At 69.4% G+C, this 109,695-nt stretch carries 113 protein-coding genes, 1 rRNA gene and 1 pseudogene (1 of these 115 only partly in view); 64 read left to right on the forward strand and 51 right to left on the reverse strand.

What is annotated here, in order from left to right:
• The first annotated feature begins 163 nt into the window (after positions 1–163).
• The 5 genes from rrf (at position 164) to ACIQOU_RS20565 (ending at position 4,198) form a co-directional block, all read left to right on the forward strand.
• Positions 164–280 (forward strand): 5S ribosomal RNA (gene rrf / locus ACIQOU_RS20545).
• A gap of 61 nt (positions 281–341) precedes the next feature.
• A complete protein-coding gene (locus ACIQOU_RS20550; RefSeq protein WP_401538228.1) occupies positions 342–998 on the forward strand; it encodes an HAD family hydrolase in 657 nt (218 codons plus the stop codon).
• A gap of 92 nt (positions 999–1,090) precedes the next feature.
• Positions 1,091–1,837 (forward strand): VC0807 family protein, encoded by a 747-nt coding sequence (locus tag ACIQOU_RS20555; protein WP_401538229.1) that lies wholly within the window; start codon positions 1,091–1,093, stop codon positions 1,835–1,837.
• Positions 1,838–1,860: 23 nt separating this feature from the next.
• Positions 1,861–3,075 carry an MFS transporter gene (locus tag ACIQOU_RS20560; RefSeq protein WP_401538230.1) on the forward strand — a complete coding sequence of 405 codons (1,215 nt, stop codon included), beginning with the start codon at positions 1,861–1,863 and terminating at the stop codon, positions 3,073–3,075.
• Complete coding sequence (locus ACIQOU_RS20565) at positions 3,026–4,198, forward strand: acetoin utilization protein AcuC (protein WP_401538231.1); 1,173 nt, start codon at positions 3,026–3,028, stop codon at positions 4,196–4,198. Before ACIQOU_RS20560 ends, ACIQOU_RS20565 begins: the two co-directional genes overlap by 50 nt.
• 55 nt (positions 4,199–4,253) lie before the next feature.
• Here ACIQOU_RS20565 and ACIQOU_RS20570 read toward each other — a convergent pair whose 3' ends face one another.
• Positions 4,254–4,721, reverse strand: a complete 468-nt coding sequence (locus tag ACIQOU_RS20570) for a spore-associated protein A (RefSeq protein ID WP_401538233.1) — start codon at positions 4,719–4,721, stop codon at positions 4,254–4,256.
• 219 nt (positions 4,722–4,940) lie between these two features.
• Here ACIQOU_RS20570 and ACIQOU_RS20575 point away from each other — a divergent pair, with 219 nt between their 5' ends.
• From ACIQOU_RS20575 to ACIQOU_RS20595, 5 genes are all read left to right on the forward strand, one after another.
• Positions 4,941–5,768 (forward strand): phosphatase, encoded by an 828-nt coding sequence (locus tag ACIQOU_RS20575; RefSeq protein WP_401538234.1) that lies wholly within the window; start codon positions 4,941–4,943, stop codon positions 5,766–5,768.
• Positions 5,769–5,898: 130 nt separating this feature from the next.
• Positions 5,899–6,111, forward strand: a complete 213-nt coding sequence (locus ACIQOU_RS20580; RefSeq protein WP_015658719.1) for a helix-turn-helix domain-containing protein — start codon at positions 5,899–5,901, stop codon at positions 6,109–6,111.
• Between the two features lie 131 nt (positions 6,112–6,242).
• The gene (locus ACIQOU_RS20585; RefSeq protein WP_003948845.1) at positions 6,243–6,341 is read left to right on the forward strand and encodes a 30S ribosomal protein bS22; all 99 of its coding nucleotides are present in this window, start codon (positions 6,243–6,245) and stop codon (positions 6,339–6,341) included.
• A 198-nt stretch (positions 6,342–6,539) separates the two neighbouring features.
• On the forward strand, positions 6,540–7,601 hold the full coding sequence (locus ACIQOU_RS20590; RefSeq protein WP_401538235.1) for an NAD-dependent epimerase/dehydratase family protein: 1,062 nt from the start codon (positions 6,540–6,542) through the stop codon (positions 7,599–7,601).
• Between the two features lie 14 nt (positions 7,602–7,615).
• Positions 7,616–8,659, forward strand: coding sequence for a lysophospholipid acyltransferase family protein (locus tag ACIQOU_RS20595; RefSeq protein WP_401538236.1), 1,044 nt, complete (start codon positions 7,616–7,618; stop codon positions 8,657–8,659).
• A gap of 82 nt (positions 8,660–8,741) precedes the next feature.
• Here the strand turns inward: ACIQOU_RS20595 and ACIQOU_RS20600 are convergent, their stop codons facing one another.
• From ACIQOU_RS20600 to ACIQOU_RS20610, 3 genes are all read right to left on the reverse strand, one after another.
• A complete protein-coding gene (locus ACIQOU_RS20600) occupies positions 8,742–9,962 on the reverse strand; it encodes a DUF5667 domain-containing protein (protein WP_401538237.1) in 1,221 nt (406 codons plus the stop codon).
• Between the two features lie 169 nt (positions 9,963–10,131).
• Entirely contained in the window at positions 10,132–10,905 is a 774-nt protein-coding gene (locus tag ACIQOU_RS20605) for an ECF subfamily RNA polymerase sigma factor, BldN family (RefSeq protein ID WP_401538238.1), read from the reverse strand.
• Between the two features lie 374 nt (positions 10,906–11,279).
• Positions 11,280–12,245, reverse strand: coding sequence for an HAD family hydrolase (locus tag ACIQOU_RS20610; RefSeq protein WP_401538239.1), 966 nt, complete (start codon positions 12,243–12,245; stop codon positions 11,280–11,282).
• A 102-nt stretch (positions 12,246–12,347) separates the two neighbouring features.
• Between ACIQOU_RS20610 and ACIQOU_RS20615 the strand changes: the two genes are divergently transcribed.
• From ACIQOU_RS20615 to hemB, 6 genes are all read left to right on the forward strand, one after another.
• A complete protein-coding gene (locus ACIQOU_RS20615) occupies positions 12,348–12,620 on the forward strand; it encodes a glutaredoxin family protein (protein WP_401538240.1) in 273 nt (90 codons plus the stop codon).
• 252 nt (positions 12,621–12,872) lie between these two features.
• Positions 12,873–13,631, forward strand: coding sequence for a redox-sensing transcriptional repressor Rex (locus tag ACIQOU_RS20620; RefSeq protein ID WP_401538241.1), 759 nt, complete (start codon positions 12,873–12,875; stop codon positions 13,629–13,631).
• Positions 13,628–15,364 carry a glutamyl-tRNA reductase gene (locus ACIQOU_RS20625; RefSeq protein WP_401538242.1) on the forward strand — a complete coding sequence of 579 codons (1,737 nt, stop codon included), beginning with the start codon at positions 13,628–13,630 and terminating at the stop codon, positions 15,362–15,364. The genes ACIQOU_RS20620 and ACIQOU_RS20625 overlap by 4 nt, the downstream gene beginning before the upstream one ends.
• On the forward strand, positions 15,361–16,320 hold the full coding sequence (gene hemC / locus ACIQOU_RS20630; protein ID WP_401538243.1) for a hydroxymethylbilane synthase: 960 nt from the start codon (positions 15,361–15,363) through the stop codon (positions 16,318–16,320). The genes ACIQOU_RS20625 and hemC overlap by 4 nt, the downstream gene beginning before the upstream one ends.
• Positions 16,317–18,023 (forward strand): uroporphyrinogen-III synthase, encoded by a 1,707-nt coding sequence (locus ACIQOU_RS20635; RefSeq protein ID WP_401538245.1) that lies wholly within the window; start codon positions 16,317–16,319, stop codon positions 18,021–18,023. The genes hemC and ACIQOU_RS20635 overlap by 4 nt, the downstream gene beginning before the upstream one ends.
• Positions 18,024–18,524: 501 nt before the next feature.
• Positions 18,525–19,517 carry a porphobilinogen synthase gene (hemB, locus tag ACIQOU_RS20640; RefSeq protein ID WP_401538246.1) on the forward strand — a complete coding sequence of 331 codons (993 nt, stop codon included), beginning with the start codon at positions 18,525–18,527 and terminating at the stop codon, positions 19,515–19,517.
• On the opposite strand, the gene ACIQOU_RS20645 is transcribed toward hemB, so the two are convergent.
• Positions 19,477–19,668 carry a hypothetical protein gene (locus ACIQOU_RS20645; protein WP_401538247.1) on the reverse strand — a complete coding sequence of 64 codons (192 nt, stop codon included), beginning with the start codon at positions 19,666–19,668 and terminating at the stop codon, positions 19,477–19,479. The genes hemB and ACIQOU_RS20645 overlap by 41 nt on opposite strands.
• 292 nt (positions 19,669–19,960) lie before the next feature.
• Here ACIQOU_RS20645 and ACIQOU_RS20650 point away from each other — a divergent pair, with 292 nt between their 5' ends.
• Together ACIQOU_RS20650 and ACIQOU_RS20655 are read left to right on the forward strand one after the other, a co-directional pair.
• The gene (locus ACIQOU_RS20650; RefSeq protein WP_401538248.1) at positions 19,961–20,863 is read left to right on the forward strand and encodes an SAM-dependent methyltransferase; all 903 of its coding nucleotides are present in this window, start codon (positions 19,961–19,963) and stop codon (positions 20,861–20,863) included.
• Positions 20,864–21,010: 147 nt separating this feature from the next.
• Positions 21,011–22,237 carry a PLP-dependent aminotransferase family protein gene (locus ACIQOU_RS20655; protein ID WP_401538249.1) on the forward strand — a complete coding sequence of 409 codons (1,227 nt, stop codon included), beginning with the start codon at positions 21,011–21,013 and terminating at the stop codon, positions 22,235–22,237.
• A gap of 161 nt (positions 22,238–22,398) precedes the next feature.
• On the opposite strand, the gene ACIQOU_RS20660 is transcribed toward ACIQOU_RS20655, so the two are convergent.
• From ACIQOU_RS20660 to argS, 5 genes are all read right to left on the reverse strand, one after another.
• On the reverse strand, positions 22,399–22,920 hold the full coding sequence (locus ACIQOU_RS20660) for a hypothetical protein (RefSeq protein WP_401538251.1): 522 nt from the start codon (positions 22,918–22,920) through the stop codon (positions 22,399–22,401).
• 391 nt (positions 22,921–23,311) lie between these two features.
• Positions 23,312–24,097 (reverse strand): DUF4253 domain-containing protein, encoded by a 786-nt coding sequence (locus ACIQOU_RS20665; protein WP_401538252.1) that lies wholly within the window; start codon positions 24,095–24,097, stop codon positions 23,312–23,314.
• A 141-nt stretch (positions 24,098–24,238) separates the two neighbouring features.
• Positions 24,239–25,021 carry a DUF2690 domain-containing protein gene (locus tag ACIQOU_RS20670; protein WP_401538253.1) on the reverse strand — a complete coding sequence of 261 codons (783 nt, stop codon included), beginning with the start codon at positions 25,019–25,021 and terminating at the stop codon, positions 24,239–24,241.
• On the reverse strand, positions 25,018–25,770 hold the full coding sequence (locus tag ACIQOU_RS20675; RefSeq protein ID WP_401538254.1) for a peptidoglycan-binding protein: 753 nt from the start codon (positions 25,768–25,770) through the stop codon (positions 25,018–25,020). Before ACIQOU_RS20675 ends, ACIQOU_RS20670 begins: the two co-directional genes overlap by 4 nt.
• 233 nt (positions 25,771–26,003) lie before the next feature.
• Positions 26,004–27,773 carry an arginine--tRNA ligase gene (gene argS / locus ACIQOU_RS20680; protein WP_401538256.1) on the reverse strand — a complete coding sequence of 590 codons (1,770 nt, stop codon included), beginning with the start codon at positions 27,771–27,773 and terminating at the stop codon, positions 26,004–26,006.
• 147 nt (positions 27,774–27,920) lie between these two features.
• Here argS and lysS point away from each other — a divergent pair, with 147 nt between their 5' ends.
• Complete coding sequence (lysS, locus tag ACIQOU_RS20685) at positions 27,921–29,663, forward strand: lysine--tRNA ligase (protein ID WP_401538589.1); 1,743 nt, start codon at positions 27,921–27,923, stop codon at positions 29,661–29,663.
• Between the two features lie 136 nt (positions 29,664–29,799).
• Here the strand turns inward: lysS and ACIQOU_RS20690 are convergent, their stop codons facing one another.
• The 3 genes from ACIQOU_RS20690 to ACIQOU_RS20700 form a co-directional block, all read right to left on the reverse strand.
• On the reverse strand, positions 29,800–31,266 hold the full coding sequence (locus ACIQOU_RS20690) for a DUF2637 domain-containing protein (RefSeq protein WP_401538257.1): 1,467 nt from the start codon (positions 31,264–31,266) through the stop codon (positions 29,800–29,802).
• 102 nt (positions 31,267–31,368) lie between these two features.
• Complete coding sequence (locus ACIQOU_RS20695; protein WP_401538258.1) at positions 31,369–32,280, reverse strand: DUF3558 family protein; 912 nt, start codon at positions 32,278–32,280, stop codon at positions 31,369–31,371.
• Positions 32,281–32,413: 133 nt separating this feature from the next.
• Entirely contained in the window at positions 32,414–33,334 is a 921-nt protein-coding gene (locus tag ACIQOU_RS20700) for a DUF3558 domain-containing protein (protein WP_401538259.1), read from the reverse strand.
• 273 nt (positions 33,335–33,607) lie between these two features.
• Here ACIQOU_RS20700 and ACIQOU_RS20705 point away from each other — a divergent pair, with 273 nt between their 5' ends.
• Positions 33,608–34,801, forward strand: a complete 1,194-nt coding sequence (locus ACIQOU_RS20705) for an RtcB family protein (RefSeq protein WP_401538260.1) — start codon at positions 33,608–33,610, stop codon at positions 34,799–34,801.
• Between the two features lie 125 nt (positions 34,802–34,926).
• Here ACIQOU_RS20705 and ACIQOU_RS20710 read toward each other — a convergent pair whose 3' ends face one another.
• The 3 genes from ACIQOU_RS20710 to ACIQOU_RS20720 all read right to left on the reverse strand — a co-directional run bounded on the left by ACIQOU_RS20710 (position 34,927) and on the right by ACIQOU_RS20720 (position 36,292).
• Positions 34,927–35,067 carry a hypothetical protein gene (locus ACIQOU_RS20710; RefSeq protein WP_401538261.1) on the reverse strand — a complete coding sequence of 47 codons (141 nt, stop codon included), beginning with the start codon at positions 35,065–35,067 and terminating at the stop codon, positions 34,927–34,929.
• The gene (locus ACIQOU_RS20715; protein ID WP_401538262.1) at positions 35,067–35,834 is read right to left on the reverse strand and encodes an SDR family NAD(P)-dependent oxidoreductase; all 768 of its coding nucleotides are present in this window, start codon (positions 35,832–35,834) and stop codon (positions 35,067–35,069) included. Before ACIQOU_RS20715 ends, ACIQOU_RS20710 begins: the two co-directional genes overlap by 1 nt.
• A gap of 119 nt (positions 35,835–35,953) precedes the next feature.
• Positions 35,954–36,292 (reverse strand): YnfA family protein, encoded by a 339-nt coding sequence (locus ACIQOU_RS20720; RefSeq protein ID WP_401538263.1) that lies wholly within the window; start codon positions 36,290–36,292, stop codon positions 35,954–35,956.
• A 226-nt stretch (positions 36,293–36,518) separates the two neighbouring features.
• Here ACIQOU_RS20720 and ACIQOU_RS20725 point away from each other — a divergent pair, with 226 nt between their 5' ends.
• The 5 genes from ACIQOU_RS20725 (at position 36,519) to ACIQOU_RS20745 (ending at position 43,221) form a co-directional block, all read left to right on the forward strand.
• Entirely contained in the window at positions 36,519–37,634 is a 1,116-nt protein-coding gene (locus tag ACIQOU_RS20725; RefSeq protein ID WP_401538264.1) for an LLM class flavin-dependent oxidoreductase, read from the forward strand.
• A 250-nt stretch (positions 37,635–37,884) separates the two neighbouring features.
• A complete protein-coding gene (locus ACIQOU_RS20730; RefSeq protein ID WP_401538265.1) occupies positions 37,885–38,634 on the forward strand; it encodes a response regulator transcription factor in 750 nt (249 codons plus the stop codon).
• Positions 38,635–40,107: an ATP-binding protein gene (locus tag ACIQOU_RS20735; RefSeq protein ID WP_401538266.1), complete on the forward strand. Its 1,473-nt coding sequence runs from the start codon at positions 38,635–38,637 to the stop codon at positions 40,105–40,107.
• A 438-nt stretch (positions 40,108–40,545) separates the two neighbouring features.
• Positions 40,546–41,796: a beta-ketoacyl-[acyl-carrier-protein] synthase family protein gene (locus ACIQOU_RS20740; RefSeq protein WP_401538267.1), complete on the forward strand. Its 1,251-nt coding sequence runs from the start codon at positions 40,546–40,548 to the stop codon at positions 41,794–41,796.
• 177 nt (positions 41,797–41,973) lie between these two features.
• Positions 41,974–43,221: a beta-ketoacyl-[acyl-carrier-protein] synthase family protein gene (locus ACIQOU_RS20745; RefSeq protein ID WP_401538268.1), complete on the forward strand. Its 1,248-nt coding sequence runs from the start codon at positions 41,974–41,976 to the stop codon at positions 43,219–43,221.
• A 120-nt stretch (positions 43,222–43,341) separates the two neighbouring features.
• Here the strand turns inward: ACIQOU_RS20745 and ACIQOU_RS20750 are convergent, their stop codons facing one another.
• Positions 43,342–43,851, reverse strand: coding sequence for a hypothetical protein (locus ACIQOU_RS20750; RefSeq protein ID WP_401538269.1), 510 nt, complete (start codon positions 43,849–43,851; stop codon positions 43,342–43,344).
• Between the two features lie 743 nt (positions 43,852–44,594).
• Between ACIQOU_RS20750 and hemL the strand changes: the two genes are divergently transcribed.
• The 7 genes from hemL to ccsB all read left to right on the forward strand — a co-directional run bounded on the left by hemL (position 44,595) and on the right by ccsB (position 52,555).
• Complete coding sequence (hemL, locus tag ACIQOU_RS20755; protein WP_401538270.1) at positions 44,595–45,914, forward strand: glutamate-1-semialdehyde 2,1-aminomutase; 1,320 nt, start codon at positions 44,595–44,597, stop codon at positions 45,912–45,914.
• A 119-nt stretch (positions 45,915–46,033) separates the two neighbouring features.
• Positions 46,034–46,681, forward strand: a complete 648-nt coding sequence (locus tag ACIQOU_RS20760) for a histidine phosphatase family protein (protein ID WP_401538590.1) — start codon at positions 46,034–46,036, stop codon at positions 46,679–46,681.
• Positions 46,682–47,002: 321 nt separating this feature from the next.
• Positions 47,003–48,271: a hypothetical protein gene (locus tag ACIQOU_RS20765; RefSeq protein WP_401538271.1), complete on the forward strand. Its 1,269-nt coding sequence runs from the start codon at positions 47,003–47,005 to the stop codon at positions 48,269–48,271.
• A gap of 66 nt (positions 48,272–48,337) precedes the next feature.
• Positions 48,338–48,955, forward strand: a complete 618-nt coding sequence (locus ACIQOU_RS20770; RefSeq protein WP_401538272.1) for a TlpA family protein disulfide reductase — start codon at positions 48,338–48,340, stop codon at positions 48,953–48,955.
• A gap of 1 nt (position 48,956) precedes the next feature.
• Positions 48,957–49,730 carry a cytochrome c biogenesis CcdA family protein gene (locus tag ACIQOU_RS20775; protein WP_401538273.1) on the forward strand — a complete coding sequence of 258 codons (774 nt, stop codon included), beginning with the start codon at positions 48,957–48,959 and terminating at the stop codon, positions 49,728–49,730.
• Positions 49,731–49,733: 3 nt separating this feature from the next.
• A complete protein-coding gene (locus ACIQOU_RS20780) occupies positions 49,734–51,476 on the forward strand; it encodes a cytochrome c biogenesis protein ResB (RefSeq protein ID WP_401538274.1) in 1,743 nt (580 codons plus the stop codon).
• Positions 51,473–52,555: a c-type cytochrome biogenesis protein CcsB gene (ccsB, locus tag ACIQOU_RS20785; protein ID WP_401538275.1), complete on the forward strand. Its 1,083-nt coding sequence runs from the start codon at positions 51,473–51,475 to the stop codon at positions 52,553–52,555. The genes ACIQOU_RS20780 and ccsB overlap by 4 nt, the downstream gene beginning before the upstream one ends.
• A 217-nt stretch (positions 52,556–52,772) precedes the next feature.
• On the opposite strand, the gene ACIQOU_RS20790 is transcribed toward ccsB, so the two are convergent.
• Together ACIQOU_RS20790 and ACIQOU_RS20795 are read right to left on the reverse strand one after the other, a co-directional pair.
• On the reverse strand, positions 52,773–53,738 hold the full coding sequence (locus tag ACIQOU_RS20790; protein WP_401538276.1) for an isopenicillin N synthase family dioxygenase: 966 nt from the start codon (positions 53,736–53,738) through the stop codon (positions 52,773–52,775).
• Positions 53,731–54,180, reverse strand: coding sequence for a nucleoside deaminase (locus ACIQOU_RS20795; RefSeq protein ID WP_401538277.1), 450 nt, complete (start codon positions 54,178–54,180; stop codon positions 53,731–53,733). Before ACIQOU_RS20795 ends, ACIQOU_RS20790 begins: the two co-directional genes overlap by 8 nt.
• Positions 54,181–54,280: 100 nt before the next feature.
• On the opposite strand from ACIQOU_RS20795, the gene ACIQOU_RS20800 reads away from it, so the two are divergent.
• Positions 54,281–55,597, forward strand: coding sequence for a PucR family transcriptional regulator (locus tag ACIQOU_RS20800; protein WP_401538278.1), 1,317 nt, complete (start codon positions 54,281–54,283; stop codon positions 55,595–55,597).
• Between the two features lie 21 nt (positions 55,598–55,618).
• On the opposite strand, the gene ACIQOU_RS20805 is transcribed toward ACIQOU_RS20800, so the two are convergent.
• The 4 genes from ACIQOU_RS20805 to ACIQOU_RS20820 all read right to left on the reverse strand — a co-directional run bounded on the left by ACIQOU_RS20805 (position 55,619) and on the right by ACIQOU_RS20820 (position 57,561).
• Positions 55,619–56,080 (reverse strand): hypothetical protein, encoded by a 462-nt coding sequence (locus ACIQOU_RS20805; protein ID WP_401538279.1) that lies wholly within the window; start codon positions 56,078–56,080, stop codon positions 55,619–55,621.
• The gene (locus ACIQOU_RS20810; protein WP_401538280.1) at positions 56,077–56,580 is read right to left on the reverse strand and encodes a hypothetical protein; all 504 of its coding nucleotides are present in this window, start codon (positions 56,578–56,580) and stop codon (positions 56,077–56,079) included. The genes ACIQOU_RS20805 and ACIQOU_RS20810 overlap by 4 nt, the downstream gene beginning before the upstream one ends.
• Positions 56,577–56,783, reverse strand: coding sequence for a hypothetical protein (locus ACIQOU_RS20815; protein WP_401538281.1), 207 nt, complete (start codon positions 56,781–56,783; stop codon positions 56,577–56,579). Before ACIQOU_RS20815 ends, ACIQOU_RS20810 begins: the two co-directional genes overlap by 4 nt.
• A 436-nt stretch (positions 56,784–57,219) precedes the next feature.
• A complete protein-coding gene (locus ACIQOU_RS20820) occupies positions 57,220–57,561 on the reverse strand; it encodes a hypothetical protein (protein ID WP_401538282.1) in 342 nt (113 codons plus the stop codon).
• Positions 57,562–58,010: 449 nt separating this feature from the next.
• On the opposite strand from ACIQOU_RS20820, the gene ACIQOU_RS20825 reads away from it, so the two are divergent.
• The 7 genes from ACIQOU_RS20825 to ACIQOU_RS20855 all read left to right on the forward strand — a co-directional run bounded on the left by ACIQOU_RS20825 (position 58,011) and on the right by ACIQOU_RS20855 (position 60,475).
• Positions 58,011–58,874, forward strand: a complete 864-nt coding sequence (locus ACIQOU_RS20825; protein WP_401538283.1) for a helix-turn-helix domain-containing protein — start codon at positions 58,011–58,013, stop codon at positions 58,872–58,874.
• The gene (locus ACIQOU_RS20830) at positions 58,864–59,061 is read left to right on the forward strand and encodes a DUF397 domain-containing protein (RefSeq protein WP_401538284.1); all 198 of its coding nucleotides are present in this window, start codon (positions 58,864–58,866) and stop codon (positions 59,059–59,061) included. Before ACIQOU_RS20825 ends, ACIQOU_RS20830 begins: the two co-directional genes overlap by 11 nt.
• Before the next feature lie 40 nt (positions 59,062–59,101).
• Positions 59,102–59,317, forward strand: coding sequence for a DUF397 domain-containing protein (locus tag ACIQOU_RS20835; RefSeq protein ID WP_401538285.1), 216 nt, complete (start codon positions 59,102–59,104; stop codon positions 59,315–59,317).
• Between the two features lie 301 nt (positions 59,318–59,618).
• Positions 59,619–59,834 carry a DUF397 domain-containing protein gene (locus ACIQOU_RS20840; protein WP_401538286.1) on the forward strand — a complete coding sequence of 72 codons (216 nt, stop codon included), beginning with the start codon at positions 59,619–59,621 and terminating at the stop codon, positions 59,832–59,834.
• A 36-nt stretch (positions 59,835–59,870) separates the two neighbouring features.
• A complete protein-coding gene (locus ACIQOU_RS20845; protein WP_401538591.1) occupies positions 59,871–60,032 on the forward strand; it encodes a Scr1 family TA system antitoxin-like transcriptional regulator in 162 nt (53 codons plus the stop codon).
• A complete protein-coding gene (locus tag ACIQOU_RS20850) occupies positions 60,019–60,219 on the forward strand; it encodes a DUF397 domain-containing protein (protein ID WP_401538287.1) in 201 nt (66 codons plus the stop codon). Before ACIQOU_RS20845 ends, ACIQOU_RS20850 begins: the two co-directional genes overlap by 14 nt.
• 40 nt (positions 60,220–60,259) lie before the next feature.
• Entirely contained in the window at positions 60,260–60,475 is a 216-nt protein-coding gene (locus tag ACIQOU_RS20855) for a DUF397 domain-containing protein (RefSeq protein ID WP_401538288.1), read from the forward strand.
• 249 nt (positions 60,476–60,724) lie between these two features.
• Here ACIQOU_RS20855 and ACIQOU_RS20860 read toward each other — a convergent pair whose 3' ends face one another.
• Positions 60,725–62,641: an AMP-dependent synthetase/ligase gene (locus ACIQOU_RS20860; protein ID WP_401538289.1), complete on the reverse strand. Its 1,917-nt coding sequence runs from the start codon at positions 62,639–62,641 to the stop codon at positions 60,725–60,727.
• A gap of 443 nt (positions 62,642–63,084) precedes the next feature.
• On the opposite strand from ACIQOU_RS20860, the gene ACIQOU_RS20865 reads away from it, so the two are divergent.
• Together ACIQOU_RS20865 and ACIQOU_RS20870 are read left to right on the forward strand one after the other, a co-directional pair.
• Positions 63,085–64,503 (forward strand): 3-oxoacyl-ACP reductase, encoded by a 1,419-nt coding sequence (locus ACIQOU_RS20865; protein WP_401538290.1) that lies wholly within the window; start codon positions 63,085–63,087, stop codon positions 64,501–64,503.
• Between the two features lie 33 nt (positions 64,504–64,536).
• Positions 64,537–65,394, forward strand: coding sequence for a MaoC family dehydratase (locus ACIQOU_RS20870; protein WP_401538291.1), 858 nt, complete (start codon positions 64,537–64,539; stop codon positions 65,392–65,394).
• Positions 65,395–65,521: 127 nt separating this feature from the next.
• Here the strand turns inward: ACIQOU_RS20870 and ACIQOU_RS20875 are convergent, their stop codons facing one another.
• From ACIQOU_RS20875 to ACIQOU_RS20910, 8 genes and pseudogenes are all read right to left on the reverse strand, one after another.
• Positions 65,522–66,166 (reverse strand): TetR/AcrR family transcriptional regulator, encoded by a 645-nt coding sequence (locus ACIQOU_RS20875; RefSeq protein ID WP_401538292.1) that lies wholly within the window; start codon positions 66,164–66,166, stop codon positions 65,522–65,524.
• 247 nt (positions 66,167–66,413) lie between these two features.
• Positions 66,414–66,686: pseudogene (locus tag ACIQOU_RS20880) on the reverse strand (DUF4229 domain-containing protein); the annotation flags it as partial.
• 162 nt (positions 66,687–66,848) lie between these two features.
• Positions 66,849–67,373: a GNAT family N-acetyltransferase gene (locus ACIQOU_RS20885; protein ID WP_401538293.1), complete on the reverse strand. Its 525-nt coding sequence runs from the start codon at positions 67,371–67,373 to the stop codon at positions 66,849–66,851.
• A 4-nt stretch (positions 67,374–67,377) separates the two neighbouring features.
• Positions 67,378–68,541 (reverse strand): aminofutalosine synthase MqnE, encoded by a 1,164-nt coding sequence (gene mqnE, locus ACIQOU_RS20890; RefSeq protein WP_401538294.1) that lies wholly within the window; start codon positions 68,539–68,541, stop codon positions 67,378–67,380.
• Between the two features lie 109 nt (positions 68,542–68,650).
• A complete protein-coding gene (locus ACIQOU_RS20895; RefSeq protein ID WP_401538295.1) occupies positions 68,651–69,106 on the reverse strand; it encodes an Lrp/AsnC family transcriptional regulator in 456 nt (151 codons plus the stop codon).
• Between the two features lie 230 nt (positions 69,107–69,336).
• Positions 69,337–70,035 (reverse strand): UbiX family flavin prenyltransferase, encoded by a 699-nt coding sequence (locus tag ACIQOU_RS20900; protein ID WP_401538296.1) that lies wholly within the window; start codon positions 70,033–70,035, stop codon positions 69,337–69,339.
• A 27-nt stretch (positions 70,036–70,062) separates the two neighbouring features.
• A complete protein-coding gene (gene mqnP, locus ACIQOU_RS20905) occupies positions 70,063–70,968 on the reverse strand; it encodes a menaquinone biosynthesis prenyltransferase MqnP (protein ID WP_401538297.1) in 906 nt (301 codons plus the stop codon).
• Between the two features lie 61 nt (positions 70,969–71,029).
• The gene (locus ACIQOU_RS20910) at positions 71,030–72,481 is read right to left on the reverse strand and encodes a menaquinone biosynthesis decarboxylase (RefSeq protein WP_401538298.1); all 1,452 of its coding nucleotides are present in this window, start codon (positions 72,479–72,481) and stop codon (positions 71,030–71,032) included.
• Between the two features lie 87 nt (positions 72,482–72,568).
• Here ACIQOU_RS20910 and ACIQOU_RS20915 point away from each other — a divergent pair, with 87 nt between their 5' ends.
• Positions 72,569–72,949, forward strand: coding sequence for a PLD nuclease N-terminal domain-containing protein (locus ACIQOU_RS20915; protein WP_401538299.1), 381 nt, complete (start codon positions 72,569–72,571; stop codon positions 72,947–72,949).
• A gap of 237 nt (positions 72,950–73,186) precedes the next feature.
• Positions 73,187–74,572, forward strand: coding sequence for a purine-cytosine permease family protein (locus ACIQOU_RS20920; protein WP_401538300.1), 1,386 nt, complete (start codon positions 73,187–73,189; stop codon positions 74,570–74,572).
• A 125-nt stretch (positions 74,573–74,697) separates the two neighbouring features.
• On the opposite strand, the gene ACIQOU_RS20925 is transcribed toward ACIQOU_RS20920, so the two are convergent.
• A complete protein-coding gene (locus ACIQOU_RS20925) occupies positions 74,698–74,901 on the reverse strand; it encodes a cold-shock protein (RefSeq protein ID WP_003948780.1) in 204 nt (67 codons plus the stop codon).
• 296 nt (positions 74,902–75,197) lie between these two features.
• Here ACIQOU_RS20925 and ACIQOU_RS20930 point away from each other — a divergent pair, with 296 nt between their 5' ends.
• Positions 75,198–76,046, forward strand: coding sequence for a menaquinone biosynthetic enzyme MqnA/MqnD family protein (locus ACIQOU_RS20930; protein ID WP_401538301.1), 849 nt, complete (start codon positions 75,198–75,200; stop codon positions 76,044–76,046).
• Between the two features lie 81 nt (positions 76,047–76,127).
• On the opposite strand, the gene ACIQOU_RS20935 is transcribed toward ACIQOU_RS20930, so the two are convergent.
• Positions 76,128–80,684 carry an FtsK/SpoIIIE domain-containing protein gene (locus tag ACIQOU_RS20935; protein ID WP_401538302.1) on the reverse strand — a complete coding sequence of 1,519 codons (4,557 nt, stop codon included), beginning with the start codon at positions 80,682–80,684 and terminating at the stop codon, positions 76,128–76,130.
• 250 nt (positions 80,685–80,934) lie between these two features.
• Between ACIQOU_RS20935 and ACIQOU_RS20940 the strand changes: the two genes are divergently transcribed.
• A complete protein-coding gene (locus tag ACIQOU_RS20940; protein WP_401538303.1) occupies positions 80,935–81,240 on the forward strand; it encodes a WXG100 family type VII secretion target in 306 nt (101 codons plus the stop codon).
• Between the two features lie 190 nt (positions 81,241–81,430).
• Here ACIQOU_RS20940 and ACIQOU_RS20945 read toward each other — a convergent pair whose 3' ends face one another.
• Positions 81,431–82,123, reverse strand: coding sequence for a hypothetical protein (locus ACIQOU_RS20945; protein ID WP_401538304.1), 693 nt, complete (start codon positions 82,121–82,123; stop codon positions 81,431–81,433).
• 75 nt (positions 82,124–82,198) lie between these two features.
• On the opposite strand from ACIQOU_RS20945, the gene ACIQOU_RS20950 reads away from it, so the two are divergent.
• Genes ACIQOU_RS20950 through ACIQOU_RS20970 form a run of 5 tightly spaced genes read left to right on the forward strand, consistent with a single transcriptional unit; the run spans position 82,199 to position 85,656 of the window.
• Positions 82,199–82,504, forward strand: a complete 306-nt coding sequence (locus ACIQOU_RS20950) for a hypothetical protein (protein ID WP_401538305.1) — start codon at positions 82,199–82,201, stop codon at positions 82,502–82,504.
• Positions 82,501–83,802 (forward strand): putative T7SS-secreted protein, encoded by a 1,302-nt coding sequence (locus tag ACIQOU_RS20955; protein WP_401538306.1) that lies wholly within the window; start codon positions 82,501–82,503, stop codon positions 83,800–83,802. Before ACIQOU_RS20950 ends, ACIQOU_RS20955 begins: the two co-directional genes overlap by 4 nt.
• 50 nt (positions 83,803–83,852) lie before the next feature.
• Positions 83,853–84,431: a hypothetical protein gene (locus ACIQOU_RS20960; RefSeq protein WP_401538307.1), complete on the forward strand. Its 579-nt coding sequence runs from the start codon at positions 83,853–83,855 to the stop codon at positions 84,429–84,431.
• A complete protein-coding gene (locus ACIQOU_RS20965; RefSeq protein ID WP_401538308.1) occupies positions 84,428–85,096 on the forward strand; it encodes a hypothetical protein in 669 nt (222 codons plus the stop codon). Before ACIQOU_RS20960 ends, ACIQOU_RS20965 begins: the two co-directional genes overlap by 4 nt.
• Positions 85,097–85,110: 14 nt before the next feature.
• A complete protein-coding gene (locus ACIQOU_RS20970; RefSeq protein WP_401538309.1) occupies positions 85,111–85,656 on the forward strand; it encodes a hypothetical protein in 546 nt (181 codons plus the stop codon).
• 47 nt (positions 85,657–85,703) lie between these two features.
• Here ACIQOU_RS20970 and ACIQOU_RS20975 read toward each other — a convergent pair whose 3' ends face one another.
• The 7 genes from ACIQOU_RS20975 to ACIQOU_RS21005 all read right to left on the reverse strand — a co-directional run bounded on the left by ACIQOU_RS20975 (position 85,704) and on the right by ACIQOU_RS21005 (position 90,289).
• Positions 85,704–85,931 carry a hypothetical protein gene (locus ACIQOU_RS20975; protein ID WP_401538310.1) on the reverse strand — a complete coding sequence of 76 codons (228 nt, stop codon included), beginning with the start codon at positions 85,929–85,931 and terminating at the stop codon, positions 85,704–85,706.
• A gap of 11 nt (positions 85,932–85,942) precedes the next feature.
• On the reverse strand, positions 85,943–86,473 hold the full coding sequence (locus ACIQOU_RS20980; protein WP_401538311.1) for a hypothetical protein: 531 nt from the start codon (positions 86,471–86,473) through the stop codon (positions 85,943–85,945).
• Between the two features lie 165 nt (positions 86,474–86,638).
• Positions 86,639–87,205: a hypothetical protein gene (locus tag ACIQOU_RS20985; protein WP_401538312.1), complete on the reverse strand. Its 567-nt coding sequence runs from the start codon at positions 87,203–87,205 to the stop codon at positions 86,639–86,641.
• Positions 87,206–87,249: 44 nt separating this feature from the next.
• Positions 87,250–87,909: a hypothetical protein gene (locus tag ACIQOU_RS20990; RefSeq protein ID WP_401538313.1), complete on the reverse strand. Its 660-nt coding sequence runs from the start codon at positions 87,907–87,909 to the stop codon at positions 87,250–87,252.
• Positions 87,910–87,935: 26 nt separating this feature from the next.
• Positions 87,936–88,607: a hypothetical protein gene (locus ACIQOU_RS20995; RefSeq protein WP_401538314.1), complete on the reverse strand. Its 672-nt coding sequence runs from the start codon at positions 88,605–88,607 to the stop codon at positions 87,936–87,938.
• A gap of 24 nt (positions 88,608–88,631) precedes the next feature.
• Positions 88,632–89,975, reverse strand: a complete 1,344-nt coding sequence (locus ACIQOU_RS21000; RefSeq protein ID WP_401538315.1) for a hypothetical protein — start codon at positions 89,973–89,975, stop codon at positions 88,632–88,634.
• The gene (locus tag ACIQOU_RS21005) at positions 89,972–90,289 is read right to left on the reverse strand and encodes a type VII secretion target (protein ID WP_401538316.1); all 318 of its coding nucleotides are present in this window, start codon (positions 90,287–90,289) and stop codon (positions 89,972–89,974) included. The genes ACIQOU_RS21000 and ACIQOU_RS21005 overlap by 4 nt, the downstream gene beginning before the upstream one ends.
• Before the next feature lie 852 nt (positions 90,290–91,141).
• Here ACIQOU_RS21005 and ACIQOU_RS21010 point away from each other — a divergent pair.
• From ACIQOU_RS21010 to ACIQOU_RS21025, 4 genes are read left to right on the forward strand one after another with little or no spacing between them, the layout of a single operon-like run.
• Positions 91,142–91,459: a hypothetical protein gene (locus ACIQOU_RS21010; protein ID WP_401538317.1), complete on the forward strand. Its 318-nt coding sequence runs from the start codon at positions 91,142–91,144 to the stop codon at positions 91,457–91,459.
• Between the two features lie 3 nt (positions 91,460–91,462).
• A complete protein-coding gene (locus tag ACIQOU_RS21015; protein WP_401538318.1) occupies positions 91,463–92,851 on the forward strand; it encodes a hypothetical protein in 1,389 nt (462 codons plus the stop codon).
• A gap of 32 nt (positions 92,852–92,883) precedes the next feature.
• On the forward strand, positions 92,884–93,525 hold the full coding sequence (locus ACIQOU_RS21020; protein WP_401538319.1) for a hypothetical protein: 642 nt from the start codon (positions 92,884–92,886) through the stop codon (positions 93,523–93,525).
• On the forward strand, positions 93,522–94,133 hold the full coding sequence (locus ACIQOU_RS21025) for a hypothetical protein (RefSeq protein ID WP_401538320.1): 612 nt from the start codon (positions 93,522–93,524) through the stop codon (positions 94,131–94,133). The genes ACIQOU_RS21020 and ACIQOU_RS21025 overlap by 4 nt, the downstream gene beginning before the upstream one ends.
• A 742-nt stretch (positions 94,134–94,875) precedes the next feature.
• Here ACIQOU_RS21025 and ACIQOU_RS21030 read toward each other — a convergent pair.
• Positions 94,876–95,658, reverse strand: a complete 783-nt coding sequence (locus tag ACIQOU_RS21030; RefSeq protein ID WP_401538321.1) for a hypothetical protein — start codon at positions 95,656–95,658, stop codon at positions 94,876–94,878.
• Positions 95,659–95,906: 248 nt separating this feature from the next.
• Positions 95,907–96,560, reverse strand: coding sequence for a hypothetical protein (locus ACIQOU_RS21035; protein ID WP_401538322.1), 654 nt, complete (start codon positions 96,558–96,560; stop codon positions 95,907–95,909).
• 524 nt (positions 96,561–97,084) lie between these two features.
• Here ACIQOU_RS21035 and ACIQOU_RS21040 point away from each other — a divergent pair.
• From ACIQOU_RS21040 to ACIQOU_RS21050, 3 genes are all read left to right on the forward strand, one after another.
• Positions 97,085–97,540, forward strand: coding sequence for a hypothetical protein (locus ACIQOU_RS21040; RefSeq protein ID WP_401538323.1), 456 nt, complete (start codon positions 97,085–97,087; stop codon positions 97,538–97,540).
• 295 nt (positions 97,541–97,835) lie between these two features.
• Positions 97,836–98,492, forward strand: a complete 657-nt coding sequence (locus ACIQOU_RS21045) for a hypothetical protein (protein WP_401538324.1) — start codon at positions 97,836–97,838, stop codon at positions 98,490–98,492.
• A 17-nt stretch (positions 98,493–98,509) separates the two neighbouring features.
• Complete coding sequence (locus ACIQOU_RS21050) at positions 98,510–99,505, forward strand: hypothetical protein (RefSeq protein WP_401538325.1); 996 nt, start codon at positions 98,510–98,512, stop codon at positions 99,503–99,505.
• Between the two features lie 84 nt (positions 99,506–99,589).
• Here ACIQOU_RS21050 and ACIQOU_RS21055 read toward each other — a convergent pair whose 3' ends face one another.
• From ACIQOU_RS21055 to ACIQOU_RS21085, 7 genes are all read right to left on the reverse strand, one after another.
• Positions 99,590–100,180, reverse strand: coding sequence for a hypothetical protein (locus tag ACIQOU_RS21055; RefSeq protein ID WP_401538326.1), 591 nt, complete (start codon positions 100,178–100,180; stop codon positions 99,590–99,592).
• On the reverse strand, positions 100,177–100,383 hold the full coding sequence (locus ACIQOU_RS21060) for a hypothetical protein (RefSeq protein ID WP_401538327.1): 207 nt from the start codon (positions 100,381–100,383) through the stop codon (positions 100,177–100,179). The genes ACIQOU_RS21055 and ACIQOU_RS21060 overlap by 4 nt, the downstream gene beginning before the upstream one ends.
• On the reverse strand, positions 100,380–100,679 hold the full coding sequence (locus ACIQOU_RS21065; RefSeq protein WP_401538328.1) for a hypothetical protein: 300 nt from the start codon (positions 100,677–100,679) through the stop codon (positions 100,380–100,382). Before ACIQOU_RS21065 ends, ACIQOU_RS21060 begins: the two co-directional genes overlap by 4 nt.
• A 238-nt stretch (positions 100,680–100,917) precedes the next feature.
• Positions 100,918–101,808 (reverse strand): hypothetical protein, encoded by an 891-nt coding sequence (locus ACIQOU_RS21070; RefSeq protein ID WP_401538329.1) that lies wholly within the window; start codon positions 101,806–101,808, stop codon positions 100,918–100,920.
• Between the two features lie 7 nt (positions 101,809–101,815).
• Positions 101,816–102,487 (reverse strand): hypothetical protein, encoded by a 672-nt coding sequence (locus ACIQOU_RS21075; RefSeq protein WP_401538330.1) that lies wholly within the window; start codon positions 102,485–102,487, stop codon positions 101,816–101,818.
• Positions 102,488–102,492: 5 nt separating this feature from the next.
• Positions 102,493–103,692 (reverse strand): enoyl-CoA hydratase/isomerase family protein, encoded by a 1,200-nt coding sequence (locus tag ACIQOU_RS21080; protein WP_401538331.1) that lies wholly within the window; start codon positions 103,690–103,692, stop codon positions 102,493–102,495.
• A 1-nt stretch (position 103,693) separates the two neighbouring features.
• Positions 103,694–103,996: a hypothetical protein gene (locus ACIQOU_RS21085; RefSeq protein WP_401538332.1), complete on the reverse strand. Its 303-nt coding sequence runs from the start codon at positions 103,994–103,996 to the stop codon at positions 103,694–103,696.
• Positions 103,997–104,317: 321 nt separating this feature from the next.
• Here ACIQOU_RS21085 and ACIQOU_RS21090 point away from each other — a divergent pair, with 321 nt between their 5' ends.
• From ACIQOU_RS21090 to ACIQOU_RS21115, 6 genes are all read left to right on the forward strand, one after another.
• Positions 104,318–104,983 carry a hypothetical protein gene (locus tag ACIQOU_RS21090; RefSeq protein ID WP_401538333.1) on the forward strand — a complete coding sequence of 222 codons (666 nt, stop codon included), beginning with the start codon at positions 104,318–104,320 and terminating at the stop codon, positions 104,981–104,983.
• Positions 104,962–105,993, forward strand: a complete 1,032-nt coding sequence (locus tag ACIQOU_RS21095) for a hypothetical protein (RefSeq protein ID WP_401538334.1) — start codon at positions 104,962–104,964, stop codon at positions 105,991–105,993. Before ACIQOU_RS21090 ends, ACIQOU_RS21095 begins: the two co-directional genes overlap by 22 nt.
• 475 nt (positions 105,994–106,468) lie before the next feature.
• Positions 106,469–107,194: a hypothetical protein gene (locus ACIQOU_RS21100; RefSeq protein ID WP_401538335.1), complete on the forward strand. Its 726-nt coding sequence runs from the start codon at positions 106,469–106,471 to the stop codon at positions 107,192–107,194.
• An 18-nt stretch (positions 107,195–107,212) separates the two neighbouring features.
• Positions 107,213–108,052, forward strand: coding sequence for a hypothetical protein (locus ACIQOU_RS21105; protein ID WP_401538336.1), 840 nt, complete (start codon positions 107,213–107,215; stop codon positions 108,050–108,052).
• Positions 108,049–109,356, forward strand: coding sequence for a CpaF family protein (locus tag ACIQOU_RS21110; RefSeq protein ID WP_401538337.1), 1,308 nt, complete (start codon positions 108,049–108,051; stop codon positions 109,354–109,356). Before ACIQOU_RS21105 ends, ACIQOU_RS21110 begins: the two co-directional genes overlap by 4 nt.
• 2 nt (positions 109,357–109,358) lie before the next feature.
• Positions 109,359–109,695, forward strand: partial view of a type II secretion system F family protein gene (locus ACIQOU_RS21115; RefSeq protein WP_401538338.1) — the start only. It continues 737 nt past the right edge of the window; the window shows 337 of its 1,074 coding nt (coding positions 1–337); the start codon lies at positions 109,359–109,361; the stop codon falls past the right edge of the window.

The raw sequence follows: 109,695 nt of genomic DNA on the forward strand, positions 1-109,695 counted from the left end.
GTTGATAGGCCGGATCTGGAAGCCCAGTAATGGGTGGAGGTGACCGGTACTAATAGGCCGAGGGCTTGTCCTCAGTTGCTCGCGTCCACTGTGTTGGTTCTGAAACCACGAACAGCCCCACGTCTCCGCGGAGCGTGGTGCGGCTGAAACAGTTTCATAGTGTTTCGGTGGTTATAGCGTGAGGGAAACGCCCGGTTACATTTCGAACCCGGAAGCTAAGCCTCACAGCGCCGATGGTACTGCAGGGGGGACCCTGTGGGAGAGTAGGACGCCGCCGAACAATCATTGTGGGGAACCCCGCACCTTATGGTGCGGGGTTTTCTGCGTTTAGAGTGATCTCCATGCGCTACGAACTCGTTATTTTCGACAACGACGGTGTTCTCGTCGACAGTGAGCCCCTCTCCAATCGGCTGCTCGCCGGATATCTCACCGAGCTGGGGCACCCGACCACCTACGAGGACTCCCTCCATGACTACATGGGGTCCGCACTGCACCGGGTGCGCGAGCTGGTCGAGGAACGGAGCGGGCGCCGGCTGCCGGCGGACTTCGACGACGTGTTCCAGGCCCGGGTCTTCGCCGCGTTCGAGCGGGAGCTGAAGCCCGTCGCCGGAGCCGGCGACCTGCTGGCGGAGCTGGCCCGGGACGGGGTGCCGTACTGCGTGGCCTCCTCCGGGAGCCATGCCAGGATTCGGTCCGGGCACCGGGCGGCCGGGCTCGACCGGTGGTTCGAGGACACGCGGATCTTCAGCGCCGACGATGTCGGGCGAGGCAAGCCCGACCCCGCGCTGTTCCTCCACGCCGCCGAGAAGATGGGCGTCGCACCGCAGCGGTGTGTGGTCGTCGAGGATTCGCCGCTCGGGGTGCTCGCGGCGCGGGCGGCCGGTATGGACGTCTACGCGTTCACCGCCATGACCCCCGCCGAACGGCTCCTCGACGCCGGTGCCCGGGACGATCAACTCTTCGGTGACCTGGGGCAGTTGACCGACCTGCTGCGATGACAGGGCCCACCCGGCGGCGCTGACATTTGTCATACACAGCTGTGGACGATCGTTTCTACTGGGGGACCCCGGCCCGGGGCGAAGCTGAGGGCATGACGACGCACACGATGTCCCCGGGCCGGACCGAGAACCGGGCCCCCCGCGCGCTCACCACGCTCCGCCCGCTGGTCGTGGACGTGGCGCTGCCGCTCGGGTCGTACTACCTGTTCAAGGACGCCTTCGGGACGAGCACCTTCGCCGCGCTCGCCTGGAGCAGCGTGCTCCCCGCCCTGCGCACCGGGTGGAGCCTGGCCAAGGAACGGCGGGTGAACGCGCTGGCCGCGTTGATCCTCGCCGTCAATGTCGTCTCCCTGCTGCTGAGCCTCCTCACCGGCGACCCGCGGCTGATGCTCGCCAAGGACGGTGCCGTCAGCAGCACGGTCGCCGTCGGCATTCTCGTCTCCGTGGCCCTCGGTCGGCCGATGATGACGGCCGGGATGAAGCCCTTCGTGCTGAGGGGCGACCGGGCCAGGGAAGCCGCGTGGGAGCGGCTCGCGTCGGGGCGGGCGGCCGCGTCCGGCGACTTTCTGCGCAGGGAACGGCTGTTCTCCCTGATCTGGGGCGTGGCCCTGCTCGCGGAGTGCGGGGCACGCGTCGTCGGCGCCTACACCCTCCCCGCCGAGACCATGGTCTGGCTCGGCCAGGCCGTCGCGATGGCCGTGCTCACCGCGACGGCCCTGATCAGCGGCGCCTTCGCGGCCGGGCCGATGGCGAGGATGGTCATCGGCGAGGCCGAGGCGGGCGTCAACGGCGTTGGAGCTGAGGGGAATTCACCTTTGGCTGGATCTACCCACAAGTAGCCAGGGGCCCTACGCTCGCCGCCATGACAGATGTGCTGCGGCGCGGTAGGGCCTCGCTGGCGTTCAGCTTCTTCGCCCAGGGCGTCGCCTTCGCTCTGCTCGTGACCCGCATTCCGGCCATCCAGGACCGGTACGGGGTCTCCGACGCGCTGCTGCCCGCCTTCCTGGCCGCCGTTCCGATCCTGGCCGGGGCCGGAAGTGTCGCCACCGAGCAGCTGGTGAGACGGATACCGGCGAGCCGGGTGCTGCGCTGGTCCCAGCCCGTGGTGCTGCTGGCGCTGCTCGGGGTCGGCGTCGGTGACCGGACCGTCGTGCTGGCCGGCGCGCTGGCGTGTTTCGGACTCGCCGTCGGCGCGCTGGACGCCTCGATGAACATGCTCGGGGTGAGCCTGCAACGGGCGTACGGGCGGAGCATCATGCTCAGCTTCCACGCCGTGTACAGCCTCGGCGGGATCGTCGGGGCGTCGCTCGCGTGGGCGGGGGCGCACTGGCACCTGGGGCTCGCCGTGTCGTATCTGCCGGTCGTCGCGGTGCTGGTGCCGGCCGTGCTGGCGGGCAGCCGGTGGTACGTCGACGGCGGGCAGGAGGCGCCGGTCGACGAGGTGGAGGGCGGCGGCGGGGGCGTCGTTTTCCGGACGTTGCTGCCGTTGTGTCTGGTGATGATGTTCGCGTACATCGGGGACTCGACCGTCTCCAACTGGAGTGCCAAGTACCTCCAGGACGTGCTGGGGAGTTCGGAGCAGCTCGCGACCGTGCCGTACAACGTGTACATGGTGACCACGCTGGTCGGGCGGGCCCTGGGGGATCTCGGGGTCAGGCGGTTCGGGGCCGTAGGGGTCGTACGGGTCGGGGCGGTGGTCGCGGCGGGCGGGTTCGCGGTGGTGGCGGCGGCGCCGGGGCCGTGGGTGGGGATGCTCGGGTTCACGCTGCTGGGGCTCGGACTGTGTGTGCTGGTGCCGCAGACCTTCGCGGCGGCCGGACGTCTCTTCCCGGGCGCCTCGGACGCGGCGATCGCGCGGCTCAACGTCTTCAACTACGTGGGTTTCCTGGTCGGTTCGCCGTTGGTCGGGGCGCTCGGGGACGCCTGGAGCTACCGGGGGGCGATGCTGGTGCCGATGGTGTTGGTGCTGGTGACGTTGGTGTACGCCCCCTCGTTCGCGCCACGGCGGGACCGATACGGTGGCGGGCATGAGCGGGCGCGTACAGCTGATGTGGGACGAGGCGGTCACGGGGTATGACTTCGGCCCCGACCACCCGATGGACCCGGTGCGGCTGGCCCTGACCCGGGGACTGGTCGACGCCTTCGGCCTGGACCGGGAGGTGGACGTCGTCGCGGCGAAACCGGCCGGGGAGTCCACCCTGCGGCTGGTCCACCGGGAGGACTACGTGGCGGCCGTGAAGGCGGCCTCGCTCGATCCGGGCGCGGCCGACGGGTCGTACGGGCTGGGCACGGTGGACGATCCCGCGTTCGCCGGGATGCACGAGGTCGCGGCGTTGATCGCCGGGCAGTCGGTGGCGGCGGCGGAGGCGGTCTGGCACGGCGAGGCACCGCACGCCGTGAACTTCGCGGGCGGCCTGCACCACGCGATGCCCGGCGCGGCCTCCGGGTTCTGCATCTACAACGACGCCGCCCTCGCGATCGCCCGCCTCCTCGAACTGGGCGCCGAGCGGGTCGCGTACGTCGACGTGGACGTCCACCACGGGGACGGTGTGCAGGCGGCGTTCTGGGAGGACCCCCGGGTGCTGACGATCTCCCTGCACGAGCACCCGCGCGTGCTGTTCCCGCACACCGGCTGGCCGGAGGAGACGGGCGCCGACGGGGCGCAGGGCGGTGCGGTGAACGTCGCGCTGCCGCCCGGCACCGGGGACGCGGGGTGGCTGCGGGCCTTCCACGCGATCGTGCCGGAGCTGGTCGCCGGTTTCCGGCCGCAGGTGCTGGTGACACAGCACGGGGCCGACACCCACTTCGAGGACCCGCTCGCGCACTTCGCGGTCTCCCTCGACGCGCAGCGGGCCGTCCAGGTCGCCTGCCACGAGCTGGCGCACGCCCACGCGGCGGGGAAGTGGATCGCCCTGGGCGGTGGCGGATACGAGGTGGTGGACGTCGTTCCGCGGTCGTGGACGCATCTCGTGGGGATCGCGGCCGGGCACGAGATCGCGCCGGAGACGATGATCCCGGAGAGCTGGCGGCAGCAAGTCTTCGCGCGGACGCGGCAGTTGGGCCCGGCCCGGATGACGGACGGGCGGTGGCCGGTGTCCTGGGCTCCGTGGGAGGACGGGTACGACCCCGCCGACCGGCTCGACCAGGCGGTGCTCGCGACCCGGCGGGCCGCGTTCCCGCTGCACGGCCTGCTGCCGTGAGCCGCTCGGGGCTCGCCGGGGACGGACGGGCCGCCGCCCGCCCCCGACGCGGGGGTCAGCCGCAGTGGCCGGTGTCGCCGCCGGTGGCCGAGCCGATCGTGCCGGACCACGAGATGCACTCGCCGCGCGCGGCGAGGTAGACCGGCCCGGCGTAGGACGTGTAGAGGCCCTTGTCCACGACGGCGGTGGCCGGCTTGCCGGCGATCTCCAGCCGGACCGACAGGGAGATCTTCGCGCCGGTGGTGTTGCGGATGGTGACGGCGCAGTTCTTGCCGGTCGACTGGTTCCAGGTGAGGAAGGTCTTGCCGGAGTTGCCGACCGGGGTGGAGTCGATGACGGTGTAGCCGGTGCCGCAGGCGCCGTTGTAGACGGCGGTGGCGGCGGGGGCGGGAGCCTTGGCGGTCGCCCTGGTGGTGGCCGCGGTGGTGGTGGCCGCCGAGGCCGAGGTGGTCGCGGCGAGGGAGCCGCCCAGGGCCAGGACGGCGAGAGCGGTGGCGGTGGTGGTGCGACGGGACAGGTTCATGGTCGTTCCCCCTGTGATGCGGGTCGGTGGTACTGCGTCGATGCGGTCAACGTGCCGGGGACGGCCGGTCATTGCCGTCCACACCAGTTGAGACCGGGCAAACCGTACCTCGGTTGTGCCACCGTTTGTCACTGTTGTGTCACCGAACGCTAGGCCGACCGTGCGGTGTGGGTGCCGTTCGGCCCGTGCCGGGGCGGGAGGTCCGCCAGCATCGTCGGCGTGTTGAGCACCGGCGCCCCGCGCGCCCACCTCCGCGCCCACCTCCTGCGCACCGGGCTCGCCGGGCCCGTGGCGGCGAGACGGGAGGCGAGCCTGCTCAGGTACCGGCTGTTCGCCGCCCGCGATCCCCGGGTGCTGCTCGGCCTCGACCCGGCGGGGGCGTGGGGGCTGCGGGAGGTGCTCGCGCTGATGGCGGGCAGGTGCGGGGTTCCGGCCGATCCTCGGGAGGTCTCCGGCCATGATGTGATCGACCCGGGGCTGACCCTCGACGCCCTCGACGCCTTCGCGGACCGGGTGGGCGCGGTCGCCCGGCGAGGTGGTCCCGTGCTGCTCGGTACCGGTCATCCGTACCGGCTGCTCGATTTCTACGCTGCCCTGGCGGACGCGCTGTCGGCGGCGGGATGTGCCGTTCTCACCCCCGCGCAGGGTCACCGTGTCGACATAACGACCCGGTTCGGTCTACGCACGCACATCCTCGACTACGTACGAGGGGTCGCGTTGATGCGCGAACCCGGCGCTGTGCGCCCCGGTCGCGCGACCGGCGCACAGACCCGTTCCCCGCTCCCGGTTCGGACCGCGCTGGCCGCTGCGGCCGACGCCGGAGGGCCCCTTCCCGAGCTGGTGATCGGGGACTGCGGATGGGTCTGCGGTGCAGGTCAGCTGGGTTTCGAGGCGATCGGCCCGGCCTCCACCGGCGACCCCGCGCTGTTCGTCGGCGCGGCCGAGGGGAGCGTCGCGGTCGCCGTTCCGCTTGATGATTCCGTGCCGCCTGGTCACTACCGGCCGCTCATCCGCTACGTACTCAATCGGGCGTGTCTGTCACAGTAGGCCGCCGATGGGTGCACCTCTTCCCCACTCGCATCACCCGCCCCTACATTGGGGAGTGAGCACGCAACGACGAAGAGTGACCGGAAGGGGAAGCCGGTTGACCGTCGAGTGCGGAAGGTTCAGGTGTGACATGGGTGCAGCCGGCGAGAGGCCTCTCAACGAGGTTCAGTTCCTCACCGTGGCGGAGGTCGCCTCGGTGATGCGAGTGTCGAAGATGACCGTGTACCGGTTGGTGCACAGCGGTCATCTGCCCGCGATCCGGGTCGGACGGTCGTTCCGCGTCCCGGAACAGGCGGTACACGAGTACCTCCGTGAGAGCTATGTGGGGGTGGAGACGGCCTGACGGAGCCCGCCGGGAGGACCCCGGCACCTCGATTACGACCTCAGCCCTCGGGCGGGTAGGCTAGCCCCTTGTAGGTCGTATGGGCCCATGGCGCCCAACGCCGAGTGATGAGAAGTGAGCGAGGGTAAGTCGTGGGCTCTGTTATCAAGAAGCGGCGCAAGCGGATGGCGAAGAAGAAGCACCGCAAGCTGCTCAAGCGCACGCGCGTTCAGCGTCGCAACAAGAAGTAGGCGACGCGCAGGAGCGTGTTCTGTGGCCCCCCACCGTTGACCGGTGGGGGGCCACAGCCGTCTCCCGGGATGGCCGCATCGCGGTGGTCACCGGCGCCTCGCGGGTCAGGCGGTCGTCACAGCGCAGTGCCGACCCGCTAAGTTGGCCGCAGACGGGGAACCCGGCTGGGGACCGACGCGGGAAGGAAGGCGCTGATCTTGGGCAAGGTCGTGCTCGTGACCGGAGTGGCCCGCAGGCTGGGAGGCCGGTTCGTCCGACGCGTCCAGCGCGACCCACAGGTGGACCGGGTCGTCGCGGTGGACGCCGTCGCGCCCGAACACCACCTGGGCGGCGCCGAGTTCGTGCTCGCCGACATCCGCAGGCCCGGCTTCGCGCGGGTGCTCGCGGAGAGCGGCGCCGACACCGTCGTCCACCTCGACGTGAGCGCCACCGCGCTCGGCAGCGGCAGCCGGACGCTGGTCAAGGAGACCAACGTCATCGGCACCATGCAGCTGCTCGGCGCCTGCCAGAAGTCGCCGACGGTGCAGCGGCTGGTGGTGAAGTCCAGCACCAACGTCTACGGCTCGGCGCCCCGCGATCCGGCCGTCTTCACCGAGACCATGCCGCCCAAGTCGCTGCCCAGCGGCGGCTTCGCCAAGGACGCCGTCGAGGTCGAGGGGTACGTGCGCGGCTTCGCGCGGCGCCGCCCGGACGTCGCGGTGTGCGTGCTGCGCTTCGCCAACATCCTCGGCCCGGCCGCCGAGACCCCGCTGACCTCGTACTTCGATCTGCCGGTGCTGCCGACCGTGTTCGGGTACGACCCCCGGTTGCAGTTCGTCCACGAGGACGACGTGATCGAGGTGCTGCGGATCGCCGCGCACGAACCGGCCCGGGGCACCCTCAACAGCGGCACGTTCAACATCGCGGGCGACGGGGTGCTGCTCCTGTCGCAGTGCTCGCGCCGGCTCGGCCGCCCGACGGTCCCGCTGCTGCTGCCCGCGGTCACCTGGGCCGGGTCGCTGGTGCGCACGCTCGGCATGACCGACTTCTCGCCCGAGCAGATCCGGCTGCTCACCCACGGCAGGGTGGTCGCCACCGCCCAGATGCGCGAGACCCTGGGCTTTCGGCCGATGTACTCGACGGCGGAGACGTTCGCGGACTTCGCGCGCAGCCGGGGCCCCGGACTGCTGCCGCCCGCGGTGCTCGCGGGGGCCGTCGACCGGCTCGCCGCGCTGCCCGCCGTGGGCCCCGGCCACCTCCCGACGCAGAGCGCCAACTGAGGAGCGCGACAACGATGGCGGACGCAAAGGTCATTCCCTTCGACGACGACCGGTCCCGGGGCAGCTCCGTGCCCCGCCCGGCGCGGCGCCGGGGCGCGGCGGGCCGACGCACCGGCACCGACCCGGCCCCGGCCGGCGATGTGCAGCACCTGCCCGGCCGGCCACGGACCCCGGACGACGTCCCGGCCCCGCGCGCCGAGCAGCGCCCGGAACCGGCCCCGTCCCTGGAACGGCGGCTGGCCGGCGGGCTCTCCTTCCTGCGCCGCCGCCTCACAGGCGAGTACGAGGTCGACGACTTCGGCTACGACGAGGAGCTGACCGACCAGGTCCTGATGTCCCTGCTGCGCCCGCTGTACGAGAAGTACTTCCGGGTCGAGGTCAAGGGCATCGAGAACATCCCCGCCGAGGGCGGTGCGCTGATCGTCGCCAACCACTCGGGGACGCTGCCGCTGGACGGCCTGATGATGCAGGTCGCCGTCCACGACCACCATCCCGCCGACCGTCATCTGCGACTCCTCGCCGCCGACCTGGTGTTCATGCTGCCGGTCGCCAACGAGCTGGCCCGCAAGCTCGGTCACACCCTGGCCTGCGCGGAGGACGCCGAACGGCTGCTCGGGCAGGGCGAGTTGGTGGGGGTGATGCCGGAGGGGTTCAAGGGCATCGGCAAGCCGTTCAGCGAGCGGTACAAGCTCCAGCGGTTCGGCCGGGGCGGGTTCGTCTCGACGGCGCTGCGGCAGGGGGCGCCGATCGTCCCGTGCTCGATCGTCGGCGCGGAGGAGATCTACCCGATGATCGGCAACGCCAAGACGCTGGCCCGGGTGCTGGGTTTCCCGTACTTCCCGGTGACGCCGACGTTCCCGTGGCTGGGCCCGCTGGGCGCGCTCCCACTGCCGACGAAGTGGACGATCCAGTTCGGCGAGCCGATCCCGACGGACGGCTACCCGCCGGAGGCGGCGGAGGACCCGATGCTGATGTTCAACCTCACCGACCAGGTCCGCGAACAGATCCAGCACACCCTGTACAAACTGTTGGTCCAACGCCGCTCGGTGTTCTTCTAGCCGCTCACCCGAGAGACCCGCTGGAACGTCGTTGGGGGCGCCCTTCTCGCGAAGGGCACCCCCAACTCCGTTACCGGTAGGGCTACTTGGCGTCCTCTTCGTCGATGCCCAGGCCGGGCAGGAGTCCGGGGAGCAGCGGCGGGATCGTCACGTCGGGGCCCGTGATCGGGGGCTTGGTGACGGACGGGGACGCGCTGTCGGTGTCCTTCGGCGGGTCGAGGAGGCCGCCGGTGGAGCCGCCGAGCAGACCCTCGGCCGCGGCGCCGGCCCCGGCCGACTTGCTGGGGCCGCTGGAGTGGCCGTGCTCGGCGGAGTGGCTGCCGGTGCTGGGCGCCGTCGTGTGCCCGGTGGCGGTGGAGGAGCCCGGGGCGGCCGGTCCCGAACGCCGTCCGGTGTGGGCGCCCCCGCCGGTGGCCGGGGGCTGCGGAAGCAGCGACTGGAGCGGGGCCACCTCGTCGTCCATGGCCTCGAAGACCGACGACACCTCGCGGCTGACGTCGCCGAGCTGGACCGGGAGTTGGTCGCGCAGGGTGCCCCAGGCCTGCCGGTGCGAGCGGGTGAAGGAGTCCAGGGCCTGGATGGGGGCGAGGGAGTTCGGGTCGCGCTCGTACGCGGCGTGCAGCAGGCGGTGGCCCTCGGTCGCGTCGTGCTGCATGCCGGACAGGGCGCGGCGGATCTCGCCGAGGGACTCGTGGTCGAGGGGTCCGCTGCGGCCCCGTTCCATCAGTCTGCGGGCCTCGCTGAGCCGGTTGGACGCCTGGTCGAGGAAGGAGCGGCCGCGGGCGTCGTCGCCCTCGGACAGGTAGTTGAGCTTGAAGTCCTCGATGCCGCGCTTGAGGCCGTACAGCGAGTCGCCGGGCAGGGCGTCCGAGCTGGCGGCGGCGACCCCGCCGAAGGCGCTGGCGGCGACCCCGACGCTCAGCCCGCCCGCGGCCAGGCCCTTGGTCAGCCGGGTCCGCGGTCGTAGTTTGCCCAGGCCGGTCGCCCGGTGCGTGCCCCGGGAACGGGACCGCTGCTCGGGCACCGACAGAGCCGTCGCCTCGCCGCCCTGGAGCATCGCCTCGAACGCGGCCACCAGCTGGGCCCGCTGGACCACCTTGACCTCGGGGTCCAGCTGCGGCTTGGGCAGCTCACCGAGGCCTGCCGCGAGGGCCAGCATGCGGCCCTGCTCGGTCGGCTGCTCGGTGGCCGCGTTCGGGGCCGGGCCTTCGGGCCGTTCGGCCGCCGTGTCCGGCTCGGACTGTTCCCCCAGGGCCTGGGCGAAGGCGTTCGCCCGCCGGTGCGCCGATACGTTCGCGATCACGGGCGGCACCTCCTCTCGTCATGACGGTCGGCTCCCCCCGAGTGACCACAGGGAGCCTGCATCCCGCACAACGAGCGGCGCGGCACTTGGGTTACGGACGACGGATGATCGGACGACGAAGGCAACGGACTTTCACCGATGGTGAGTTGGGGACTGCGGAGCGTGTCGGTCAGCGCGCGTCGTCCGGGAGGAGCCGGGCGAGCGTGCGCACGGCCCGGTACTGGAGGGTCTTGATGGCGCCCTCGTTCTTCCCCATGACACGGGCGGTCTCGGCGACCGACAGGCCCTGGAGGAAGCGGAGCGTCACGCACTCCTGCTGCTGGGGATTGAGGCGTCGGACGGCGTCCAGCAGGGCCGCGTTCGACAGGGACTCCAGGACGGAGTCCTCGGGGGAGCGCTCGACCTCGTTGGCGTCGAGCATCTCGCCGGTCGTCACCTCCAGGCGGAACCGGCTCGACTTGAAGTGGTCGGCCACCAGGTTGCGGGCGATGGTGACCAGCCAGGCGCCGAAGTCGCGGCCCTGCCAGGTGAAGGTGCCGATCCTGCGCAGGGCGCGCAGGAACGTCTCGCTGGTGAGGTCTTCGGCGGTGGCCTTTCCGCCCACCCGGTAGTAGATGTAGCGGTAGACGGTGTCGCTGTACTGGTCGTAGAGGCGCCCGAAGGCGTCGGCCTCGCCGGCCTGGGCGCGTTCGACCAGATCCATCATGCGCGCGCTGTCGCTGTCGGCGGCAGGGCGGCGGACGGTGGCGGCGCCGGTGGCCCGGCCCCGTCTGCCGACGGCGGCGCTGCCGTCGGCCAGGGCATAGGCAGGGCCGACGGGGGTGGTGGCTACAGCGAGCGCGGGGACGGCGAACGCGGTGGGGACGAAACTGCGCAGCAGGTCCTGGACCGTTGTGCGCAGCGTAGCCAGGCCCGAGGCGTCAACCCCGACGTGTGGGTACACGGGACTCCCAGAGGCAGAGCTTCCATCACGTGCAGTGCCGGACCTTTCACCCGTCGTAGCGACGGAGGGGTACCGGTTTGCGTCTGAGGAGAATAACGCTTCGTACAGGCCCTGCTACACCCAGTTGCTCAAATCACCGATTACGTCGCTTCGGTACCTCATTGACGTAGGGTCAAGTACCGCAATCTGACAGGTTGTTGACCGAATATCTTCGGCTTCCGGTGAAGAACGGGGCGTGTTGTGGCTGTGCGCCGACAACAGGACTGAAGCGCGGCCCGCGCGGGTACCGCACACGACTCGGCCGACCGGCGAGGAGCCGGTCGGCCTGGGGTGATCCGGGGCGCTGCCCGGGGTGTTGGGGAGGTCCGCCGAGGTCAGCGGCGTCGGCGGTGCAGGGCGATGGCCGCCGCCGTGCCGCCCGCCACCGCGCCGACCCCGGCCGCCGCCGGGATGCCGACCTTCGCCGCCTTGCGCCCGGTGCGGTAGTCACGCAGCCGCCAGTCCAGCTCGCGGGCGTGCCGACGCAGCTTGGCGTCCGGGTTGATGGCGTAGGGGTGGCCGACCAGGGACAGCATCGGGATGTCGTTGTGCGAGTCGCTGTAGGCGGCGCAGCGGGACAGGTCCAGGCCCTCGGCGGCGGTCAGCGCGCGCACCGCCTCCGCCTTGGCCGGGCCGTGCAGCGGTTCGCCGACCAACTTGCCGGTGTAGACGCCGTCGACGGACTCGGCGACGGTGCCCAGGGCGCCGGTCAGGCCGAGGCGGCGGGCGATCACCTGGGCGATCTCCACCGGCGCCGCCGTCACCAGCCAGACCCGCTGACCCGCGTCCAGGTGGGCCTGGGCCAGGGCGCGGGTGCCCGGCCAGATCCGCTCGGCCATGTACTCGTCGTAGATCTCCTCGCCGATCGACTGGAGTTCGGCGACGCGGTGGCCCTTGACGATCGACAGCGCGGAGTCGCGGGCCTCCTGCATGTGCTCGGGGTCCTCGACACCGGCCAGCCGGAACCAGGCCTGCTGCCAGGCGAACCGGGCCAGGTCGCGGGTCTCGAAGAACTTCCGCTTGTACAGACCCCGGCCGAAGTGGAACAGGGCGGCGCCCTGCATCACGGTGTTGTCGAGGTCGAAGAAGGCGGCGGCCCGGTCGTCGCCGAGGACCGGGAAATCGGGTTCGTGCTTCCCGGACCCGCCGGGCTTGCCGGGGTCTTCGTGGTCGGCGTCGGGGGCCTCGCGGGCGTCGTCCAGCGCCGTCCTGCGCGCGGCCTCCGCCGAGGCCTCGCCTGCCAACACGCTCCGCGCCGTGGCGGAGCGCCTACGGGGAGTGAGCCATCCGAGAGCGGCCATGGCGTGAGCATATCCAGTCCGGCGGACACTTCCCGTGCGGAGAGGTTTGCGGGATGTGAACTCTGCGCCACCGGACCGTCGTCGAGGCCCGAGAATGGACGTATGAGTCCTCTTTTCCGGCGCAGGACCGGTCCCGGTGACCGGACCGTCACGCTCATCCGTAAACCCGGCTGCCATCTGTGTGATGACGCACAGTCCGTGGTCGAGAAGGTCTGCGGGGAACTCGGTGTCCCCTGGGAGGGCAAGGACATCACCGAGGACCCCCAACTCCACGACCAGTACTGGGAACAGATCCCGGTGGTGCTCGTGGACGGCGCCCAGCACACGTTCTGGAAGGTCGACGAGGGGCGGCTGCGCAAGGCGCTGGCCGGATAGCGCACTGACTGCTCAGTTCAAAGGCGGCGCGAATTCGCTTAGGATCGACGGTGAGTCGGTCTCGGGGGGCGGGATTCGCGAGGAGCGTGAGCGGTTTTGCCCCCTGGAGGGAAGTGCGTGACCCCGGTCACGTTGGCCGGGCAAATCGGACACCATCTTTGTGCACGCGTTCACAAAGACATAGCCTGCTGTCGACGGGGCGGTCTGGGGACACACGACCGCCCGCAGCCCCGCTCTACCCGCAGGAGCACCGTGGCAACTGGCCGAACTCACCGACCGGCGACCCGCAGCCGAGGGATTCCCGAGGCCACCGTCGCCAGGCTTCCGCTGTACCTCCGAGCCCTCACCGCCCTGTCGGAGCGCTCGGTGCCCACGGTCTCCTCGGAGGAGCTGGCGGCCGCCGCGGGGGTCAACTCCGCCAAGCTGCGCAAGGACTTCTCCTACCTGGGCTCCTACGGAACGCGCGGTGTCGGCTACGACGTCGAGTATCTCGTCTACCAGATCTCCCGTGAACTGGGCCTGACCCAGGACTGGCCGGTTGTCATCGTCGGCATCGGCAACCTCGGCGCCGCGCTGGCCAACTACGGCGGATTCGCGTCCCGCGGATTCCGGGTCGCGGCGCTCATCGACGCCGACCCGGGGATGGCCGGAAAGCCCGTCGCCGGGATTCCCGTCCAGCACACCGACGAGCTGGAACGGATCATCGAGGACGACAGCGTCTCCATCGGCGTCATCGCGACGCCCGCCGGAGCCGCCCAGCAGGTCTGCGACCGGCTCGTCGCCGCCGGGGTCACCTCCATCCTGAACTTCGCACCGACGGTCCTGTCCGTCCCCGACGGCGTCGACGTGCGCAAGGTCGATCTCTCCATCGAGTTGCAGATCCTCGCCTTCCACGAGCAGCGCAAGGCCGGTGAGGAGAGCGCCGCGACCGCCGCCCCGGCCGCCGCCCCGCGCACCGACTCCACCGAGCAGGGACCCGACGGGGACGTACCCGCCGTGATGCCGGCATGAGTCTCCTCGTCGTCGGGCTGAGCCACCGCAGCGCCCCCGTCAGCGTCCTGGAACGGGCCACGCTGACCGCGGACGCGCAGCTCAAGCTCCTCCAGGACACGGTCGCCGCCGAACCCGCGACCGAGGCCGCCGTCCTCGCCACCTGCAACCGCGTCGAGCTGTACGCCGACGTCGACAAGTTCCACGCGGGTGTCGCCGAGCTGTCCACGCTGCTCGCCCGGCACAGCGGCGTCGGCCTGGACGAACTCACTCCTTATCTCTACGTGCACTACGAGGACCGCGCCGTCCACCATCTGTTCTCGGTGGCCTGCGGTCTCGACTCGATGGTCGTCGGCGAGGGCCAGATCCTCGCCCAGATCAAGGACGCCCTCGCCAAGGCGCAGGACCTGCACACCGCGGGCCGCCTGCTCAACGACCTGTTCCAGCAGGCCCTCCGGGTCGGGAAACGCGCCCACTCCGAGACCGGCATCGACCGCGCCGGACAGTCCCTGGTCACCTTCGGCCTGGAGCAACTGGCCGCGGGCGGCGCCGTGCAGGACTGGGCGCGCGGCAAGAAAGCCCTGGTCATCGGGGCCGGTTCGATGTCGTCGCTGGCCGCCGCCACGCTCGCGCGGGCCGGGGTCGCCGAGATCGTCGTCGCCAACCGCACCGCCGACCGCGCCCAGCGGCTCGCCCGGATACTCACCGAGGGCGACGGCACGGACGTGCTGGCCCGCGCGGTACCGATGGACGCGGTGCCGGACGAGCTGACACGTGCCGACGTGGCCGTCTCCTGCACCGGGGCGACCGGCCTGGTGCTCACCGCCGAGACGATCGCGGGCGCGGTCCAGGGCCGCACCGGGGTCCCGGTCGCCGACCGCGGCGCCTCCCACACCGCCGCCGCTCCGACGATCGCCGCCCTGCCGCCCACCAGCGTCGGCAGCGACGAGGGATGCCCGCTCGACCTGTCCGCCGTGCAGACCACCGCCGGGTTCTCCGTCGCCGGTGAGGCCGCCGTGGCCGGCATGGCCGCCGCCGACCTGGAACAGCACGCCGCCTGGGTCGACAAGGGCAACGGCACCCCGGACACCCCGGTCCGCCGCGCCCCCGCCCCCGGCTCCGTCATCACCCTCGACCCCGCCGAGGAGAGCGACGCGATCGCCGCGCTGGTCGCCGCCGCCACCGCCGTCGGACGGATTCCGGAACGGCGCAGGCCCGAGCCGGTCGCCGAGGTGCCCAGGCCCGCTCCCGCGCTCTTCCTGCTCGACCTCGCCATGCCCCGGGACATCGAGGCCGCCGTGCACCGCGTCACCGGCGTCCGGCTCGTCGACATCGAGTCCCTCGCCGAGGCCTCCGCCGACGCCCCCATGGCCACCGACGTCGACCAGGTCCGCCGGATCGTCGCCGACGAGGTCGCCGCGTTCGGGGCCGCGCTGCGGGCCGCGCACATCACGCCGACCGTCGTCGCGCTGCGCACCATGGCCGCCGACGTCGTCGCCGGGGAGATCGCCCGCCTCGAAGGGCGGCTGCCCGGGCTGGACGACAGACACCGGGGTGAGATCACCCAGACCGTCAAACGGGTGGTGGACAAGCTGCTGCACGCGCCGACGGTACGGGTCAAGCAGCTCGCCGCCGAGCCCGGCGGCGCCGGGTACGCGGACGCGCTGCGCACCCTCTTCGACCTCGACCAGGAGACGGTCGCCGCCGTCTCCCGCGCCGAGGACAGCACGGACGACAAGGACCGACCGGCATGACTGACAGAGCACTGAGACTGGGGACGAGGCGGAGCAGACTCGCCATGGCCCAGTCCGGGCAGGTGGCCGAGGCCGTGAGCCGGGTGACCGGACGCCCCGTCGAGCTGGTCGAGATCACCACCTACGGCGACACCTCCCGCGAGCAGCTCGCGCAGATCGGCGGCACCGGCGTCTTCGTCACGGCGCTGCGGGACGCGCTCCTCAAGGGCGAGGTCGACTTCGCGGTTCACTCGCTCAAGGACCTGCCGACGGCACACCCCGACGACCTGGTGCTGGCCGCCGTTCCCGAGCGCGAGGACCCGCGTGACGCGCTCATCGCCCGGGACGCCCTCAAGTTCACCGACCTGCCCTCCGGGGCCAGGATCGGGACCGGCTCGCCGCGTCGCACCGCCCAGCTGAACGCGTACGCGCGCAGCCACGGCCTCGACATAGCGGCCGTGCCGATCCGCGGGAACGTCGACACCCGCATCGGATACGTCCATGACGGCACCCTGGACGCCGTCGTCCTGGCCGCCGCCGGACTCAACCGGCTCGGCCGCGCCGACGAGGTGACCGACCTCCTGTCGGTCGACACGGTTCTGCCCGCCCCCGGCCAGGGGGCACTGGCGATCGAATGTTCCGCGGACCACGCGGATCTGATCGCCGCACTCGGTGAACTCGACGACCCGTACACCCGGGCCGCCGTGACCGCCGAGCGTTCACTGCTCGCCGCCCTGGAGGCCGGTTGCAGTGCTCCCGTGGGGGCACTGGCCGACCTTCTGGCCGACGGGCAGATTGTCAAGGAGATGCGCCTGCGCGGCGTCGTCGGCTCGACCGACGGCTCGACGCTGGTGCAGCTGTCCACCACCGGTCCCGTGCCCGAGACGCATGGCCAAGCACTGGCGCTCGGCCGCGTACTCGCCGCCGAGATGCTTGCGCAGGGCGCGGCCGGTCTGATGGGGGAGCGAGCACAGTGAGCCCCACCACTCTTCCCACCGGCCTCGAACACGGGCACGTCACCTTCCTGGGTGCCGGACCCGGAGATCCGGGGCTGTTGACGCTGCGCGCCGTAGAGGCGCTGTCGCACGCGGACGTACTGGTCGCCGAGCACGATGTGCTCGACGTGGTGCGTCGGCACGCCCGGCACGGTGTCGCCGAAGTGCACACGGACGGGGGTCCTTCGTCGGACCCGGTTCTGGGCACGGGCACGCCGCAACTGACGGTCGTTGACGGTTCGTCAACTCCCGTCGGGGCTCCCGCGGTACGGGATGCGGCACATCTTGTCATGGAGGCCGCGCGGGGCGGCAGGCGGGTCGTGCGTGCGGTGCCCGGGGACCCGGGCCTCGACACCTACGCCGCCGAGGAGATGCTCGCGTGCGCCGCCGCGGGCGTTCCGTTCGAGGTGGTGCCCGGCGTCGCCGCTGCCGTCGGCGTGCCCGCGTACGCCGGTGTCCCGCTGCGGGACGCGCAGGGCGCGGACGTCCGGTTCGTGGACGCCCGTACCGCCTCCGACCGGTGCTGGACCGAGGTCGGCGCCTCCGACGGGACGGTCGTCGTCTCGACGACGCTGGACTCGGTCGGCGCCGCCGCAGGCGAACTGGTGTCCGCCGGACGCAAGCCCGACACCCCGATGACCGTCACCGTCGCCGGGACCACCACCCGGCAGCGGACCTGGTCGGCGACGCTCGGCACGATCGCGCAGACGCTGAAGCAGGCCAAGGTGCTGCCCTCGCCGGAGGGCGGGCGGCCGGTGATAGCCGTGGTCGGTGAGCGTTCCGCCGCCGCCCAGCGCGACCAGTTGTCGTGGTTCGAGTCCAAGCCGTTGTTCGGCTGGAAGGTGCTCGTGCCGCGGACGAAGGAGCAGGCGGCGTCGCTCTCCGACCAGCTGCGGTCCTACGGTGCCGTGCCGCACGAGGTCCCGACCATCGCCGTCGAGCCGCCGCGCACGCCCCAGCAGATGGAACGTGCCGTCAAGGGGCTCGTCACCGGGCGCTACGAGTGGATCGCCTTCACCTCCGTCAACGCGGTCAAGGCGGTCCGCGAGAAGTTCGAGGAGTACGGGCTCGACGCCCGGGCCTTCGCCGGGATCAAGGTCGCCGCGGTCGGGGAGCAGACCGCGCGTGCGCTCGTCGCCTTCGGCGTGAAGCCCGACCTCGTGCCCAGTGGGGAGCAGTCCGCTGCCGGGCTGCTGGAGGACTGGCCGCCCTATGACCCCGTCTTCGATCCGATCGACCGGGTGTTTCTGCCGCGTGCCGACATCGCGACCGAGACGTTGGTCGCCGGGCTCATCGAGTTGGGCTGGGAGGTCGACGACGTCACCGCGTACCGGACGGTCCGTGCGTCGCCGCCGCCCGCTGACACCCGCGAGGCCATCAAGGGGGGTGGGTTCGACGCCGTTCTCTTCACGTCGTCGTCCACGGTGCGCAACCTTGTCGGTATCGCCGGGAAGCCTCATAACGTCACTGTCATCGCGTGTATTGGGCCTGCGACCGCGAAGACTGCTGAGGAGCATGGGTTGCGGGTGGATGTGATGGCTCCCGAGCCTTCTGCTCTGCGGCTTGCTGAGGCGTTGGCGGAGTTTGGGCTGCGGCGGCGGGCTGCCGCGCTGGAGGCCGGGGACCCTGTTACTCGGCCGAGTGAGAGGCGTCCTGGCGCTCGGCGCCGGCGTACTTCGACCTGACGGTCGGTGGGGGTGTGGTTCGACCTTGCGGTCGGTGGGGGTGGCGGTCCTTGGGGGCTGCCGCCCCCACACCCCCGCTTCGGCCCTGAACGGGCCTCGTCCTCAAACGCCGGACGGGCTGGGGATGTCCTGACCGGTGTCGATGGAAGCCGCCGCAGCGGGCTGGTTTTGTCGGTCTGCGTTGCCATGGCGCCGAAGTGATCTGGGGGCTGTGCCCCCAGGCCCCCCTTCGGCCTGGACGGCCTTGTCCTCAATCGCCGGACGGGCTGAACATGCCCTGGCCGGCGTCGATGGGAACCGTCCGGCGGGTTGGGAATGCTCCCCTGGCCGGCGTCGATGGGAACCGTCCGGCGGGCTGAAATGCCTGGCCGCCGTCGATGGGAAGCGTCCGGCGGGTTGGGAATGCGCTGGTCGGCGTTGATGGGAACCGTTCAGTGGGCTGATAAGGGGGCGACAACGCGTCGGCATGTTCATGGGGGGTGCGGGCGTAGCGTAGGTGGCATGACTACGTATGGGGCTTTTCCTGGGGCTCGGCCTCGGCGGTTGCGGGGGGCTGCTGTGATGCGGCGGATGGTCGCGGAGACGCGGTTGCATCCGGCGGACTTCATTCTTCCGGCGTTTGTGCGGGAGGGTGTGAGTGAGCCTGTGCCGATCGGGGCGATGCCCGGGGTGGTGCAGCACACGCGGGACAGTCTGAAGAAGGCGGCTGCCGAGGCCGTTGCCGCGGGGATTTCCGGGATCATGTTGTTCGGGGTGCCCGAGGAGTCCAAGAAGGACGCGCTCGGGACGGCCGGGACCGATCCCGACGGAATTCTTCAGGTCGCCCTGCGTGATGTGCGGGCCGAGGTCGGTGACGACCTGTTGGTGATGTCCGATCTCTGTCTGGACGAGACCACCGATCACGGGCATTGCGGTGTTCTCGACGCGCACGGGCGCGTCGACAATGACGCCACTCTTGAGCGTTATGCCGAGATGGCTCAGGTGCAGGCCGATGCGGGTGCCCATGTCGTGGGGCCCAGCGGAATGATGGACGGTCAGGTGGGGGTCGTTCGTGACGCCCTTGATCAGATCGGGCGGGAAGACGTCGCGATCCTTGCTTATACCGTCAAGTACGCCTCCGCTTTCTTCGGGCCCTTTCGGGAAGCCGTCGGGTCCTCGCTCAAAGGGGACCGGAAGACCTATCAGCAGGACCCCGCCAATATCGGGGACGCGTTGCGCGAACTCGCCCTCGATCTCGAAGAGGGGGCCGACATGGTGATGGTCAAGCCTGCCGGGCCCTACCTCGACATCGTGGCCCGGGTCGCGGACGCCGTCGACGTGCCGGTCGCCGCCTATCAGATCTCCGGCGAGTACTCGATGATCGAGGCCGCCGCCGAGAAGGGCTGGATCGACCGGGACCAGGCCATCCTGGAATCCCTCACCGGCATCAAGCGCGCCGGAGCGCGCACCATCCTCACCTACTGGGCCGTGGAGGCTGCTCAGAAGGTGAGGTGACGTCCCCCTGCGGGACGCTCGCCGTGGACGGGCCCTCGTCCCGTAGGCCCTCTCCGTCCTCGCACGCCGTCAGGGTCAGGGCGGCGAGGGCGGCCAGGGCGGCGAGGAGCAGCCGGGCGGTGGAGGACGACGGCGACGGGCGTACGGGCATGGGACGGCGACCCTCTCGGTTCAGGGGGGTGGTTTCGGTGGGTGCCTCCAGCTTGGGGGGTGGGGTGGGGGCCCGGCCAGGTCTGGACTTGGATTCGGGATGGTGGGTTGTTCAGTGCCTTGCTGACCTGCGGGGATGGGTCCCTTTCGGGATGTTCTGCGGGATGCCGGGAAGGTGCCCCGGGGGACTGGGCACCATCAAGTCGGCTGCGGAGTTAGGTTGTTGCGCACTGGTTGCCCGTTGAACCAGTGCGGGTTTTTCCCCGCTTCCCGCCTCACCTCTGGAGACGCCCATGTCCGGTGACGCCCTCAGCCAGGACCCCGCCGAGCTGAGAAGGAGGATCGACACGACCAAGGCCCACCCCGCCCGCGTCTACGACGTCTTCCTCGGCGGCAAGGACAACTACCCCGTCGACCGCGCCGCCGCAGCCGCCGCGCTCGCCGCCAACCCCCGCGGCTACCTCGACGTCCGGCACAACCGTGACTTCATGCGCCGCACGGTGACACGGCTCGCGGGCGAGGACGGCATCCGCCAGTTCCTCGACATCGGCACCGGGCTGCCCACCGCGGAGAACGTCCACCAGATCGCCCAGCGGATCATCCCCGACTCCCGCGTCGTCTACGTCGACAACGACCCCGTCGTCCTCGCCCACGCGCGCGCCCTGCTCACCAGCGGGCCCGACGGCATGACCGACTACATCGACGCCGACTTCCAGACGCCGTCGGCGATCCTCGAACAGGCCCGCAAGACGCTCGACTTCGACCAGCCGATCGCGCTGTGCCTCGTCGCGATCCTGCACTTCGTCGAGGACGAACAGGCCTACCCGATCGTGCGCGAACTGGTCGAGGCGCTCCCGGCCGGCAGCCGTCTGGTGCTCAGCCATCTCACCGAAGACCTCAACCCCGAGAACATCAAGGCCGTCCAACGGACCTACACCGAGCGCGGGTTCACCTTCGTGCTGCGGACCAGGGCGGAGGTCGAGCGGTTCTTCACCGACGCCGGCCTCGCCCTCGCCGAGCCCGGTGTCGTCCCGGTCCACCACTGGCGCGCCGACCACGCGGCACCGGTCCCCGAGCAGCCCGACCCCGGGTACCTCGCCGCCCTCGACGCCATCGAGCGCGTCCGCTACGCCGACATCAACGACGTCACCGACGCCGACATCAACGTCTACGGCGCCGTCGGCTCCAAGGAGTAGGGGGGAGCATACAGAGGGGCTGGGGGCTTGTTTCGGGGTGCGGTCCGGATGGTGGAAAACTTCTTGTAGGCGGCAAGCATCTCTCTACGCTGCGGGCAGCGCCGGGTCAGGCCGGGCTGATGCCGTTGTCGTCGAAGGAGCCGTGCCATGAACGTCGTTGGATCTGAAGTGCGCCGGGGGCCGGTGCCGGAGCTTGCCTCGCGGGTTCGTTCGGTGGGGGGTTCGCCGGTGCGGGACATCCTTGCCGTCGTGGACCGGCCCGGGGTCGTGAACTTCGCGGGCGGGCTCCCGGCGCCGGAACTCTTCGACGCCGACGGCATCGCCGACGCCTACCGGGCGGTCTTCGCCGGACAGGCCGGGCGGGCCTTGCAGTACGCCACCACCGAGGGTGAGCCGGTGCTGCGGGAGGCCCTCGCCGCGCGCACCTCCCGGCGGGGGCTGCCCACCGGTGCCGACGACATCCTCGTCACCACCGGGTCGCAGCAGGCGCTGTCCCTGCTCGCGACCGCGCTGCTCGAACCCGGGGACACCGTGCTGGTCGAGAACCCCTGTTATCTGGCGGCACTTCAGGTGTTCCGGTTCGCCGGGGCGCGGGTCGTGGCCGTTCCCGGGGACGCGGAGGGCGTCGATCCCGAGGCGCTGGAGGAACTCGTCGTCCGGGAGCGGCCGAAGTTCTTCTACACGGTGCCCACTTTCCAGAACCCGACCGGGCGGACCCTGTCCCTCGCCCGCCGGGCCGCTGTCGCGGACATCGCCGCCCGGCGCGGGCTGTGGATCATCGAGGACGACCCGTACGGCGAACTGCGCTTCGAGGGCGAGCGGGTGCCGTGGATCGCCTCCTGCGACGGGGCCGAGGACCGGACCGTGCTGCTCGGGTCCTTCTCCAAGGTGATGGCTCCCGGGATGCGGCTCGGGTGGCTGCGGGGGCCGGACGAACTCGTGCGGGCCTGCGTGATCGCCAAACAGGCCGCCGACCTGCACACTCCTACCGTCAACCAGCTCGCCGCCGCGCGCTATCTGGCCGAGCGGGACCTCGACGCGCACGTCGGGCGGGTCGCCGGTGTGTACCGCGAGCGGCGTGACGCCATGCTCGCCGGGCTCGGGGAGGTGCTCCCCGCCGGGGCGGTGTGGGAGCGGCCCGAGGGCGGGATGTTCCTGTGGGTGCGGCTGCCCGACGGGTACGACACCACCGCGCTGCTCCCCCAGGTCGTCCGGCACGATGTCGCGTACGTGCCCGGTGCACCCTTCTACGCCGGGGAGCCTGATCGGGCGACGATGCGGTTGTGCTTCGTGACGCACACGCCCCAGGAGATAGGGGAAGGGCTGCGGCGGTTGGGTGAGGTGTTCGAGTCGGGTGCGGGGGACGGGAGTTGAGAGGGGCGGGTGAGGTGGTGCGGGCCGTCTTCCACAAGTGACGCCCGCTGAGCGGGAACGGCGGGTCACGTGACGGCTGTCGTGCGGGAACGGCGGTCACGTGACGGCTGTCGTGCGGGAACGGCGGGTCAAGTGACGCCCGCTGGGCGGGAGTAGCGGGGTCAGGAGGAGGTCTCCCAGTACCTCCAGCCCACCGACGAGACCGGCAGGGTGGCCGTTCCCTCGGACAGCACCGTGCTGGTGCAGTTGCCGTTCTCCTTGATTCTTTCCCAGTCGACCTTGTAGCCCCACGAGCCGTACTGCGCGTTTCCGTACTTCCCGGCGCTGATGTCGTGCTCGTAGCTGTGTCCGACGGTCACCGCGACGGACCCGGTGACGCTCTTGCTGACGGTCGCCTTGGCGGAGGCGACCACGTCACTGACGGACACCTCGGCCGAGGCGGACAGGGTCGCCGACAGCGTCTTGGCCTGGGTCACGCTCACCGTTATCTTGCCGCCCCGGCCGTCCTTGAACGCGGTCGTCCCCGGCAGGAAGTAGGCGGAGTGCGAGGCGATGGAGACGGTGATCTGCGTCGGGCAGGTGTCCGGCATGGCCATGGCCGCCGACGCCGTGCCGCTCCCGAGCAGGACCGTCAGGGCGGCACTGGACGACAGTGCGGTGGTCAGGCAGATCGCCTTGCGCATGATTGCTCTCTCTTCGGTCGACCGTCGCGGCCTGCGACAGTGTCGGAAACGGCCCGGGGAAGCGGACCGCAGCCGCCGGCCGGGCTGGGCCGACGGGCTGGGCCGTAGATTTCCAGGCCGACCGTCCCGACCGCCACGCACCGCCCCGAGGTGACGACATCCTGGGACGTGACCGTCTCCGACCTGCGCGTCTCCGTCCCGGGGTGACGTTGCCACGGGACGGGAAGCGGGCGAGATGGAGAGCGGGCGAGACGGAAAGCGGGCGGGGCGATCGAGGTGAGCGCGTCGGGCGCGGGGCGGCCGGGGCGTGGCCGTCCCCTTGACCCGGCCTCGCCCCCTCAGTCCCCTCGTCCCCTCCAGTCCCCTCGTCCCCTCCAGTCCCCTTGCCCCCTCAGTTCCAGGTGAAGTGCCAGAGGCGGGCGCCGATCAGGGTCTCGGCGTAGGACTCCAGGGTGTCGTCCTGGGTCGGCAGAACGGTGTCCGGGCTGAACGCGTAGTGCTCGGCGGCGATCGCGTCCGCCTCCTCCAGATCGGCCGGCGGTGCCGCCACCGAGACGGCCAGGTGGTCGTAGCCCAGGGCCACGAGCCGTATGCCGAAGCGGTCCTCCCAGGAGCGCAGGACCGTGCAGAGGCGGGCGGTGTCCTCCTCGTGGTGCACGGCACCGGACCAGCCGAGGGCGGCCGGGATGTCGGCGCTGCGGCGGGCCGGGACCAGCGCCAGGTGCGGTGCGCTCAGCCAGGGCAGCCCTTCGGCGAGCGTGTCCGCCACGTCCGCCGCGCGCTTGTCGGGGTCGGCGACCAGTTTCAGGGCGCCGGCCAGGCCGGGCCAGTCCTCGTCGTCCGGCGCGTCCTCCTCCCACCACTCCGCGAGCACGTCGTCGGCGTCGTGGTCACCCGGGTACGACATCTCGCCCGGCGCCAACTCCCAGGACTCAGGCCCGCCTTGGCCCGTTCCCAGGTCGACCAGGACCGGCAGCAGTCCGGCCCGGCCCGCCGGGGTGCCCAGCGCGGACCAGCCGCCCGGGCTGGCCCGCACCGCCGCGTGCCACAGCAGCGGTTCGTGCCAGGGGCCGTCGAACGTCGCGTCCATCAGTCTCCCGGGCGGGAGTTGAAGCCCGAGCGACCGCCCGCTCGGGTCGGAGGTCAGCTTGGGCAGCGGATTGGGAAGTGTCGCCATGGATGTGACTGTAAGGGCACCCACTGACAATGCCGTCGGACGGCCGATATGCGCGGGCCACTCATCGTCGCCGGGACCAGTGACCAGCGGGACGTCAGGGAACGGGAGTTGGGGGAGTGGTGGGAGGTGCGTGCGTCGGCGTCAGGGCTGGGCCGCCCCCGTCACCCTGCTCGTGACGCACTCCCCGGGCGCCCCGGTCGCCGGGTGGAAGCAGGCCCGGACCCGCGTTCCCGGTGCCGTTCGGGTCATGCGGGTGTAGACGTACGTGTCCGCCTCCGTCGGCGTCCGCACCCGCGCCTCGCCGCCGCCCGGCGTCATGTCGATACGGTCCCCGACCCGTGTCCCCCACATCCGGGCCCAACTCGTGCCGCACACCGGGCTGTAGCGCAGTTCCATCCAGGCGCCGGTGGCCGTGCGGTGGTCGGCGAGGGTGACCGGGGCCGCCGCGCACCGTGCCGCCATCGGGTCCTGGCCCGCGCAGGACGCTCCCCCGCACAGCGGGCCCGCTGCCACGGCTCGCGGCGCGGTGCGGTGCGGGGGAGGGGGAGGGGGGAGGAGAGCCAGGGCCGACGTCACCGACGCCGTCGTCAGCGCGCACACCGCCGCCAGGACCGCCAGCACGGTCGCACCCCGGAGGCGGGGACGCGGCGGCGGGGGTGAGGGGGGAGAGGTCGGTGCCGGGGGCGCTTGCCGGGGGTGGGGGGTCAGGTCCCGCAACGCCAGGTAGTGGTCCGGGGGTTCGCCCGCCAGCGCGCACAACTCGGTCACCGCCGTGCGCGGTGGCAGGGTACGGCCGTTGAGATAGCGGTCCCACGACGACTTGCTGAACGTCGTCCGCTCCGCGAGGCCCGCCAGGCTCAGCCCCGTCCGCTGCCTCAACTCGCCCAGCGCGACGGTGAGTCGGGCCCGCTCCGGCGGCGTCATCCGCGCAACGCCTGCCAGGTGCGCGGCCCGATCACACCGTCCGCCGGAAGCCCCGCCCGCCGCTGCAACGCCTTGACCGCCCGCAGCGTCAACGGGCCGAAGATCCCGTCGATCCCGCCGGGCGAGATGCCCGCCCGGCGCAACAGGCACTGCGCCTCGGCGATGCTCGGGCCGCTGCTGCCGTAGCCGAGGATCGCCGTCCGTTCGCTGCTGAGCCCCGCCGACCAGGCACCGCTCTGCCGGGTGACGCGGCAGGAGTACACCTGCGCGGCCTGCACGGCGGGGTACGTCGTCATGGCGACGGTGCCGGTGTTCGCGTGGGCGTCGTAGAGGCGGAACACCAGGAGCGTCGTCGACGTGATCGCCAGCACCAGGGCCACCGAGCCCGCCGCCACCGCCGTTCGCAGCGCGCGGGTGGGCGAGGGGGCGGGCGCCGACTGCGGGGGTGCGGGCGCTGGAGCGGCCGGTGGCTTCTCGGCGCGGGGCGACCAGGCCGCCGACGCCACCTCGTGCAGGGCCAGGAGACGCGGTGCGGCCTCGCCGGTCAGCCGGGCCAGCACCTCGACCGCCTCGCGGGGCGGGAACGTCCGGGCGCCGAGCCACCGTTCCCACGACTTCGCGCTGTAGGGCGTGCGCCGCCCCAACTGCGCCAGGCTCAACCCGCTGTCGTCCTTCAGCCGCCGCAGCCGCTCCACCAACTGCCGTACCCGCGGGTCGAGTTCCGCGGGCAGCTCCCTCGCACGCGACATGAGCCCCCCGTTCGCGTTCCGGAGCCGGACCGCAGGGCACCGGCCCTCGTCACCGAAGGGCTCCGGGCCCTCCTCGCATTCTGCCAAAATCGCCAGGCCACGGGCGGGCCCTGGGTGGTGACTCGGTAAGGAAACGGCCATGGTTCGCCCCGGGCCACGCCGGAACCGACCGCGGGCCGCCCTCCTGGTGGAGAGCGGCCCGCAGTCGTCCGTGCGCTTTAACTAACGCACGGTCACAGCTTGTCGGGTGTCCTGATGCCCAGCAGGGCCATGCCCTGGTGCAGGGTGCGGGCCGTCAGGGCGATCAGGAACAGGCGGTTCTCCACCTGCGCCGGGGTGTCCGCCTTCAGCACCGGGCACTGGTCGTAGAACGTCGTGAGCGCGGACGCCAGTTGGTACAGGTACGCCGTCAGCTTGTGGGGGGCGTACTCCGTGGCCGCCTCCGCCACCACCTCGCCGAACTGGTCCAGGTGCAGGCCCAACGCCCGCTCCGCCGGGGCCAGTTCCAGCTCCGGGTGGGCACTTGGGAGGGTCTCGCCGGACTTGCGCAGGATCGACTGGATGCGGGCGTACGCGTACTGGAGGTACACCGAGGTGTCGCCGCTCAGCGAGACCATCTGGTCCAGGTCGAACTTGTAGTCCCGCACCGCCGACGTCGACAGGTCGGCGTACTTGACCGCGCCGATGCCGACGTCACGGCCGTTGTCGATGATCTCCTGCTCGGTCAGGCCGACCTTCTCGGCCTTCTCGCGGACCACCGTCGTCGCCCGCTCGACCGCCTCGTCGAGGAGGTCCTCCAGCTTCACCGACACGCCCTCACGCGTCTTGAACGGCTTGCCGTCCTTGCCGAGGATCGTGCCGAACGCCAACTGGTACGCCGTCACGTCGTCGTCGAGCCAGCCCGCCCGCCGCGCGGTCTCGAAGACCATCTTGAAGTGCAGGGACTGCCGGACGTCGACCACGTAGAGGAGCGAGGTCGCCTTCAGGTGGAAGACCCGGTCCCTGATCGCGGACAGGTCCGTCGCCGCGTAGCCGTAGCCGCCGTCGGACTTGCGGACGATCAGCGGGGTCGGGTTGCCGTCCGGGCCCTTGATCTCGTCGAAGAACACGCACAGCGCGCCGTTCGAGACCGTCGCGACGCCGGACTCCTCCAGGAGGCGGCAGGTCTCGTCCAGCATGTCGTTGTAGCCCGACTCACCGACGATGTCCGGGTCGCGTACCTCCATGTCCAGCTTGTCGAAGACGGAGAAGAAGTAGATCTTCGACTCGTCCACGAACTTCTGCCAGGCGGCCCGCGTCTTCGGCTCGCCCGCCTGGAGGTCCACCACCCGGCGCCTGGCCCGCGTCTTGAACTCCTCGTCGGAGTCGAAGAGCCTGCGCGCGGCCTTGTAGAGGCGGTCGAGGTTGGACATCGCCTCCTCGCCGGTGACTTCCTCGTCGCCGTGGTCCAACTCGCCCGGGTGCTCGTCCAGATACTGGATCAGCATGCCGAACTGCGTGCCCCAGTCACCGATGTGGTGCCGCCGGACCACCGACTCGCCGGTGAACTCCAGGAGTTGGACGAGCGCGTCGCCGATCACCGCGGACCGCAGATGGCCGACGTGCATCTCCTTGGCGACGTTCGGCTGGGCGTAGTCGATGACCGTGGTGCCCGGCGCGGCGGCGCGCGGCACACCGAGGCGGTCGCCGTCCTCGTAGCGCGCGGCGAGGTTCGCGACGATCGCCCGGTCGCTGAGCGTGATGTTCAGGAAGCCGGGGCCCGAGACCTCGACGTCCTTGATCAGCTCGTCGCCGGTCGTGACCCGGGCGACCACCTGGGAGGCCAGCTCGCGGGGGTTGGCCTTGGCCTTCTTGGCGAGGGCGAGGATGCCGTTGGCCTGGAAGTCGGCCCGGTCGCTACGTCGCAGCAGCGGGTCGGCACCGGCGGCCTCCGGCAGGGTGGCCGAGAGGGCGGACGCGAGCTGCTGCTGTACGGAGTCGCCGAGCGACGTGACCGAGGCCATGAAGTAAGAGCCGTTCTCCTCGTGGAATGAATAGACCCACCCAGTATCCCACGGTGGGTAAAGCCGTTTTCTCCGGCGCTGGACGGTCTGGGAGACTGGCACGGTCAGCCGTGCGACCGTACCGGCTGCTCAGTGAGAAAGAAGGACGTGCCGATCGTGGCTCAGAGCACCGAGACCACCGACTGGGTCTCCCGTTTCGCGGACGAGGTCATCGAGGCATCGGAGCGTCGGGCCCCGGGCAAACCGGTCGTCGTCGCGTCCGGCCTCTCCCCCTCCGGGCCCATCCACCTCGGCAACCTGCGCGAGGTCATGACCCCGCACCTGGTCGCCGACGAGGTCCGCCGCCGGGGCCACGAGGTGCGGCACCTGATCTCGTGGGACGACTACGACCGCTACCGCAAGGTGCCGGCCGGGATCGACGGCGTCGACGCGTCGTGGGCCGAGCACATCGGCAAGCCGCTGACCTCGGTCCCGGCGCCCATCGGATCGTCGTTCCCGAACTGGGCCGAGCACTTCAAGGCGGCCATGGTCGGCGCGCTGGCCGAGCTGGGCGTGGAGTTCGACGGGATCAGCCAGACCGCGCAGTACACCTCCGGCGTCTACCGCGAGCAGATCCTGCACGCGATGCGGCACCGCGCCGACATCGACGCCGTGCTCGCCCAGTACCGGACCAAGCAGCAGCCGCCGGTCAAGAAGCAGCAGCAGAAGGCCGTCGACGAGGCCGAGCTGGAGGCCGCCGAGGGGTCGGGCGCCGCCGACGAGGACGACGGCACCGGCTCGGCCGGGTACTTCCCGTACAAGCCGTACTGCGGCGGCTGCGGCAAGGACCTCACGATCGTCGACTCCTACGACGACGACACCACCGAGCTGACCTACACCTGCTCGGAGTGCGGCCACACGGAGACCGTCCGGCTGAACGAGTTCAACCGCGGCAAGCTGGTCTGGAAGGTCGACTGGCCGATGCGGTGGGCGTACGAGGGCGTGATCTTCGAGCCCAGCGGCGTCGACCACTCCTCGCCCGGCTCCAGCTTCCAGGTCGGCGGGCAGATCGTCGGCATCTTCGGCGGCGAGCAGCCGATCGGCCCGATGTACGCGTTCGTCGGCATCAGCGGCATGGCCAAGATGTCCAGCAGCAAGGGCGGGGTCCCGACGCCGTCCGACGCCCTGCGGATCATGGAGCCGCAGCTGCTGCGCTGGCTGTACGCGCGGCGGCGCCCGAACCAGTCGTTCAAGATCGCCTTCGACCAGGAGATCCAGCGGCTCTACGACGAGTGGGACAAGCTCGACGGCAAGGTCGCCGACGGCACCGCGCTGCCCGCCGACGTCGCCGCGCACGCCCGTGCGGTGGGCACGGCAGGCGGTGAGCTGCCGCGCACCCCGCGTCCGCTGCCGTACCGGACGCTGGCCTCGGTCGCCGACGTCACCGCCGGCCACTCGGACCAGGCGCTGCGCATCCTCAGCGACCTCGACCCCGAGCACCCGCTGACCTCCCTCGCGGAGGCCCGCCCCCGGTACGACAAGGCCGAGGCGTGGATCAACACGCACGTCCCCGCCGACCAGCGGACCATCGTGCGCGAGGAGCCCGACGCGGACCTCCTCGCGTCCCTCGACGAGGCGTCCCTGCGGTCGCTGCGGCTGCTGGCCGACGGGCTTGAGGACCACTGGTCGCTCGACGGGCTGACCCACCTGGTCTACGGCGTCCCGAAGGTCCAGGCCGGTTTCTCCGCCGACGCCGGGCCCAAGGAACTCCCGCCGGAGATCAAGACGGCCCAGCGCACGTTCTTCGCCCTGCTGTACCGGCTGCTGGTCACCCGGGACACGGGGCCGCGTCTGCCCACGCTGCTGCTCGCGGTCGGGCAGGAGAGGGTGCGGGCCCTGCTTGGGCAGTAGGGGAGACCGCTGGCGGTACTACGGGATGTAGGCCGCAGGGGAAAGGGGCCCGCTGGCTGGGGGCCCCTTTTTCCTGTCCGTGTTCCTGTCCGTGTTCCTGTCCCCGTGTTCATGTCCGCCGGGTGTGGCTCGCCCTTCAGGCGATGTGGTCCTCTTCCAGCTCCGCGTTGTAGCGGTTGGTGAAGCGGTTCACCATGCGCTTCGCCTCGTCCGGCGGGAGGGTGAGGCTGAACTCCGCCTCGACGTTCTCGCCGTACTCGCGCGGGGTCGGGTAGCCGCTGCCGCTTATCGACTTCTTGAAGACCTGGTAGTACGAGTCCTCGTCCGGCTCCGGCAGGCCGCCGCCCTCGCCCAGTTCCCGGGTCCGGGCGCCCGCCACCGGGATGGGGAAGCTGCCCGTCTCCTCCGAGGCGGACTCGGGGGGCGCGTCCGGCAGGAGCTGCTGCTGCTCCTGGTACTGCCGCTCCCGCAACCGCTGTTCCTGGTAGCGCTGTTGCTCCTGGAACTGCTCCGCCTGGCGCTGCTCCTCGAACCAGTCCGCGTACTCCTGGGGGTCGAACTCCGGCTCGAACTGCGGGTCGTAGCCGCCCTGGTACTCGGTCTGGTGCGGCGCCTTGAACCAAGGGTTCTGCTCGGGGTTGAGTTCGGGGTTCTGCCCGGGCTGCTGGTCCGGGTTCTGTCCGGGGCGCTGGTCCGGGTTCTGTCCGGGGTGCGGCTCAGGGGCGGGCCCGGCCGCTGTGCCGGGCTGAGGCTGGGGCTGCGGTTGCTGCGGGGCCTCGCCCTGCTGCTCGGCGGGCTGCTGCGGGGCCTGCTGCTGCGAGGCCGGGGCGGGCAGCTCCGGGTGCGGGGCCTTGGACTCCACCTCGGGGTGCTGCTGGAGGGACGGCGGCTGTGGCTGCGGCTGCGGCTCGGGGTGCGGGGGCGCGGGGATGAGGAGGGGCTCTATCCCTGCCGCCGCGAGGCCTGCGGGGGCCGTTTCCGCGAGGGGGACGCCGTAGCGCGCGAGGCGCAGGGGCATCAGGGACTCCACCGGGGCCTTGCGGCGCCAGGCGCGGCCGAAGCGGGAGCGCAGCCGGGCCTGGTAGACCAGGCGTTCCTGCTCCAGCTTGATGACCTGCTCGTAGGAGCGCAGCTCCCACAGCTTCATCCGCCGCCACAGCAGGAACGTCGGCAGCGGCGAGAGCATCCAGCGGGTCAGCCGGACGCCCTCCATGTGCCGGTCGGCCGTGATGTCGGCGATCCGCCCGATCGCGTGCCGGGCCGCCTCGACCGCGACCACGAACAGCACCGGGATCACCGCGTGCATCCCGGTGCCCAGCGGGTCGGGCCAGGCCGCCGCGCCGTTGAACGCGATGGTCGCCGCCGTCAGCAGCCAGGCCGTCTGCCGCAGCAGCGGGAACGGAATCCGAATCCAGGTCAGCAGGAGATCGAGGGCGAGCAGCACGCAGATGCCCGCGTCGATGCCGATCGGGAAGACGTACGCGAAGTTCCCGAAGCCCTTCTGGAGGGCCAACTCCCGTACGGCCGCGTACGAACCGGCGAAGCCGATACCGGCGATGACCACGGCGCCGGCCACGACCACGCCGATGAGAACGCGGTGCATCCGAGTCAGCTGTAGTGGCGCGGACACTCGTACTCCCCTTCGGTCACGTGCTGTTGCGCGCAACAGGGTGGCACATGTGTGCGGCGAACGTGGTGTCCGGTGTCAGCTCTTGCCGTCGGACGCCGTGGACGACGTGGACGACGGGGACGCGGAGGGCGACGCGGACGCGGACGGACTGGCCGACTTCGACGGCTTCTTGGACGGCGACGCCGACGCGGAGGGTTCCCCGCTCGGCTGGGCCGAGGTGTCGCCGTTCGCCGACGCCACCGACGCGACCGCTTCCTTCGCCGCCTTCTCGGCCGACTTGCTCAGCGCGTCCGCGCTCGGCGTCTTCTCACCGGCGAGACCGGCGCCGTTGTAGTCGAGGGTGACGACGACGTTCTCGACCCGGGCGACCACCGTCTGCTGCTTGAAGGCGCCTTCCTTCTTCTTCAAGTCGTAGCGCACCAGCGTCGCTTCGTCGCCGATGCCGTCGACCGGCTCGGACGTGGCGTTCTTCGCGCCGTCCACCGACTCGGCGTCGGCTATCTGCTTCTGGTAGTACGTGTGCGCCAACTTGTCGGCCGCGCCGCGCGTGACGTCGGAGTCGAAACGCAGCAGCGAGACGTTGAGCCAGCGGAACTGCGAGCCCTTCACGCCGTTGTTGTCGAGGCTGCTCCAGGAGCAACTGGACCGTGTGGCGGCGTCGTTGGAGGTGCCCGCCTTGCCGGACTCCTTGGCCTCGGGAACCAGCGAGTCCAGCGACTTCTTCGACAGCACGTCGCAGGACTTGGGCAACTTGCCGTACGCGGCGGGCGCGACGGTGGGCGAGGGGCTCGCCGACGGGGAGGACTGGGAGGCGCTGGTGTCCTTGGCGCCGGTGCTGTCACCGCCGTTGTCGTCGGAGCCGGAGGAGCAGCCTGCGGCGAGCAGCACCATCGGGAGTGCGCTCACGCCGACCAGGGCGCGGGTCAGGCGCCCCCGCCGCGGGTCACGCCGGTCTCGTCGGTCATCTCGGTCCGCTGCTCGCTGCATGGTTCCTTCACTCAAGACGCTCGTGGTTCCTGCCGTCGGATCGGGTCCGAGGGGCCACGGTACGCGGTGAGTCGGCGGAGCGGTCCTGCTTCGCCCGGTTCGCGGACGGACCGGGCGGGCGCGCGGGCGGGCGTCAGCCGACCAGCTTGTCGGCGAGCTGTGCGGCCAGTTTCCGGGCCCTGTCCTGCATTTCCTTGCTGTCCGGGACGGCGGCGATGGTGGCCGGCTGCTCCTCGTACTCGATGGTCACAATGACGTTGGACGTGCGAAACACCACAGTCACCGTGCGCTGCTTGGCCGTCGAACCCGAGCTGCTGAGGGCGTCGTCGAGGAACGCCTCGTCCCCGAGGTCGCCGAGCACCCGGGGCTGGAGATCGGCGGGGGTGACGGTGGAGGAGACGGAAGGCGAGGGGGACCCTGAGCCGGACCCTGAGCTGGACCCCGAGCTGGACCCCGAGGCGTCCCCGGAGGGGGTGGCGGTGGGGGAGGGTGAGCCGTGCGGGGAGACGTCGGAGCCTGCGGTGCTGCCGGTACCAGGGGTATTAGGGGTGCTAGGGGTGCCGCTGGAGGTGTCGGTGGGGCTCGCGGAGTCCGAGGTCGTCGGCTCGGGGAGGTGGGCGGCGTCCTGGAGCGCCGCGAACACCTCGTGGGACTGGGTGTCGTCGCTGACGGAGTTGTCGTAGGAGACGACCCGTTCGAAGTCGACGAGGAGGTGGTCGGTGGCGTCCGCCGACTGGACCTTCCAACGGCAGCCGACCTTGCGGTCCGTGTCGTAGGTGAGCGTGGCGTCGCCCGCGTAGGCCTCGTCGCGCTGGTCGTCGTCGGTCAGCTGCTCGATGCCGGGCAGCAGCGAGTCCAGGGTGCCGTGGCTCACGACCCCGCAGGGTTCCGGCAGCGTGCGGTACTTGCCCGGCTGGGGCGCGGCGGTGGCGGTGCCGGTGTCGCCGGGGTTGGCGTCGTCCGTCGCCCCGGAGTCTCCGGAGCCGCTGGTGCAGCCGACCAGCAGAGCCGCGAGGAGCGCGGCCACGCCGGGTACGTACGCCTTCCGCTGCACGGTCAGGTTCCTCTCGGTGGTCCGACAGTTCGACAGTTCGACGGCTCGGTGGTCCGGTGGTCCGACGGCTCGGTGGTGCGAGTCCGACGGTGGCCGGGGGCCGTTCGTCCAGTGTCCCCGCTGGTTATTCGCTTGCTGAGGCGGGGCGTGCACTGGAGACAATGTCTATCGCACGCATGGCCGTGGATGCCGGTCCGTTGTCCTATTTCACTGACCCTGGCACCGGTTTTGCGATTTTAGGCTTCTGCATTGTTTCGGGGGAAAGAGGACGCGATGTCGTACGTGGAGATACCGGGAGCGCAGGTTCCCATCCGGATGTGGACCGACCCGACGACGGTCGAGGACGTCGCGCTCCAGCAGTTGCGCAACGTCGCCACCCTGCCGTGGATCAAGGGCCTCGCCGTGATGCCGGACGTGCACTACGGCAAGGGCGCGACCGTCGGTTCCGTCATCGCGATGCGGGGCGCGGTCTGCCCGGCGGCGGTCGGCGTCGACATCGGCTGCGGGATGTCGGCGGTCCGGACCTCCCTGACCGCCAACGACCTGCCCGGCGACCTGTCCCGGCTGCGCTCGAAGATCGAGGAGGCCATTCCGGTGGGGCGCGGGATGCACGACGACCCGCTCGACCCCGGCCGCTTCCACGGCATGGCCACCGCCGGGTGGGACGACTTCTGGGGGCGGTTCGACGGGGTGGCGCAGGCGGTCAGGTTCCGTCACGAGCGTGCCGGGAAGCAGCTGGGCACGCTCGGGTCGGGCAACCACTTCGTCGAGGTGTGCACGGACACGACCGGCGTGGTCTGGCTGATGCTGCACTCCGGGTCCCGCAACATCGGCAAGGAGCTGGCCGAGCACCACATCGGCGTCGCCCGTGAACTCCCGCACAACCAGGGGCTGGTCGACCGCGACCTCGCCGTGTTCGTCTCGGACACCCCGCAGATGGCGGCGTACCGCAACGACCTGTTCTGGGCGCAGGAGTACGCCCGGCACAACCGCTCGCTGATGATGGCGCTCCTGAAGGACGTGATCCGCAAGGAGTTCAGGAAGGCCAGGCCCGCCTTCGAGCCGGAGATCAGCGCCCACCACAACTACGTCGCCGAGGAGCGCTACGACGGCATGGACCTGCTCGTCACCCGTAAGGGCGCGATCCGGGCCGGGCTCGGGGACTACGGGATCATCCCCGGTTCCATGGGCACGGGTTCGTACATCGTGAAGGGCCTCGGCAACGACAAGTCCTTCAACTCCGCGTCCCACGGCGCCGGTCGGCGCATGAGCCGCAACGCCGCCAAGCGCCGCTTCTCGACGCGGGACCTGGAGGAGCAGACCCGGGGCGTGGAGTGCCGCAAGGACTCCGGCGTCGTCGACGAGATCCCGGGCGCCTACAAGTCCATCGACCAGGTCATCGACCAGCAGCGGGACCTGGTGGAAGTGGTGGCCAAGCTGAAGCAGGTGGTGTGCGTGAAGGGGTGAACGGCCCTTCAGCGGGCGGGATGTCAACGGCCCTTCAGGCGACGGGACGTGGCCCCGCGTCGGTGAAATGGGCGGTCCTGTAAGCGACTTGGCGTGCGGGACCGCCGTTTTCCTTACCCGGCCTGCTACTTGGCGTGGGTGACCGCGTAGATCATCACGAACGCCACGATGTGGATGCCGAAGAGGAAGTACGCGAGGTAGTACCAGACGAACCGTTCGCGCTTCTTCTCCAGGGCCGCGCGCCTGCGGTCCTCGTCGGTCGTCATCAGACGTCCCGGTGGACCTTCGTGTTCGACGCCTGGGCGCGGGGGCGCAGCACCAGCAGATCGACGTTGACGTGGCTGGGGCGGGTGATGGCCCAGGTGATCGTGTCGGCGACGTCGTCGGCGGTCAGCGGTTCGGCGACGCCCTGGTAGACCTTGGCGGCCTTCTCGGCGTCGCCGCCGAACCGGGTGAGCGCGAACTCGTCCGTCTTCACCATGCCGGGCGCGATCTCGATGACCCGCACCGGGCGCCCGACGATCTCCAGCCGCAGCGTCTCCGCGAGCACATGCGCGCCGTGCTTGGCGGCGACGTATCCGGCGCCGCCCTCGTACGTGCCGTGGCCCGCGGTCGAGGAGACGACGACGATCGTGCCGTCGCCGCTCGCGTCCAGCTTGGGGAGCAGGGCCTGGGTGAGGTTCAGGGTGCCGATGACGTTGGTCTCGTACATCGTGCGCCAGTCCGCCGGGTCGCCGGTGGCCACCGGGTCGGCGCCGAGCGCCCCGCCCGCGTTGTTCACCAGCACGCCGATGCTCTGGAACGCCGTCGCGAACTCGTCCACCGCCGCCCGGTCCGTCACGTCCAGCTGGTACGCCGTCGCCGCGCCGCCCGCCGCGCCGATCTCCGCCGCGACCGCCTCGATCCGGTCCTTGCGGCGGGCCGTCAGCACCACCCGGTACCCGGCGGCGGCCAGCTGCCGCGCGGTGGCCGCACCGATGCCACTGCTCGCACCGGTGACGACGGCGATGCGGGAGGGGGCGACGGGGGCCATGGGCTGCTCCTGGGGTTCGGGGGCTCGACGGCCCCGCGGGCTCGGTTGTCTCGGCGGTCCTGACCGACTCGGCCGCGCGCGCCGGTGCGCTCCGGCGCGGCTTTCAGCCTAGGTGAACGTCAGCTGCCGTTCCTCGGCGCCCACATGATCACGGCCATGCCGGCCAGGCAGACCAGCGCGCCGGTCACGTCCCAGCGGTCGGGGCGGTAGCCGTCGGCCACCATGCCCCACAGGATCGAACCGGCGACGAAGATGCCGCCGTACGCCGCGAGGATGCGCCCGAACTGCCCGTCCGGCTGGAACGTCGCGACGAACCCGTACGCCCCGAGCGCCAGCACCCCACCGGTGATCCACAGCCACCCCCTGTGCTCCCGCAGCCCCTGCCAGATCAGCCAGGCGCCCCCGATCTCGAAGAGCGCGGCGACGACGAAGAGGGCGGCGGAACGGGCGATCAGCATGGCGGAAGCCTCGCACAGGGGCGTGACGTGGGAGTTACGGGGAGGGGGAGGAGGCTGGGGGGACTTGGGAGGACTGGAGGGGCTGGGGGGACTGGAGGGACTGGGGGGGCTGGGGGTGTGCGGCCGGGTCCGGTCGCCGGGGAAGCCGTGGTCCGGGAATACGGGGTACCCTCCGTGCCGTTCGACGGTATAGTTGAACCGTAAACAAACTGGAGGGTGAGCGACCATGCAGTTCGGGATCTTCAGCGTCGGCGATGTCACGCCGGACCCCACCACGGGGCGGACGCCGACCGAGCGGGAGCGGATCAAGGCCATGGTCGCCATCGCGCTCAAGGCCGAGGAGGTCGGCCTCGACGTGTTCGCGACCGGCGAGCACCACAACCCGCCGTTCGTGCCGTCGTCCCCCACGACCATGCTCGGGTACATCGCGGCCCGCACCGAGCGGCTGGTGCTGTCCACCTCCACCACCCTGATCACCACCAACGACCCGGTGAAGATCGCGGAGGACTTCGCGATGCTCCAGCACCTGGCCGACGGGCGGGTCGACCTGATGATGGGCCGGGGCAACACCGGTCCCGTCTACCCCTGGTTCGGGCAGGACATCCGGCAGGGCATCAACCTGGCCATCGAGAACTACGCCCTGCTGCACCGGCTGTGGCGCGAGGACGTCGTGAACTGGGAGGGGAAGTTCCGGACGCCGTTGCAGGGGTTCACCTCGACGCCCCGGCCGCTCGACGACGTGCCGCCGTTCGTCTGGCACGGGTCGATCCGGTCGCCGGAGATCGCCGAGCAGGCCGCGTACTACGGGGACGGCTTCTTCCACAACAACATCTTCTGGACCGCCGACCACACCAAGCGCATGATCGACCTGTACCGCAGCCGGTACGCCCACTACGGGCACGGCACCCCGGAACAGGCGATCGTCGGACTCGGCGGCCACGTGTTCATGCGGCGCGACTCCCAGGACGCGGTGCGTGAGTTCCGGCCCTACTTCGATGTCGCGCCGGTCTACGGGCACGGGCCGTCCCTTGAGGACTTCACCGACCAGACCCCGTTGACGGTGGGCTCGCCGCAGCAGGTGATCGAGAAGACACTGAGTTTCCGCGAGTACGCCGGTGACTACCAGCGTCAGCTGTTCCTCATCGACCACGCGGGGCTGCCGTTGAAGTCGGTCCTGGAGCAGCTCGATCTGCTGGGCGAGGAGGTCGTTCCGGTGCTGCGCGAGGAGTTCGCCAAGAACCGCCCCGCGAACGTGCCGGACGCGCCGACCCACGCGTCCCTCCTGGCGGCCGACCGCACCCGGAGCGCCGAGGACACGCACGCAACGGAGCCCGTGGCATGAGAGCGGCCGTTGTGTCGGCGGGGCTGGGCACCCCGTCCTCCACCCGGCTGCCGGCCGACCGGCCGGCCGCCGCCGTGGGCCGGTCGCCCGTCCGGGGGCGTAACCCCCAGGTAGTGCCCCCAGCTCAGGGTGAGAGGAGGGTAGGCGTACCCCCCGGGGTTGCCCCCATCACGGTGAGAGCCGGGTAAAAAGGCTGATCGTAGACCCACTCCCCCCGCCCAACCCCCCGATGCTTTGACACAGTGGGTCCGTGCCCCAGACTGTGCTGCTCGCCGAAGACGACCGCGCCATCCGCCACGCCCTGGAGCGGGCCCTGAGCCTGGAGGGCTATCAGGTCACCGCGGTCGCCGACGGCGTCGAGGCGCTGGCGCAGGCCCACAGGACCCCGCCGGACGTCCTCCTCCTGGACGTGATGATGCCCGGCATCGACGGCCTCCAGGTGTGCCGGGTCCTCCGGGCCGAGGGTGACCGCACCCCGATCCTCATGCTCACGGCACTGGTGGAGACCGCCGACCGGATCGCGGGACTCGACGCCGGCGCCGACGACTACGTCGTCAAACCCTTCGACGTCGAAGAGGTCTTCGCCCGCCTGCGCGCCCTCCTGCGCCGCACCGGCACCGGACAGCCGCCCGGCGCCAACGGCACGCCCGCCCCGGGCGGAGCCACGAAGGACCCCCAGGCCCACGACCGGCAGGCCGACCGGCAGATCGAGGCCGCCGGACTGCGCATGGACGTCCAGGCCCGCCGCGCCTGGCGGGACGAGACCGAACTGGAGCTGACCCGCACCGAGTTCGAGCTCCTGGAGCTGCTGGTCCGCAACTCCGGCATCGTCCTCGACCACTCCACGATCTACGACCGCATCTGGGGCTACGACTTCGGCCCCGGCTCCAAGAACCTCGCCGTGTACGTCGGCTACCTGCGCCGCAAGCTCGACCGGCCCGGCGCGCCGCAGCTGATCCACACGGTGCGCGGTGTGGGTTACGTGCTGCGGGAGGACTGAGTGGGCCGTCTGCGGCGGCTGCTGGCGGGACGGCGACCCGGGCTGCGTTCGCTGCGGACGACGTTCGCGGTGTCGTTCGCGACGGTCACCGCCGCCGTCACCGTCCTGGTCGGCGTCCTCTCCTACAACGCCGCCGCCCGGCTGGTCCGCGTCGACCAGGAGTCGGTCTTCGACGAGGTGGTGCAGGACGTACGCGACGAGGTCAGCCAGCACCGGATGACCCCGGACGACTTCACGTCGTCCGCGCCGGGCCACGACGTCGTCCGCCCGGCCCGCACGGATGTGCAGGTGCTCGGTTCGAACGGCGCCGTCGTCGACCCCGGCAGCCCCGCGCTGCCGGTGACCGACGCCGACCGCGCGCTCGCGGGCGCCCCGGAGGCCGGGCGGATGATCGAGCACAAGGACGTCGACGTCGCCGAGGACGTCTACCGCGTCGCCACCGTCTCGCTCGGCGCGGGGCAGGGCGCGGTGCAGGTGGCGCAGGAGTTCAGCGACACCGAGGACCTGTTGCGGGCGCTCCAGCAGCGCACGCTCATCCTGATGGTCGCCGTCGTCATCGCGGCCGGGCTGTTCGGCTGGTGGCTGGCCCGGCGCATCACCCGGCGCCTGATCATCCTCACCTCGGCCGCCGAGGACGTCGCCCGCACCCGCCGCCTCGGCATCCAGGTGCCGGTCACCGGGCACGACGAGGTGGGGCGCCTCGGGCGGGCGTTCGACCGGATGCTGGGCCGGCTCGCGCAGTCCGAGGAGGACCAGCGCCGCCTGGTCCAGGACGCCGGGCACGAACTGCGCACCCCGCTCACCTCCCTGCGCACCAACATCTCCCTGCTGCGCCGCATCGACGAACTCCCGCCCCACACCCGGGAGGAACTGGTCGCCGACCTCTCCCAGGAGGCCCGGGAGCTGACCGACCTCGTCAACGAACTCGTCGACCTCGCCGCCGGTCAGTCCGACACCGAGCCGCCCCAACGGGTCGACCTCGCTGACATCGCGGAGGACGTCGCGGGGCTGGCCCGCCGCCGCACCGGGCGCGAGATCATCGTGCGGGCGAGCGGCGACACCGGCACCGACGGGCGGCCCGGCATGCTGACCCGGGCGGTCTCCAACCTCGTCGAGAACGCCGCCAAGTTCGACCGCGACGGCACCGGCCCCATCGAGATCGACGTCACCGGTCCGGTCCTCCTCCCGTTCCGCAACGGCGGCCCCGGCACCGGCGGTGGCCCGGTCCGCGTCCAGGTCCTCGACCGGGGGCCCGGCATCGTCGCGGGCGACCTCGTCCGCGTCTTCGACCGCTTCTACCGCGCCGCCGACGCCCGTTCCCTGCCCGGCTCGGGCCTCGGCCTCTCCATCGTCCGCGAGGTGGCCCTCGCCCACGGCGGCGCCCCCTTCGCCCTCCGCCGCGAGGGCGGGGGAGCGGTGATCGGCTTCACCGTGGGCGGCACCCCGGCGGGGGCCACACGGCTGGGGGGTTGAGGGGGGCGGTCCCCTACGGGGCGTGCGGGGACGCGGGTCCGGTGGGGTCCTTACGGGTCGTACGGGTCGTACGGGTCCGTGTTGGCGTCGTGCGGGACGCGGATGGCTTCCTGGGCGGGGATGCCCGCCCATCGCGCACCCGGAGCCGTGTCCGCCGGGGCGAAGGGAACGGGACCGGCGCACTGGGCGTGCGGCCATTCTTCCTGGGCTGTTCCACCGGGCCTATTCCACCGGGCCTATTCTTCCGGGCCTATTCCTTTGGGTGTATTCATCTCTCCCCGAAGAAGTGATCGTACGATCCTGGGACCTTTCATTCCTTTGGGGGGCCTCGTGCCCTCGGCGTATTGTGTATTTCCCGGGGGGAAGCATAAGGAAGGGAATGCGTAGTGGTCGGAAATACAGTTCAATCCTGCACGGCTGATCGACTCGGGAGAGACCGTGAAAGCAAGCCGCTTGGACGAGGAATTCGGCACCGACTGCGTAGCCGTCACCGGACTCGGGCTGGTCACCCCGGCCGGGGTGGGCTGGGAGGCGACCTGGAAGGGCGTGCTCGCGGGGCAGTCCGTCGCCGCCACCGACCCCGCGCTGGCCGGGCTGCCGGTCGACTTCTCCTGCCGGGTACCGGACTTCGACCCGCACGCCCTGGTCGGCAAGGGCGCCGGACGCCTCGACCGCTTCAGCCAACTGGCCGTCGCGGCAGCCCGGTTGTCCCTCCTGGACGCCGGACTCGACCCCGCCGAGTGGGCGGCGGACCGGGTCGGCGTGGTGATCGGCGTGGGCCTGCCGAGCCTGGAGACCTGCCAGCGCGAGTGGGTCAAGCTGCACGCAGGGAACTACAAGGAGGTCTCCCCGCTGACCCTGCCGCGCAGCCTGCCCAACATGGTGGCGGGGGAGATCGGGATGCGCTTCGGCGCCCGGGGACCCAACCTCACCGTCTCCACGGCGTGCGCCTCGGGCGGCACCGCGCTCGGCACGGCGCTCGATCTGCTGCGGTCCGGGCGGTGCGACATCGTGCTGGCCGGCGGCACGGAGGCGGCGCCGACCGCGCGGCTGCACGTGCTGGCCGGCAGCCAGATGCGGGCGCTGTCGACGCGGCGGTCCGATCCGGCGGCGGCGTCGCGGCCGTTCGACGCGGACCGGGACGGGTTCGTGGTGGCCGAGGGCGCCGCCGTTCTCGTTCTGGAACGTTCCGAACACGCGCTCGCCCGCCGCGCCGGACGGGTCCGCGCCCGGTTGCTCGGGTACGGGGCGTCGGCCGACGCGCATCATCCGACGGCGCCCGATCCGACCGGCGAGGGCGTCGCGCTGGCGCTGCGCGCGGCGCTCGGGGACGCGGGGCTGCGGCCCGGTGACATCGACCATGTCAACGCGCACGCCACGTCGACGCGGCTCAACGACCTGGTCGAGTCGCAGGTCCTGGACCGGGTCTTCCCGCACTCCCCGCCCGTCACCTCCAACAAGGGCGTGCTCGGGCACACCATGGGCGCCGCCGGTGCGATCGAGGCGGCGTGCGCGGTGCTGAGCCTGGAACAGCAGGTCGTTCCCCCGGTGGCGAACCTCGACAGCCTCGACCCGGAGATCCCGCTCGACGTCGTGAGCAAGATGCCCCGGCAGGTGCGGATGGAGCACGTCATCAGCGCCTCGTACGGGTTCGGCGGCCAGAACGCCGTTCTCGCGCTGGGCCGTTGACACGGCGGGGTGCATGAGGCCCGGCCGGCCGGAGGCGCGCCGGGCGGGAAATTCATTTCCGCGGAAATGAGCGCGATGCCCCGTAGGGTTCTGACCCGTCGAGGCGTATCGGGCCGCGACGAGAACAGGATCATTTCTTTCCCGTGCTTTTCCGGTGTCCCGAACCGACGGAGAACGATGTCTGAAAACTGTTCCACGCCGGTTCGCCGAAAGGACGTCGTCGTCACCGGCCTCGGACTCGTCACCCCGGCGGGCATCGGCACCGAGGCCACCTGGCGCGGGCTCCTCACGGGCCGACCCACGGCCGCCGCAGATCCCGTTCTCGCCGGAATGCCGGTGGACTTCAGCTGCCGTGTCCCGGAGTTCGACGGGCGCGGCCCGCTCGGGCACCGGCTGGCCCGCCGCCTGGACCGGGGTGCCCAACTGGCCCTCGTCGCCGTGCGGGAAGCCCTCACCGACGCCGCTCTCGCCCCGGCCGACTGGGACCCCACCCGCGTGGCGGTGATCCTGGGGGTCGGCAGCAACAGCCTGGAGAGCTACCCGGAGGCGTTCCGGCTGCTCGCCGAAGGACGCGTCGGCCGGGTCTCGCCGTTCATGATCACCCGGAGCGTGCCCGGCATGGTCGCGGGCGAGGTGGCCCTTGAGATCGGCGCGCGCGGCCCCAGCCTGGCCGTCTCCACCGCCTGCGCCTCGGGCACCAGCGCCCTCGGCATCGCCCGTGACCTGCTGCGCGGCGGCAGCTGTGACATCGCGATCGCCGGTGGCGCCGAGTCGACGTACGGCGCGATCTACGCCGCGACGTTCGGCCAGATGCGCGCGCTGTCCAGCCGTTCGCACGACCCGGCGGGAGCGTCGCGCCCGTTCGACCGGGACCGGGACGGATTCGTCCTGGCGGAGGGCGCCGGGGTTCTCGTCCTGGAGCGGGCCGAGCACGCGGTCGCGCGGCGCGTGGCGCTCAGGGCCCGGCTGGCCGGTTTCGGCAGCTCGTCCGACGCCCACCACTTCACCGCGCCGCACCCGCAGGGACGCGGCGCCGCCGACGCCATGAACACCGCGCTCCGGGACGCGGGACTCGGCCCGCACGAGGTCGGCCACGTCAACGCGCACGGCACCTCGACCCCGCTCAACGACCTCGCCGAGAGCCGGGCACTGCGCCGGGTCTTCGGCACCCCGCCGGCCGTGACCGCGCTCAAGGGGACCCTGGGGCACGCCATCGGCGGGTCCGGCGGGATCGAGGCCGCCTGTTCCGTGCTCAGCCTGGAGCGGCAGACGATTCCCCCGACCGCCAACCTCGATGTCCAGGACCCGGACATCGACCTGGACGTCGTGACGAAAAACCCCCGCGCGCTCCGGCTCTCCAGCGTCATGACCAACTCGTTCGGCTTCGGCGGCCAGAACGCCGTCGCCGTCTTCACCCGCCTGTGACGGAACGCACCGGGAGAGGCACCGGGAGACGCACCGGGATGCGCGGGCCCGGAACCACAAGGGCGGAGTCCGCAGACCCCGCCCGTTCCTCCTGGCCTCTCGGGCCGTCGTGCGTCCGTCTCACGGCCAGACCAGGCAGTACGGCTGGTGGCCCGCCTCGTGCAGCCGGTGGCTGAAGTCCTGCCATTCGTGCAGGAGTTGGTAGACGTTGAACGCGTCCCTCGGGCCGCCCCGGTCCGGGACCGTCGACCAGATGAACGCCGCCGCGCCGACCGCTTCCTCGCCGATGCCGCGCAGCGGGTCCACGACCGTCATGGGGAGCTTGACGACGGCGTAGTCCGGGTGCAGGACGACCAGTTCGAGGGGCGGGACCTTGTGGAGGGGGACGCCCTCGATGCCGGTGAGGACCATCGCGGCCATCGTCTCCGGCTTGATCTTCGTGAACATGCCGTTCATGCCCAGCTCGTCGCCGCCCAGTTCCTCGGGGCGCATCGAGATCGGGACGCGGGCCGCGGTCGCGCCGTCGGGCGCGCCGAAGTATTTGTAGGTCACCCCCACCCGACCACCATTCCTGCTCCCGGCCTGGGGACGGTCGACCCCGCGATCGTTCTTCTGGTCCTTACGATCCATACGGTCCATACGATCAGTACGTCGATCGCGCCGCTCTGACTCACCCTGCCCGCCCAGGTCTTGACGATTCAAGTGGTCCGGACGGTCCAAGTGGCCCAAGTCTGACAGGTGTTCCGCCCGTTCGGCGCGTTCCGTGCGTTCCTCGCCCGCTCCGCCCGCTCCGCTGGACCCGCTCATCGCGCCGCCGCTGCTGGAGCCGCCCGCCGCACCGCCGTTCACCCCGCGGTCGCCGCGCTCGCTCCGGTCGCCGCGCTCGCCGCGAGCCTCCGTCGCGTCCTCCGTGTCTCGCCGGTGCCTGCCCCGCCGGGCACGTCGAGGACCGAGGTCGTCAGTCCCCTCGCCCAGTCCGCCACCGCGATGCATATCTCCACCCGACTGTTTTTCCAGGACGCGTGGCCCCCGCCGCGCAACCCGATCATCGTGTCAGTGACCTCCCCCACGGCCGCCCGCCGAAACGTACGGTGAAACACCTGTCCGCAGGATCTTCGCAGCCCCGGAGCGGTCCCTCGCACTCGCGTACGTTCTGTGGAGGCCGCCCGCGCTCTGTGTACCAGGTCTCAGTTTCGCAGATCGGCGCCCTCTGCGGCCCGGAGCCGCTGGCCTACTCTGAGGGAGGCTCCGGGCGACCGGGGCCGGCGCGACCCGGGAACGGCCGGGACCCGCCGTGAGCACCCCGAGAGCACCCTGACACAGCCCCGACACAGCCCGGGACACCCCCGAGAAATCCGGAGAAGTCGCAGGTCATGAGCGAACTGCCCTATCCCTACGAAGCGCCTGCCTCGCAGGCTCTGTTCGACCGCGCGGCCGCCGTCACGCCCGGGGGCGTGAACTCCCCGGTGCGCGCCTTCGGCGCCGTCGGCGGCACGCCCCGGTTCATGGTCTCCGGGACCGGGCCGTATCTGACCGACGCGGACGGGCGCGAGTACGTCGACCTGGTCTGCTCCTGGGGCCCGATGATCCTCGGCCACGCGCACCCCGAGGTGATCGCCGCCGTCCAGGAGGCCGTGGCCCGCGGAACGTCGTTTGGCACGCCCGGCGAGGGGGAGGTCGCCCTCGGCGAGGAGATCGTCGCCCGGATCGCCCCCGTGGAGCAGGTGCGGCTGGTCAGCAGCGGTACCGAGGCCACCATGTCGGCGATCCGGCTGGCCCGTGGGTTCACGCGGCGCGCGAAGGTCGTCAAGTTCGCCGGGTGCTATCACGGGCACGTCGACGCGCTGCTCGCCTCGGCGGGCTCCGGCGTCGCGACGTTCGCGCTGCCCGACACCCCGGGGGTCACCGGGGCGCAGGCCGGCGACACCATCGTTCTCCCGTACAACGACCTCGACGCCGTGCGGGAGGCCTTCCGGCTGCACCCGGGCGAGATCGCCTGTGTGATCACCGAGGCCTCGCCCGGCAACATGGGCGTCGTGCCGCCGGCGGACGGCTTCAACCAGGGGCTCAAGGACGTCTGCGCCGCCGACGGCGCCCTGTACATCTCCGACGAGGTGATGACCGGGTTCCGGACCAGCCGCAGCGGGTGGTTCGGGGTCGACGGGGTCGTCCCGGACCTGATGACCTTCGGGAAGGTCATGGGCGGCGGCTTCCCCGCCGCCGCGTTCGGCGGCCGCGCCGACGTCATGGCCCACCTCGCGCCCGCCGGGCCCGTCTACCAGGCCGGGACGCTCTCCGGGAACCCGATCGCCACCGCCGCGGGCCTCGCCCAGCTGCGCCTTCTCGACGAGGGGGCGTACGACGTGGTCGACGCCGTCTCCGCGCAGCTGTGCGGTCTGGTGAGCGACGCGCTGAGCAAGGAGGGCGTGGCGCACCGGGTGCAGAACGCCTCCAACATGTTCTCCGTCTTCTTCACCGACCGGCCGGTCCGGAACTACGCGGACGCGAAGACGCAGGAGTCGTTCCGGTTCACCGCGTTCTTCCACTCGATGCTGGAACAGGGCGTCTATCTGCCGCCCTCGTCCTTCGAGTCCTGGTTCGTGTCGACGGCCCACGACGAGCGGGCGGTACAGAGGATCGCCGACGCCCTCCCGGCGGCGGCCCGAGCGGCGGCGGAGGCCACCTCAGCATGAGCACCGACAGCACAAACAACGACGCCACGAGCAACGGCGACGACAGCACGGCCAACGGCAACGACGGTGCGGGCAACGGCAGTTCGGGCGGCGGCCGGGACATCACCGTCGTCCATGTGATGCGGCACGGCGAGGTCGCCAACCCCGAGGGCGTCCTCTACGGGCGCCTTCCCGGGTACCACCTGTCCGAGCTGGGCCGCCGGATGGCCGACCGGGTCGCCGAGCACCTCGCGGGCCGCGACGTCACCCACGTCGTCGCCTCCCCGCTGGAGCGGGCGCAGGAGACGGCCACGCCGATCGCCAAGGCGCACGGCCTCGACCTCGGCAGCGACGAGCGGCTGATCGAGGCCGAGAACGTCTTCCAGGGCAAGACCTTCGGCGTCGGGGACGGGGCGCTGCGCCGACCGGAGAACTGGAAGCACCTGGTCAACCCGCTCAAGCCGTCCTGGGGCGAGCCGTACGTCGACCAGGTGGTGCGGATGATGGGGGCGCTGGACGCCGCCAAGGACGCGGCGCGCGGGCACGAGGCGGTGCTCGTCAGCCACCAGTTGCCGATCTGGATCGTGCGCTCGTACGTCGAGCGGCGGCGGCTGTGGCACGACCCGCGCAAGCGGCAGTGCACCCTCGCCTCCCTGACGACGTTCACCTACGAGGGCGACCGGATCGTCTCCGTCGGCTACTCCGAGCCCGCCCGCGACCTCGTCCCCGCCCACCTCCTCGCCGGCGCCAAGCCGGTCAAGGGCAAGAGCAAGGCCTTCGGGGCGTGAGGTAGACCCAGGGGAGGGGCGTGAGACTCCGGTGGCTGATTTCGGCCCCCGATGCCGGGGTCTGCCCCTACCCCTCCGGGGCGACCCCGGTCCCCCAGGGGAGCCACCCCGGGTTCGCCCCTAGGGGATACGCCCAGGTCACCGCCGTTGCCCCGCGCCTTGCTCCACCCCTGCCGCACCCCGCTCCACCCCTCCTCCTCGCCCCCTTATGACACGCTCGTGACATTTGTTGCGAGATATCCGTGTTCGGCTGGAACCCGCCCCTTCGTCAGGTCATCTGACTGGATGACCATCGGCAGGACATGACGAATCGGGGATGCAATGCGCGCGCTCTCTCGCAGGGGAATGCTCGGTCTCGGCGCGGGGGCCGCGGCCACCGCAGGTCTGGCCGCCTGCGGTCGGCTCACGTCGTCAGACGGTTCCAGCCACGCGGCCGGTTCCAGCCCGAGCCCCTCCGGTGTCACCGCGCGCCCGATCGGCGACGGCTCGACGTCGTTCACCGGCAAGCAGCCGCGACAGCCCGCGAAGCCCGAGCCGCTGGAGCCGGGGCAGACCCCGCCGCAGTTCGTGATCTTCTCCTGGGACGGCGCGGGCGAGGTCGGCAACGGGCTCTTCCCGCGCTTCCTCGACCTGGCCAAGCAGCACGACGCGCACATGACGTTCTTCCTCTCGGGTCTCTATCTGCTCCCCGAGTCGAAGAAGCGGCTCTACAACCCGCCGAACAATCCGCAGGGCGCCTCCGACATCGGCTACCTCACCGACGAGCACGTCAAGGCGACCCTCGCCAACGTGCGGCGCGCCTGGCTCGAAGGGCACGAGATAGGCACCCACTTCAACGGCCACTTCTGCGCCGGCACCGGCACCGTCGGCAACTGGACGCCCCAGCAGTGGCGCAGCGAGATCGACCAGGCGAAGGCGTTCGTCAAGGAGTGGCGCACCCACACCGGCTGGACCGACCTGCCGTCGCTGCCGTTCGACTACGAGAAGGAACTCGTCGGCGGTCGCACCCCCTGCCTGCTCGGCCAGGACAATCTGCTGCCCACCGCCAAGAGCCTCGGCTGGCGCTACGACGCCTCCTCGCCCGGCGGGCGCCAGCAGTGGCCCGCCAAGAAGCTCGGCATCTGGGACCTGCCGCTTCAGCAGATACCTTTCCCCGGACACAGTTTCGAAGTCCTGTCGATGGACTACAACATGCTCGCCAACCAGTCCGTCAACACCACCAAGGCGCCCGCCTACAACTACCCGGGCTGGCGCAGGCAGTCCGCGCAGTCCTACATCGCCGGGTTCCAGCGGGCCTACGAGACCAACCGGGCGCCGTTCTTCATCGGCAACCACTTCGAGCAGTGGAACGGCGGGATCTACATGGACTCCGTCGAGGAGGCCTTCAAGCACATCGCGGCCGAGCGGGAGAAGGGCGCTGACGTGCGGCTCGTCTCCTTCAAGCAGTTCGTCGACTGGATGGACGTCCAGAAGCCCGAGGTCCTCGCCAAGCTGCGCACCCTCGACGTCGGCCAGCAGCCGGTCGGCGGGTGGAAGACGTTCCTCGCGGCGGACCAGGCCACCCCCACACCCTCGGGGCAGGCCGCCTGAAATGCGGGTTTCCGCCCACAAGGGGGTCGCCCGAGATCCCGGGAACGGGCATGCGAAACTTTTCACATGAGTGCCGCAAGCCGTGCCCCCCTGCGCTCGCGCCGTAGCCGTGCCACCCTGCTCAGCGCCGTGGCGGCGGCCGCCGCGCTGACCCTCTCCGCGTGCGGCTCCGGCGGCACGTCCGGCGGGTCGGGCGACACCAACTTCGTCACCGGCTCCAACGGCATCGCCGCCGTGAAGAAAGCGGAACGCGCCGACGCCCCCGACCTCTCGGGGCAGACCGTCGACGGCGGTCGACTGGACGTCGACGACTACAAGGGCAAGGTCGTCGTCCTGAACATCTGGGGCTCCTGGTGCCCGCCCTGCCGCGCCGAGGCCAAGAACTTCGAGACCGTCTACCAGGACGTCAAGAGCAAGGGCGTCCAGTTCGTCGGCATCAACACCCGCGACACCAGCACCGGACCGGCCAAGGCGTTCGAGAAGGAGTTCGGCGTCAGCTACCCGAGCCTGTACGACCCGACCGGCAAGCTGATGCTCCGCTTCGCCAAGGGCACCCTCAACCCGCAGGCCATCCCCTCCACGCTGATCATCGACCGGGACGGCAGGATCGCCGCGCGCACCCTCCAGGCGCTCAGCGAGGAGAAGTTGCGCGCCATGCTCGCCCCCGTCCTCGCGGAGAAGTGACGTGAGCGCGCTCACCACCCTCGCCGCCCTCTCCGACCCCAACCCGACGGTCCTCGACGGCGCCCTCCTGGTCGCCCTGCCCGTCGCGCTGCTCGGCGGCCTCGTCTCCTTCTTCTCCCCGTGCGTGCTGCCGTTGGTCCCCGGCTACCTCTCCTACGTCACCGGGGTCACCGGCACCGACCTCGCGGAGGCCAGGCGCGGCCGGATGGTCGCCGGTGCCTCCCTCTTCGTCCTCGGCTTCACCGCCGTCTTCGTCTCCAGCGGCGCCCTGTTCGGCTACTTCGGCGACACGCTCCAGGAGTACCAGGACGTCCTGTCCAAGGTGCTCGGCGTCCTCATGATCGTCATGGGCGTCTTCTTCATGGGCCTGCTGCCCGGGCTGACCCAGCGCGAATTCCGCCTGCACAAGCGGCCGGTGACCGGGCTGGCCGGCGCGCCCCTGCTCGGCGCCCTGTTCGGCATAGGGTGGACGCCCTGCATCGGCCCGACCCTCTCCTCCGTGCTGATCCTCTCCCAGGACCAGGGAAGCGCCGGCCGGGGCGCCCTGCTCACCGTCGCCTACTGCGCGGGCCTCGGCGTGCCCTTCGTGCTCGCGGCGGTCGCCTTCCGCAAGGCCCTCGGCGCCTTCGGCTGGGTCAAACGACACTACGTCTGGGTCATGCGGATCGGCGGCACGATGATGATCGCGACCGGCCTGCTGCTGCTCACCGGCGCCTGGGACTCCCTGGTGCAGGAGATGCAGACCTGGTCCAACGGCTTCTCGGTGGGGATCTGAATCATGGTGACGACGTCGAAGACCGGGCCCGACGAGAGCCCGGCCCCCGCCCCGGCCGAGGACACGGATGTCAGCGCGGCCCGCTCCCGGCTGTCCACCGCGCCCACCGAGGACGGCACGGGACCGGTCGGGATCGGCGTGCTCGGCTGGGCCCGCTGGTTCTGGCGCCAGCTCACCTCGATGCGGGTCGCGCTGCTGCTCCTGCTGCTGCTGTCGCTCGGCGCGATCCCCGGCTCGCTGATCCCGCAGACCAGCACCGACGAGACGAAGGTCGCCGACTTCCGCACGGCGCACACCTTCCTCGCGCCGATCTACGACAGGCTCGGCCTCTTCCACGTCTACAGCTCGGTGTGGTTCTCCGCGATCTACCTGCTGCTGTTCGCGTCCCTGATCGGCTGCATCGTCCCGCGCACCTGGCAGTTCGTCGGCCAGCTGCGGGGCCGGCCGCCGGGCGCCCCCAAGCGGCTGAACCGGCTGCCCGCCTACACCACCTGGCAGACCGCCGCCGCCCCCGAGGAGGTCCGGGAGGCCGCCCTCGCCCTGCTGAAGAAGCGCCGCTTCCGCGCGGACCTCGCCGGGGACGCCGTCGCCGCCGAGAAGGGCTACCTCCGTGAGGTCGGCAACCTCGCCTTCCACATCGCCCTCATCGTCATGCTCGTCGCCTTCGCGTGGGGCCAGCTCTTCCGCTCCGAGGGCAACAAACTGATCGTCGAGGGCGACGGCTTCTCCAACACCCTCATCTCCTACGACGACTTCAAGTCCGGCAACCTCTTCACCCCGGACGACCTGGACCCGTTCAGCTTCGTCCTGAAGAAGTTCACCGGCACCTACGAGACGGACGGGCCCAACCGCGGTACCCCGCGCACCTACCAGGCCGCCGTCACCTACAGCGTCGGTGCCTACGGCAAGGACAAGAAGGACCTCATCAAGGTCAACGAGCCGCTGGAGATCGGCGACTCGAAGGTCTACCTCACCGCCCACGGCTACGCGCCCGTCGTCACCGTCCGCGACGGCAAGGGCAAGGTCGTCTACACCGACGCCGTGCCGCTGCTGCCGCTCGACTCCAACGTCACCTCCTCCGGTGCCATCAAGGTCATGGACGGCTACCGCAACGCCAAGGGCGTCAAGGAACAGCTCGGCTTCCAGGCGTTCTTCCTGCCCTCCTACGGCGGCAAGAACGCGGCGGTCGTCTCGCAGTTCCCCGCGCTGACCAACCCGATCCTCAACCTCGTCGCCTACCACGGTGACCTGGGGGTCGACGCGGGCATCCCGCAGAGCGTGTACCAGCTCGACAAGACCAACATGAAGGCCTACAAGGACTCCAAGGGCCAGGATCTGCGCGTCAACCTGAAGCCCGGCGAGACCATGAAACTCCCGAGCGGCGCTGGTTCGATCACCTACGACGGCACCAAGGAGTGGGCGAACTTCCAGGTCACCCAGCAGCCCGGCAGCGGCTGGGCGCTCGGTGGTGCCACCGCCGCCGTCTTCGGCCTCGCCGCGTCCCTGTTCATCCAACGGCGCCGGGTCTGGGTGCGTGCCACGCCGGGCCCCGGCGGGGTCACCGTCGTCGAGATGGCCGGGCTCGGCCGCAGCGAGTCCGCCAAGGTGCCCGAGGAACTCGGCGAACTCGCCGGGACCCTCTTCGACCGGACGCCGGGCGCACCCGACGCCGCCGCGGACTCCTCCGTACCGTCTGAATCCCCCGACTCCCCAGTCGTACCTGCCGAAGGGGCTGAGCAGCAGTGATTCTCGCCGCCGCCACCAACGAACACCTAGCGAGCCTCAGCAACACGCTGATCTACTCCGCGATGGCCGTCTACACCCTGGCCTTCCTCGCGTACATCGCCGAATGGCTCTTCGGCAGCCGCAGCAAGGTCGGCCGCACGGCCGCCGCGCTCACCGAGGCGAAGACGAAGCAGGCGAACGGCCCCGCCGTCACCGTCCAGCAGGCGGGCGGCACCGCCGTCCTGGAGCGGCCGCAGGTCGTCGTGCGGGCCGCGGCCGGCACGCGTGACGTGCCCGACGGTCCCGGCGCGGCCGGCGGTGACGAGCAGGGCGACCTCTACGGGCGCATCGCGATCTCGCTGACGGTGCTCGCGTTCCTCGTCGAGTTCGCGGGTGTCCTCACCCGGGCCCTGTCGGTGCAGCGGGCGCCGTGGGGCAACATGTACGAGTTCAACATCACCTTCTCGACCGTCGCCGTCGGCGTGTATCTGACGCTGCTGGCGCTGCGCAAGAACGTCCGCTGGCTCGGGCTCTTCCTCATCACCACGGTCCTGCTCGACCTCGGCCTCGCGGTCACCGTCCTGTACACCGCGAGCGACCAGCTGGTGCCGGCGCTGCACTCGTACTGGCTGTACATCCACGTCTCGACGGCGATCCTGTGCGGTGCGGTCTTCTACGTCGGCGCGGTCGCCACGGGGCTGTATCTCTTCAAGGACGCCTACGAGAGCAAGCTCGCCGACGGTGGGCAGCCGGGTACGTTCGCCACGTCCGTGATGGAACGGCTGCCGTCGTCGGCGTCGCTCGACAAGTTCGCGTACCGGATCAACGCCGGGGCGTTTCCGCTGTGGACGTTCACGATCATCGCGGGGTCGATCTGGGCGGGGGACGCGTGGGGGCGGTACTGGGGGTGGGACCCGAAGGAGACGTGGGCGTTCATCACGTGGGTCGGATACGCCTGCTATCTGCATGCGCGGGCCACCGCCGGGTGGAAGGGGCGGAAGGCCGCCTACCTTGCGTTGATCGCCTTCGGGTGCTGGCTGTTCAACTACTACGGCGTCAACATCTTCGTCACCGGCAAGCACTCGTACGCCGGGGTCTGACCCTTCGGGGGCGTTGGGGTAGCTAATTGGGTGCGGGCCGGTGGGGGCTGGTCGCGCAGTTCCCCGCGCCCCTTAAAACACGGCCGTGGGCCTGTGCGGCGCCGTCGTGGCTGGTCGCGCAGTTCCCCGCGCCCCTTATCGGCCTTGTCCGGCCGTTGGTTGGAAGCTTGGGTCTGCTGGGCGCGGCCCCTTAGCGGCGTTGTTCGGCTGTTGGTGGTTACTTCACTGTGATTGCGTTGAGTTTGGCTCGTAGGTAGGTGTGGGAGTCGACCGGGGGGTGGGCTACTCGGCCTACCGGGGCTGGGAGGGATTCGACTCTGGTGCCTGGGGTGCATTCGCCGAAGTAGACCAGGGACATCAGTTCCTCGGTGGGGGTGTCCGGGGGCGGCGGGAGGACGCGGTGGCGGCCCGAGCGCCAGCGGTCGCCGGTCCAGCGGGAGAGCAGGTCGCCGACGTTGATGGTGAAGGCCTCCGGGTCGTAGGGGGCGTCCTCCCAGCCGCCGGCGTCCGTGAAGACCTGGAGGCCACCCTTGCCGGCCTGCCGGTCCAGGATCGTCACCGTGCCGAAGTCGGTGTGCGGGCCGATCCGGAACTGGCCGGGCTCGGGGGCGCCGACCACCTCGGTGCCGGGGTACCAGTTGATGTTGAACCCGTACGTCGGGTGGTCCATGTGCCGGGAGAAGAAGTCGGGGGCGACCCCCAGGGCGGCGCCGAGCAGCGAGAGCAGCAGCCGTTCCAGCTCGGCCATCCGCGCGAGGTACTCCTCGCACAGCGCGCGCAGCTCCGGCACCTCGGCCGGCCAGACGTTCGGCGCCCGCCACTCCGCGTCGACGACCGGGTCCTCGAACGGCTCATGGGTCGCGAACGTCAGCGACTCCTTGAGGTCGGGCGGGGTCGCGGCGCCGTCGGCCGAGCCGTTGGCCTCCGCGCCGGGGCCGAGCCAGCCCCGGCCGCCGACCCGCGCCGCGTAGGGCTGCTTGACCTCGGTGGGCAGTGCGAAGAAGGCGCGCGCCGCCGCCCGGATGCGGGCCCGCAGCGACGGGTCCACCCCGTGCCCGGTGACCAGCAGGAACCCGGCGCTCTGGAGGGCGTCGTCGACGGTCCTGGCGATGGCACGCCGGGCGGCCTCGTCGCCGTCCCGCCAGGGCCGCAGGTCGATCGTGGGGATGCGCGGGTCACTCACCGATGTCCTCGTTCCACAGTGCCGGGTTGTCCTGGATGAAGGTCTGCATCAGGGTCACGCACGCGGGGTCGTCCAGGAGCACGATCTCGACGCCGTGCTCGGCGAGCCAGTCGTGGCCGCCGTGGAAGGTGGCCGCCTCGCCGATCACCACCCGCGAGATCCCGAACTGCCGCACCAGACCCGAGCAGTACCAGCAGGGGGACAGCGTCGTCACCATCGTCGTCCCCCGGTACGAGCGCTGCCGCCCCGCCGCCCGGAACGCCGCCGTCTCCGCGTGCAGGGCGGGGTCGTCGTCCTGGACGCGCCTGTTGTGGCCGCTCCCGAGCAGGGTGCCGTCCGCCCCGTAGAGCGCGGCGCCGATCGGGATGCCGCCCTCCGCGAGCCCCTTACGGGCCTCCCCCAGGGCGGTGGCGAGCCACGCGTGTGCCTGTGCCTGATCCATGTCGTTCACTCTCCTGCGGCCGAAACACCGGGGCAACGTGCGGAAAGTACTCTCCCGGCAACCCGCCGCCGGACGAACTGTCCACGCCCTGGAGGTTCCCGTGCCCGCACTCACCCTCCGTGAGGTTCTCGACCTGGACCCCGTCAGGGCCGCAGACCCCGCCCTCCTCGCCGGTGAAACTGCCCTCGACATGCCCGTCCGTTGGGTGCTCCCCCAACTTCTCGACTTCGCTCGAAGAGGGGGTACCCCCATCAGCGAGGTATATGAGGCCACGAACTTCCTCGACGGCGGCGAACTCCTGCTCACCAACGGCTTCGGTCTCACCGACGCCGACGACGAGGTACGGCGGCGCTACGTACGGGAGTTGGCGGCCCGGGGCGCGGCAGGTCTCGCTGTCGAGGTGGGCCGCGCGCTGCCGGTGATGCCGGCCGAGGTGACCGACGAGGCGCGGCGGCTCGGGCTGCCGTTGATCGCCCTGCGCCGGATGGTGCCGTTCGTGCGGATCACCGAGGCCGCCAACCGCGCGATCGTCGCCCGCGGCCTGTCCGGCCGGACGGTGGTCAGGGCGTGGGGCGACGACCATCCCGCCGCGCTCCTCGCCGACCTCGCCGACCGGGCCGCCCTCAACCAGCCCGAGGTGGAGGCGAGGTCCGCCCTGGCCGGGTTCCACCCCGCCCCGGACGCCCGCCTGATCGGCGTCTCCCTGCACGGCAGCACCCGGGAGCCCGGCACCGTGGACCGGGCGGCCCGGCTGCTCGGCGGGGCAGGGGTCCTGCGGGCCGCGTTCCCCGGGGACGTCCTGGCGCTGCTCGCCCTGCCGGGGCAACCCGTAAGGGGGCGGGGCGGCGATCCCGTACGGGCCGTGCAGGACGCCTTCCGGACCGTCGCCGAGCCCGGCACCACCGTCGCCGTCGGACACCCGGTCGACGCGGGCGGGGGCTGGCTGCGCTGGAGCGACACCCTGCGGGCCGCGCGGACCACCCTGGAACTGGCGTTGACCGTGCCCGGTGCCGAACCCGGCGTCCCCGAGGGCCCGTCGGTCACCTCCGCGCGCGCCCTCGCGCTGGAACGGGAGCTGACCCGGGGCGGCATCGACGCCAACCGCGACCGGCTGGCCCGGCTCGTCCAGCACACCCTGGGCCCGCTGCTCGCCTGGGAGGCGGCCCACCCCAGCGACCTCGTGCGCACCCTGGAGGTGCATCTGCGGCACGGCTGCTCGCCGACCCGCACCGCGGCCCTGCTGCACATCGGCCGCCAGTCCCTCTACCAACGCCTCGAACGCATCGAGTCGTTGCTCGGCCTCGACGTCGACGACCCCGACCTGCTGGGCGAGTTGCTGACGGCGACCTGCGCGCACCGGGTGGTGCGGGGGACGGCCGGGGCGACGGCGCTACCGGGGCTGCGGACGGTGGCTTGAGCGGGTCCCTTGCCAAGTCCCTTACAGGGGTGGGGTGGGGCGCTTGCGGCGGGGGACGTTCCAGTCGTCGAGGCGTTCGGTGACCCAGACGGGGTTGACCTGGTATTCGCGGGCGAGGGTGGTGATGGAGGTTCCGGCGAGGTAGCGGGCGGTGACGTCGGCGCGGTCGGCGGTGAACTGGGCCTGGGCGGCGCGGACTTCGGCGGTGGAACGGCGTCGGGTGCGGCCTCGGAAGACGTGCCCGGCGGGTCGGCGCAGGGCGTGGGCCTCGTGCCGGTGGCGGCGGGGGACTCCCCAGTCGATGAGCTGTTGCCCGAGCCAGTTGGGGGTGACGCCGTAGTCGGCGGCGATGCGGGAGACGGGTTCGCGGGCCTGGTAGCGGCGGATGATGGTCTCGCTGTCGGCGCGGGCGATGTCGCGGGCGGCGGCTTTCTCAGCGGGGGTGGTGGGCCGGGCAGGCTTGCTGTGGGGGTTGGTTGTCACGGTTGCGTCCAGGAGTCTTCCGCTGCGAGTACGTAGAGGGGGTGGGCGAGTCCGCCGATCCGATACCGGACCGGGGTGGGGGCCGAACGGCCTTGCTGCGCGGGCCAGTTGGTGGGGAAGGCGATCGGCCGGATGGTCAGGGTGTAGGTGCAGTCCGTGTCCGGGAACCTGGCGAAGAGGGGGTGGCCGTTCTTGATGTGGGCGCGGGCGGCACGCAGTTCGGCGTGGTCGGTGGCCCAGGCGCGGAGTTCGGTGGGGCAGCCGGGCTTCACGAGGCGGAAGGCGTGCATCAGCGGCGACACCCACGGCGTGCCGGTGGGCTGGGGGTCGAGCCGGTCGGCGATGCGTAACGCCTCGCCGCTCAGCCAACGCAGCGCCAGTTTGGGGGAGATGGACCGGAACGTTGCCAGCAGGCACCGTGCGCTCTCGCGGGTGCCGGGTATGAGCCACTCGGCGCCGGTCTCCGCAAGGTAGCCGGAGGGCTCGGGTGCTCTGGTCACGCCGTTGTGTCCGCGCAGGTCGGGCAGTCGAACGGGCAAGGGGGGAGCGAGTTCGGGGGGAAGGAGATCACCCCGGACTCCGGGTCGAGGGTGCCGCCGTAGGCCTCGTACCAAGGGTCGTCGGTGGGGGTGCGTTCACCGTCGGGTGGGTCGACGAGGCTGCCCGGCTCGGGGGCGGGTAAGTCACTCTCACGGGCGTTCATCAGCCGGTGCTCCCTTCTGTTCTGTTCCTTTTCGCGCGCACGCCTCAACTCGGGCTGGCGGGAGAGGAGTTGTTGATCTCGGATGAGGGTGCCGAGCCTCGCCGTCCCGGAAGGAAGGCAGACCCGGGGGGAAGTCCCCGTAGGGGAAGCCCCAAGGGAGGAAGCCCCCACGGGAGGAATCCCCTAGGGGAGAGGCCCCCAGGGGGAGAGCCCTAGGGGGAGGACCCGGGGGGGGGTAAGGCCCTAGGGGGAAGGCCCCAGGGGGAGGGCCCTAGGGGAAAGCCCCCAAGGGAAATCCCCCAGGTCGGAGTCTCGGACAGCGGCGGGGGTGCGGGGAGTCGGCCGACCTCACTCGAACCTCAACCCGGACCACCCCCGCCGCGCCCTCCGCGAGCCGGACGCGCGGGCGCCCGGGTCGCGGGTTCAGGGGGTTGGCTCAGGGCGTGCGGGAGTCGTGAACGCGCCAGTAGACGACGACGCTGTCCCGGCCTTCGACGACGGCCCTTCCCCGGTGCAGGGCGCCCAAGTCATCGGCGTTGTGCGGGGGTTCGTCGCAGAACACGGTGACGCCGGCCCACTCCGGGGCCAGCCGCGCCCGCGTCAACTCCTCCGGGTCGGTCGGGAAGGCCTTCCTGGCGCCGCACTTGGCCGGGTTCGGGTTCACGTCGGCGCTGCTCGCCTCGCCCTGCGGGTGCGGGTGCGGGTGCGGGTGTCGGCGGAGTTCGACGGCCATGTCCACGGCACGCGACGGGTTGTGGGTGGGGCTGCCCACCTCCATCGCCTGACGCCATTGCCTCAACAACGCCCCGCACACGTCACAGCCGGGGACCGCACGTGGTTCGTCAGTGAACGGCTCGGTGAGGTGTACCGGTTTCCCAGCCGTCGTCTGCTCGGGGGAGGGGAGGGTGCTCCCGCGCCTGCCGGGGGGCGCCGTGTACTCAAACTCGGCTACGTTGCGTCCAGGAGCCGTTCGCCTCTTCGCTCGCGTTCCCGCCATCTGCTTCTCCTTTGCCCAGGCCGCAGCGACTGTCGCTGCCCAACGGTTGCAATGTGAACAGCAGTTGGAAAAGGCAGTGACGACATCACCACCCTCCGCTAGTAGCATCCTCTCCGGTGACAGCTCATGCAAGTGCATGACGGAAGCAGGTGCACGAAAGGGTGAAGGCTGTCCCGTGTCACGAGGGGGTGGCAGACTGTGAGCACGTACGCGCAACCAGGGAGGTCACGTTGGCGGACAGTCCAACCGTGCTGAGGCGGCGGCTCGGTGGTGAGCTACGCAAGATGCGCCATTCTCGGAAGCTGACCGCACTTCAGGTAGCCGAGTCGCTCGGTTGGTCCGAGTCCAAGGTCAGCCGCATCGAGTCAGGGAAATCTCCGCTGTCCGACAAGGACGCAAAGCTCCTACTCAAGACGTACGGCGTTGAAACTTCTGAAGATGTCCGGCAGTTCGTTGATCTGGTACGCCGGAGTCGGCAGAACGGCTGGTGGCACTCCTTCGGTGATGCTCTGCCTGAGTGGTTCAAGCCGTACCTAGGCTTCGAGTCGGATGCGGCGGCCATCTACGCGGTGCAGACCGAGTTGGTTCCGGGCCTACTGCAAACCGAGGGCTACGCACGTGCAGTGATCAAGGCTATGAACCCCGAACTCTCAAGCGACGAGATCGAGGCCCGTGCAAGTGCACGAATCCAGCGCCAGGAGATCCTGACGTCCGACAAGGCGCCGATGCTGTGGGCCGTACTCAATGAATCAGTGGTGCGACGTGTGGTTGGTTCCACGGCTGTCATGCAAGAGCAGCTACGGGCGTTGGCCGATCGGGCTGAGACGTGTCCGAACGTCACTGTCCAGATACTCCCCTTCGACGCTGGGGCGCACCAGTCGATGGGATACAGCTTCCTTATCCTGTCCTTCGAGGACGTTCCCGGCTCCATCGTGTACTCGGAGGCGCCCACCAGTGCCACGTACCTGGACAAGGAATCGGACCTGCACCGCCACAAAGAGATCTTTCAACGTCTCGTGGCTGCTTCGGAGCGGCCAGAGAAGTCCATCGACATGATCAGATCCATCGCAGAGGAACGCGGCCATGCAGGCTAACGACGACAAGCTGCTCTTCGTGAAGAGTAGTTACAGCAACGGTTCAGGTGAGTGCATCGAGGTTGCCGACAAGCCCGATGGGGGCCGCGCCGTCCGAGACTCCAAGGATGTTCAGGGCGGGATACTCGCCTTCTCAAGCGGCGGTTGGGGCGACTTCGTCGGCGCGGTGAAGCGCGGAGACCTCTAGCACTTGGACACCCGGTCAAGCGACTGAAGGGCAGCATCCAATGACCAAGATTCCGAACGCGTCTGCCACCGGCTTCGCATGGAAGAAGTCAAGCTTCAGTGGCGGCCAAAGTAACTGCGTCGAGGCGGCTCTCACCGCCGCCCCCGGCGCCCTCCCCGTCCGCGACAGCAAGGCGCCCACCGGTCCCGCCGTCGTCTTCGGCGACACCACGTGGGGCGACTTCGTCAACGCGGTGAAGCGCGGCGACCTCGTCTGACGCACCGCGTGAGAACCCCCGTCGGGATCAATCCGGCGGGGGTTCCTCGCGTCTCCCTCGACGCCGGGCTCCAGTGATGGCGGCGCGCCGGACCCGTTGCCGGGCGGCATGGCAACCGTGACGTGGTTCGAGGGCCAACTCCCCGCCGTTCAACGCGGAAGGCGTTTCGTACCGGTGTGATCCACGTGTCCCCGGCCATGGTGGCGGAGATCCAGGGGGCCTACGATCTTGCACTGAGTGAAGCTCAACCGCTTCACGATTCCCTAGGTCTACTGCGGGCGACAGCGAAGGGATACAGGGCATGACTGAGCAGACCATAACCGATTCGTCCGTGCTGAGCGGGTGGCGCACTTCGTCGTACAGCGGGCCGCAGGGGGGCAGTTGCATCGAGGTGCTGGACGGCTTCCGCGCAGGCGTTCCCGTCCGCGACAGCAAGGCCCCCGCTGGCCCGGCTGTCGTCTTCGGCGGCACCACTTGGGGTCTCTTCGTCAACTCGGTAAAGTGTGGCGACCTTTAAGTACTTGGGCACCCGGTCGAGCGACTAAAGGGCAGCATCGTCTACGCCGAGGCAACGACGTCTGCCACGTACCTGGACAAGGCCGACGAGATTGCACGTCACGAGGAGGTCTTTCGGCGCCTCGTGGCGGCATCCGTACAGCCGGAGAAATCCGTCTCCTGGCTCCGAGAAACCGCAAGGGGTTATGACCGTGGGTAATAATCAGCCGCTGATCTTCGTCAAGAGCAGCTACAGCAACGGCCAAGGCGACTGTGTTGAGGTCGCCGCGGAGTCTGACGGGGGACGCGTCGTCCGTGACTCCAAGGATGTTCAGGTCGGGACGCTCGGTGTCTCAAACGGCGGTTGGGGCGACTTCGTCGGTGCGGTGAAGCGCGGAGACCTCTAGCACTTGGGCACCCGGTCAAGCGACTGAAGGGCAGCATCCAATGACCAAGATTCCGAACGCGTCTGCCACCGGCTTCACTTGGACGAAGTCGTCGTTCAGCGGCGGCAACAACAACTGCGTCGAGGCCGCACTCACCGCCCTCCCCGGCGCCCTCCCCGTCCGTGACAGCAAGGCGCTCACCGGTCCTGCTGTCGTCTTCGGTGACACCACGTGGGGCGACTTCGTCAACGCGGTGAAGCGCGGCGACCTCGTCTGACGCACCGCGTGAGAACCCCCGTCGGGATCATCCCGGCGGGGGTTCCTCGCGTCTCCCCGCCGGAGGGCTTCAGGGGCGGCGGCGCGCCGGACCCGTTGCCGGGCGGCATGGCAACCGTGACGTGGTTCGAGGGCCAACTCCCCGCCGTTCAACGCGGAAGGCGTTTCGTACCGGCGTGATCCACGTGTCCCCGGCCCTGGTGGCGGTGATCCAAGGGGCCTAGGGGGTGTACAGGTGCTACGGGCCACCTCACCGTTCCTCGTACAGCCCCTCCACCTCCGCCGCGAAGTCCTTCATGACGACGTCCCTGCGGAGTTTCATCGACGGGGTCAGATGGCCGTCGGCCTCGCGGAAGTCGCGGGGGAGGATCGTGAAGCGGCGGATGGACTCGGGGCGGGAGACGAGTTTGTTGGCGTCGTCGATCGCGCGCTGGATGACGTGGTTCAACTCCTCGTCGTCCAGGAGGAGTTCGGCGGGCACCGGGTGCTTGCCGTTCATCCGGCGCCAGTGCGTGAGGCCCTCCGAGTCGAGGGTGATCAGCGCGGCGACGTAGGGGCGGCGGTCGCCGACGACGATGCACTGGGAGATCAGCGGGTGCTGGCGCAGCCAGTTCTCCAACGGCGCGGGGGCCACGTTCTTACCACCGGCGGTGATCAGGATCTCCTTCTTGCGGCCGGTGATGGTCAGATACCCCTCGTCGTCGAACTGCCCGATGTCGCCCGTCGGGAACCACTCGTCCAGCGACGCCGGCACCACCCCGCCCGCGTGCGGGTCCCAGTAGCCCCGGAACACCTGCCCGCCGGAGAGCAGGATCTCGCCGTCGGCCGCGATCCGCACCTTGCTGCCGGGCAACGGCCAACCCACCGTACCCAGCCGGGGTTTGAGCGGCGGCGTACAGGTCGCCGCGCCCGTCGACTCGGTCAGCCCGTAGCCCTCGTAGATCTCCAGACCGGCCCCCGCGTAGAAGGCGGCGAGCGGACGGCCCAACGGCGAGCCCCCGCAGACGAGTTGGCGAATCCGGCCGCCCAGGGCGTTGCGGATACGGCGGTAGACCAGCGGGTCGTAGAAGGTACGGGCCGCTTTCAGCGCGGAGTTCGGCCCGGACCCGGTGCCCGCGTGCTTGGCGTCCATCGCCTCGCCGTACCGCCGGGCCACCGCCGCCGCCCGGTCGAACGACGTGACCCGGCCGCCGCTCTCCGCCTTGGCGCGGGCGTTGTTGTAGACCTTCTCCAGCATGTAGGGGATGGCCAGCAGGAACGTCGGCTTGAAACTGGCCAGGTCGGCCAGCAGGTTGTCGGCGGCCAGGCTCGGCGCGTGGGCCAGCCGGACCCGGGCCCGGACGCAGGCCACGGCCACCATCCGGCCGAACACGTGCGACATGGGCAGGAAGAGCAGCGTCGCCGCCTCCTCCGAGGTCTTCGACTTGAAGACGGGGTAGAGGAGTTCGACGGCGTTCTCGACCTCGGTGAGGAAGTTGCCGTGGGTGAGGACGCATCCCTTGGGGCGACCCGTGGTACCCGAGGTGTAGACGAGGGTGGCGAGCGTGTCCGGCACCAGCATGCCGCGCCGCACGTCAACCTCCTGGTCGGGCAGGTCCTGCCCGGCCTCGGCGACCCGGTCCAGGTGGTCCTTCTCGACGACCCACAGATGGCGCAGGTCGGGCAGACGGTTCAGCTCGGGGCCGAGCGCCGCCGCCTGCGCGGCCGTCTCCGTCACCAGCGCCACCGCGCCGGAGTCCTGGAGTATCCACCGGGTCTGGAAGACCGACGAGGTCGGGTACACGGGGACGGTGACGAGTCCGGCCGCCCACGCGGCGAAGTCCAGCAGCGTCCACTCGTAGATGGTCCGCGCCATGACGGCGATCCGGTCGCCGGGCACCAGCCCCTCGGCGATCAGCCCCTTCGCCAGGTCGAGCACCTGCCGCGCGAACTCCGCCGCCGTCACATCGGCCCAACCCCCGTTCTCCGTACGGCGGCTGAGCAGCCGGGCCTCCGGCACCTCCGCCGCGTTCTCGAACGGCAGGTCGGCGAGCGAACCATGGGTGCGCGGCGGCATCAGCGCCGGCACGGACACCTCCCGCACCTCCCCGTCCAGCCGCCGGATCTCCGGTTCCACCAGCTGCGGCACGCCGTCGTAGTCGTAGGCGGCGGGATAGGACACGGACATCGGGCGACTCCAGGGGCGTGCGGCTCGGTTCCGCTCTGCCGCTGTGGTACGTGCGGTTCGTACCGAGACGTTCACCGGCGGTGCGCGGTGGGCGGGTTACCGCCGGTTGGGACCGCGATCGTACGGGGCCGGCATGGGGAGTTAGTGGGGGTTCGGGAATGGTCCGGAGCCGGGCCTGTGCAACCTCGGGGATTGTGTGAGGGACATTCACCTTTCACACCCCGGGGGAGGGGCGGGAGGGGTGAGAGGGGCATGTGGGATAGGTGGGGTGAGTGGGGTAGGCGTGGCCTAGGGGGCGAGTCGGGGGTACCCGGGGGTTCAGGGGTGCCCGAGCCGCCCACAGAGCCCGGTGTCGACCCACCCCCAACCCCCACCCCACCCCCAACTTACCGCCGGTAACATACGCCAGGGCAAGCAGGACGCGACCGACCAGGGGGACCGGCATGGCCGACCGTTATCTGAGTTTCACCGGCACCGCGCCCGGCCGCCTCCTCACCCGGCGGCTCGGCCTCCCCCAACCCGCCACGCTCCGGCGCTGGTCGCCCGACGCCCCCACCCTGAACGGCGGCCTCCGCCACCTCACCGCAGGCGAGTCCACCCTCGACCTGGCCCCCGTCCTGGCCCGCACCGGCCTCGCCTCGGCCACCGCCCCCGCCCCTGACACCGCCCCCGGCGCTGCCACCGACCCGACCCCCGCCGCAACCACCCCCCTCGCCGCCCTCCTCCTCGACGCCACCGGCGTCCGGGATCTCGACGCGCTCGCCGAGGTGCACGCGGCCCTGCACCCTGCCGTGCGGTCGGTCGCGAGCAGCGGGCGGATCGTCGTCCTGGGTGCTCCGCTCGACCCCGCCGATCACCAACAGGCCGCTGTGCAGCAGGCGTTGGAGGGGTTCACGCGCTCGCTCGGCAAGGAGGCCGGGCGGGGCAGGACCGTCAACCTGGTCCGGCTCACCGACGCCCACGCCGCCGAATCCACCCTCCGTTTCCTGCTGTCACCCAAGTCCGCGTACATCAACGGCCAGGTCATCGACATCGGAGTCGACGTGGGAGTCGACACCGGTATCGGCACCGGTGTCGGTGTCGGCGTCGGCGCAGAAGCGGGCGCGCCCGTCGCGCCGGACCACCTGGAACGTCCCCTCACCGGCCGCACCGCCCTGGTCACCGGCGCCGCCCGGGGCATCGGTGCGGCCGTCGCCGAAACCCTCGCGCGCGACGGCGCCCACGTCGTCGTTCTCGACATCCCGCAGGCCGAGCAGGACGCCCGCGCGGTCGCCGCCCGGCTCGGCGGCACGGCCCTCGCCCTCGACATCACCGACGCCGACGCGGGGGAGCGGATCGCCGGAGCCCTGCCCGACGGGCTCGACATCCTCGTCCACAACGCGGGCATCACCAGGGACCGGCGACTGGTCAACATGCCTGCGGAGCGCTGGAGTTCGGTGCTCGACGTCAACCTCGGCAGCGTCCTGCGCACCACCGACGCGCTGCTCGCCGCCGGCACGTTGAAGCGGGGTGGGCGGATCGTCGCCACCGCCTCCATCGCCGGGCTCGCGGGGAACGTGGGGCAGACCAACTACGGCGCCGCCAAGGCGGGCATCGTCGGCCTGGTCCGCACCCTCGCGCCGCGCGCCCTCGCCGCACACGGGGTGACGGTGAACGCGGTCGCGCCGGGGTTCATCGAGACGCGGATGACGGCCGCGATCCCGTTCGTCATCCGCGAGGCGGGCCGGCGCATGAACTCCCTTTCCCAGGGCGGCCTTCCGGTCGACGTGGCCGAGACGACCGCCTGGCTCGCCCACCCCGGGTCCGGCGCGGTCAACGGCCAGGTGGTCCGAGTGTGCGGCCAGAGTCTGCTGGGCGCGTAGCCGCGACCGGCACAACGAAGAGATCGGGAGCCGATGTCCGTCACCCTCACCCAACCTCCAGCCCTGGCACCCCTGTTGGCCCGTGGTGCCCTGCTGTCCCCCTTCAAACGGCCCCGCCCCGACGCCGACTTCCCGCACGACCGGCTCGTGCTGCCCGAACTCCGCGTGGACCTGGCCAAGTTGGCCGCCTACGAACGCGTCTGCGGTTTCGCCACCGGCGCCGACGCCCTGCCCCTCACGTACCCGCACGTGCTGGGCTTCCCGCTGGCCATGCGCCTGATGAGCGGACGGAACTTCCCACTGCCCCTGCTGGGACTGGTCCACACGTCGATCGACATCACCCGCCGCCGCGCCCAGCCCGCCACGGCAGAGTACGAACTAGCAGTTCACGTGGACGAGTTGAGACCACACCGACGCGGAACGGAAGCGGCGGTGACAACGGAACTGCGGTCGGCGGGCCAAACGGTCTGGGAGTCGCGGAGCACCTACCTGGCCCGACACCGGACAACCTCCGAGGCCCCTACGGCCACCGAGCCGACCCCGCGCGAGCCCCTCCCCGCCCTGGCCGACTGGCAGTTGGCCGGGGACGTGGGACGCCGGTACGCGTCCGCCTCCGGTGACCACAACCCCATCCACCTCCACCCCCTCGCCGCCCGCCTCTTCGGCTTCCCCCGCGCCCTGGCCCACGGCATGTGGACCCTGGCCCGCTGCCTGGCCGCCCACCCCACCCCCGAGGCGGTAACCCTCCAAGCAACCTTCAGGTCCCCGGTCCTCCTCCCCACCACAGTGACCTACGCAGCCACCAAATCCCACTTCGAACTAAGAACCCCCCAAAACCACCCCCACCTGACAGCCTCCATAACCCCCCTAGCCCGACAAGGGGTCAACTAAGCCCAACGCCCCCAAACCAACAGGCGCCAGGCCAACGCCGTTTAAGGGGCGCGGGGAACGGCGCGACCAGCCCCAACGGCGCCGCACCCGCCAACCAACCCCCGCCCCCAACTGTCAGAGACACCCCTCACGGCCCCTCCGCCCCCCACCCCCGCCCCTCCATGAGGTTCCCCAACCCCGCCCAGGCAAAGTTCATCAACGTTCCCGCAGCCTGCCGAGCGGTGACTCCAGGCGTGGAGTTGGCCCACGCGGCCAGCGCCTCCGCCGCCCCGACCAACGCCTCGGCAAGCCCCGCGACCTCCCGCTCAGGAAGATGAGGGTCCTGATGCGCCTCCCGAGCCGCGACAACGATCAGCTGCGTCACGAACGCCACGATCTCCTCCCGCATCGCGGCGACCTCCGCAGCGAACGGCTCCCCGTGCGTCCGCGCCTGGAGATGCAACACCGCCCACGCATCGGGATGCTGAGCGGTGTGCGTGAAGAACGCCCCGAGCCCGTCCCAGAGTTGGCGATCGGCGGGAGCGTCCACCCGCACCCCCGCCCGTACAGCGGCGACCAGCGAGGCCGCCTCCCGACGGATGCAGGCGGTGAAGAGTTCTTCCTTCGAGTTCAGGTAGAGGTACACCAACGGCTTGGAGACGCCCGCGAGTTCGGCGATCTCGTCCATGGACGCGGCCCGGTACCCACGTTGACCGAAGGTCCGCACGGCGGCGTCCAGCATCTGCTGCTCACGGACCGCGCGCGGCATCCGCTTGGTCTTCACGGCACCCATGAGGCCAAGGGTAGTTGGGCTGTCGAGCCCCCACGGGCTGGGCGTTTCGAGAACGCACCGGGGTGAGACCAGGCAATCAGCCCGACGAAGGTCAGGAACCCTGCCCCTGAGCCGAACCGCCCGCCGCAGAACCGGACTTCACAGAACCGGACTTCACAGAACCGCCCGCCGCAGCAGAGCCGTCCTCCACCGAGCCGTCCTCCACACCGGCGGAGTCCACCACACCGGCGGAGTCCACCGCACCGGGGGAGTCCACCACGTCATCCTCCTGGCTCCGGTTCGCTTCCAGGTTGGCCTTGGCCCGGTCCACCCGCTCGACGATCTGGATGGAGGCGCGGTCCCGTTCCTTGCGCAGGGCCACGAAACTGATCGGCGCCGAGATCACCAGGGCGAGCAGCACGACCCACATGCCGTTGGAGGCGCCGAGCCCGCGCGGAACGATCTCCGAGTAGACGAGACCCCAGACGACCACGAGGCAACCCACGAAGATCCCGAGGCGCATCAGCGTGTAGCGGAGCATCTCAATCCACTCTTCCGATTCCAAACAGGGGCAACGTCCAGTGAAGCACGCCCGCACCACGATCTTCGAGGGGGGTCAGGGCACCCCCTAGGGGCCCGGAGCCGAAGTCCAAGGCTCCACGGACCGGCGTTCACGGTCCTACGGGTCCCACGCGCCGCCACCTCACCCGAGCGGCAGCAGCATGACGACGTCGTCCCGGTCATCCCCGGGAGCCACCCGGATCGCGTCCGGAATCCGCCCGACCTCCTTGTACCCGCACGACCCGTAGAACCGCTCCAGGCCCAGGCCACCCCGGCAGGTGAGCCGGATCGCCTCGACGCCGTCGAGCCCCCGGGCCGCGTCGGCGGCGGCCGTCATGAGGTCGCGGCCGTAGCCGAGCCCCTGGTGGCGCGGGTGGACCATCACCGTGTAGAGCCACACCCAGTGCCGCATCAGCCGGTGCGTGTTGTGGGTGAGGAACGCGGTCGCGGCGATCGCACCGCCCTGGTCCCGGCCGACCAGCAGCCGGGTCCGCCCCTCCGCGAGGGCGATCAGATGCTTGACCAGCTCGGGCCGTATGTCGTCCACGGTGACCGGCGGCACAAAACCGACCGAGCCACCCGCGTTCGACACGTCGGCCCAGAGAGTGAGTACCTGGTCCCGGAGTTCGGGCGATATCGCCGGGTCCAGTTCGAACGTCAACGTCACCGGATCACACCCGCATCGGCTGCGGCGACTCCCGACGCGCCGGGTCGGGACCGTCGTACTCACGGATGATCTCGTACCGCGTGTTGCGCTCCACCGGGCGGAAACCGGCGTCCCGGATCAGGTCCAGGAGATCCTCACGGGTCAGCTTGTTCGGGGTGCCGTAGTTGTCCGCGTCGTGCGTGATCTTGTACTCGACGACCGAACCGTCCATGTCGTCCGCGCCGTGCTGGAGCGCGAGTTGCGCGGTCTGGACACCGTGCATGACCCAGAAGACCTTGACGTGCGGGACGTTGTCGAAGAGCAGCCGCGAGACCGCGAAGGTCTTCAACGCCTCGGCGCCGGTGGCCATCTGGGTCCGCGCCTGGAGCCGGTTGCGGACCTTGCCGTCCTTCATGTCCACGAAGTCGTGCTGGTAGCGCAGCGGGATGAAGACCTGGAACCCGCCGGTCTCGTCCTGGAGTTCGCGCAGCCGCAGCACATGGTCCACCCGGTGCCGGGGCTCCTCGATGTGCCCGTACAGCATGGTGCACGGGGTCTTGAGACCCTTCTCGTGCGCCAGCCGGTGGATGCGCGACCAGTCCTCCCAGTGGGTGCGGTGGTCCACGATGTGCTGGCGGACCTCCCAGTCGAAGATCTCGGCGCCGCCGCCGGTCAGCGACTCAAGCCCGGCGTCGATCAGCTCGTCGAGGATCTCGGAGGCGGACAGCCCCGAGATCGTCTCGAAGTGGTGGATCTCCGTCGCCGTGAACGCCTTGAGGGAGACGTCCGGCAGCGCCGCCTTCAGCTCGCGCAGCGACCGGGGGTAGTACCTCCAGGGGAGGTTCGGATGCAGGCCGTTGACGATGTGCAGCTCGGTGAGGTTCTCGCCCTCCATCTCACCGGCGAGCTTCACGGCCTCCTCGATGCGCATCGTGTACGCGTCCTTCTCGCCCGGCTTGCGCTGGAACGAGCAGTAGGCGCACGACGCCGTGCACACGTTGGTCATGTTCAGGTGCCGGTTGACGTTGAAGTGGACCACGTCACCGTTCTTGCGGGTCCGCACCTCGTGGGCCAGGCCGCCCAGCCACGCCAGGTCGTCCGACGCGTACAGCGCGATGCCGTCCTCGCGGGACAGCCGTTCACCGGAGCGAACCTTCTCCTCCAGCTCGCGCTTGAGCCCCACGTCCATGCCCACACCTTTCCACGACAACTCGCCCCACGGTACTCCCCCGCCCTCCGGCCCCGGCTTCCGGCCGACCGGCGCCCCCACGCCTCGCCGGACCGCGCGCCGGACCGTCCTAGACCTCCTCCGGAAGCTCCCCGACGCGGTTCTCCCACTTGGTGGACAGGACCACGGTCGTACGGGTACGGGAGACCCCCTTGGTCCCGCTCAGCCGCCGGATCGTCCGCTCCAGCCCGTCGACGTCGGTGGAGCGCACCTTGAGCATGAACGAGTCGTCCCCGGCGATGAACCAGCAGTCCTCGATCTCCGAGAGGTCCTTCAGCCGCCGGGCGACGTCCTCGTGGTCGGCCGCGTCCGAGAGCGAGATGCCGATCAGCGCGATGACCCCGAGCCCGAGCGACGCCGAGTCGACGGTGGCCCGGTACCCGGTGATGACACCGGCCGCCTCCAGCCGGTTGATCCGGTCGGTGACGCTCGGCCCCGAGAGCCCGACCAGTCGCCCCAGCTCCGCGTAGGAGGCCCGGCCGTTCTCTCTCAGAGCCTGGATGAGCTGCCTGTCCACCGCGTCCATACGATCGAAGCCTTCCGCTGAGAAACCTTGAAACGATGAGAGGTACTGAGGGTCCTAGGGGTACTAGGGGTACTACGGGCCCCCGCAGGCGGGAACGGCGGGGCCACGGGTCTTACGGGTCCTAGGGGTATTACGGGTCCTACGGGTCGTACAGGTACCGACGGCGCCCCCCCGCCGACCGCACCCCTAGGGCAACGCCCCTACGGCAACGCCCCTACGGGTACCGCCACTTACTCGCTGCCCCCGCCGCCCCCGCCCCCCGCACCGCCCAGCTCCCCTTCCCAGCGGCGGTACAGCCGGTGCCCGACACCGGCCGCGTCCAGCACCCGCCCGGCGACGAAGTCCACCAGGTCCTGGATATGGGCGGCGCCCGCGTAGAAGGCGGGCGAGGTCGGCACGACGGCCGCCCCGAGGTCGTCCAGCGTCACCAGATGCCGCAGCGTCTGGCCGTTCAACGGGGTCTCCCGCACCGCGACCACGAGCGGCCGGCGCTCCTTGAGGGTGACGCTCGCCGCCCGCTGGAGCAGATCCTTGGAGAGCCCGAGCGCGACCCCGGCGACACAGGCCGTCGACGCGGGGACCACGAGCATCCCCCGTGCGGGGTACGACCCCGACGAAGGACCGGCGGCGAGATCACCCGCGTTCCAGTACCGCACCCGGGTCAGATCGACCCCGAACACGCCCGGCTTGCCGTCGGCCCCCCGGGCCAGCCATTCCCCGAGGTCGTCCCGCCAGTGGGCGTCCCGGAAGGAGATGCCGGTCTCGTCGAGCAGCGTGAGCCGCGAGGCCCGGCTGACGACGAGGTCGACGTCCTCACCGGCGTCCAGGAGCGCACGCAGCACGGCGGCGGCGTATGGGGTGCCGGAAGCCCCGGACACCCCCACGATCCAAGGCGTACGGGGCGCGTTTCCTGGCTTGAGCGGGTTCACGCCCCCGAGCCTATCCGGCACGGCCGGTCAGACAGTCAGCCCCCGCACCAGCAGATCGATGAGCGCGCACACGAACAGGCTGATGCCGATGAACCCGTTGGTGGAGAAGAACGCCCGGTTCAGCCGGGTCAGATCATGCGGCCGCACGATCGTGTGTTCGTACACGAACGCGCCCGCGACGATGAGCAGGCCGAGCCAGAAGAAGAGCCCGGCGCCGGTGGCGATCGCGTACCAGACGAACAGCGCCGTCGTCACGGCGTGACAGCCGCGCGCGCCCCAGACCGCCGCCGGGATGCCGAACCGCGCCGGTACCGAACGGACCCCGATCTCGCGGTCGGTCTCGACGTCCTGGCAGGCGTAGATCAGGTCGAACCCGCCGATCCAGACGCCGACCGCGAGACCGAGGATCACCGCGTCCCACGACCAGGTGCCGGTGATGGCCAGCCAGCCGCCGATCGGCCCTATCGACTGCGCGAACCCCAGGATGGCCTGCGGGAAGTTCGTGAACCGCTTCCCGTAGGGGTAGACCACCATGGGGATCACCGCGACCGGCGCGAGCGCCAGGCAGAGCGGGTTCAGCAGCGCCGCCGACCCCAGGAAGATCGCGACCGCGACCAGCGCGCCGGTCCAGGCGTGCCGCACGGACATGGCGCCGGTGACGAGTTCACGGTGGGCGGTACGGGGGTTACGGGCGTCGATCTCCCGGTCGATGATCCGGTTGACGGCCATCGCGAACGTCCGCATGCCCACCATGCAGACGGTGACGAGGAGCAGCCGCACCCAGTGGATCGTGCCGTCCAGCTCGAACATCGCGGTGAGCGCGGCGATATAGGCGAACGGCAGCGCGAAGACGGAGTGTTCGATCATCACCAGGCGCAGAAACGCCTTCGTACGGCCGGGCTGCGGAAGAGCCGCGGAAGCGCTGCCGCTCACCGTCCCGCCCCCCGTCCCGTGAGCAGCCCCGTGCCGCCGTGGCCCGCCATGTCGACCTTCCTCACAGCCCGTACTCCTTCCAGCGACGGTCGACCGTGGCCGCCGTCTCCGGGTCGGACAGCACCATCTCCGGCCACCCCCCGTCCCTCGTGTAGCCCTCCTCGGGCCACTTCCTCGTCGCGTCGATCCCCGCCTTGCCACCCCAGAACTGCTGGTAGGACGCATGATCGAGATGATCGACCGGCCCCTCGACGACCGAGAGGTCGCGGGCGTAGTCCGTGTTGCCGAGCGCCCGCCAGGCCACCTCGTGCAGATCGTGGACGTCGCAGTCGGAGTCGACGACCACGATCAGCTTGGTCAGGGACATCATGTGCGCCCCCCACACCGCGTGCATCACCTTCTGCGCGTGCTTCGGGTACTTCTTGTCGATCGAGACGATCGCGCAGTTGTGGAATCCGCCCGCCTCGGGCAGGTGGTAGTCCACGATGTCCGGCACGATGATCTTCAGCAACGGCAGGAAGAACCGTTCCGTGGCCCGGCCGAGTGGCCCGTCCTCGGTCGGCGGCCGCCCGACCACGATCGACTGGAGCAACGGCCGTTTCCGCATCGTCACGCAGTCGATCGTCAACGCCGGGAACGGCTCCTGCGGCGTGTAGAACCCGGTGTGATCACCGAACGGCCCCTCCGGCAGCATCTCGCCCGGCTCCAGCCACCCTTCCAGGACCACTTCGGCCTGCGCGGGCACCTGCAACGGAACGGTCTTGCAGTCGACCATCTCGATCCGCCGCCCGGAGAGGAACCCGGCGAACAGGTACTCGTCGATGTCACCCGGCAGGGGCGCGGTGGAGGCGTAGGTGACGGCGGGCGGGCAGCCGAAGGCGATCGCGACCGGCAGCCGCTCACCCTTACGGGCCGCCACCTGGTAGTGGTTGCGGCTGTCCTTGTGGATCTGCCAGTGCATGCCGATGGTGTTCCGGTCGTGCCGCTGGAGCCGGTACAGACCCAGGTTGCGGATGCCGGACTCGGGGTCCTTGGTGTGGGTCAGCCCGAGGTTGAAGAACGACCCGCCGTCCTGCGGCCAGGTGAACAGCGCGGGCAGTTGGTCGAGATCGACGTCGTCCCCCGTGAGGACTACCTCGTGTACGGGCGCGTCCTTGACCTTCTTCGGCGGAACGTGTGCCATCGCGCCGAGTTTCCCGAACGCCTCCCGCACCCCCACGAACCCGTGCGGCAGCTCGGGCCGCAGCAGCCCGCCGATCTTCTCGGAGATCTCCCCGTAGGACGTCAGCCCCAGGGACTTCAGCAGCCGCCGGTCGGTGCCGAAGACGTTCATGGCCAACGGCATCGCCGAGCCCTTCACGTTCTCGAAGAGCAGGGCGGGACCGCCGGCCTTCTGCACCCGGTCGACGATCTCCCCGACCTCCAGATAGGGGTCGACCTCGGCCTTGACACGCTTGAGGTCGCCCTCGCGTTCCAGGGCCCGCAGCAGGGAGCGAAGATCGTCGTAAGCCATGGGTCCCAGTATCGGCCACCGGCTAACCTGGGCCGGTCACCGGGGCCGTCCGCCGTCGCACGCCATTTCGGGGAGAACACGCGCGTCATGCTGAGGTATCTGCCGTTCCTGCTGGTCCTGGCCCTGTGGATCTACGCCTTCATCGACTGCCTGAACACCCCCGAGGAGCAGGTCCGCGGGCTGCCCAAGGTGGTCTGGGTGATCATCATCCTGCTCTTCGGCGAGGTCCTGGTCGGCCCGGTCGCCTGGCTGGTGGCCGGCAAGAACCGCACCCCGGGCCGGACCACGGGCCCCGAGACCCCCCAGCGCTGGGTGGCCCCCGACGACAACCCCGACTTCCTGAAGTCCCTGGACAAGGACCCGAAGGACCAGAAGAACCCGAACGACACCAAGGACGCCAGCGACAGCAAGGACAGCAAGGACAGCAAGGAGAACGACGAGAAGGACCCGGACCCCCGCCCGGAGTAGCCACCGGAACACGTAGGGGACGCAGGGGAGACCCGGAGTACCCAGGGGGTGCACGGGGGCCCGGGGGTACCTAGGGGGTGCGGGGGCCCGGGGGTACCTAGGGGGATACCCGGAGCGGCCGGTACCTAGGGGGGTTCCCGGAGCGCACGGGGTGGACGAGGTGTACGCCGACGAGCCCCCCGAAGCGGACAGTGCGCCCCTGGGCCGTTCCCCGTCGAGGCCGGACACTTGCCTCGCATGACGACAGTTCCCGCCGACCCCACCGATTCCCTCGCCCCCGCCTACGGTGACAAGGTCATCGCCGTCGAGACGGCCGGCGCGGACCCGATCCCGGAGCCCGAACGGCACGGCTCCCCACGCCAGTTGCTGTGGACGTGGGCGTCCCCGAACATCGAGTTCGCGACCGTCTACATCGGCGTGATCCCGGTCCTCTTCTTCGGCCTGGGCTTCTGGGAGGCGACGGCCGCGATCCTGCTCGGCACCGCGCTCGGCGCCGTCACCCAGGGCGTGCTGTCCCTGGACGGGCCGCGCTTCGGGGTGCCGCAGATGGTGATCGGCCGCCTCTCCTTCGGTCACCGGGGCAATCTGCTGCCGTCCGGGGTCAACGCCCTGGTCGCCGGGGTCGGCTGGTTCGCGGTGAACAGCCTGAGCGCGGCCTTCGCCCTCAACACCCTGACGGGACTGAGGCCGCTGCCCTGTCTCTTCCTCGTGGTCGCCGCCGAGATCCTGATCGGCTTCATCGGCCACAACTTCGTCCACTCCTTCGAGCGGTACGCGTTCCCGGCGCTGGCCCTGATCTTCCTGCTGGCCGGCGTGTGGACGTTCAAGGACGCCGAGCTGGCCGGCGGCGGCGCGGGCGGCGGCATCGGCGGCTTCCTGCTCGCCTTCAGCACGGCCTGGGGCTACGCGGCCGGCTGGAACCCGTACGCCACCGACTACTCCCGCTACCTCCCCCGCGCCGCCGACCGGACACGGACCGTCCTCTACCCGGCGCTCGGCATGTTCGTGTCGATCACGATCGTCGCCGTCATCGGCGCGGCCTCGGCGACGATCGTGGCCCCCAAGGACGCCTCCCCGACGGCGGCCTTCACCGGCCATCTCCCGCACTGGCTCGGCGACTTGACCCTCCTCGCCATCCTGCTGGGCGGCATCTCCGCGAACGCCCTCAACATCTACTCCTCCGCGATCTCCGTCTCCTCCCTCGGCCTGCGGCTGCCCGGCTGGCTGAGCCGCAGCGCCCTGGTCCTGGTGTCGGGCCTCGCCGGAACGGCGGCGGCATGGGCGTCGCTGGATGACGCGGGGTCGGCGTACGAGGCGTTCCTGCTGGTCATCGCCTACTGGGTGGGCCCGTGGCTCGGCGTCGTGCTCACCGAACGGTGGCTGCGCTCCCGTACCCCGGACGAGCTGACGGCCGCCCGCCTGGCCGACCGCACCTTCACCAACTGGCCCGGCCTGACAGCCCTGTTGGCGGGCGTCGCGCTCTCGGTCCCGTTCTTCTCCAACCAGGAGGACTACGTGGGCTGGGTCCCGCAGCACTGGCCCGCCTTCGGCGACATCACCTGCCTGGTGGGCTTCGCGGTGAGCGCGGGACTGTACGGGGCACTGCGCCGACTCCGCCGTTGAGGCCAGAGGCGGGACAAAAGGCAGGAGCCCCGTTGCCTTGCGGCACGGGGCTCCTTGGGTACTGCGTCAGATCCGGACTCAGAGCAGAACGCTCGTTGTGCCAGGAAGCCTTACTAGTTTCGGAACTAGGCGGGGGTGACGTTCTCCGCCTGCGGACCCTTCGGGCCCTGCGTGACGTCGAAGGTGACCGCCTGGTTCTCCTCCAGCGAACGGAAGCCGTTCGCATTGATCGCGGAGTAGTGGACGAAGACGTCCGGGCCGCCGCCCTCCTGGGCGATGAAGCCGAAGCCCTTTTCCGCGTTGAACCACTTCACGGTTCCGGTAGCCATAAGCCCTCCTTGGGCCCAAAGGGTTGCCCTGCTCCAGAACCTGCAAGTGTGAAAAGCGAGTGCCGCACATCTGCATACGTCTGAAAACGACTAGAGCCCGCGGTTACATGCTCCGCAGGCTCTGTACTGCAAGGGAAACCAAACTGCAACTTGCGATGAGCCTAGCACGCAGGCTACCGAAAGGGATAGAGCCCAAGATCACGTCACCCGGACGTTTGAAGCCGTTCGGGGCGTTGACGGAGAGTGACCGCAGGGGCGAGGTCTGGACCGTACTCCCCAGGGTCTAGCCTCGCGATGTGGACAATTCTCGCACCCGGCCGCGCGTCGGCCACATCCAGTTCTTGAACTGCCTGCCCCTGTACTGGGGCCTCGCGAGGACGGGCACGCTCCTCGATTTCGAGCTGACCAAGGACACCCCGGAGAAGCTCAGTGAGCGGCTGGTGCGGGGCGATCTCGACATCGGTCCCATCACCCTGATCGAGTTCCTGAAGAACGCCGACGATCTCGTCGCCTTCCCCGACATCGCCGTCGGCTGCGACGGCGACGTCATGTCCTGCGTGATCGTCTCGCAGGTCCCGCTGGAACGTCTCGACGGTGCCCGGGTCGCCCTCGGCTCGACCTCGCGCACCTCCGTCCGCCTCGCCCAGCTCCTGCTGGCCGACCGCTTCGGCGTGACGCCCGAGTACTACACGTGTCCACCCGACCTCAGCCTGATGATGCAGGAGGCGGACGCGGCGGTCCTGATCGGCGACGCGGCCCTGCGGGCCAACCTGCTCGACGGGCCGCGCTACGGGCTCGCCGTCCACGACCTCGGCGCGCTCTGGAAGGAGTGGACGGGGCTGCCGTTCGTCTTCGCGGTCTGGGCCGCCCGGCGCGACTACCTGGAGCGCGAGCCGGTCATCACCCGCCAGGTCCACGAGGCGTTCCTCGCCTCCCGCAACCTCTCCCTGGAAGAGGTCACCAAGGTCGCCGAGCAGGCGGCCCGCTGGGAGGCCTTCGACGAGAAGGTCCTGGAGCAGTACTTCACCACCCTCGACTTCCGCTTCGGCGCCCCCCAACTGGCAGCGGTCCAGGAATTCGCCCGCCGAGTGGGCCCGACAACGGGTTTCCCATCGGACGTGAGGGTGGCCCTCCTCCAGGCTTGAGGACGGTCCCGTTCCTGCACCCACTGGGCGAGGGGCCGACCGCCCACGCGATCGACCCCTCCCGTGGCGGCCCCGCTCCGCCTACATCGGTGTCGTGACCGTGACGTGTTCGCCGCTGCCCAGGTGCAGCATGCCCTTGCCCGGGGTGAGCGGGCCGCCGACCATGCTGCGGTTGGTGCGGATGCCGATCAGCTCGCCCGAGCCGGACTCCTGCGGGGAGAGCAGGATGCCGCGGCGGGCCTTCTTCGCGTCGACCTGCCAGCCGGAGAACCCGTCGCAGATCTCGTCCTCGTCACCGGCGATGACGACGGCGAGACCCTCCTCGGCGCCGCGCTCCACGATCCGCTTGAAGACGTCCTCGGCGTCGCAGTCGTCCAGCACCTCGGCGTCGTCGACCAGGACCACGATCGGCTGGGCCGGGGTGGCCGAGCCGACCAGCTCCTCCAACTCGTCCTCGTCGATGTCGCGGCCGGTGAAGACCTTCAACACACCGTCCACGCCATCGAGTTCACGCAACGGCGACGGGCGCGGCGCCGCCACGACCAGGCGCACGCCCTGCGCGAGGTAGGAGCGGGCGAACCCCAGCAGCGTCGTGGACCGGCCCGACTTGGCCGGGCCGCCGATCACGAACGCCGGCACGCCCTGCGCCAAGTCAGGTCCGAACGCGGTGAGTTCGTCGCCGCCGACGCCCACCAGGGCCCACAGCGGGGAGGCGCTCGTCGCTGGGTCGCGCATCGCCCACGCGTCCTCGAAGGAGATCCGGCTGGGCAACACGTCGACCCTGAACGGCCGCTGGGAGCGCGGGACTTCACTGTCCCGGGCCGCCGCGTCCTCGCCGATCGCGGTGAGCGCGGCCGCCTGGCCCTGCCCGGTGGTGTCCTCGCAGAGCAGTGCGAACTGGGTCTCGGCCGCGGTCTCGTTGCGGAAGGCGCGGCCGGGCGGGATCTCCTCGGGCACCTTGCGGGAGTTGATGTCCAGCATCGAGAAGTCGGCGCGGTCGGCGAGCCGCAGACCGTACTTGTCCTCGGTGAGGGAGGAGATACGGCCCGACAGGATCTGCCGGTCACCGGTGATGACCAGGTGGATGCCGACGCTCGCGCCCTCCCGCATCATCGCCATGACCTGGTCCGTCAGATCGCCGTGGTTGTGGTCGCCGAGGGTGGGCAGCCAGCCCTCCCAGCGGTCCAGGAGCACGACGATGTGCGGCAGCCGCTCGTGCTCGGCGACGGCCGCGCGCTGCTCGCCGATGTCGGCGTAGCCCTTGTCGGCCAACAGCTCCTGGCGGCGGCCCAGTTCACTGGTGAGACGGCTCACCAGCCGTTCGACGCGCTCCAGTTGGTTGCGGCTGACGACCGCACCGCAGTGCGGCAGCCGGGTCAGGGCGTTCAGGGCGCCGTTGCCGCAGTCGATGCCATAAAGGTGCACGTCGGCACAGGAGTTGGTGCGGGCGAGCGAACCGGCGATGGTGCGCAGCACCTGCGAGCGTCCGGTCCGCGGGGCACCGGCCACGATGAGGTGACCGAAGGTCGCGAAGTCGACGGCGACGGCACGGCGGTCCTGCGCGGCCGGCAGGTCCTCGACGCCGTACGCGGCGGCGGGCAGCGAGCCCTGCGCCCGGACCGGCGGGACCTCGTCGAGGAGCAGGGTGTCATCGAGCGCGGGCAACCACGGGGAGTGCTGCGCCGGGATGCCGAGGGCCGTGTTGGCCTCCCGCACGGCGTCCACCAGGACCTTGAGGTCGGTGATCTCGTCGTCCTCACGGGCCTGGGTCTTGGGCTTGCGCAGCGCGGCCCGGCCCAGGTCCTGCCAGTCGAGCGGCCCGGCCCACGGGGCGAGCGTCGCCGGGTCGGCGGCACCCGGCCGGCGGCCACCGACCCGCCCCGACTGGAACGGGACGAGGGAGGCGTGCCCGAGCCGGACGTACGCGCGGCCCGGCGTGCTCTTGCTGATGTGGCCCGCCTCGGGCGCATCGATGACGTCGGTCGACTCACCGGCGTCGGTCACCCGCAGCGCGATCCGGAGGTTGGTGTTGGCGCGGATCTCGGGGGAGACGACACCGCTCGGCCGCTGGGTGGCGAGGAGCAGGTGGATGCCGAGGGAACGACCACGCTGGGCGATGTTGACGAGACCGGTGACGAAGTCGGGAAGGTCACGCACCATGGACGCGAACTCGTCGATGACGATGAGGAGTCGGGGCACCGACGGGTGTGAGGGGTCCCGACTGACCAGGTCCTGGTAGTCCTCGATGTCCTTGGCGTCGGCCGCGGCGAGGATGTGCTCACGCCGCTTCAGTTCGGCGCCGAGCGACTCCAGGGCCCGTTCTACGAGATGGGCGTCGAGGTCGGTCACCATGCCGACGGTGTGCGGGAGTTTGACGCAGTCCTTGAACGCCGAGCCGCCCTTGTAGTCGACGAGGACGAACGTCATGTTCTCGGGGGTGTTCGCCACCGCGAGCGCGGCCACGATGGTCTGGAGCAGCTCCGACTTGCCCGAGCCGGTGGTACCGGCGATCAGCCCGTGCGGACCGTCCTTGCGCAGGTCGATGCCGAACGGGCCGTCGTAGGACTCGCCGATGACCGCCATCGTCGACTGGCCGCCCAACTGCCAGCGCGCGGCGACCCCGTCACGGGTGGGCGGCTCCAGCTGGAGCACGTCGAGCAGTCGGCTGGCGGCGGGCAGCGCCGAGTCCTCGGTCTCGCCGCTGATGTCACGCAGCGGGGACAGCGCGCGGCCGAGCCGTGCGCACCAGGCCGACGACACGAAGTCCGGCCGCACGTTCTTCTTCCGCAGCGCCCCGGTCTGCTCGACCCGCAGCCTCAACTCCGGTGTCTGTTGCGCCTGTTCCTCACCCTGACCGGCGGTCGGATGCCACGCCTGGAAGGAGGGGAAGCCGCCACCGGCCTGCTGGGCCACGGGCGCGACGGGAGCGCCGTCGGCGGCGGGACGGGGCTCGGCGACGACGAAGGCCTGGCACTCGCCGGGCAGGAACCGCTCCTCCTCGTCCAGACAGAGGGCGTGGATGGCGACCCCGGGGCCCTCCCGCAGCAGCCGCACCACACCGGGCATCGAGCGCAGCCGACGCGAGCCGTCCCAGACGACGACGATGTCCGGGTCGGAGAAGGCCGGACCGTTGTCCTTGCGCCCGCCGCCCTGCTTCAGCGCCTTCTGGCGGGCGTCGAGTATCTGGGTGAGTTCGCCGACGCGGGCGCCCACGGTCTCGGAGTCGGTGCCGATCAGGACGTTGACGTCCTGCCCGCCGCTCGGCCGGGAGTGCGGCAGCCAACGCACCCAGTCCCAGCGGGAGTCGGCGTCGTGGTCGGTCAGCACGTAGAACTGGACGTCCATCGGGCTGTGCAGCACCGCGGTCTGCGCGACCGCCCAACGCCCCAGTGCGTGCGCCGAGTCACCGGGTCCCGCGATGCCGACGACGCCGAGATCGCGCAGCGACAGGGCGACCGGGGCGTCCTCGATGTACCAGCGGACTTTGCGCTTGTGCTCGTCCTGCTCGGGGTCGTCGAGTTCGACCTCGGAGGGGACGCGGCCGGTGCCGAAACGCAGCAGCAGATGGTCGGCGTCGGTGCGGCGGCGCTCCCAGAGCCGGGTGCGTGGACCGGTTCCGCAGGCCAGCACGGCGGCCGGGTCGGGCACCGCGAGACGCCGGTCCGACCGCTCCGTGACCAGGGCCTCCTGCGCGTCCTTCTCGATCCGCGCCTTGTGCTCCTTGTACTCCTTGAGCTGCTTGGCGTGCGACTTTCGGCCGTGCTTCTTGTCCATGAAGTAGTTGCCGAAGAGCATGACCGGGCTCATCAACGCCATGATCAGGTAGTACCAGCGCCCGAACATGAAGACCGAGACGACGGCGCCGATGAGCGGCAGCAGCGCCATCAGCCACGGCAGCGGCCGGGCCTCGTAGTCGCTGGGCGGGTTGGGCAGCGAGAAGTGCGTCTGCCGTTCCGCGGGGCGCAGTCGCGGGGGCCGGTTGTAGTCGAGTCCGGCACCGTCGTCGGACCACTTCAGGGCGGCGTTGGGGGCCGTGTACCCACTGATCTCCAACAGGGTGTTGCCCACCGCGAGTTGACCCCCCAGGGGCCATTCCCCACCCGCGAAGTCCTCGCCGTCGAGGCGGACTTCGGCGTCCTTGCCGGTGTGCAGGGCGACCTTGCAGGTGCCGTCGATGGCGATGGAGAGGCTGGCGGCGCGGTCGGGAAGCTCGGGGTCGTCGACACGGAGGTGCGCGGCGGGGCCCGCGCCGATGTCGTACTTGCCCACGCCGAGCCGGTGCACGGCACCCGCCGCGGGCCCGCCGACCACGCGGAACTCCACGACGCCGGTGGGTTCGCCGAGGATGCACCCGGCCGGATCGTGCAGGCTGACGACGACGCCGTCGCGCAACGGCGATCCGACGACGGTGACGGAGGGGTCGAGCGCGTAGCCGTCGACGTAGGCGAGGGGGGCGGAGCCGCCGCCGGAGCCGCCGCGGTGCGCCCCGAGCGAGATGATCTGCGCGCTGTCGCCCAGGCCGATGTTCCGCGCGAGTTCCTGGGCGATGTCACCGACCGTGGACTCCGGATCGGCGTCGAGCACGACGTCGGCACTGGCTCCACCGAGCGGATCGACGACCGTCAGACTCAGGCGCACGTTCCCTCCCCCAACACGCTGAGAACATCCAACACAATCCGAGTGACCTTAACCGGCCCGCCTTTACCGGGTGCAACGGGATGTGCGCGGGTTCACGATTCCCTTGCAATCCTTGGGCCGGAGGCCCCTGTGGTCCTCCGGCGCGCACCCGTAAGATCTTTGCTCGTGCGGACGACCCACCGACGGACGTGGGGCCGCGCAGTGCCACGGGGGAAGGCCCTGGGGCCACACCAACGGGAGGGAAGCCGTCATGGGCAAGGGCAAAGACGCAGATCTTACTTATGCCGAGATGGAGAAGGTCGCGGGTGACCTGATCAAGGACATGCACGACCTGGAAGACAAGATCAAGTCGGTCGAGAAGCGGGTCTCGGCGCTGGTCGAGGAGGGCTTCACCACGCAGAAGGCCTCCGGCGCCTACGACGACTCCATGAAGGAGTTCTCGAAGGGCGCGACCAAGACCATCCAGGGTCTGCACGGGCTGTCGGACTTCCTGAAGAAGGCCAAGGAAGCCTACGAGCAGCTGGACCAGCAGCTGGCGGGTCAGGCCAAGGGCTGATCAGCCCGGTGTCCGCCGGGTGGCGTCGGTGCGGTGTGCCCTTCGGCAGCCGCACCGACGGCCCGGTTTCCCGGCGACCGCCGAGTGACGGCCGCCGGCCGGCTCGGCACTGACGTCGGCGGACTCACCACATCACGCATCGGCCGCGGTTCACGGGGGTGACCTGGCTTGCTCGGACAGGGCAGCAGCGCTAGACGCCGTACTTCTCCGCTTCGCCGGACCGCGGCTGGCGCATCAGGTGTGTGTGCAGGTCGCTGTTCCACTCCTCGGTGGCCAGCGTCAGCCAGGAGCCGTCGGTGAAGCGGATACGCAACGTCCTGCTCTCGTACGCGGGCAGCGGATCTTCCAACGTCGCCTCTCCGGGAAGGAGTTCGGCGACCACCCGCATGCGCTCGTCCCGCCGGACCGACACCCGCTTGGGCGGCGCGGCCAGCAGGAGACGCCCCTCGGCCAGCAGCACAAAACGCTGGTGGTGCGAGGAATGGCTGTACCAACGGAGCAGGAACTGTCCGGCCGCTCCGTTCCAGTCGCCGTCGAAGACCTTGTCGAGGCCGAGTTCGACGATCGTCTCGTCACGCCGCTTCAAGGCGAGGTCCGCGGCGCGCGCCGCATCCCGCTCCTTCTGCGTCCGCAACAACCGCTTGAGAGCTTCCTCGCCCGAGGCCAGAAGGCTGAACAGCAGGGCGATGGGCATGAAAGGCACGGCCAGCACGGCGCCGAGCAGCCCGAGGGGCCTGCGGAACGCGGGCCGCAGAGCTCCCGACCCTGCCGCCTGGTGCACATCCGAGGGTGGCTCCGGGATCTTGCCGATCGTGCACCACGCTCCGGCATCTGGAGTGACGCCGAGACGGTCACGTATGGTGCGCTCGGTGCTCCTGGACAAGTCCGCTCACCTTCCTTGCTGTTGCAGGGGATGACGCGCAGCAGTGTCTCACGTTCACTATGGGGGAATTATTCGATGGCCGACAGAACTGCGTACGACCTCGACATGATCAAAGAGTGTTCGCGATCCCTGGGAAAAATTCACCGCGAGTTCGAAGAACACGGTAATCCCGCCGACGGCTACGACGACGATCTGGGGCACGGCGGCCTGAAGGAAGCCTTCGACGACTTCGGCAGCACGTGGAAGAAGACGAGGAAGAAGCTTTCGAAGGAACTCAAGAAACTGGCCGAGTACACGGATGCCGCGGCCCAGAAGTACGAGGAGATCGACCACGAGTTGGCCAAGGCCATCGCGGACGCCACGGGGAAGGGCAAGAAGTGAGCAGGCGATCCAACGACTGGCCTCCCCTCTGGGACAACGACCCCACGCCCGGTGATCCCGACGAGGTCGCGGCACTCGGACGCAAGCTGCGCAAGATGGCCGACATGATCGACGAGCAGGCTCGGGTCATCAAGGCCCTGTCCTCGGTGGACGGTTGGGACAGTGACGCCGGCCGCGCCTTCAACGAGATCGCCGACGGAGCCGGAGACCGGCTCAAGAAATCCTTCGAGAGGTACGACGAGGCCGCCAAGGCGCTCGGCACCAAGGTCGCCGAGGGCGAGTCGAAGGAATTCGCCGGTGAGTTGCACCGCGCCCAGAAAAAGGCCGACAAGGCCCTGGCGAACTACCGTGAGGCGAAGTCAGATCATGATCTCGCCGACCGGGAGGTGAAGAAGTTCACCGACAAGTACCTGGTGAGCGACATTCCCGAGGCGGACAAGCCCGAGTACGACCGGTGGATGAAGAAACGTCAGGACGCGCTGAGCCGAATAGGGCAGGCACGTAAGGACGTAAAAGACGCCAAGGACATCTACGACGATGCCGGGGACAGTGCCGCCCGGCGCATCAAGAACGTCGTGCACCACGACTCGGTGCGTGATCCGGGCGGATTCATGAACTGGTTGGCGGACTGGGCGGACATGTTCTCCAACATCTCCGCGATCCTCTCCGTACTCGCGGTCATCTGCGCGTTCATTCCACCCCTGCAGTTCCTCGTGCCCATCTTCGCGACTCTCGCCGTCCTCTCCAGCGCGGCCGCACTGGCCGGCCACGCCTACGACATGTCGGTGCGCGGCGGCAAGGTCAACTGGCTCAAACTGGGAACCGACGCTCTGGGCATCCTTCCCGGACTCGGCGCGCTCAAGGGGTTCAGGGCGCTCGTCGGCCTCAAGGGCGTCGCCAAACTCGGGGCGTTCGGCAAGCTCGGAACCTACGGCTCCTTCCGGGGCCTCGCCGCGATCGACGGCATCGGACACAACTTCCTCAACGGCCTCAGCGTCGGCCTGACGAACAAGGTCCTCTCCGGCGGGCTCAGCCTCGGCAACAAGCTCGCCGCTTCCAAGGTCGGCGGCGTCATCCCCGAACTGCCCAAGGTCTTCGAACCCATCGGAGGAAAGCAGATCACCGCGGTCATCAAGGGCACGGGACTGGCGAGCGCCCTCCACCGCATGTTCGAGGGGAAGAACGGCGGCACCACCGGTTATCAGGAGCCCGAGCAGTCCTCGTCCGCGCCGACCCCCGCACCGACCCCCTCGCCCGGGCCGTCGCCGCAGCCGTTCCATGCCGCACTGGCCGCGTAGGCACAGGGTGCCGGCGATCACTGGAACGCGCATGAACAGGGAGGGGCCTCATGGATGAGGCGACCGATCTCGGCGAATGGGAGTTCGTCGGCCGCAGAGGCGGCGAGCCCGCGCGACTCGTCCCCGGTGCGGCGCTCGCCGCCGCACCGGGAGCGAAGGCGCTGGCGGAGCGGTCGGGCAGGGAACTCCGCTTCGACTTCCTCGACGACCGACGGGTCCTGCGGATGCTCCGGCTCCGGCACGACGACGAGGTCGCGATGTTCAACGCGGGCTTCAAGTTCGGCGTCCCGCTGGCGATCGTCGGCTTCGGGGCAGCCGTGTACGGGGGCGGCGTCGTCCAGTACTGGGAGTCGGGCTCGGCACGCACCGCCTACGCCGTCGCGGCCGGTGCCGTTGTCCTCGCGCTGCTGGCCGCGTACGTACGCACCGCGGTGGCGCACTGGGGCGACCCCGTCCGCCAGAACCTCCGTGCCCGGGCCCGGGGTTATCGCGAGCTGGCTCATCAGGCACGCCGGGAAGGGGTGGCCGTTCCCGCTCACTATCCGCACTACGGCCCGTATCCCTTCGCGGCCACGTTCCGCCCCGAGGCGGACGAAGCGGCGTTCGACGACGGGGAGGCTCAGCCATGAGCACAGTCATGTCCGAGGGGGAGAACCCTGCCGCCCTCGCGGGGGCGGGGATCGACGTCCGCTGGATCATGCCGGAGGGGTTCTTCGAGATCCCGATGGACGCGGACGATCTGGACGAGACCGCCGAGCGGCTCATCGCGTTGGCCCGCGAGGTGATGCCAGAAGCCACGTTCGAGGTCCAGTTGCAGTGGGCGGCGATGATCGCGGCCCACTACGACTCGTTCATCGAGGCCGGAATCCAGTACTCGGGCTTCGTTCTGACCGAGGTGGACGGGGAACGCTGCACGGCGACGGTCACCATCAGCATGATCGACCTGGACGAGAGAGCCGGGACCAACCCCGTGGGCTTCCTCGGCTCGACGATGCGGCATCTGGGCCTCGGACAGGTCGGCGAGATCAGGCTTCCCTGCGGTCCGGCGGTCTCCTGCATCGGTACCCGCAGGGGCAGCCTCGACGGGAGCCTCACCGCCTCCGGCGCGGAGGAGCAACTCGCCACGTCGTTCATCCAGATACAGATACCGCTCGACAACGGCACAGCCCTGGTGCTGGAGATGGGCACCCCGACGCCGGGCGGATGGGACGTCTTCTCGGCGATGTTCGCGGGCGTGGCCAAGAGCATCCGGCTGTTCAACGACTCGGGCAAGCCGCTGGTGATGCCCGGGTGAACGGGGAACCCGGGATGACAGCCCCGCCACGGGACTATCGGCTGCTGGTCCCCAGGGACTGGTTCCGTATCGACCTCGTCCAGGACCGCTGGCGGGCCCAGCTGAAGACCTTCGTGGACCACCAGGCCAAGGGCAGGAACGTTCCGGCCGAGACCATGCGGGAAGTCTGGACGACCCTGCGCAACACGGCCGAGGCAGGGGTCAGGAACGGCGCGCTGGAGTTCTTCCTGCGCCCCGAACTGGACGACGGAACGATCCTCCCGGCCACCTTGATCGTCTCCCTGATCCCTCGGCCGGGGGCTCTGGCACCGCCCGCCCTGCGGGACACCCTGGAAGCGAGGGAGGCCCGGAGCGGGCGCGACGCCGAGGTCTCGGTCATGGTTCTCCCCGCGGGCGAGACGGTCCGGGTCCTCACCCCGACGACCATGGACCTGTACGTCCAGATGCCTGGTGGCGTCGGCTACTTGGTGATGGCGTTCGCGGTGCCGCTCAGCGACGTGACCGGACCGATGCACCGGCTGTGCGCGTCCATGGCCGAGTCGCTGCGCTGGATCAGGTGACGCGGGGCTCTGCCCCGGCCGGACAGCCTGCTCGCTGAACGGCCGGGTCAGGCCTCGGCCAACGGGGATTCGAAACTGGTGAGTTCGGCGATCTGCTTGAGGATCACCCGGTACTGCTCACGTCGTTCCACCGCGGTCGTGCTCAGCACCTCCGGCGACATCGGCCGGGCGAGCAAGACATCGAGCGGAACCTCGGTGAACCCACCGGGCACGGCGAACCAGATGCCGGCATCGGGGTCTTTGACGGAATCGGCGACGATGATGCGGGGGTTCATGGGGGTGGGGTTCACCGGTTGCTTGGCATGATGCCCACGCGGCGAGCGCGCTCGATGTCCTCGGGAGTGGCTCCCCAGTCGGTGGCTGGACGAAGCCCCTCGGCTGTCCCGGTCTGCTGCGTCACGAAACGGAATCGACGGGGCATCGTCCCATCAGACGTCGACGCCGCGATCACTGCGACGATACGGGGATCTCCGGCCATCCACACCACGTCGATCTGAGCTTTGATATGAGGCTTGGCCCGAGGAGCCATACGCCGGTGCCACCAGCCGACCGCCCAGTGCGTGGGGAACACCATGGGGAGTTGCTCCTCCGGACGGGTGGGGTTGGGAAACTCGAACCATCCCAGTTGCTTCCCGAGGACCTCGTCCCGTTTGGTGAGCCCGTGGGGCGCATTCTTGAACAAACGCCAGGGATATTCCCGCAGAGCACGCCTCTTCCGCAGGACGATAGGGATGTAGAAGAGTTGGATGTATGCGCGATAGAAAGTATAGATAATCAGCGGGGTAAAGAGGGCGGAGGAGCCGTACCCGGCGGGCATGAAAACGACTAGGACTGCTAGGGAGGCGAACCAGAGGGCGATCCACACTACGGGAGCGATCGCACACAACAAGAATTGCTTCCACCATGCGCGACGGGTTGGCGAATGCTCCCATGCGGTGGAATGGTCAGCCGGATTCATAGGAATTATCTCTCATTCCCTGCGTCAGAAAGCATAGCGTGCGAGGTCGATGAGAGCGCCACCGTCAATAATGGTCCTCACGCCGTCGACTCCGCTGCCGCTGTTCTTCACCACGTCACTGTCCAATGGGTCGTAGGCGCTTGCTGCCAATCCCACCCCTGCTGTCACGAGACCGATTGAGCCCGAAGTGATCTCAATGGCCTCTCCGACCTCGGCAGAGTTCCGAGCCCCGCGAACTGGGATCTTGAGGGCCGGATTTCCGAGGGCTGAGATGGCCTTAGCTTCGGTCATCGTATTGGTGCCCAGCGTCGTTATCACCTTACCGAGGGTGACCACTTCCTCGCTGGCCCGCAGACCGACGACTGTTTCACGGATGCCCAGGCTCACCGCACCCAGACACGGTAGGACTCCGAGAACATCCCCGCCCACACTGCACTGACAGCGTTGCCCCAGAACGAGGTCGGGGTTGTTCTTGGCGTTTGTGGCATGCCTCTTCGCCGTGTCCAGGGCTTCCTGCGCTTCTTTGGCATCCTGCTCAAGCTTCTTGGCCCGGCTCTGGAACTCGTCGAGTTCGCCTTCCCAGCTGTGCACGTGCCGGGGCCCCGGCCGGACAGCCTGCTCGCTGAACGGCCGGGTCAGGCCTCGGTCAACGGGGATTCGAAACTGGTGAGTTCGGCGATCTGGTTGAGGATCATCCGGTACTGCTCACGTCGTTCCACCGCGGTCGTGCTCAGCATGAGGACTGCCATCCGTTTGCAGTCCGGATGCGGAAGGTAGGCGCGGATCTGGAGCAACGGTGTTGACGGCAGCCCTGATTCGGGGGTGGGCGTGCGTACGGTCTCTCCCATCGACGCCGGTCCGCCGGCGAGGTCCAGGTACTCGATGTGTGTGTGCTGCTCTGCCGTGGCGACCGCACGTGCCGCGCTCACCGCCCTCGGTGACCAGGCGATGTCACGCCATGACACGGTGAAGAGGGAATGCAGGGTCCTGCCGTTCTCTTCGCCCACGTCGTCGTGGTGCACTCCGAGGGAGCAGTGGACGGTGCCTGCCTCGCGCAGGGCGCCGAGGAGTTGCTGTCCGGACGCCAGTTGGGCGATGAACTGCTGCCGGGCGATGCCGTCGGGAAAGGCCTCGACCAGAGGAGCGAGCGCTTCCTTGAGCCGGTCCGCCTCCGGCGACATCGGCCGGGCGAGCAAGACATCGAGCGGAACCTCGGTGAACCCACCGGGCACGGCGAACCAGATACCGGCATCGGGGTCTTTGACGGAATCGGCGACGATGATGCGGGGGTTCATGGGGGTGGGTTCCGTGCTTGTCGAGGTCACGACCTACCCGAATTCACGCCCGCGCGGCGACCACGCTCGATGTCTTCAGCGGTGGCTCCCCAGTCGGTGACGGATTGATACCCCTCGGTTTTCTCCATCTGCTGGGTCAGGAAACGGAATCGACGGGGCGCGGTCCCGTTGGACGTGGGCGCCGCGATCACTCCGATGAAACGGGGGTCCCCGGCCAACCACACCACGCGAATCTGAGCTTTGATCACGGCCTTCGTGCGAGGCGCCATACGCCGGTGCCACCAGCCCACCGCCCAGTGCGAGGGGAACACCATGGGCAGTTGTTCTTCGGGACGGGCGGGATTCGGGAACTCGAACCAGCCGCACTGTTGGCCCACGACATCGGTCCGATCGCCCAGTCCGTTCGGGGAATCAGTGAACAGGTGCCATGGGTAGACCCGCAGAACGCGTCTTGTCCGCCATACGACAGCGATATAGAAGAGTTGGATGTATGCGCGGTAGAAAGAATAGATAAGGAACGGGGCGAAGAGAATTGAGTAACCGTAGCCTTCGGGCATGAAAACCACCAGGACCGCCAGCAGGGCGAACCAGAGAGCGATCCACGCGACGGGAGAGATCAGGCACAACACTAGTTGCTTCCACCATGCTCGCCGAGTCGGCGGATGCTCCCATGCGACGGAGTAATCTGCGGGGTTCATGTTAACTCTTTCCTGTCATCCGAGTCAGAACACATACCGGGCGAGGTCGATCAGGGCGCCGCCGTCCAAAATGGTTCTCGAACCGTCGATCCCAGTGGTGGTGTCCTTTGCCCCGTCGTTGTCCAGCGCGTCGTCGGCACTGGCCACCAGTCCGTACCCTGCGGTCAGAACACCGAGCGAAGAGGAGCCGATCTCCACAATCTCTCCGACAGTGGCTGAGCCCTGAGCCCCGCGCACAATGAGGTTCAGGGCCGGATTTCCGAGTTCCGAGATAGCCTTCGCTTCGGTCAGCGTTCTGCTGCCCAGCGTCGTCATCACCTTTCCAAGGGTGAATGCCTCCTCGCTGGCGCTCATGAGCCTAAATGTCGTACGGGCGCCGAGTCCTACGGCACTCACGCCCGGAATGACTCCAAGGAAGTCGCCAGCCAAACTGACAGCGTTGCCCCAGAAATCGGAGTCGAACTCGCCCTTGGTGAAGCCGTCCATCAGGGAGGCCCGTACTTCGGGATCGCTCACTCGCATGACTAGGGCGGTCGCGCTCAATGCTGCTGCCGAGAGTAGTAGGACGGCTGCTGCGACGCCGCCCGTTGCGACGAACAGGGCGACCAGGCCGATGACGCCTGCGGTGAAGCTGAGGATGTCGGGCAGGTTCTCGGTGAACCAGTCGGCGAATTCTTCGAGCCAGCCCGGTTCGTGCGGTGCCAGTTTTTTCGTGGCGCCGCGGATCTTGCCGGCGCGGTACCGGGCCTTCTCCTCGTGTTCCTCGGCGAGTTTCTTGGCCTTGCCGATGACCTTTTCGAGGTCGCTCTGGGCTTTCTCCACCGCTGTGTTGGCGCCGGTGAGGGATTTCTGAGCTTTTTCGTGCTGGCTGCCCTTGCCGTCGAGGTCGGGGTTGTTCTTGGCCTTTGTGGCATGCCCCTTCGCCGTGTCCAGGGCTTCCTGCGCCTCTTTGGCATCCTGCTCAAGCTTCTTGGCCCGGCTCTGGAACTCGTCGAGTTCGCCTTCCCAGCTGTGCACGTGCCGGGCGGCTTTACGGATGGAGTGGGCGGCGTTCTTGAGGTTGAGGGGGAGGGGGCCGCCGTCGAGCTGTTCGCGGAAGGCGACAGCGGCGTCGCCCTCCCAGTAGCTTCCGTCCATGAGCTTTGTGACGAGCCCGTGCGTGTCCTCAAGGACCTTGGCGCAGCTGCTGAGCTTCTTGTAGAGGTCGCTGACCGTCTCGGTGTCACCGGGAGTCGGGTTGAACCCCAGGTGTGGATAGTCAGGGTTCGGAATGGACGGTGAGGATTTGAGGCCCTGGGGAAGGCTCCCCTCCCGGGCTGCGGGGGAGTTGTCGTACGGGGATTTCTCGACGCCGGGCGACAGGGTCACTTCTTGCTCCCGGAATTTCCGTGCGTGGACTTCTTCAGAGCCTCTTCCAGTGCCCTGTCGACTTCCTCGTAGCTCTTCTTGCTCTCACCGATGATCTTGGCCAGGTCTTCGGTCTGCTTGCCGATCTCTTCGGCCCCGTACTTCCAGTCGTCCTGAAAGTCCTCGCAGGCCGAGTCGAGGTCGTCCGTGCCGAGGCCGGTGACGGTCGTGTCGGCCAGGGCCTTGCGCAGGCCCTTCAACGAGGTGCTGGACTTGTTCAAGAGCTTCATGAAATGGGCGAGTTCACCACCGTCCACAGCGAGCCGGTCAGCCATGGAACGTCACCCTCCCCGCATCGGGAGTCAAACCGCTAAGGGGGGCCAAGTCCCAGGAACGTACTGCCGACGGTGAGCTGTTTGCCCAGGGGCAGGCAAGGCCCCCTGACTGCTCGTCAATGAGAGTGATATTCGTCGCGACGGACGACGCTGGTGCTCGCTGGGGCAGTTCGGGTCCTCGACGAGTGGCTGACCGGGCGGCCCGGTGTCGATGCTGTACCGGTCGATCCTGACTCGGCGCCTGGTGGCTGTATGGCGTGACTCTGTTCCGCTCGTGTGGTGCTGCCCGATGGAGACGAGTGGTGCGCTGCCACGAGGGCCTCACGCGAGTGGCACGTTCCTTCGCGATGTCCCCCACTGAGGACTCGGGATCGAGGTCGAGCATCCTGCCGTCGGCGGAGCCACCGGCGAACAGATCGACGACGCTCAGAGTCAGCTGCACGTTCGTCCTTCCCAGGTACCTGTGACCCATCCGTACGTGGGCCACAGTGGCATGACGATAACTGTTCATCTCTTCGCACGGGTATTCACCTGGTGGCTTGGTTCCCAGTAACCCTGGTGATTGCGGGGTGTGCTCCTGCAAGCGGTCCGTGAGCTGCGGCCTCATCCGGGCCCTCACAACAACTGAGCCCGGAGACACGATGGTGGGCCTGCGGCAGGTTGAGCCATGGAGGGTGGCCCACACTCGGCGGCAAAGATACGGTCCTACAAGCGCGTTGGAGCATCAGGGCCTGGACAGCGAGCTGACCGAGAGCGCTGAGGGGAGCCGAGGGGGCAGACCTGCGGAGCGCCCGGGTGTTCGGTCGGGACGTTCAGTCATTCAAGCAACTTTGCAAACATGTACGGGGTGCAATGAGCGGAGAAAGCGATCACACGCGGCTCGATCTTGATGTGATCAAGGGAATGGGAAGAGGACTCAGCAACGTCAAGAAGGCATTCGAAGGCCTGGACGACCTAATGGGAAAGTACGGGGACGACTTCGGAAACAGTGACCTGGCGGACAAGTTCGAAGATTTTGCCGGAAACTGGAAGCTCAGCCGCAAGAGGCTGACGGACGAGATCGACGCGCTGGCGCAGATCGCCAAGGCAGCTGCGGAAGCGTACGAGGAAATAGATCACCAGTTGGCCGAGGCCATTCGCGGCGCCCAGGAACCGAAGAGGGGGAAGTAATCGATGGCGGGACGGCCGCGCGACTGGCACCCAGTCGCGGACAATGACCCCACTCCTGGTGATCCAGACCGTATGGCGGCCTTGGGGAAACAGCTCCGTAAGACGGCGGAGGAAATCGAACGACAGATCCGGAACCTCAAGGCCGTTGCCGACGTGGACGCCTGGGACAACCAGTCCGGAAAGGAATTTCGAGAGAGAGCCAAGGGGAACGTAAAGAAACTTGAGGCCGCTTTTAGAAGATACGACACGGCTGCCACAGCTATCGGTAGCAGGGTCGATGAGGTGGGCGGCGGATATCAGGATAAGCTGCATGCCAGGCCTCGGAACTATGCTTCAGATCTCAATCGTGCCCAAGAAATCGCTGATGCTGCCCTAAAGGATGCCAAGGACGCGGACGAAAGGAAGGGGGCGGCGCAGAAGAGCATCGATGGCCTGTCGGGCAAGAGTCCCAAGGAAGAAGGGGCCGATAGGAACAGAAAGGGGCTTGAAGCGAAGCGCGATGCGGCTGGCGATGAAATCAATGCCGCACGTGAGAAGATCAAAGAAGCGAAGAAGATCCGTGACGATGCCGCCAGGCGGGCTCGGGATTCCCTTGATGAGGTGATCAATCATGATGCCCTCAAGGATGGCTTCTGGGAAACTTTGGTTGACGATATCGCATCTATCACGTCATGGATCGCGACGGTATGTGGTGTTCTCTCGCTGCTTGTGGGATGGATTCCGGTGATCGGGCAAGCTCTGGCCGGAGTTCTGGGTGCCATTGCGATGATTGCGACACTTGTCAACTTCATCGCTACGCTCATTCAGGTATTTCAGGGAAATGCCGACTGGATGGATGTGGGGATGGCAGCTCTCGGATTTGCGCTCATGGGAGTCGGCAAGGGGTTTTCTAAGATTGCAGGAAAGTTCGCCAAGGGAGCTTTGCCTAAACTCGGAAGAGCCGGTGCGGCGCGTACCGCACGGCAGGTCGGTCGTGCGAACAAGAAACTCCGAAATATTTCCGGACAGTCGTTCAAAATTGGAAAGAGTGACGTCTGGAAGTCGATCAAGGAGCCGTTCACAGAGCCTTTTTCGAAGGCGTGGGGTGAGAACCTCAAGGTCCTCAAGCCTGGTAGTGGAAATTGGAGCCTGGCGAAGAATGAGCTGAGTCTACGCGGCAGCGGGAGTGCTCTCAGGGGAATGTCGAAATCATTTTCCATGTCTGACCCCGGTGTGGCGTCAGATCTGAAGTCGGTCAAGTTGGGGACTGCTGCTCTGGGAAGTCAGTTCGACGGCAACGCCGTCAATCAGATCGCCAAGTCAGCCAGCCGCCTGTCTCTGGTTGGGGCCGGCATTACTCTGACTGGATTGGGCCTGGACGGAAACCTCGAAGAACTTGTCGGTCTCGGCTGAAACTCGATCACGTCTTCACGAAAGGACAGAGCATGACCGCACCGGAAGATGTTGCTCCGCTGGAGGAGCCCTTCGAATGTACCCTCGACTTCCAACCGGGCTGGATCGACCTGACCCTGCGAGAGGGAACCAAGGCCGAGGCCGCGGTACTGGCCAGGAAAGTGGTGAACAGTCTCAACCCGCTCGGCCTGGAGATCGAGAAAAGCGCGGCCTTCGATGACATGGTGGACAGGGCCGTCGACCTGAATGAAAATATGCCCACTCTCGCGGCAGCGTATTACTCGGAGGCGGGAGAAGCTCTGGCTAATCTTTTGGTTGATTCGTATGGCGATGAGGGTGTTCCACGCCCGGGTATGGATGATGTCATCCCGCTACTCCTGAAATGGGGGAACGCCAAGATCCTGGGTGAGGTGCAGATCACCAAACTCGATCTAGCGGGTGGACCCGCTGTGCGCGTGCAAGCGATGGCCCAGGTGAAGCGCATGTTCGGCTTCGGTCGAAAGATCGCCGAATTCATCAAGTACGCCGTCTTCCCACCTGATATGCAGAGCCTCATCATCGTCACAGTGACCTGGGAGAAGATCGCTCTCACCGAACAAATCACAGAGCTGGCCGACGAAGCGGTTCGGACCTTGCGGATCACTCCGCTCGGACCCGGTGGAGGTAAGGAATGAAGACTGCCGGCCAGTTCAACTCTCCGCCCAAGGACTATCACCTTGTCGTCCCTGACGGTTGGTTTCGGCTGCTGCTCGAACCGGACCAGCGTGATCGGAGCATTGTCGCCCTCGCCAACTTGACGTTTAGTGGCAGGGACGACGTCCCTCATTTGAAGAGAGAGTTCATGCACGACCTTCAGCGCAGAGCGAAGGGCGCGTACAGAGTTGGTGGCACCGAGCTCTACCTCTCCACAATGACTGTCGGTCCCTTGCCCCTTGCGTCCTCGCTTCTGATCAGTGTTCCCTCGCAAGACGAGTGGCCGCAGGTCTCCGACGTGGAGGAGTTGGCGGAACACATGGCCGACAAGGTGCTCGGAGACGACCATGAAGTAGGTGTCGCGGAGCTGGCGGCCGCGGGTAAGGCTGTGCGACAGCGTAAACGCGAGGCGCCGGACTCTGCGGCGCAGTTGGGGAACACTCTTCCGACCACGACGCTCACCTACTACGTGCCGATTCCGGCCACCACACGTTGGCTGATGCTGACCTTCTCCACCCCCGTCGACCCGCTCGCCGACCGGATGGTCGAGTTGTTCGACACCGTCGCAGGCACGTTGTATTGGGAGTGATGAGACAGGTGGACGGTCTGCCCGGAAAGCGTGGAGGGGCCGGATTCGCGACGATTTCCGTGGTCGTAGTGGGCGTCATGGCCGCTGCCGCTGTGGTCCTGCTGGCGCTGGGTACCTGGAAGTGGCTCGTCCGTACGACAGCTCCGATGATCCTTGACGGGCCCGCCGGGCCTTGGGTCGTTGGCTGCGCTCTTGGCCTGGTCACCGCCATCGGTGGTATCGGTGGCCTGCACTTCGCAGCCGGTCCTCCCGGTGGGGCAGTGGTGCGGAAGGCCGTCCAGGGGGTGGGCACCGCGGCCTGCGCGATTGCGGTGCTCGGGCCGCTCATGTACTTGCTTGCGGCGCTTCCGGGCAGGAATTGCTCTTCCACTCGCGACGGGTGCGCCTACATTCCCGGCACGGGGAGTGCGCTCGTCGCTTATGCGGTCAGCGCCGGTGTCCTCGGGTGGGTCCTTCACCGCAGGCGTGTCGGCCGGTTGGAGTCGCGGCGGGCCGAAGAACGCGAGCGTCTGCGGAAGTTGCGTAAGCGGGGCAAGGGCAGGAGCCGGGCAGCGGGTGGCCGTCGCCCTTGATCCGAGGAATGTCGGCTCATCAGGCGGACAGGGTCGACCGGCGGCCGGACGACGCCCTGACGTCGGCAGTGTGGTCCTTCGGGCTGGAACGTGCCCTGCGCTGAAGCCGTTCACCGGGAGCGGGCGGGATGGGCGGTCCGGCCAGGATGGGCCGCCCACCCGGCGGGATGTCAGCGGTTGACTGCCTGGATCTCCTGGACGGTGACGGCCTGGTCGCTGCCGAAGGTGGCGTCGGGCAGGTCACCGCCCGCGCCGCCGGTGCCGGTCCAGGTGATGTCCCAGGTGATGGTGGCCCGAAGGCTGAAAGTGCCGTTGCCGGACGAGCGGAGGTACTTGACTCCGCAGGGCGGCGTCCGGTCGCCGTTGCCCTTCGTGTATTGCTCGCCGATCGAGCCGTCGTCGTTGATGGCGCACTCGGCCGAGGCCGGGTAGGTCTCGGCGTCCGCCGTGCCTGGTTCGAGCTTGAGGGACACGGGTTTGGCGGTGGTGGTGGCCTGGATGTTCACCCCGGCCGCATTGAGAGCGGCGGTCACGGAGACCTCTTTGAACTTGGCGCCGTCCAGCCAGGCCCAGGTGGGGAGGTTGACCTTGGTGGTGTTCGCCGGCGCGAGAGAGACCTTGGTGGTCGGCAGCTGGACCTGGTTGTAGGCGAGTTCGGCAAGGATTTGCGGCGTCACCGCGTTTTTGACGGCTGGAGTGTCGCCGTTCTTCACCCAGAAGGGCAGTTCGTTGCAGTTCCAGGCGGCCTCCTCGTCGAGGCGGCTGTTGTCCTGGACCGGCAGCCACCAACTGCCCTCGCCCTTCTTGTCGAGGTTGTATTCCTTGTACTTGCCGTCCTTGTAGCTGTCCCGGTACTGCGCTTGCGCGGCCCTGGCGTAGTTGGGCTGTCGGGGGTCGTTGGTGACCGTGTCGTACGCCTTCTCCATGCGAGAGGCGAAGTCCTCAGCCGTCATCGGCTCGTACCAGCAGGCCGGAGGGGTCCAGTTGCCGACGGGAGTGGCTGCTTTGGACGAACCGCCACTTCCCCTGACCGAGCCAGAGAACGTGATCTTGGAGGCAAGGGTGCCGTCCGACTGGCTGTTGCTGGTCTCGTAATTTCCCTGCGACGCCTCGCCATGGCCTTTACCCGCCAGTGCAGGGCTCGGGAGCAGGGCGAGTACGGTCGCGCCGCCGACTACCGTGACATATATGGCGCACTTTCTCACGGCGTGCACTTTTCATCGCCCCTTACGGAAATCAGCTTGCTGGTCTGCCAGATCCCGTCCCGATTCTTGTCCAGTCGAGTGTTGTAGAGAACGTAGGAATCCTTCGTCACTGCGGACTTCTCGACCTTGCCAGTCTTGCGATTCTTGTCGAACGCCTTACCCTCGTCGGAGCAGTAGATGAGTCCGACTGCGGACTTGCTGTACTTCGACAGCTGGGGGTTGTAGTAACGCGTCGTGCCGGTGACCGTGTAGTCGTCGTCCGTGTAGCCCTTGATCCACTTCGCGGCGCCGAGAAGAGCATCTCCCGTGTAGTAGAACGGGATCGCCTTCGAATTGAGATCGTCGCCGGTGATAGCGGCGTCCGTCGCGTCGATGCGCCGCTTCGCGTCGGCCAGCGCTGCTGCCTCTGCCGGATCGTTCGAGGTCCAGCCCTCGTAGATGTTGTGCACGTCGGAAGGCAACGTCACCTTCGGGCGGGTGGTGTCGTCAGCTGATGAGCTGGGAGAAACGGACGGCGTCGCGCTGGCGCTGTCGGACCCCGCGATCTTGTCGTTGGTCTTGGAGCTGTCGTCCTCGCTCCCGCAAGCCGTCAGCAGCAGGGCCGCGGTCGCGGCGAGCGCGGCGGCAGCGGGCAAAGTACGGCGCTTCACAGTGGACTCCCCGTGAGACTGAAGTTCGTCGAGAACGCAAACGCTATCGGTGGGGTTCCTGATCTCGCCAGGGTGAACACCCTTGTGGAATTGGGCAATTGCGGATGGGTCGGACTTCTGGGGAGGTGGGGTGAGTCTCGATCGTGCTCGGACAAGCAGGTCAGGGCGATGCCTGCGGGCAGGTGGCGGACAGATTCGGGTGCGGAGCCCTGTTCCGCCGTTGCCAGGGATTTCGATTCGCTATCGATCTGTTCGGTGCCTTGCGTGCGGACATGGGGGCCCGAGGGTGAGGCTGGGGGCATGCCGGGGTCAAGTCGCCCGGGTCTTGGCGGACTTGGCCGTGGGATGCCGTTGAGGCCGGTGTGCCGACGGCCTGTAGGGCGTTCGCGATCTTGGAGAACCGCCCGTCGTTAGGGTGATCAGCATGGAGAACGAAGCGGCGCGAGGGTCATTGACGTGGCGTGTCCCGGGTGCGGTGGTACGGAGATACGGCCGTCGAGCAGGCGCGCACCGGTGAAGGCGCGGTGCGTGATGGCCTCTTCGGTGGCCTCGAACCGGGCCCGAACAAGTTCGGCGACGGGTGGCTGCACTTCGCGGAAGGCATGGCGCTGACAGTCGTCGGGGTCGGCCTTGCCTACATGGGCGTTCAGCAGGGCAAGCCGCTGTATCTGGTCGGGGGCGTGCTGCTCGCCCTGGTCTGCTTCTTCGGGACCTTCTCGGTCGTACGCGATGACGCACGTGAGAAGGCTGCCGCCGAGGCGGGGGCGCCACGCGCGCTGCGGCTGTGGCGGCCGGCCCGGTACCGCTACGGCTGCGCTTCCGTGTTCTGCCCGGAAGGCGAGCCGTGGCAAGGGGTGCTCACGCCCGAGCAGTTCAAGGAACTCGTGTGGACCGAGGCCGGTTACGCGGACCAACTCCCCGTGGGAGACAAGGTGAGCGGGGCCGAGGTCCCCACGGACGTGCTGCTGGGGCGGTCTTAGGCGGTACCCGCAGTCGTGGTCCGACTCTGGGAGCGGGTTGTCGCGGGCTAGGGGCTATGTGTGCGTCGGCAAAAGGCACGTGCGCGCCGGGCCGTTCCACGTGATCCGCGTGCTGCGCAGGGGTGACTCGACGGGCGGTGGTCGGTCACCTGGCGTGGGGAAGAAATAGGCACCAACGGGCTTATATCGTGGGCCAGTTGGTCGGATCTCGACAGAACGTCAACTGGAACCTTCACGAGCCTCCTGGGTAGCTTTGGTTCGCTGGAGTTACCCCCCACCTTGTCAGGAGTCCAGAGTGAATCGCCCCGCCCGGCTCGGCGTAGCCGCGCTCACCGCATCGGCGGCCCTGCTGCTCACCGCGTGTGGTTCCGGAGGCGGCGGAGACTCGTCCGCCGACAAGATCGAGGGCGCCGGTACGGGCGCGACGACATCGGCGTCGCCGTCGGCCTCCGCTTCGGCGGACGGCATCGACCGGCCGGAGATCAAGCTTCCCGGTGACATGAAACTGGTCGTCGAAGACCGGCAGACCGGTGACGCGGTGAAGGACGCTATCCTCGCGGACAACGAGCGGGCTGTCAGCACCGTGTGGCAGGCCATGGCCCACAGCGACCTGAAGAAATCCGGCATCGGTTTCTACTACACGGACACGGCATTGGCGGGTGTCTACGAGTACGCCAAGGGAAACATCGACAGAAAGACCAGCTGGGCTGGGGCCCTGCGTTATTACGATCGCAAGGTGTCCATTTTCGACAAGACGTCGGGCGCTCTGACGTATTGCGTGGACGAGAGTAAGGCGGACGTCAAGGATCTCAAAACCGGCAAGATGGAAGGCACCAAGACAACATCCGACAGTTACGTCTACTACAACACCGGTGTCAAGAAGAACAAGAACGGCGTCTGGCAGATCTGGAGCCTCAACGAGGACCGGGGTGCCCAAAGGTGCCAGCCGTGACGCGGTGTTTCACCACGGTGACTCTCACCGTCACGATGTCGATCCTGGGGACCCACACTGCGTTGGCCGGAGACCTGGGTGGCACAGGAGCCCAGACCTCGGAGTCGTCCGCCAGTTCGTCGCAGCAGTTGCTGGAATCGCGTGTCAGCTTCACGGTGAAGGGTGCATCCCATTCGGACGGCGGCGGCACGGTCACGTCCACCTCTGTGGACTGGCAACCTCCGGCCTGTTGGTACGAACCGTACTGGGAGGCCAAAAACTTCAAGACGTACAAGGAAGCCCTGTGGGACATGTACCTGGCGGTAGGTGGTGAGCCTTCGGGTATCGCGGATGCCAAGGAGTATTACAAAGAGGGGCATCCGTACAAGGATTTCAACGTCGCCAAGAACGACGACGGAAGGTGGTGGGTGGCCGTCGAGAACCCTGAGATGGAAAACGATCCCGCATCCCATACCTGTAAGCGTCCTCCTTTCTGGGTCAACAAGGGCGAAGCCCCGAAGGTCCCCCAGGCCATCGACACCGAGACCCTCGCCGGGCTCGCCTATCAGCGGACCTCTGTTCCCGGCACCGAGATCTCCACGGCCCCGGCGGGCAAGTCGACGGTGAATCTGCCGACGTGGATCTGGTTGGACAAGGCCACCTTCAAGACGGTGTCCGTCACCGCGAGTCTCCCCGGTACCGGTCTGTGGGCGACCACGACCGCGAAGCCGGTCAGCCTGCACATCGACCCCGGCACGGGTGACGCCGAGACCCTTCCCGCATCCGGCGAGTGCACGATCAACGGCGACGGGTCGATCGGTGAGCCCTACGCCAAGGGCAAGGGGAACGGCACCCCGCCGTGCGGCGTGACATATCTGAGGGCGTCCGGAGACCGGCCGTACCCGCTCAAGGCGACTCTGACCTGGCAGATCACCTGGAAGGGCGCGGGCGGCACGGGCGGAGATCTGCCGAACGGCACCTTCGCGACGACCACCGACGTGCCGGTACGGGAGATCCAGTCCGTCAACCGGTGACCCGGTGAGAGACGGCGCCACGACCGACGTCGGCCGAACCCTTGCCGTCGGCAGGGGCCCGGCCCTCTCTGTGCCCTCTGCCCTTCAGGCCTCCGCGCCGATCCGGAGGCTTCTGGCGAAGTCGTCGATGGCGTCGAAGGACGCTTCAAGGAGGGCGGGGTCGTCGTAGTGGCCCTTGAGGACCAGGTCGACGTCGTGGGCGGCGTCGTTCCAGGCATAGGCGACGGAGAGCATCACGCCACCGTCCGGGCCGGGCCAACTGCGCAGGCAGCGCAGGCCCTCGCCGAGGTGGGGCGAGGTGAACGGCGTGGTCTCGACGCGCTCGCTCGCGAGGGCGGTCGTCGGGTCGGGTTCGGCCAGCATGCTCAGGTGCAGCGCGCTGTGTTCCTCGTCGCAGGCGAACTGCTTGGTGAAGAACACCAGAGGCGCGGCCTGCGGGGGCATCGGGCCGAACAGGAACGCCTGGTCGGCCTCGACACGGTGGCGGAGCATCGCGGCGGAGGCCGTCAGGAACTTCCTCAGCCGCCGCCTCTCCCGCCAGGTGAGCTTGCGTCGGTGGAGCATGGCGACGGCGTCGAGTTGCAGGTCCAGCCACTGCTCGAACTCGGACGTGGTGCCGCCCAACGGCATGGGGAACCACTGAGCGGGGTCGGAGTCCGTCTCGACGATCATCATGCGTAGCTCCATCGGAAGGTCGTCATCACGGCGTCGAAGAGCTCGACGAGCGTCTCGGCGAACTCGGACTCGGCCCGGGCGATGACCGAGATCGACACCATGTGGCGGACCTCGGCGCGGATCTCCTCCGGATCACCGGGTACCGGGTCGGACTCGCTCAGCGGCTGCCAGTCGGTCGGGCGGCGCCTGGACGTTGCTGTCACGTGGCCGGTTTCTTCTTCTCGCGCTTGCTCAGCTGGTCGTCGAGATCCTTGAACGCGGTCCTGGTCCCGGAGACGAGCTTGCCGACCGAGTCGATGCTCTCGACGAGCTTCGTGCGGTAGTCGTCCCAGTTGTCGACGAAGTCGGCCATGGCGTCCGAGATCTTCGAAGATCCCCAGTGCTGACGCATGTCGTCGCGGCGGTTCTCGATGTCCTCGAAGGTGTTCTTGAGTTTGCCGAGCGTGCGCTCGCAGTCGCTGAGAAAGTCGTAGTCGACGGTCAGGTCGGCTTTGGTCACGGCCCTCGGTGTCCTCGATGTCTTCGAAGGAGCGCCGGAGTTGACGGTGACGTCGGATGGAATGCGGCCGCACTGGACAAGGGCGCTCCAGGAAAAGCCCCTGCAACGCAAAGACTTGGTCAAGGATGCCGATGGTAGTGCACGGCTTCGCTCTTCGTCAGAGTGAACCTCCTTGTGGGCAAGGGGAGTTCGGGGCAGGCGGACGCAGCCCTGTCGGGCGGCGGTGCCTGTCTCGGCGTTACAGATCCCCCGGCAGTGCCCGCCCCGCCTCTCCCGAAGGGCCCATGAGGATCGAGTGGGTTTCGTGGGTGTCCGGGGCCGCCTTGGACGGGGTCCGGACCTCGGCCAGGAGGACTCCGCTGGGGAGGCGGGTGAGGGTCGGGGGGCCGGCATTCGGGGGGAGGGAGGCGAGGAAGCGCTTCAGGCGGGAGCGTTGGCCGGGGGAGAGGTCGGACTCGGGGACCGCGGTGGCGGAACCGGACAGGAGCTGGGCGAGGCGTGCCGCGCTGTCGGGGTTGCCGGTGAACAGGCGGACCCAGGACTCGTCCGCGAACGTCAGCCGGACATCCGCCTCGATCTCGCTGTACGGCATCTGCCGTGCCCCGGCGAGGGCGTCGCGCGGGTACGCGGCGAGGACGTCGGCCTTCTGGAGGGTGCCGTGCCGGGTGCCCAGGAACAGCAGGCGGCGACTGGTGAGGACCAGGTCGGTGGTGTAGCCGTCGGGGCGGCGGGCGGGGTCCAGCTGCCAGGGCACGGTCCGGGCCAGCGCGTCCGGCGCCGCCCACAGGACGGGGAAGTCCATGACCTCGTTCTCGGGTTCCTCCGGGTTGCCCCGGACGGGGACGCTGCCGAAAGGCGAGCCGAGGGCGCCGCCGATGTTCGCGATGATGTTCGCGATCAACGGAATCCCGACCACGAACGCGCGGCCGGTACGGCGGGCCACCCGGTCACCGGTGCTGTTCAGGAAGTGCACCGGGCCCGCGGGCCAGCCGGGCAGCTCGTCCTGGATGTCGTTGCGCTCGGGGTCACGGAACCAGCGTGATCCCGCGACGGCGGGCGAGATCCCGGTGGCGAACGTGGCCGTGGTGCGGATCAGCAGATTCTCGTCGGTGTCGGGGTACCAGTCCATCGGCAGATCATTGCTCCACTGGGGATTGCGAAGTGGCGGGGGACGGGAAATCCACCGAGCCGACGATTCCCGCCATGGCGTGCGAGAACTCCTCCCACTGTTCCACGGAGGCGGTGTCCAGGGTGAACACGGCGGTGTACGGGCCCGTCGCGAACGGCACGTGCACCTGGACCTGGTTCATGACGAGTTCCTCGTCCCGGCCGGACGCCGTGTACCTGCTGTCCATGAGCAGCCGCGTGGCGGTGACTCCGCAGACCGCCGGGCCGCACGGCAGGTCCAGCCAGGTCACCTCGCACAACGGGTTCCGCAGCAGCAGCGCCTGCACGCCCCGGGCGACGACCTCCTGGTCGTTCTCGTCGGACTCGACGACCGCCACCGTCAGCGAACAGTGCGCCACGCCTCCGTCGTCGAGGCTGTAGAGCCCGATGCCGAAGAAGCCGACGCCGTTCGCGAGCATCTCGTCGGCCATGGCGCTGTACAGCGACCCCATGGCGTCCCAGAGGGGCACCTCACCGTTCGGGTAGATGTCCCGCACGAGCCGGTGCGCGGCCGTCGAGCGCTCGTCGGCGGAGAGGGAGACCTCGATCGCGTGCATGCCGTGCGGCAGCCGGAAGGCCATCGGGGGCAGGATCGCGCCCTCGATGGTCAGGCCCCGCAGCGTCTCGGTGCCGTCCGTCAACGTCCTCAGCCCCCGAAGTCGTTGTGGGCGATGGTGTAGCCCTTGAACACGTCGAGCCCGCCCTTGATCGTGGCGTCGATCGTGCGGCCCACCGTGCTCATCGGGGCGACGAGTTCGGCGCTCTTGACGAACGGCAGCTTGCTCGCGAGGTTCAGCCCCTGGGTGCCGAGCAACTGTCCCTTGCGGACGTTCTGCAATCCGCTCTCGACCGCGAGGGTCAAACGACTGCCGCCTTCGCCCAGTTTCACCATCGGGGCGGCCTTGAGCGGGCCGAAGAGCAGGAACGTCTTGCTGATGCTCGTCACCCCCCGATAGCCCTCGCCCAGTTCGGCGGCGCGGCCGACGGCGCTGGCGCCCTTGACCAGTTCGGCGCCGCCGGTCAGGCCCTTGACGCCGGGCAGGACGCCGAGCGCGTCGAACCCGATCTCGGTCCAGCTGACGTCGGCGCCCGCGGCCTTCGCGACCAGGTGCGTCAGGAGCGCCGCGCCGCTCGCGACCATCGCCGCGGCGGCGAAGATGGCGCCGAGGGGTTCGAAGGGCGCGGTGATGATGGCCAGCAGGCCCAGGACGCCGCTGGCCAGGCTGAGCATGTCGCCGATGGTCTTGAAGACGTCCGCGTGGTCCTTGATCCAGTCGCCGGTGGCGTCCCAGGCGTTCTCGATGCCCTTGCCGAGTCTGTCCCAGAAGCCGGGCTCGTCGGGGGCGATGTCGGCGGCTTTGTCGAGTTCCTTGCTGATCAGGCGGGCGGCCCGGCGGTATTCGTCCTCCAGGTCGTGCACTTTCTGGATGACGCCGTCGACGGCGCTGGAGGCTTTGGCGAGATCGTCGCTGCCTTTGCCGTCGGCCTTGTTCTCGGCGTCGGAGCGGGCATCGAGTTTCTCCCCCGCGCTTTTCTCCAGGCGGTCGGCCCGGCCCTGGAAGCCGTGGAGATCGTCGGCCCAGCGGTGCAGGGCGCGGGAGGCCTTGTCGAAGGAATCGTGGCTTGTCCGGACGAGGGGAGTGACGTCCTTGCCTATGTACTCCGTGAAGGCGAGTGCGGTCTTGCCTTTCCAGGCCCCGCATTCGATGCGCTGCAACTCCTTTAGGGCGGTGCCCAGTTCACCGGCCAGTCTGCCGAGTTGCTTGGCGAGGTCGCGGGTGTCGTCGACGCTGCCCGGGGTGGGGTCCCAGCCGATGTGCGGGAAGGACGGGCGCTGACCGGCCACGTCACTTGCCCTTCCGCTGCGGGGCCTTGAGGGACTCCGCGAGGTCCAGGTCGAGCTTGCTGAAGCTGTCCCCGATCTTGTTGATCATCTTGACGGCGCCATGGGTGTGCTTGCCGAGCTGTTTGATCCCGTACTGCCAGTCGTCGGCGAAATCCTGCACGTTATCGACGAGTTTGCTCTCTCCGACCACCGAGGAATCGGTGGAACGCAGCGTGCGGCGTGTGGTCTCCATGCGGTCGCTGATGCTGGAGAAGGTCTTCTTCAGGTCCTGGAAGATCGTGTCTTCGAGGCGTAGGTCTGGCATGGCGTTTCCCCCGCGATACAGACGTCCGGCAAGGGCGCCGACGCTAGCGCCGGGTGGCTGGTTCTCGCCAGATCGAATTCCCTTGCAAAGAGGGTGATATCGGGAATTCTGGTGTCGGATCGGCGCCTATCGTTTACTTCGGCAAGAGACTCCTGACCCTCCCTTTGCCTTGCCGAGCGGACGTGTCACGTTCCACCTGTGAACCCCCCTTCACGAAGTTCACGGACTCATATCGGCGTCCCGGGAGCCATGGATCGGCCGGTGGGGCTCGTGGGACGATCCCGGGGCACGTCGATCGTCCAGCTCTGGGGGAAGCACGTCATGTCGATCACGCGACGGAGGGTGGCCGCGGCCTGCCTTCTCGGCTCACTGGTCCTCACCGTGACCGGTTGCAGCAGCGACTCGGGCAACGGCTCCGACCGCGACGAGATCCAGGGCGCGGGCGGCGAGGCGTCGGCGTCGGTGTCGCCGTCGGCCGCCGCGTCGGCGGAGAAGAACGCGCCGAGCTTCGACCTCCCGAAGGACATCACCGTCACCGTCGACCGGAAAGCGACGGGCGACGCGACCAAGGACGCGGTACTGCGGGACGTGGCGTACGCGGCGCGGGCGCGGGTCGAGGCGTTCGGCAAGGGGACCGGGCAGACCGCCAACCTGAACCGGTACCTCGCGGGCAACGCCCGGGTCTACTGGGTCAACCGGGTCTCGGAGTTCACGAAGGACGGGCTGACGGTGTCCGGCCATTACCGGTACTACGGCTTCGAGGTCACGGACACCTCCAGCGGCGGGGTCGCGGCGCACTACTGCGAGGACCAGAGCAAGGCCTACAACAAGGTCGTCAAGACCGACAAGGTGCAGCGCACCCAGCCGAGCGACAAGGACTTCGTCCTGTACAAGGTGCTGGCCGCGAAGGACTCCGCCGGTGACTGGCAAGTCACGCAGCAGAGTTGGGAGAAGGGGGACGCGACATGCGTGCAGGAACAGAGCTGAGCATTCTCCGTCCGGTGGTGCGGACGGCGACGACCATCGGCCTCGTCATGGCGCTGGGAGCGGGTTTCCCGGCGTACGCGGGGGAGACCACCGGCGGCGACACAGGGGCCACCCAACCCGACTCGCCCGCCACCGGCTCCGGTGGAGACTCCGGCGCCGGAACCATCGGCGCCCACATCCGCATCAGCCAGAGCGCCGTCGGCTCCCAGCGCCCCACCGCCAACGCGACGTCGTCCAACGCGAGTTGGAAGCCTCCCGTGTGCTGGTACGAGCCGATGTACACGGCGAAGGAGTACGAGGAGTTCATCAAGTCCGCGTACAACGGCGCCGGTGAACCCGCCGCGAGTTACGCGAAGAAGCGGGAGAAGGAGAAGTTCCACAACGGCGACAAGGGCCTGTGGTGGCAGGTGAAATTCCGGGACGACGACTACAGCACCGCCTGCCCCGTCACCACCGACAACTGGGAGATCTGGGTCCCGCCCGCCGACCCGAGCCCCGACCCGCACCAGCTCACCCCCGAGACGCTCTCCCAACTCGCCTACAACGCCACCAAGTTGCCGACCCCGCCGGTCGTGCTGAGCCCCGGCGCGAACCGGCTCGTCGTCAACCTCGGGACGCGGGTGAAGCTCGACGGCGACTTCGACCGGGTCTGGACGACCGCCAGCCTGGACTACAAGGGCGTCCGGCTCGCCGCCACCACCGTCGCGACCCCGGTGGCGCTGAAGGTCGACGCCGGTACCGCGGACGCCGACCCGCAGTCGTGCACGTACGACCTGGTCAAGGGCGGCAAGGGGTACACCGTCGACAGCGCGGGCGCCGACTGCGACATCACGTACCGCAGGTCGTCCGGCGGCGGCACGTACCCGTTCAAGGCGTCGATCACCTGGAAGGTGACCTGGACCGACTCCGCCGATCCCGACGGGCCCGCCCGGCAGCCGGCGTTGCCGGACGGGCTGTCGACGACTCGGCAGGACGTCACCGTCAAGGAGATCCAGGCCGTCAACCGGTAACGACGGGGCCGGAGTTCGTCCCTCGCCGGGTGAACGGCGTGAGCGAATCGTGCAGCCTTCATGAACGCAGAGGGAGGGGTGGGGCGGCGGAAAGGGTAGCGCGGGCCTGCGATGAATTCGCTTCCGCACAGATGGCGGGCCTCTTCGGAGTCCCGTCGCAACCCGTCGCCTCAGCGCGAGAGTTGCAGATGAATAACGGTCCGGCTTTCGTGGAACGGAGGCTGGGGCACGCCTTGAGGGGCTTATGTGTGGCTGATACGGTGCGATGGCTTGACACTCACCCCACCGGTGGTCAATCGCCCAGGTCGGGCGGTGGGTCCGGACTCGTCCGGGACTTCCCCGCCGACCAGCGCCTCCGCGTCGTTCAGGAGATCCGGACTCGTCCGGAACCTCCGCACGCGAGGCGGCACCGGGTGAAGTGTCCTGATTCGCAGGGAATTTACAAAGCAAGCTTGGGCGTACGGGGAGCGGTTGCGTGAAGATCCAAGAGCGTACGGGGGCGGGCGCGGGACGTACCGGCGCTCCGGCTCAGCCGTCGGTCGGTGACCGGCTTCCCACTCCGCCTCGCGAGCGCAAACCCGCGCTCGCCGCCCTCGCGGTCCTCCTCATACTCGTCGGCGCCCTCGGTGCGACGATGCTCGTCCTCCAGGCCGGTGACCGCATCGAGGTCATCAAGGTGACGGAAAAGATCCCGGCGGGCGGCTCGATCACCGACAGCAACACCACCTCCGTCCTCGTCGCCGACGACAGTGGCGTCAACTACATCAAGTGGTCGCAGAAGGCCGCGTTGAAGAAGCTGAAGGCTGTCAGCGCCATCCCCGCCGGCGTCATCCCCGTCGGTGAAATGTTCGGCACCGACGCCGGTGTCGCCGAGGGCAAGGCCACCGTCGGGCTCTCGCTGAAGGCCGGGCAGTATCCGACCGGGCTGGCGGCCGGGGACATCGTCGCGGCCTACCGCGTCGGCACCAACGGCAGCTCCAACTCCTCGTCCAGCAGCACCGGTTCGGCCACCGGAAGCAGCAGCAACCTCATCGTGGACAACGCCCGGGTCAGCTTCGTGCAGGCCCAGGCGAAGAGCGGTGACGTCATCGCCAGCACCAACCTGCCGGTCACCGTGGTCGTCGACGCCGATCAGGCCGCGGCCCTCGCGCAGGCCGCCTCCAACAACGAAGTGGCTCTCGTCCGCGTCTCCGGCAACTAGAAGGCGGCACCGCTCACCATGGCCCTCATCGCCCTCGCCGCCGACAAGGGTTCCCCCGGCGTCACCACCGCGGCCGTCGCCCTCGCGGCGGTCTGGCCGCGCCGTGTCCTGCTGGCCGAGACCGACCCGGCAGGCGGGGACCTCGTCTACCGCAGCGCCGCCGCGCACGGTGGACCCCTGAACCCCAACACCGGCATGCTCTCCATCGCCGCCACCGCGCGCCGCGGCCTGGTGCCCGACCAACTCTGGGACCACGTACAGCCGTTGAGCGGTGGTCTCGAAGTCATCGTCGGCCTCGGGATCGCCGAGCACGCGGCCGGACTCGCCGGACTCTGGCCGACCCTCGGGCACTCCTTCGCCGCGCTCGCCGACTCCCCGAACGCGCCCGCCGACGTCATCGCCGACTGCGGCCGGATCAGCGGCGACACCCCCGCCCTCGAACTCTTCCCGCACGCCGCCCTGGTGCTGCTCGTCTCGCGCACCGAACCCGAGGCCATCGCCCGGGTCCGGGACCGGGCCGCCGCCCTCGCCGCCAAGCTGCACGGCGGCCCGCGCGGCGCCGGGAACCTCGGCCTGCCGATGATCGGCGTCATCCTGGTCGCCGACACCGGCGAGGCCGCCAAGATCTCCGGGCAGGTGGGCGACATGCTCGTGCACGCCCAGACCGGCGCCCGCGTCCTCGGCACGCTCGCCGACGACCCCACCGGCGCCGACCAGTTGGCCGGCCGCAAGCGCGGGCGGCTCGACAAGTCGTTGCTCATCCGCTCCGCCCGCAAGGTCACCGCCGACCTCTACCAGCAGTACGGCGCCGCCTGGTCCGTGCCCACCCAGCCGCCCCACGCGGGGGCCGGCCGATGACGGCTGTCGACCACCAACTGGTCAAGAGATTCAGGCAAGACGCGGGTGACCGCATCGCCGAGCAGCGCCGCCTCGACCAGACCGGCGGCGTCACGCCGATGTCCAACGAGGACGAACGGCAGTACGCCCGCGCGGTGATCGCGCAGATCCTGGAGGACCACGCCCGCGCGGAGATCAACGCCGGGCGCACCCCGCTGGACGCCGAGACGGAGGAGCAGTACGCGGCGGCCGTGCACGCGGCCCTGTTCGGCGTCGGCCGGCTCCAGCCGCTGCTCGACAACCCCGACGTCGAGAACATCGACATCAACGGCTGCGACCAGGTCTTCGTCGGCTACTCCGACGGCCGTGAGGAGACCGGCGACCCGGTCGCCGAGACCGACGAGGAACTGATCGAGCTGATACAGGTGTTGGGCGCCTACTCGGGTCTGTCCTCGCGCCCCTTCGACACCGCCAACCCCCAGCTCGACCTGCGACTCCCGGACGGTTCCCGGCTCTCGGCCGTGATGGACGTGGCCCGCAGGCCCGCCCTCTCCATCCGCCGCGCCCGGATGGGCAAGGTCTTCATCTCCGACCTCGTCGGCAACGGCACCCTGAGCCCCGAGGTCGCGCACTTCCTCGCCTGCGCGGTCCGCGCCCGCAAGAACATCATGATCGCCGGCGCCACCAACGCCGGTAAGACGACGCTCCTTCGGGCCCTCGCCAACGAGATCCCGCCGCACGAACGGCTCATCACCGTGGAACGCGCACTGGAGTTGGGCCTCGACACCTTCACCGACCTCCACTCGAACGTCGTCGCGTTCGAGGAGCGGCTGCCCAACTCCGAGGGCCAGGGCATGATTTCGCTCGCGGAACTGGTCCGCCGTTCGCTCCGTATGAACCCTTCCCGGGTCATCGTCGGCGAGGTGCTCGGCGACGAGATCGTCACCATGCTCAACGCGATGTCGCAGGGCAACGACGGCTCGCTCTCCACGATCCACGCCAACAGCTCCAGCGAGGTCTTCAACCGCATCTCCACCTACGCGTTGCAGGCCAACGAGCGGCTGCCGATCGAGGCCAGCCAGATGCTCATCGCGGGCGCCGTCAACTTCGTCGTCTTCATCACGCGACGCAACAACTTCCAGACCGGCGGGCGACTTCAGCGCATGGTGACCTCCGTGCGCGAGGTCAACGGCGTGGACGGCCGGGTGCTGTCCAGCGAGGTCTTCGCCGAGGCCCCGGACGGCCGGATCGTCCCGCACGCGCCGTTGTCCTGCCTGGACGACCTGATCGCCCAGGGCTACCGGCCCACGGGAACGTGGGGGTGAACATGATGCCTGTCGCACTCGGCCAACTCGGTTCCATGGGCGGTCTCTTCTCGACGACCGTCCTGTACGCGCTCGGCTGCGGCGTCGCCGTCGGCGGCGGACTCGCGCTGCTCATGGTCGCCGTCCGCGGGCTGCCGGTGAAGCCCGAGCACGAGAAGCAGAAGGCCGCCGAACGGGCCGCCGAACTCATCCGGTTCGCCGGACAGCGCGGCTCGCTCGCGGCCATCGCCGGCATCGTCGTGCTGCTGCTGACCCGTTGGGCGGTGGCCGGTATCGCCGCCGGTGTCCTCGTCTTCTTCTGGGACCGCCTGTTCGGCGGCGCCGGTGAGGAACGCGCGG

Origin of the sequence: Streptomyces sp. NPDC091279 (assembly GCF_044757465.1) — a bacterium.
GTDB lineage: Bacteria > Actinomycetota > Actinomycetes > Streptomycetales > Streptomycetaceae > Streptomyces.

Excerpts from the sequence above, each read along its gene's own strand:
- ACIQOU_RS20550 (WP_401538228.1), top strand. The coding sequence starts at position 342 with ATGCGCTACGAACTCGTTATTTTCGACAACGACGGTGTTCTCGTCGAC.
- ACIQOU_RS20555 (WP_401538229.1), top strand. The coding sequence starts at position 1,091 with ATGACGACGCACACGATGTCCCCGGGCCGGACCGAGAACCGGGCCCCC.
- ACIQOU_RS20560 (WP_401538230.1), top strand. The coding sequence starts at position 1,861 with ATGACAGATGTGCTGCGGCGCGGTAGGGCCTCGCTGGCGTTCAGCTTC.
- ACIQOU_RS20565 (WP_401538231.1), top strand. The coding sequence starts at position 3,026 with ATGAGCGGGCGCGTACAGCTGATGTGGGACGAGGCGGTCACGGGGTAT.
- ACIQOU_RS20570 (WP_401538233.1), bottom strand. The coding sequence starts at position 4,721 with ATGAACCTGTCCCGTCGCACCACCACCGCCACCGCTCTCGCCGTCCTG.
- ACIQOU_RS20580 (WP_015658719.1), top strand. The coding sequence starts at position 5,899 with ATGGGTGCAGCCGGCGAGAGGCCTCTCAACGAGGTTCAGTTCCTCACC.
- ACIQOU_RS20595 (WP_401538236.1), top strand. The coding sequence starts at position 7,616 with ATGGCGGACGCAAAGGTCATTCCCTTCGACGACGACCGGTCCCGGGGC.
- ACIQOU_RS20610 (WP_401538239.1), bottom strand. The coding sequence starts at position 12,245 with ATGGCCGCTCTCGGATGGCTCACTCCCCGTAGGCGCTCCGCCACGGCG.
- ACIQOU_RS20615 (WP_401538240.1), top strand. The coding sequence starts at position 12,348 with ATGAGTCCTCTTTTCCGGCGCAGGACCGGTCCCGGTGACCGGACCGTC.
- ACIQOU_RS20625 (WP_401538242.1), top strand. The coding sequence starts at position 13,628 with ATGAGTCTCCTCGTCGTCGGGCTGAGCCACCGCAGCGCCCCCGTCAGC.
- hemC (WP_401538243.1), top strand. The coding sequence starts at position 15,361 with ATGACTGACAGAGCACTGAGACTGGGGACGAGGCGGAGCAGACTCGCC.
- hemB (WP_401538246.1), top strand. The coding sequence starts at position 18,525 with ATGACTACGTATGGGGCTTTTCCTGGGGCTCGGCCTCGGCGGTTGCGG.
- ACIQOU_RS20645 (WP_401538247.1), bottom strand. The coding sequence starts at position 19,668 with ATGCCCGTACGCCCGTCGCCGTCGTCCTCCACCGCCCGGCTGCTCCTC.
- ACIQOU_RS20650 (WP_401538248.1), top strand. The coding sequence starts at position 19,961 with ATGTCCGGTGACGCCCTCAGCCAGGACCCCGCCGAGCTGAGAAGGAGG.
- ACIQOU_RS20655 (WP_401538249.1), top strand. The coding sequence starts at position 21,011 with ATGAACGTCGTTGGATCTGAAGTGCGCCGGGGGCCGGTGCCGGAGCTT.
- ACIQOU_RS20660 (WP_401538251.1), bottom strand. The coding sequence starts at position 22,920 with ATGCGCAAGGCGATCTGCCTGACCACCGCACTGTCGTCCAGTGCCGCC.
- ACIQOU_RS20665 (WP_401538252.1), bottom strand. The coding sequence starts at position 24,097 with ATGGCGACACTTCCCAATCCGCTGCCCAAGCTGACCTCCGACCCGAGC.
- ACIQOU_RS20670 (WP_401538253.1), bottom strand. The coding sequence starts at position 25,021 with ATGACGCCGCCGGAGCGGGCCCGACTCACCGTCGCGCTGGGCGAGTTG.
- ACIQOU_RS20675 (WP_401538254.1), bottom strand. The coding sequence starts at position 25,770 with ATGTCGCGTGCGAGGGAGCTGCCCGCGGAACTCGACCCGCGGGTACGG.
- argS (WP_401538256.1), bottom strand. The coding sequence starts at position 27,773 with ATGGCCTCGGTCACGTCGCTCGGCGACTCCGTACAGCAGCAGCTCGCG.
- ACIQOU_RS20690 (WP_401538257.1), bottom strand. The coding sequence starts at position 31,266 with ATGCACCGCGTTCTCATCGGCGTGGTCGTGGCCGGCGCCGTGGTCATC.
- ACIQOU_RS20695 (WP_401538258.1), bottom strand. The coding sequence starts at position 32,280 with ATGCAGCGAGCAGCGGACCGAGATGACCGACGAGACCGGCGTGACCCG.
- ACIQOU_RS20705 (WP_401538260.1), top strand. The coding sequence starts at position 33,608 with ATGTCGTACGTGGAGATACCGGGAGCGCAGGTTCCCATCCGGATGTGG.
- ACIQOU_RS20710 (WP_401538261.1), bottom strand. The coding sequence starts at position 35,067 with ATGACGACCGACGAGGACCGCAGGCGCGCGGCCCTGGAGAAGAAGCGC.
- ACIQOU_RS20715 (WP_401538262.1), bottom strand. The coding sequence starts at position 35,834 with ATGGCCCCCGTCGCCCCCTCCCGCATCGCCGTCGTCACCGGTGCGAGC.
- ACIQOU_RS20720 (WP_401538263.1), bottom strand. The coding sequence starts at position 36,292 with ATGCTGATCGCCCGTTCCGCCGCCCTCTTCGTCGTCGCCGCGCTCTTC.
- ACIQOU_RS20725 (WP_401538264.1), top strand. The coding sequence starts at position 36,519 with ATGCAGTTCGGGATCTTCAGCGTCGGCGATGTCACGCCGGACCCCACC.
- ACIQOU_RS20745 (WP_401538268.1), top strand. The coding sequence starts at position 41,974 with ATGTCTGAAAACTGTTCCACGCCGGTTCGCCGAAAGGACGTCGTCGTC.
- ACIQOU_RS20750 (WP_401538269.1), bottom strand. The coding sequence starts at position 43,851 with ATGGATCGTAAGGACCAGAAGAACGATCGCGGGGTCGACCGTCCCCAG.
- hemL (WP_401538270.1), top strand. The coding sequence starts at position 44,595 with ATGAGCGAACTGCCCTATCCCTACGAAGCGCCTGCCTCGCAGGCTCTG.
- ACIQOU_RS20760 (WP_401538590.1), top strand. The coding sequence starts at position 46,034 with ATGCGGCACGGCGAGGTCGCCAACCCCGAGGGCGTCCTCTACGGGCGC.
- ACIQOU_RS20765 (WP_401538271.1), top strand. The coding sequence starts at position 47,003 with ATGCGCGCGCTCTCTCGCAGGGGAATGCTCGGTCTCGGCGCGGGGGCC.
- ACIQOU_RS20770 (WP_401538272.1), top strand. The coding sequence starts at position 48,338 with ATGAGTGCCGCAAGCCGTGCCCCCCTGCGCTCGCGCCGTAGCCGTGCC.
- ACIQOU_RS20780 (WP_401538274.1), top strand. The coding sequence starts at position 49,734 with ATGGTGACGACGTCGAAGACCGGGCCCGACGAGAGCCCGGCCCCCGCC.
- ACIQOU_RS20795 (WP_401538277.1), bottom strand. The coding sequence starts at position 54,180 with ATGGATCAGGCACAGGCACACGCGTGGCTCGCCACCGCCCTGGGGGAG.
- ACIQOU_RS20815 (WP_401538281.1), bottom strand. The coding sequence starts at position 56,783 with ATGAACGCCCGTGAGAGTGACTTACCCGCCCCCGAGCCGGGCAGCCTC.
- ACIQOU_RS20820 (WP_401538282.1), bottom strand. The coding sequence starts at position 57,561 with ATGGAGGTGGGCAGCCCCACCCACAACCCGTCGCGTGCCGTGGACATG.
- ACIQOU_RS20830 (WP_401538284.1), top strand. The coding sequence starts at position 58,864 with ATGCAGGCTAACGACGACAAGCTGCTCTTCGTGAAGAGTAGTTACAGC.
- ACIQOU_RS20835 (WP_401538285.1), top strand. The coding sequence starts at position 59,102 with ATGACCAAGATTCCGAACGCGTCTGCCACCGGCTTCGCATGGAAGAAG.
- ACIQOU_RS20840 (WP_401538286.1), top strand. The coding sequence starts at position 59,619 with ATGACTGAGCAGACCATAACCGATTCGTCCGTGCTGAGCGGGTGGCGC.
- ACIQOU_RS20850 (WP_401538287.1), top strand. The coding sequence starts at position 60,019 with ATGACCGTGGGTAATAATCAGCCGCTGATCTTCGTCAAGAGCAGCTAC.
- ACIQOU_RS20855 (WP_401538288.1), top strand. The coding sequence starts at position 60,260 with ATGACCAAGATTCCGAACGCGTCTGCCACCGGCTTCACTTGGACGAAG.
- ACIQOU_RS20860 (WP_401538289.1), bottom strand. The coding sequence starts at position 62,641 with ATGTCCGTGTCCTATCCCGCCGCCTACGACTACGACGGCGTGCCGCAG.
- ACIQOU_RS20865 (WP_401538290.1), top strand. The coding sequence starts at position 63,085 with ATGGCCGACCGTTATCTGAGTTTCACCGGCACCGCGCCCGGCCGCCTC.
- ACIQOU_RS20870 (WP_401538291.1), top strand. The coding sequence starts at position 64,537 with ATGTCCGTCACCCTCACCCAACCTCCAGCCCTGGCACCCCTGTTGGCC.
- ACIQOU_RS20875 (WP_401538292.1), bottom strand. The coding sequence starts at position 66,166 with ATGGGTGCCGTGAAGACCAAGCGGATGCCGCGCGCGGTCCGTGAGCAG.
- mqnE (WP_401538294.1), bottom strand. The coding sequence starts at position 68,541 with ATGGACGTGGGGCTCAAGCGCGAGCTGGAGGAGAAGGTTCGCTCCGGT.
- ACIQOU_RS20895 (WP_401538295.1), bottom strand. The coding sequence starts at position 69,106 with ATGGACGCGGTGGACAGGCAGCTCATCCAGGCTCTGAGAGAGAACGGC.
- ACIQOU_RS20910 (WP_401538298.1), bottom strand. The coding sequence starts at position 72,481 with ATGGCTTACGACGATCTTCGCTCCCTGCTGCGGGCCCTGGAACGCGAG.
- ACIQOU_RS20915 (WP_401538299.1), top strand. The coding sequence starts at position 72,569 with ATGCTGAGGTATCTGCCGTTCCTGCTGGTCCTGGCCCTGTGGATCTAC.
- ACIQOU_RS20920 (WP_401538300.1), top strand. The coding sequence starts at position 73,187 with ATGACGACAGTTCCCGCCGACCCCACCGATTCCCTCGCCCCCGCCTAC.
- ACIQOU_RS20925 (WP_003948780.1), bottom strand. The coding sequence starts at position 74,901 with ATGGCTACCGGAACCGTGAAGTGGTTCAACGCGGAAAAGGGCTTCGGC.
- ACIQOU_RS20940 (WP_401538303.1), top strand. The coding sequence starts at position 80,935 with ATGGGCAAGGGCAAAGACGCAGATCTTACTTATGCCGAGATGGAGAAG.
- ACIQOU_RS20950 (WP_401538305.1), top strand. The coding sequence starts at position 82,199 with ATGGCCGACAGAACTGCGTACGACCTCGACATGATCAAAGAGTGTTCG.
- ACIQOU_RS20960 (WP_401538307.1), top strand. The coding sequence starts at position 83,853 with ATGGATGAGGCGACCGATCTCGGCGAATGGGAGTTCGTCGGCCGCAGA.
- ACIQOU_RS20965 (WP_401538308.1), top strand. The coding sequence starts at position 84,428 with ATGAGCACAGTCATGTCCGAGGGGGAGAACCCTGCCGCCCTCGCGGGG.
- ACIQOU_RS20970 (WP_401538309.1), top strand. The coding sequence starts at position 85,111 with ATGACAGCCCCGCCACGGGACTATCGGCTGCTGGTCCCCAGGGACTGG.
- ACIQOU_RS20975 (WP_401538310.1), bottom strand. The coding sequence starts at position 85,931 with ATGAACCCCCGCATCATCGTCGCCGATTCCGTCAAAGACCCCGATGCC.
- ACIQOU_RS20980 (WP_401538311.1), bottom strand. The coding sequence starts at position 86,473 with ATGCCCGCCGGGTACGGCTCCTCCGCCCTCTTTACCCCGCTGATTATC.
- ACIQOU_RS20990 (WP_401538313.1), bottom strand. The coding sequence starts at position 87,909 with ATGAACCCCCGCATCATCGTCGCCGATTCCGTCAAAGACCCCGATGCC.
- ACIQOU_RS20995 (WP_401538314.1), bottom strand. The coding sequence starts at position 88,607 with ATGAACCCCGCAGATTACTCCGTCGCATGGGAGCATCCGCCGACTCGG.
- ACIQOU_RS21005 (WP_401538316.1), bottom strand. The coding sequence starts at position 90,289 with ATGGCTGACCGGCTCGCTGTGGACGGTGGTGAACTCGCCCATTTCATG.
- ACIQOU_RS21010 (WP_401538317.1), top strand. The coding sequence starts at position 91,142 with ATGAGCGGAGAAAGCGATCACACGCGGCTCGATCTTGATGTGATCAAG.
- ACIQOU_RS21015 (WP_401538318.1), top strand. The coding sequence starts at position 91,463 with ATGGCGGGACGGCCGCGCGACTGGCACCCAGTCGCGGACAATGACCCC.
- ACIQOU_RS21020 (WP_401538319.1), top strand. The coding sequence starts at position 92,884 with ATGACCGCACCGGAAGATGTTGCTCCGCTGGAGGAGCCCTTCGAATGT.
- ACIQOU_RS21025 (WP_401538320.1), top strand. The coding sequence starts at position 93,522 with ATGAAGACTGCCGGCCAGTTCAACTCTCCGCCCAAGGACTATCACCTT.
- ACIQOU_RS21030 (WP_401538321.1), bottom strand. The coding sequence starts at position 95,658 with ATGACGGCTGAGGACTTCGCCTCTCGCATGGAGAAGGCGTACGACACG.
- ACIQOU_RS21055 (WP_401538326.1), bottom strand. The coding sequence starts at position 100,180 with ATGATGATCGTCGAGACGGACTCCGACCCCGCTCAGTGGTTCCCCATG.
- ACIQOU_RS21070 (WP_401538329.1), bottom strand. The coding sequence starts at position 101,808 with ATGGACTGGTACCCCGACACCGACGAGAATCTGCTGATCCGCACCACG.
- ACIQOU_RS21085 (WP_401538332.1), bottom strand. The coding sequence starts at position 103,996 with ATGCCAGACCTACGCCTCGAAGACACGATCTTCCAGGACCTGAAGAAG.
- ACIQOU_RS21090 (WP_401538333.1), top strand. The coding sequence starts at position 104,318 with ATGTCGATCACGCGACGGAGGGTGGCCGCGGCCTGCCTTCTCGGCTCA.
- ACIQOU_RS21095 (WP_401538334.1), top strand. The coding sequence starts at position 104,962 with ATGCGTGCAGGAACAGAGCTGAGCATTCTCCGTCCGGTGGTGCGGACG.
- ACIQOU_RS21105 (WP_401538336.1), top strand. The coding sequence starts at position 107,213 with ATGGCCCTCATCGCCCTCGCCGCCGACAAGGGTTCCCCCGGCGTCACC.
- ACIQOU_RS21110 (WP_401538337.1), top strand. The coding sequence starts at position 108,049 with ATGACGGCTGTCGACCACCAACTGGTCAAGAGATTCAGGCAAGACGCG.